The 115,343-nt window shown below is 45.9% G+C and carries 102 protein-coding genes, 1 pseudogene and 1 CRISPR repeat array; of the genes and pseudogenes, 39 read left to right on the top strand and 64 right to left on the bottom strand.

The genetic code is table 11. The features are described 5' to 3' along the window. Positions 1-22: 22 nt before the first annotated feature. The 7 genes from BLS15_RS04680 to BLS15_RS04650 all read right to left on the bottom strand — a co-directional run bounded on the left by BLS15_RS04680 (position 23) and on the right by BLS15_RS04650 (position 8,622). Positions 23-1,702: an extracellular solute-binding protein gene (locus BLS15_RS04680; RefSeq protein ID WP_090510305.1), complete on the bottom strand. Its 1,680-nt coding sequence runs from the start codon at positions 1,700-1,702 to the stop codon at positions 23-25. An 86-nt stretch (positions 1,703-1,788) separates the two neighbouring features. Then, complete coding sequence (locus BLS15_RS04675) at positions 1,789-2,685, bottom strand: carbohydrate ABC transporter permease (protein ID WP_028533157.1); 897 nt, start codon at positions 2,683-2,685, stop codon at positions 1,789-1,791. Positions 2,686-2,716: 31 nt separating this feature from the next. Beyond that, positions 2,717-3,691 (bottom strand): ABC transporter permease, encoded by a 975-nt coding sequence (locus BLS15_RS04670; RefSeq protein ID WP_028533158.1) that lies wholly within the window; start codon positions 3,689-3,691, stop codon positions 2,717-2,719. A gap of 213 nt (positions 3,692-3,904) precedes the next feature. Further along, positions 3,905-5,740: an ABC transporter ATP-binding protein gene (locus tag BLS15_RS04665; protein WP_090510300.1), complete on the bottom strand. Its 1,836-nt coding sequence runs from the start codon at positions 5,738-5,740 to the stop codon at positions 3,905-3,907. A 285-nt stretch (positions 5,741-6,025) separates the two neighbouring features. Beyond that, a complete protein-coding gene (locus tag BLS15_RS04660) occupies positions 6,026-6,589 on the bottom strand; it encodes a hypothetical protein (RefSeq protein WP_028533160.1) in 564 nt (187 codons plus the stop codon). Between the two features lie 10 nt (positions 6,590-6,599). Next, complete coding sequence (locus tag BLS15_RS04655; RefSeq protein WP_175460718.1) at positions 6,600-7,091, bottom strand: MauE/DoxX family redox-associated membrane protein; 492 nt, start codon at positions 7,089-7,091, stop codon at positions 6,600-6,602. Positions 7,092-7,380: 289 nt separating this feature from the next. Further along, positions 7,381-8,622, bottom strand: coding sequence for a metallophosphoesterase (locus BLS15_RS04650; protein WP_028533162.1), 1,242 nt, complete (start codon positions 8,620-8,622; stop codon positions 7,381-7,383). Positions 8,623-8,866: 244 nt separating this feature from the next. Between BLS15_RS04650 and BLS15_RS04645 the strand changes: the two genes are divergently transcribed. Both BLS15_RS04645 and BLS15_RS04640 read left to right on the top strand, forming a co-directional pair. Continuing rightward, the gene (locus tag BLS15_RS04645; RefSeq protein ID WP_021253081.1) at positions 8,867-9,682 is read left to right on the top strand and encodes a DeoR/GlpR family DNA-binding transcription regulator; all 816 of its coding nucleotides are present in this window, start codon (positions 8,867-8,869) and stop codon (positions 9,680-9,682) included. Positions 9,683-9,781: 99 nt separating this feature from the next. Further along, a complete protein-coding gene (locus BLS15_RS04640) occupies positions 9,782-9,964 on the top strand; it encodes an HPP family protein (protein ID WP_268623256.1) in 183 nt (60 codons plus the stop codon). Between the two features lie 68 nt (positions 9,965-10,032). Here BLS15_RS04640 and BLS15_RS04635 read toward each other — a convergent pair whose 3' ends face one another. The 5 genes from BLS15_RS04635 to BLS15_RS04615 form a co-directional block, all read right to left on the bottom strand. Then, on the bottom strand, positions 10,033-11,940 hold the full coding sequence (locus BLS15_RS04635; protein WP_090510293.1) for an ABC transporter permease: 1,908 nt from the start codon (positions 11,938-11,940) through the stop codon (positions 10,033-10,035). Further along, entirely contained in the window at positions 11,915-12,679 is a 765-nt protein-coding gene (locus BLS15_RS04630) for an ABC transporter ATP-binding protein (RefSeq protein ID WP_021253084.1), read from the bottom strand. Before BLS15_RS04630 ends, BLS15_RS04635 begins: the two co-directional genes overlap by 26 nt. A gap of 182 nt (positions 12,680-12,861) precedes the next feature. Further along, a complete protein-coding gene (locus BLS15_RS04625; protein ID WP_028533164.1) occupies positions 12,862-14,769 on the bottom strand; it encodes an ABC transporter permease in 1,908 nt (635 codons plus the stop codon). Continuing rightward, the gene (locus tag BLS15_RS04620; protein WP_090510285.1) at positions 14,744-15,508 is read right to left on the bottom strand and encodes an ABC transporter ATP-binding protein; all 765 of its coding nucleotides are present in this window, start codon (positions 15,506-15,508) and stop codon (positions 14,744-14,746) included. Before BLS15_RS04620 ends, BLS15_RS04625 begins: the two co-directional genes overlap by 26 nt. 219 nt (positions 15,509-15,727) lie before the next feature. Beyond that, complete coding sequence (locus tag BLS15_RS04615; protein ID WP_021253091.1) at positions 15,728-16,027, bottom strand: hypothetical protein; 300 nt, start codon at positions 16,025-16,027, stop codon at positions 15,728-15,730. A 435-nt stretch (positions 16,028-16,462) separates the two neighbouring features. Between BLS15_RS04615 and BLS15_RS04610 the strand changes: the two genes are divergently transcribed. Beyond that, positions 16,463-18,655 (top strand): HelD family protein, encoded by a 2,193-nt coding sequence (locus BLS15_RS04610; protein ID WP_090510281.1) that lies wholly within the window; start codon positions 16,463-16,465, stop codon positions 18,653-18,655. 129 nt (positions 18,656-18,784) lie between these two features. Here the strand turns inward: BLS15_RS04610 and BLS15_RS04605 are convergent, their stop codons facing one another. From BLS15_RS04605 to BLS15_RS04595, 3 genes are all read right to left on the bottom strand, one after another. Next, positions 18,785-20,047: an ATP-binding protein gene (locus tag BLS15_RS04605; protein WP_254777286.1), complete on the bottom strand. Its 1,263-nt coding sequence runs from the start codon at positions 20,045-20,047 to the stop codon at positions 18,785-18,787. A gap of 47 nt (positions 20,048-20,094) precedes the next feature. Further along, entirely contained in the window at positions 20,095-21,753 is a 1,659-nt protein-coding gene (locus BLS15_RS04600; protein WP_028533167.1) for a hydroxysqualene dehydroxylase, read from the bottom strand. Positions 21,754-22,060: 307 nt separating this feature from the next. Continuing rightward, on the bottom strand, positions 22,061-22,852 hold the full coding sequence (locus BLS15_RS04595; RefSeq protein ID WP_021253095.1) for a lipid II flippase Amj family protein: 792 nt from the start codon (positions 22,850-22,852) through the stop codon (positions 22,061-22,063). A gap of 169 nt (positions 22,853-23,021) precedes the next feature. On the opposite strand from BLS15_RS04595, the gene BLS15_RS04590 reads away from it, so the two are divergent. Beyond that, positions 23,022-23,510, top strand: coding sequence for a copper amine oxidase N-terminal domain-containing protein (locus BLS15_RS04590; protein ID WP_021253096.1), 489 nt, complete (start codon positions 23,022-23,024; stop codon positions 23,508-23,510). Positions 23,511-23,611: 101 nt separating this feature from the next. On the opposite strand, the gene BLS15_RS04585 is transcribed toward BLS15_RS04590, so the two are convergent. From BLS15_RS04585 to BLS15_RS04575, 3 genes are all read right to left on the bottom strand, one after another. Next, entirely contained in the window at positions 23,612-24,190 is a 579-nt protein-coding gene (locus BLS15_RS04585) for a GNAT family N-acetyltransferase (protein WP_254777285.1), read from the bottom strand. A 230-nt stretch (positions 24,191-24,420) separates the two neighbouring features. Further along, positions 24,421-24,864: a flavodoxin gene (locus BLS15_RS04580; protein ID WP_021253098.1), complete on the bottom strand. Its 444-nt coding sequence runs from the start codon at positions 24,862-24,864 to the stop codon at positions 24,421-24,423. A 198-nt stretch (positions 24,865-25,062) separates the two neighbouring features. After that, entirely contained in the window at positions 25,063-25,539 is a 477-nt protein-coding gene (locus BLS15_RS04575) for an NUDIX domain-containing protein (RefSeq protein ID WP_090510276.1), read from the bottom strand. 246 nt (positions 25,540-25,785) lie between these two features. Between BLS15_RS04575 and BLS15_RS04570 the strand changes: the two genes are divergently transcribed. The 5 genes from BLS15_RS04570 to BLS15_RS04550 all read left to right on the top strand — a co-directional run bounded on the left by BLS15_RS04570 (position 25,786) and on the right by BLS15_RS04550 (position 31,477). Continuing rightward, on the top strand, positions 25,786-27,507 hold the full coding sequence (locus BLS15_RS04570) for a peptide ABC transporter substrate-binding protein (RefSeq protein ID WP_090510269.1): 1,722 nt from the start codon (positions 25,786-25,788) through the stop codon (positions 27,505-27,507). 117 nt (positions 27,508-27,624) lie between these two features. After that, positions 27,625-28,563, top strand: a complete 939-nt coding sequence (locus BLS15_RS04565) for an ABC transporter permease (RefSeq protein ID WP_021253101.1) — start codon at positions 27,625-27,627, stop codon at positions 28,561-28,563. Next, on the top strand, positions 28,560-29,510 hold the full coding sequence (locus BLS15_RS04560) for an ABC transporter permease (protein ID WP_021253102.1): 951 nt from the start codon (positions 28,560-28,562) through the stop codon (positions 29,508-29,510). The genes BLS15_RS04565 and BLS15_RS04560 overlap by 4 nt, the downstream gene beginning before the upstream one ends. Positions 29,511-29,528: 18 nt before the next feature. Then, entirely contained in the window at positions 29,529-30,521 is a 993-nt protein-coding gene (locus BLS15_RS04555; protein ID WP_090510264.1) for an ABC transporter ATP-binding protein, read from the top strand. After that, complete coding sequence (locus BLS15_RS04550) at positions 30,518-31,477, top strand: ABC transporter ATP-binding protein (RefSeq protein ID WP_090510259.1); 960 nt, start codon at positions 30,518-30,520, stop codon at positions 31,475-31,477. The genes BLS15_RS04555 and BLS15_RS04550 overlap by 4 nt, the downstream gene beginning before the upstream one ends. Before the next feature lie 128 nt (positions 31,478-31,605). Here the strand turns inward: BLS15_RS04550 and BLS15_RS04545 are convergent, their stop codons facing one another. From BLS15_RS04545 to BLS15_RS04460, 19 genes are all read right to left on the bottom strand, one after another. Beyond that, on the bottom strand, positions 31,606-32,700 hold the full coding sequence (locus BLS15_RS04545; protein WP_090510254.1) for an acyl-CoA dehydrogenase family protein: 1,095 nt from the start codon (positions 32,698-32,700) through the stop codon (positions 31,606-31,608). Positions 32,701-32,773: 73 nt separating this feature from the next. After that, a complete protein-coding gene (locus BLS15_RS04540; RefSeq protein ID WP_021253106.1) occupies positions 32,774-33,229 on the bottom strand; it encodes a GNAT family N-acetyltransferase in 456 nt (151 codons plus the stop codon). Positions 33,230-33,325: 96 nt separating this feature from the next. After that, a complete protein-coding gene (locus BLS15_RS04535; RefSeq protein WP_028533173.1) occupies positions 33,326-33,613 on the bottom strand; it encodes a hypothetical protein in 288 nt (95 codons plus the stop codon). 93 nt (positions 33,614-33,706) lie between these two features. Continuing rightward, a complete protein-coding gene (locus BLS15_RS29330) occupies positions 33,707-34,042 on the bottom strand; it encodes a GNAT family N-acetyltransferase (protein WP_302848144.1) in 336 nt (111 codons plus the stop codon). Next, positions 34,043-34,219 carry a hypothetical protein gene (locus BLS15_RS29325; RefSeq protein WP_254777283.1) on the bottom strand — a complete coding sequence of 59 codons (177 nt, stop codon included), beginning with the start codon at positions 34,217-34,219 and terminating at the stop codon, positions 34,043-34,045. Positions 34,220-34,310: 91 nt separating this feature from the next. Continuing rightward, positions 34,311-34,508, bottom strand: a complete 198-nt coding sequence (locus tag BLS15_RS04525) for a DUF4184 family protein (RefSeq protein ID WP_028533175.1) — start codon at positions 34,506-34,508, stop codon at positions 34,311-34,313. Positions 34,509-34,510: 2 nt separating this feature from the next. After that, positions 34,511-34,765, bottom strand: a complete 255-nt coding sequence (locus BLS15_RS04520; protein WP_021253110.1) for a DUF2164 domain-containing protein — start codon at positions 34,763-34,765, stop codon at positions 34,511-34,513. A gap of 69 nt (positions 34,766-34,834) precedes the next feature. Further along, positions 34,835-35,827 (bottom strand): phosphotransferase, encoded by a 993-nt coding sequence (locus BLS15_RS04515; protein ID WP_021253111.1) that lies wholly within the window; start codon positions 35,825-35,827, stop codon positions 34,835-34,837. Positions 35,828-36,285: 458 nt separating this feature from the next. Then, positions 36,286-36,825 carry a DUF402 domain-containing protein gene (locus BLS15_RS04510; protein WP_021253112.1) on the bottom strand — a complete coding sequence of 180 codons (540 nt, stop codon included), beginning with the start codon at positions 36,823-36,825 and terminating at the stop codon, positions 36,286-36,288. 170 nt (positions 36,826-36,995) lie between these two features. After that, a complete protein-coding gene (locus BLS15_RS04505; RefSeq protein WP_139170640.1) occupies positions 36,996-37,811 on the bottom strand; it encodes a hypothetical protein in 816 nt (271 codons plus the stop codon). 119 nt (positions 37,812-37,930) lie between these two features. Beyond that, a complete protein-coding gene (locus BLS15_RS04500; protein WP_028533176.1) occupies positions 37,931-38,683 on the bottom strand; it encodes a vWA domain-containing protein in 753 nt (250 codons plus the stop codon). 49 nt (positions 38,684-38,732) lie between these two features. Continuing rightward, positions 38,733-40,769: a hypothetical protein gene (locus tag BLS15_RS04495; RefSeq protein ID WP_090510247.1), complete on the bottom strand. Its 2,037-nt coding sequence runs from the start codon at positions 40,767-40,769 to the stop codon at positions 38,733-38,735. A 100-nt stretch (positions 40,770-40,869) separates the two neighbouring features. Then, on the bottom strand, positions 40,870-41,145 hold the full coding sequence (locus BLS15_RS04490) for a WXG100 family type VII secretion target (protein WP_021253116.1): 276 nt from the start codon (positions 41,143-41,145) through the stop codon (positions 40,870-40,872). Between the two features lie 119 nt (positions 41,146-41,264). After that, positions 41,265-41,582, bottom strand: a complete 318-nt coding sequence (locus BLS15_RS04485) for a DUF4176 domain-containing protein (protein ID WP_021253117.1) — start codon at positions 41,580-41,582, stop codon at positions 41,265-41,267. Between the two features lie 196 nt (positions 41,583-41,778). Next, positions 41,779-42,948 carry a WXG100 family type VII secretion target gene (locus BLS15_RS04480; RefSeq protein ID WP_021253118.1) on the bottom strand — a complete coding sequence of 390 codons (1,170 nt, stop codon included), beginning with the start codon at positions 42,946-42,948 and terminating at the stop codon, positions 41,779-41,781. Between the two features lie 4 nt (positions 42,949-42,952). Next, positions 42,953-43,816 carry a hypothetical protein gene (locus BLS15_RS04475; RefSeq protein WP_051614169.1) on the bottom strand — a complete coding sequence of 288 codons (864 nt, stop codon included), beginning with the start codon at positions 43,814-43,816 and terminating at the stop codon, positions 42,953-42,955. A gap of 18 nt (positions 43,817-43,834) precedes the next feature. After that, positions 43,835-47,866, bottom strand: coding sequence for a type VII secretion protein EssC (essC, locus tag BLS15_RS04470; RefSeq protein ID WP_090510243.1), 4,032 nt, complete (start codon positions 47,864-47,866; stop codon positions 43,835-43,837). A gap of 36 nt (positions 47,867-47,902) precedes the next feature. Continuing rightward, positions 47,903-48,235 (bottom strand): hypothetical protein, encoded by a 333-nt coding sequence (locus BLS15_RS04465; protein ID WP_028533181.1) that lies wholly within the window; start codon positions 48,233-48,235, stop codon positions 47,903-47,905. 207 nt (positions 48,236-48,442) lie between these two features. Continuing rightward, complete coding sequence (locus BLS15_RS04460) at positions 48,443-49,429, bottom strand: helix-turn-helix transcriptional regulator (protein ID WP_028533182.1); 987 nt, start codon at positions 49,427-49,429, stop codon at positions 48,443-48,445. Between the two features lie 110 nt (positions 49,430-49,539). Here BLS15_RS04460 and BLS15_RS04455 point away from each other — a divergent pair, with 110 nt between their 5' ends. Both BLS15_RS04455 and BLS15_RS28865 read left to right on the top strand, forming a co-directional pair. Next, on the top strand, positions 49,540-49,905 hold the full coding sequence (locus BLS15_RS04455) for a VOC family protein (protein WP_028533183.1): 366 nt from the start codon (positions 49,540-49,542) through the stop codon (positions 49,903-49,905). Positions 49,906-49,992: 87 nt separating this feature from the next. After that, positions 49,993-50,139 (top strand): hypothetical protein, encoded by a 147-nt coding sequence (locus BLS15_RS28865; RefSeq protein ID WP_175460717.1) that lies wholly within the window; start codon positions 49,993-49,995, stop codon positions 50,137-50,139. A 75-nt stretch (positions 50,140-50,214) separates the two neighbouring features. On the opposite strand, the gene BLS15_RS04445 is transcribed toward BLS15_RS28865, so the two are convergent. Next, the gene (locus tag BLS15_RS04445) at positions 50,215-50,814 is read right to left on the bottom strand and encodes an HD domain-containing protein (protein WP_021253124.1); all 600 of its coding nucleotides are present in this window, start codon (positions 50,812-50,814) and stop codon (positions 50,215-50,217) included. Positions 50,815-51,043: 229 nt separating this feature from the next. Here BLS15_RS04445 and BLS15_RS04440 point away from each other — a divergent pair, with 229 nt between their 5' ends. Then, complete coding sequence (locus BLS15_RS04440) at positions 51,044-51,733, top strand: copper amine oxidase N-terminal domain-containing protein (RefSeq protein ID WP_051614154.1); 690 nt, start codon at positions 51,044-51,046, stop codon at positions 51,731-51,733. Positions 51,734-51,895: 162 nt separating this feature from the next. Here the strand turns inward: BLS15_RS04440 and BLS15_RS04435 are convergent, their stop codons facing one another. After that, a complete protein-coding gene (locus tag BLS15_RS04435) occupies positions 51,896-52,624 on the bottom strand; it encodes a class II aldolase/adducin family protein (protein ID WP_072728476.1) in 729 nt (242 codons plus the stop codon). Positions 52,625-52,888: 264 nt separating this feature from the next. Between BLS15_RS04435 and BLS15_RS04430 the strand changes: the two genes are divergently transcribed. After that, a complete protein-coding gene (locus BLS15_RS04430; RefSeq protein ID WP_090510235.1) occupies positions 52,889-53,650 on the top strand; it encodes a DeoR/GlpR family DNA-binding transcription regulator in 762 nt (253 codons plus the stop codon). A 127-nt stretch (positions 53,651-53,777) separates the two neighbouring features. On the opposite strand, the gene mtnA is transcribed toward BLS15_RS04430, so the two are convergent. The 9 genes from mtnA to BLS15_RS04385 form a co-directional block, all read right to left on the bottom strand. Further along, positions 53,778-54,878 (bottom strand): S-methyl-5-thioribose-1-phosphate isomerase, encoded by a 1,101-nt coding sequence (gene mtnA / locus BLS15_RS04425; protein ID WP_090510231.1) that lies wholly within the window; start codon positions 54,876-54,878, stop codon positions 53,778-53,780. 17 nt (positions 54,879-54,895) lie between these two features. Further along, positions 54,896-56,119, bottom strand: a complete 1,224-nt coding sequence (gene mtnK, locus BLS15_RS04420; RefSeq protein ID WP_028533186.1) for an S-methyl-5-thioribose kinase — start codon at positions 56,117-56,119, stop codon at positions 54,896-54,898. A gap of 21 nt (positions 56,120-56,140) precedes the next feature. Continuing rightward, positions 56,141-57,142 (bottom strand): ABC transporter permease, encoded by a 1,002-nt coding sequence (locus BLS15_RS04415; protein WP_090510227.1) that lies wholly within the window; start codon positions 57,140-57,142, stop codon positions 56,141-56,143. A gap of 2 nt (positions 57,143-57,144) precedes the next feature. Beyond that, positions 57,145-58,659, bottom strand: a complete 1,515-nt coding sequence (locus BLS15_RS04410) for a sugar ABC transporter ATP-binding protein (RefSeq protein WP_090510221.1) — start codon at positions 58,657-58,659, stop codon at positions 57,145-57,147. Positions 58,660-58,770: 111 nt separating this feature from the next. Beyond that, a complete protein-coding gene (locus BLS15_RS04405; protein WP_021253132.1) occupies positions 58,771-59,889 on the bottom strand; it encodes a sugar ABC transporter substrate-binding protein in 1,119 nt (372 codons plus the stop codon). Between the two features lie 763 nt (positions 59,890-60,652). Further along, positions 60,653-61,627 carry an alpha/beta hydrolase gene (locus BLS15_RS04400; protein WP_028533189.1) on the bottom strand — a complete coding sequence of 325 codons (975 nt, stop codon included), beginning with the start codon at positions 61,625-61,627 and terminating at the stop codon, positions 60,653-60,655. Positions 61,628-61,747: 120 nt separating this feature from the next. After that, positions 61,748-62,134: a DUF2500 domain-containing protein gene (locus tag BLS15_RS04395; protein WP_021253134.1), complete on the bottom strand. Its 387-nt coding sequence runs from the start codon at positions 62,132-62,134 to the stop codon at positions 61,748-61,750. 62 nt (positions 62,135-62,196) lie between these two features. Then, positions 62,197-62,718, bottom strand: a complete 522-nt coding sequence (locus tag BLS15_RS04390) for a GNAT family N-acetyltransferase (RefSeq protein ID WP_028533190.1) — start codon at positions 62,716-62,718, stop codon at positions 62,197-62,199. Between the two features lie 22 nt (positions 62,719-62,740). Beyond that, entirely contained in the window at positions 62,741-63,208 is a 468-nt protein-coding gene (locus tag BLS15_RS04385) for a DinB family protein (RefSeq protein ID WP_028533191.1), read from the bottom strand. 151 nt (positions 63,209-63,359) lie between these two features. Between BLS15_RS04385 and BLS15_RS04380 the strand changes: the two genes are divergently transcribed. After that, positions 63,360-63,872 carry a DUF2165 family protein gene (locus BLS15_RS04380; RefSeq protein WP_090510218.1) on the top strand — a complete coding sequence of 171 codons (513 nt, stop codon included), beginning with the start codon at positions 63,360-63,362 and terminating at the stop codon, positions 63,870-63,872. Positions 63,873-63,968: 96 nt separating this feature from the next. Here the strand turns inward: BLS15_RS04380 and BLS15_RS04375 are convergent, their stop codons facing one another. Together BLS15_RS04375 and BLS15_RS04370 are read right to left on the bottom strand one after the other, a co-directional pair. After that, a complete protein-coding gene (locus tag BLS15_RS04375) occupies positions 63,969-65,279 on the bottom strand; it encodes a purine/pyrimidine permease (RefSeq protein WP_090510213.1) in 1,311 nt (436 codons plus the stop codon). Positions 65,280-65,338: 59 nt separating this feature from the next. Continuing rightward, complete coding sequence (locus BLS15_RS04370) at positions 65,339-66,673, bottom strand: sigma 54-interacting transcriptional regulator (RefSeq protein ID WP_090510210.1); 1,335 nt, start codon at positions 66,671-66,673, stop codon at positions 65,339-65,341. A gap of 283 nt (positions 66,674-66,956) precedes the next feature. Between BLS15_RS04370 and BLS15_RS04365 the strand changes: the two genes are divergently transcribed. Further along, positions 66,957-67,877 carry a proline dehydrogenase family protein gene (locus BLS15_RS04365; RefSeq protein WP_090510207.1) on the top strand — a complete coding sequence of 307 codons (921 nt, stop codon included), beginning with the start codon at positions 66,957-66,959 and terminating at the stop codon, positions 67,875-67,877. A 92-nt stretch (positions 67,878-67,969) separates the two neighbouring features. After that, positions 67,970-69,517 carry an L-glutamate gamma-semialdehyde dehydrogenase gene (gene pruA / locus BLS15_RS04360; protein WP_090510202.1) on the top strand — a complete coding sequence of 516 codons (1,548 nt, stop codon included), beginning with the start codon at positions 67,970-67,972 and terminating at the stop codon, positions 69,515-69,517. Positions 69,518-69,837: 320 nt separating this feature from the next. Here pruA and BLS15_RS04355 read toward each other — a convergent pair whose 3' ends face one another. From BLS15_RS04355 to BLS15_RS04345, 3 genes are all read right to left on the bottom strand, one after another. Continuing rightward, a complete protein-coding gene (locus BLS15_RS04355) occupies positions 69,838-70,530 on the bottom strand; it encodes a hypothetical protein (RefSeq protein WP_028533195.1) in 693 nt (230 codons plus the stop codon). Positions 70,531-70,721: 191 nt separating this feature from the next. Next, positions 70,722-71,003, bottom strand: coding sequence for a hypothetical protein (locus BLS15_RS04350; protein ID WP_028533196.1), 282 nt, complete (start codon positions 71,001-71,003; stop codon positions 70,722-70,724). 68 nt (positions 71,004-71,071) lie between these two features. Next, positions 71,072-72,760, bottom strand: coding sequence for a methyl-accepting chemotaxis protein (locus BLS15_RS04345; RefSeq protein ID WP_090510198.1), 1,689 nt, complete (start codon positions 72,758-72,760; stop codon positions 71,072-71,074). A 292-nt stretch (positions 72,761-73,052) separates the two neighbouring features. Here BLS15_RS04345 and BLS15_RS04340 point away from each other — a divergent pair, with 292 nt between their 5' ends. The 4 genes from BLS15_RS04340 to BLS15_RS04325 all read left to right on the top strand — a co-directional run bounded on the left by BLS15_RS04340 (position 73,053) and on the right by BLS15_RS04325 (position 78,233). Beyond that, positions 73,053-74,102, top strand: a complete 1,050-nt coding sequence (locus BLS15_RS04340) for an AI-2E family transporter (protein WP_028533198.1) — start codon at positions 73,053-73,055, stop codon at positions 74,100-74,102. A 483-nt stretch (positions 74,103-74,585) separates the two neighbouring features. Continuing rightward, positions 74,586-75,911, top strand: a complete 1,326-nt coding sequence (locus BLS15_RS04335) for a glycosyltransferase family 2 protein (RefSeq protein WP_028533199.1) — start codon at positions 74,586-74,588, stop codon at positions 75,909-75,911. Between the two features lie 75 nt (positions 75,912-75,986). Next, positions 75,987-77,087: an acyltransferase gene (locus tag BLS15_RS04330; protein WP_028533200.1), complete on the top strand. Its 1,101-nt coding sequence runs from the start codon at positions 75,987-75,989 to the stop codon at positions 77,085-77,087. Between the two features lie 6 nt (positions 77,088-77,093). Beyond that, on the top strand, positions 77,094-78,233 hold the full coding sequence (locus BLS15_RS04325; RefSeq protein ID WP_028533201.1) for a glycoside hydrolase family 18 protein: 1,140 nt from the start codon (positions 77,094-77,096) through the stop codon (positions 78,231-78,233). Positions 78,234-78,384: 151 nt separating this feature from the next. Here BLS15_RS04325 and BLS15_RS04320 read toward each other — a convergent pair whose 3' ends face one another. Beyond that, positions 78,385-78,930, bottom strand: coding sequence for a putative glycolipid-binding domain-containing protein (locus BLS15_RS04320; protein ID WP_028533202.1), 546 nt, complete (start codon positions 78,928-78,930; stop codon positions 78,385-78,387). A gap of 197 nt (positions 78,931-79,127) precedes the next feature. Here BLS15_RS04320 and BLS15_RS04315 point away from each other — a divergent pair, with 197 nt between their 5' ends. Continuing rightward, positions 79,128-79,826, top strand: a complete 699-nt coding sequence (locus BLS15_RS04315; RefSeq protein WP_036667332.1) for a cupin domain-containing protein — start codon at positions 79,128-79,130, stop codon at positions 79,824-79,826. A 128-nt stretch (positions 79,827-79,954) separates the two neighbouring features. Here BLS15_RS04315 and BLS15_RS04310 read toward each other — a convergent pair whose 3' ends face one another. From BLS15_RS04310 to BLS15_RS04300, 3 genes are all read right to left on the bottom strand, one after another. Continuing rightward, positions 79,955-82,240, bottom strand: coding sequence for a beta-glucosidase family protein (locus BLS15_RS04310; protein WP_090510190.1), 2,286 nt, complete (start codon positions 82,238-82,240; stop codon positions 79,955-79,957). A gap of 23 nt (positions 82,241-82,263) precedes the next feature. Continuing rightward, positions 82,264-83,505 (bottom strand): PTS sugar transporter subunit IIC, encoded by a 1,242-nt coding sequence (locus BLS15_RS04305; RefSeq protein ID WP_072727797.1) that lies wholly within the window; start codon positions 83,503-83,505, stop codon positions 82,264-82,266. A gap of 254 nt (positions 83,506-83,759) precedes the next feature. Continuing rightward, positions 83,760-86,285 (bottom strand): GH39 family glycosyl hydrolase, encoded by a 2,526-nt coding sequence (locus BLS15_RS04300; RefSeq protein ID WP_254777282.1) that lies wholly within the window; start codon positions 86,283-86,285, stop codon positions 83,760-83,762. Between the two features lie 292 nt (positions 86,286-86,577). On the opposite strand from BLS15_RS04300, the gene BLS15_RS04295 reads away from it, so the two are divergent. From BLS15_RS04295 to BLS15_RS04270, 6 genes are all read left to right on the top strand, one after another. Then, complete coding sequence (locus tag BLS15_RS04295; RefSeq protein ID WP_021253154.1) at positions 86,578-87,852, top strand: esterase/lipase family protein; 1,275 nt, start codon at positions 86,578-86,580, stop codon at positions 87,850-87,852. A gap of 98 nt (positions 87,853-87,950) precedes the next feature. Continuing rightward, entirely contained in the window at positions 87,951-88,667 is a 717-nt protein-coding gene (locus BLS15_RS04290) for a YiiX/YebB-like N1pC/P60 family cysteine hydrolase (RefSeq protein ID WP_021253155.1), read from the top strand. A gap of 25 nt (positions 88,668-88,692) precedes the next feature. Continuing rightward, positions 88,693-89,874, top strand: coding sequence for a hypothetical protein (locus tag BLS15_RS04285; RefSeq protein WP_254777281.1), 1,182 nt, complete (start codon positions 88,693-88,695; stop codon positions 89,872-89,874). Between the two features lie 249 nt (positions 89,875-90,123). Next, positions 90,124-92,184, top strand: coding sequence for a methyl-accepting chemotaxis protein (locus tag BLS15_RS04280; protein ID WP_028533208.1), 2,061 nt, complete (start codon positions 90,124-90,126; stop codon positions 92,182-92,184). Between the two features lie 255 nt (positions 92,185-92,439). Further along, complete coding sequence (locus tag BLS15_RS04275; RefSeq protein ID WP_021253158.1) at positions 92,440-94,488, top strand: methyl-accepting chemotaxis protein; 2,049 nt, start codon at positions 92,440-92,442, stop codon at positions 94,486-94,488. A gap of 446 nt (positions 94,489-94,934) precedes the next feature. Then, a complete protein-coding gene (locus BLS15_RS04270; RefSeq protein ID WP_021253159.1) occupies positions 94,935-95,123 on the top strand; it encodes an aspartyl-phosphate phosphatase Spo0E family protein in 189 nt (62 codons plus the stop codon). A gap of 229 nt (positions 95,124-95,352) precedes the next feature. On the opposite strand, the gene BLS15_RS04265 is transcribed toward BLS15_RS04270, so the two are convergent. The 6 genes from BLS15_RS04265 to BLS15_RS04240 all read right to left on the bottom strand — a co-directional run bounded on the left by BLS15_RS04265 (position 95,353) and on the right by BLS15_RS04240 (position 101,888). Continuing rightward, the gene (locus BLS15_RS04265) at positions 95,353-95,919 is read right to left on the bottom strand and encodes a TetR/AcrR family transcriptional regulator (RefSeq protein ID WP_028533210.1); all 567 of its coding nucleotides are present in this window, start codon (positions 95,917-95,919) and stop codon (positions 95,353-95,355) included. Between the two features lie 124 nt (positions 95,920-96,043). Next, a complete protein-coding gene (locus tag BLS15_RS04260) occupies positions 96,044-97,729 on the bottom strand; it encodes a long-chain fatty acid--CoA ligase (RefSeq protein WP_090510185.1) in 1,686 nt (561 codons plus the stop codon). 62 nt (positions 97,730-97,791) lie between these two features. Then, a complete protein-coding gene (locus tag BLS15_RS04255; protein WP_028533211.1) occupies positions 97,792-98,571 on the bottom strand; it encodes an enoyl-CoA hydratase/isomerase family protein in 780 nt (259 codons plus the stop codon). Positions 98,572-98,636: 65 nt separating this feature from the next. Beyond that, the gene (locus BLS15_RS04250; RefSeq protein ID WP_021253163.1) at positions 98,637-99,722 is read right to left on the bottom strand and encodes a phosphotransferase family protein; all 1,086 of its coding nucleotides are present in this window, start codon (positions 99,720-99,722) and stop codon (positions 98,637-98,639) included. Between the two features lie 87 nt (positions 99,723-99,809). Beyond that, positions 99,810-100,586, bottom strand: coding sequence for an SDR family oxidoreductase (locus BLS15_RS04245; RefSeq protein ID WP_021253164.1), 777 nt, complete (start codon positions 100,584-100,586; stop codon positions 99,810-99,812). A 75-nt stretch (positions 100,587-100,661) separates the two neighbouring features. Then, on the bottom strand, positions 100,662-101,888 hold the full coding sequence (locus BLS15_RS04240; protein ID WP_090510181.1) for an acyl-CoA dehydrogenase family protein: 1,227 nt from the start codon (positions 101,886-101,888) through the stop codon (positions 100,662-100,664). A gap of 477 nt (positions 101,889-102,365) precedes the next feature. Between BLS15_RS04240 and BLS15_RS04235 the strand changes: the two genes are divergently transcribed. Beyond that, on the top strand, positions 102,366-102,938 hold the full coding sequence (locus BLS15_RS04235) for a bacterial surface protein (RefSeq protein WP_254777280.1): 573 nt from the start codon (positions 102,366-102,368) through the stop codon (positions 102,936-102,938). Positions 102,939-104,023: 1,085 nt separating this feature from the next. Further along, positions 104,024-104,413, top strand: a complete 390-nt coding sequence (locus tag BLS15_RS04230) for a BsuPI-related putative proteinase inhibitor (RefSeq protein ID WP_021253168.1) — start codon at positions 104,024-104,026, stop codon at positions 104,411-104,413. A gap of 38 nt (positions 104,414-104,451) precedes the next feature. Here the strand turns inward: BLS15_RS04230 and BLS15_RS04225 are convergent, their stop codons facing one another. Beyond that, positions 104,452-104,907, bottom strand: coding sequence for a macro domain-containing protein (locus BLS15_RS04225; RefSeq protein ID WP_090510172.1), 456 nt, complete (start codon positions 104,905-104,907; stop codon positions 104,452-104,454). A 390-nt stretch (positions 104,908-105,297) separates the two neighbouring features. On the opposite strand from BLS15_RS04225, the gene BLS15_RS04220 reads away from it, so the two are divergent. The 10 genes and pseudogenes from BLS15_RS04220 to BLS15_RS29320 all read left to right on the top strand — a co-directional run. Further along, positions 105,298-105,759 carry a hypothetical protein gene (locus BLS15_RS04220; protein WP_090510168.1) on the top strand — a complete coding sequence of 154 codons (462 nt, stop codon included), beginning with the start codon at positions 105,298-105,300 and terminating at the stop codon, positions 105,757-105,759. Between the two features lie 98 nt (positions 105,760-105,857). Continuing rightward, positions 105,858-106,526 (top strand): helix-turn-helix domain-containing protein, encoded by a 669-nt coding sequence (locus BLS15_RS04215; protein WP_028533216.1) that lies wholly within the window; start codon positions 105,858-105,860, stop codon positions 106,524-106,526. Then, the gene (locus tag BLS15_RS04210) at positions 106,523-107,404 is read left to right on the top strand and encodes an IS3 family transposase (protein WP_081819940.1); all 882 of its coding nucleotides are present in this window, start codon (positions 106,523-106,525) and stop codon (positions 107,402-107,404) included. The genes BLS15_RS04215 and BLS15_RS04210 overlap by 4 nt, the downstream gene beginning before the upstream one ends. A gap of 223 nt (positions 107,405-107,627) precedes the next feature. Next, positions 107,628-107,807, top strand: a complete 180-nt coding sequence (locus tag BLS15_RS04205; protein WP_028533218.1) for a hypothetical protein — start codon at positions 107,628-107,630, stop codon at positions 107,805-107,807. 1,201 nt (positions 107,808-109,008) lie between these two features. After that, positions 109,009-110,277 carry an ABC transporter substrate-binding protein gene (locus tag BLS15_RS04200; RefSeq protein WP_090510163.1) on the top strand — a complete coding sequence of 423 codons (1,269 nt, stop codon included), beginning with the start codon at positions 109,009-109,011 and terminating at the stop codon, positions 110,275-110,277. A gap of 150 nt (positions 110,278-110,427) precedes the next feature. Next, the gene (locus BLS15_RS04195) at positions 110,428-110,814 is read left to right on the top strand and encodes a hypothetical protein (RefSeq protein WP_021253171.1); all 387 of its coding nucleotides are present in this window, start codon (positions 110,428-110,430) and stop codon (positions 110,812-110,814) included. 72 nt (positions 110,815-110,886) lie between these two features. Then, positions 110,887-112,185 carry an ABC transporter substrate-binding protein gene (locus BLS15_RS04190; RefSeq protein WP_090510159.1) on the top strand — a complete coding sequence of 433 codons (1,299 nt, stop codon included), beginning with the start codon at positions 110,887-110,889 and terminating at the stop codon, positions 112,183-112,185. Between the two features lie 245 nt (positions 112,186-112,430). Next, a complete protein-coding gene (locus tag BLS15_RS04185) occupies positions 112,431-112,880 on the top strand; it encodes a hypothetical protein (RefSeq protein WP_021253173.1) in 450 nt (149 codons plus the stop codon). A gap of 161 nt (positions 112,881-113,041) precedes the next feature. Continuing rightward, positions 113,042-113,407: a hypothetical protein gene (locus BLS15_RS04180; protein WP_021253174.1), complete on the top strand. Its 366-nt coding sequence runs from the start codon at positions 113,042-113,044 to the stop codon at positions 113,405-113,407. Between the two features lie 897 nt (positions 113,408-114,304). Beyond that, positions 114,305-114,971: pseudogene (locus tag BLS15_RS29320) on the top strand (IS3 family transposase); the annotation flags it as partial. 76 nt (positions 114,972-115,047) lie between these two features. After that, positions 115,048-115,340: direct repeats of the CRISPR family, unit length 21 nt; unit sequence ATTTCAATACATCTCATGTTA. Positions 115,341-115,343: the final 3 nt, after the last annotated feature.

The raw sequence follows: 115,343 nt of genomic DNA, 5'->3' as shown, positions 1-115,343 counted from the left end.
CAGCGAGCCTTCGTTCCGAAGATTATTTACCCATTGCTTTCTTATTCTCCGTCCAAACTTTTGTAACATGGTCAAGGAACTTCTGATAACCGACCTTCATGGAATCATCATGTGCTTTATCCAGAATTTGCAGTGCTTCTTCATCGGATTTCGCGTACATGGATTTTGCTCTAGCTGTCAACCAAATATCTCTAACACTTTGTCTAGCAATCCCCTCTTCACTATCTGGAGTCGGCTCCCAGCCGAGGAACTCCGTGAAGTCACCTTGCGAAGCCCATGTTACTTCCATTTGCCAGCGGTTGCTGAAATCAATCTTATCTGCTGGTACAGTAGACAACATTTGCTTTTTCGTATTATCCATGAACATTGTATTGCCCACCCATACCAAGTCGCCAGCTTTACCATTTATTTCAGAAAGCGTTTTCGGATCATTCATGTATTTATCTTTATTAAATTTCGGTGTCAGACCATCAGCTTCAAATCCATCCCAATAACCATCCGCTCCTGGAGGTCCCCAGTTCAGTACCATACTGCCTTCAGGTCCTGTCATCCAGTCAAGCATCGCGAATATGGCCTCTGGATTTTTCGCGTTTGTCGTAATGGCAGCTACGTTCCATCCAAGTTGGTTATATGTTCCTGGATAGATTTTGCTAGCATCCAGACCTTGTTTTACAATCGGTTTAATAAACATATAGCCGTCTTCCGGATCCTTCTTCTTCAATTCCTCATCTGCTACAGCTAGCATCTTCATCGGATCGAAAGTTGCAATAACAGCAAACTTGCCGTTCATCGCTTTTTCTCTTACTTGATCTTCTGTCTGCGTATTCGCATCTTGCGTCATCAGCTTCTCACGCATCAGCTTCGCCGTATATACTACGGATTCACGGAAGCCTGGATCCTTATAGATGGAGACCATTTTATCACCATCTGGTACAGCGAAGAAACGAGTAAGGGACAAGTTGTTTTCTTTAAAGGAAGAGAAGATTTGGTCAATACCGTGACCGTCTTTTGCCAATCCCGTTTCAAATGGAGTGACTTCTGGGAACTTCTTATGCACAGCTTGCAAGTATGCATACAAGTCGTCAGTCGTTTCCAATTTTGGAGAGCCGAGCTCTTTGTAGATTTTTTTATTGATTGCATAGCCTGCGTTGCCGTTCGGCTGCTGTGTATAATAGTTCGGTACCTGATAGATCTTGCCGTCAGGCGAACGGAGCAATGCTTTGTGATTTTCAGTCAAATACTTCTTGAAATTCGGGTACTTGTCAATATACTCATCCAATGGTACGAGCATACCAGCCTCACGAAGACGTTCTATATCGGCCCCTCTGTCAGTCCAGATAATATCAGGAAGCTCATTGCCCGCAATCATCGTTTGCAGCTTCTGTGCATTGTTGCCACCTGAACTGATTCCATTGACCGTAATTTTCAAGTTGTCCTGTATCCACTTCGAAGCAGGATCCTTACCCCATTTCGGCAGCTGGTACCAACCATAGTTGCCATAGAACGATACTTCAAGTGGTTCCTTGCCCAATTCGTACAGGTCACTCTTCGGAGTTTCACTTGATTCTTTGCCCGTGTCGCCTTGCTTCACAGGTTCATTCTCAGGTGGAGCACTTGTCTTCCCACTGCCGCATCCTACTAACAGAGTGAATACCATAAAAACAGACAACACACTCAGCAGAAGATTTTTTTTGTTCTTCACGGCTTTTTCCCCTTTCAATTTTGTAATCTATGTTTAAAGCAAGGTTGCTCTAAACGCATCCAAATGTCCAGCAGATTAAACAATCGCTACTCTTTCAACGAGCCAATCAATACACCTTTTACAAAGAAACGCTGCAAGAACGGGTACACACATACAATTGGAAGCGTTGCTACCATAATCGTCGCCATCGTCAATGCCTTAGAGGTTATTTTCTTCGCAGCATTGATGTGCACAAGCGCACTCGTATCTACATTGGACAACTGTTCAGATGCGATGTTGGAGAATAGTATCTGTCTTAGTATCGTCTGAATAGGAAGCAGATTCTCGTTCGTAATATAGATACTGGCTACGAACCATTCATTCCAGTGCGCAACCGCTGTGAACAGAGACAAGGTAGCAATAACAGGGCCAGATAACGGGAAGACAATACGGAAGAATGTACCCCAATTACCGCAGCCGTCAATCTTCGCTGACTCTTCCAAGCCTTGCGGCAAACCTTGGAAGAAGGTTCGGAATATAATCATATTCCATACACTAATAAGTGCCGGAATAATGAACACCCAGAAAGAGTTGAACAAACCAAGTCCACGGATGAGCATATAGCTCGGAATGAGACCGCCTCCAAAATACATGGTAACGATACACATAATCATATAATACTTGCGGCCCATAAGCCCTCGCTTCGACATCCCGTATGCAAAAATGGCCGTCGCTAAGATGGATGCTACCGTTCCAATGACCGTTCGCAAGAGGGCAATCACAAACCCATTCATTAATCGCGAATCTTCGAATACAATTTTATAGTTCTCCAATGTAAACTCGCGCGGCCAGAAAGTAATGCCGCCCTTAGACGTATCCAATCCTTCATTAAACGATATGACAAGTGAATTCCAGAATGGATAAAAGGTCGAAAAGGCCAATAAGGTTAACACTACATAGATAAAAACCGTAAAGATGCGATCTCCTATACTATCACGTATCATTATTCAGTCCTCCTAGTTATGGAATGATTCATTACCATAAGCTATTGCCCGTCTTTCTGGCAATGAAGTTCGCAAATGTAAGCAACGTGACGCTGACAACAGCCTTGAACAGGCCGATTGCCGTTGCATAGGAGTACCTGTAATTATCAATACCGACACGAACTACATATACATCAAGCGAGTCTGATACTTCTCTCAAGGCTGGATTCGAAGCGAGAATGAGAATGTCCTCGAAGCCTGCATTGAGCAGGTTGCCGATTGCAAGAATCATAAAGATGATCACAACTGGCATAATGCAAGGCAGTGTAATGAGCGTCATCTGCTTGAATCGACTCGCACCATCTATCGATGCTGCTTCATACAAATGAGGATCGATCCCTGCAATCGCTGCCAAATATACAATAGAGGCAAACCCTATTTCCTTCCATACATTGGTTGCAACGAGAATCGACCAGAAATATTCTGCCAATGACATGAAGTTAATCGGCTCATCGATAATCCTGAGCTTCTCTAACAGCATATTTATGCTGCCATTGTCTACGGACAGTAAGGATGTAACCATGGATCCGATAACTACCCATGATAAAAAGTGAGGCAAGTACGTAACGGTTTGAATGACCCGTTTAAAGGCCATCTTGCGCACTTCATTAAGCATAAGCGCTAACACAATTGGCGCTGGAAACCCGAAGATAAATTTCATAAAACTGATAATAATCGTATTGCGCATAACAGGTACAAATTCTGGCGAATTAAAAAAATCAATAAAGTGCTTTAATCCTACCCACTCATTGCTGAACAGATTGAAGCCTGCCTTAAGCTTATAATCTTGAAAAGCAATAAGAATGCCATACATAGGGATATAAGAAAATATAAAGATTAGAGCAAGTGCGGGCAGCACCATGAGCTGTATGTCTATTTGCATAAAAAATCGTTTTAATGCGCTTTTCTTATGCTTATCCAGGTTCAGGCCCGGTTCTATCTCTGCTCCCGTGGTTGCCTTCGCCATATGAAAATCCCTCCTAGATTCAAAATAACTCTTGCTGAATAAATCTTAACTCCTTCCAGATGTTGTCTTCTTCATTGTAAAAGCAAAGCGCTTTCACGGATATATGACAAACCAACGATTATTGATACTTTGACACGTTCTTTTATAAAAAAAACAATACCTTTCATCTCAACATGACAGAGACTTCCGGTATTGTTTCTTTAATACTCCTATTTAAGCACTATATCTTCCGGCTTGCGAAGCGAACATTTCTGCATAGTTGCCCTGTTTATGAATTAACTCCACATGACTGCCTTCTTCGATGATTTCACCATCATGAAGTACAATAATTCGATCAGCGTGCCGGCAGCTGCTCAATCGATGGGAGATCATAATGGTTGTCTTCCCCTCGCATAATTTCATAAAATGATCATATACCTCCGCTTCAGACTTAGGATCCAAAGCTGCCGTTGGCTCGTCCAATATCATGAATTGTGCCTGCTTCATAAACGCCCGACTTAATGCGATTTTCTGCCATTGTCCTCCAGACAATTCATGTCCGCCTTCGAACATAGCCCCAAGCACCGTATCCATGCCTTGCGGCAGTTTGCGCAGTATTTCCCCTGCCCCGGCATTGTCTGCCGCTTCCATAATCATTGCATCGTCATGAATATGGCCCAACTTTCCCATGGCAATGTTCTCACGTGCAGTTAGCTGGTAATTGACGTAATCTTGGAACACAGCAGACACATTCTCCCGCAGGCTTGCCGTATTTATTGCACGAATTTCTATCCCATCATATGTGATTGAGCCTTCATTCGGGAAATAGAGTCCTAATAAACATTTCACAAGCGTACTCTTGCCTGCCCCATTCTCTCCTACGATTGCAATTTTTTCTCCAGCCGCAACACGGAAAGTAATATTTTTCAATATAGGCTTGGATTGATTCGAATATGAGAAAGTAAGATCGCGCACCTCAATACAATCATGCAGCTGACTTGGAAACATAACTGTGTCCTCTTTACTTTCCTTGTCTTCTTCTGTTTCTATATGTAAATATTGCAATACTTCACTGACAAATAAGGATTCTTCATAAATCCCAGCTATATTGCGTCCCAATCCTGATATGAACCCCTCTATTTGCACCAAAGCCTGCGTCAGTGAAACATAATGGCCTATTGTCAATAACCCCTGATAACCAAACCATACTAATATACCGAAAGTACCTATGTTCAAAAATGATTGTACAGAACCAACTAATAAGGCTCTCCAACTCGCTGTTTTTTCCAATTGATATCGTTCATCTGTTGTTTTCCAAAATAACTCAGTCCATTTTCCTATTATATAATCTGTATGTTGATAGATTCTAAATTCTTTAGCTGCATGCCGGCTATGCAAAAGTTGGAGCAGATAGTGTGTTTTTCTTTGTGTTGGGGTTTGATTAATCATTTGCATGTATTTGCGCTGGCCGAAGTATAAATTGACCCACAAACTAGGAATCAGCATAAGCAGCACAACAAGTGCGAGTATCAAATGAAAGGATAGTAAGACAGACAACATTCCGATTATAGATATGGAGTTCCGCAGCGCGTTCATAAATAATACAAATATCGAAAACCCTCTAATATCCATGCCGAGAGCTGCTCGCTCAAGCTGATCAAAGTACGCGGGACGGTCAAAATAACGAAGCGGAAGCTTAGATGACTTGTGGACTAATAAGTGTTCAAAATAAAACTTTAAGTGCTGCTGCGCACGAAACCCTACAATCTTCTCACCAAATTGAATTAGTTTATCGAGAAGCAGCAGTGTACCCTGAATCCCTAACAGCAGATAGATTGTCAGTAGGGAACTGGAGTGGCTTTCGAATAGTGCGGTTATCTCATCAATGAGTTCCTTTACTAGATAAATTTGAACGACAGGGATTAACGAACTTATTATATTGCACACAACAATAATCATAGTCATTCCAGGAATGACCTTCATCATCGTGGGGATAAACTGAAATAGTACATTGATAACAAGTCTTCTTTTTTCTTTAAAATTACGTTTCCCATCACTTGAAATTTCCATCGTTTATTCTCCTGTTTATACGATCTTTTCAATGCAATGAAAAAGAGAAGAGAGGGAGTCCCTCTCTTCTCCGTATGGCTACTAACAAGTACAATAATAAGTAGTAGTAGAAGAACCTGCGCATACATAAACGCTTTCATAAACAAATTTTTCTTGTGGATAGTGCGCACACTTCGACGAAGTGCATCCGCCTGTCGTGAAGCAACCTGAACTCATATGCATAGCCTCCTTTCAAGATAGTCATATTTATAGTCAAAGGCAGACGCCTTAACTACCTATTGCACTTTAAGCAGCAACTTTCATCTGCCCCTTTTCAACTAGCAAGTTCAACTGCTCTTCAAAATTGATAATGCTCTTGGTTCGTACTTCTGCGGCGGAGGATAAGTAATAGATAAACGGGTAGTATCCTGTCTGAAGTCTGGCCATATCTGAGGGAATGATAGGGACAATGGGCATCGTTAGCTGAAATTGATCAATTATTTTCTCTACGTCAAAATCATTGCCCTGCATCATTAAGATAATTTCTATGTCTGGCCTTAATTGATAGAAGCGTTTAAGGATTGGGTATACGAGTTTGCATTGATCACAACTTACAGAGGTAAAGGCTATGAGGAATCCTGTTTTGGTCATGCTCTTCAAATCAATTGATCCTTGATTAATCGAGTCAAATTGGAGCTGAGGAAACAGTTCACCCGCAGGCACTCCATGATGCTCATGCACCAACACTGGACCTTGATTCGTATTGGCTTGTTGAACATTTCGCTTTTTTCCAATTTGGATAATATAATAGGTTTGCAATGTGACAATAATCCATAGTGCAAAATAAGAAATGTTAAAAACCTGTTCCATTCATGTCCTCCTAACTTAATAGGCTGCGATTATTCCATAACGTATAGACATTAATGAGCCCGATAGTGAAACCAGCAATACTGATCCATTCGATAGCTGCTGTTCCGCTCATGGAAGCAGGACTATGCAGCCAGATGCATAATAGAGAGGCTCCGAAGAATGGAGTGTTTCTTATCATTGTCCCCCAACCAAGTTGCTCTTCTGTCGTTTTCCCGAAGCAATTGCATGTAATCTTTTTCTTGTCCCATAGTGCTTTTCCAGCTACGAAATAGAATGAACAAAATAGGAGAAGCGAACCTACCGCTCCAGCAAAATGAGTTGTATCAAACACTAGTAAAGCTGCAACTAGCAATTCGAACACTATGACACCCCATGCCGTAAAAGAAGGAAAGTTGAGCTGTTGTACGGTTTTTTTAAAATCATGATAACTTACTAGCTTGGCAATTGAAGAGTACACAAGAATTGTACACAGAAAAATAGTCAATGCTGCTTCAAGTCCCATATGTTCCCCCTCTTCATTCAAAAAATAGTACAGCGTCATAGTAAGATGTTTGCTAGATCGCATGAGTCTAGTTCTTTAGTTGCACCACTCTAGTTATATTGAAGTATATGCCTTGCAACGAAATGTTGAAATATGACAAAACAACGATTATTGATACTTTTACATGTTTTTATCATCACGATGCATAAAAATACGAATATGATCCTGAGGTGAATGCGAAAAGTGCCCAAAGCACTGGTTTGCTTTGGGCACTTGCGTTATACAATATTCGAATACTAATTAGGATAAATTAATTTTCCACCTTCAGCTCTTCAACAGGACGAGTACGACAGCTGCCCTGCAGCACACGCTCGCTCACATTGCCGAAAGCATCTATTGCCTGTACCGCGATGGAGTATTCACAATCTGGCTTCAACTCTGGTATCTCAAGACGAAGCTGCTCCGGAACCGGATATTTATAAGATTCGGAAAATGCAGCGTAATGTACAGCCTCTTCTATTTCATTGCGATTCTCAAACGTAACGTTGTAGGCATGTACAAGCTCATTATCGGACGCCTGATCGAAGACGATAACGATAGAATCTGAAGTTGTACACTCCTCTTCTACATGCAATTGTGCGTGATCAGGGAAGCATGGCGCTTCTGTGTCACGATGAATGGTATATGTAAAGGTTGAAGTTGACGCTGGCAGCGACACAATCCAAGCGTCTCCAATCTGACGATCATATTCGAAATCAAGCCTATGAATCGCAACGCGATCCTCATATACCTCGACAAGCAAGCCTTGGCTGAACTTCTCGAACCCTAACGGCAAATTTCCTTGAAGCTTGCCATGTTCCACTTCCATATAGCTAAGCGAAGCCGTTCCAACAGAAGTAAAGTCCTCCTGATGAATACTGCGCGGATCCTGAAGCGGATAGTGGGAGTGCCCGGAGAACGTAATAACCTGCGGATATGGCCGCAATGCCTCCATAAGCGGTTCAATATTGTCCTGAATGCCCCAGTCCTCGCTGCCGTACACGGTGTCCTTCAAGTGCTGATGCAGGAAGACGAATATAGGACGCTCTGCTGAATCGGCTGCAGCCACCTGCAGTTGTTCGCGAAGCCATGCAATCTGATCCAATGAGAAGTACCCTGATGTAACCTTATCCTCTGTCGCCATGACAATGAAATGGTAACCCTTAATGACCTGATGAAAATATAAGGATGGCATCTCCGTTTTTGTAAGAAAGCGAGCCTGCGCTTCTTCAATCGGAAGTCCGTTCCAATAGTCGTGATTGCCGATCGTGATGAGCGGTGTCGCTCCTGGCAGCTTATGCTTGCGGAATACTTCCAAATTGCGATCGTATTCCTCCTCAAGTCCATTGTTTGTTAAATCCCCTACAATAACAAACGCATCCTGATGAGGCGCCCTTGCATTCAACTGCAACATCGCTCGTTCGAACTTGGCGACACTACCTTCACCCGAAGGATCAATATGTATGTCACTGATTACCGGAAAGACGAGTGTAGGCTGCATATGTGTTGACATCGATCGTTCATCTCCCTTGTCCTGTTCATTCTATTCGATCTGCAATGCATGAAGCATGGATTAATTCACCTCTAGTCTATAACCTTTTTCTAGAGATGACCAGAGTAGAATATTTACTTAATTCGTGTTGTGAAATAGTTATGCTTTCTTAACTCGTCAAAAATACCATATTTCGCTATAATAGAGGTCTACATGAAGCAAGATGCCACCATTGTCCACCTTATCGTGAGGATGTGTAAATGCCTTGTTAGCCATTGAACGCCGAAAACGCATCATGCAGCACCTGTTCCAGGACGGCAGAGTTCTCGTCGCAGAGCTTAGCAAGCAGTTTCGAGTGACGGAAGAAACAGTGCGAAGAGACTTGGATCGTATGGAGAAAGAAGGTCTCCTGCTAAGAACACATGGGGGAGCATTTTTAGCAGAGACATCCGTAAGCTCTGACGTCCCTGTATGGGTGCGCGAGGACTGCTATTTGTCTGAGAAGAAGTGGATCGGAACAAAGTGCGCTAGGCTTATCCAACATGGGGATACGATTATGCTTGATTCGAGTACAACTTCACTCCATATCGCCAAAATAATAAAAGCGCGCAAGCAATTGACTGTAATCACAAATTCACTAAATGTCATCATGGAACTATCAGATGCTGAACATATTAAATTAATTTGTACCGGTGGTACTCTTCGCCGCCGATCACTGTCCTATTCTGGACATGCTGCTGCCAACGCCCTCGCCCGATATACTGCCGACAAAGCCTTCCTCTCGTGCTCCGGTATCGATCTTACACACGGCGTAACTGACGCCAATGAAGAAGAAGCTGAAATACGCAAGATTATGCTGCATCATGCGAAGCAGAGTATATTAGTCGCAGATATAACGAAGTGCGAGAAAATAGGGCTTGTCAAAATTGCTGAATTGTCCAGCTTCCATACGCTGGTTACCAATTGTCCGCTGCCATTGCAATGGAGAGAGGGACTGGCGGCACAATCCATTATTCTCGATGATCAGTGCGATCCAAATAAGCAATATGCCGCGACGGCTCGATGCAGCATGAATAGTTAAATGAAAACAAAGATTGATGATTACTCCCTAATTGTAGACCTCATCAATCCGCTTCCTGCTCGTTCTTGAACTTTTCTACCAAAATATCGCGTATCGTAATTGCCGCGGGGGATAATTCATCCCCCTGCGGGCGCCGATCCACTGCTTATTATGATGACAGGCGCCCCTTGGACTTACCTGTTGTTTCCGGTCGGAATTGGAGCCGTTGTCTTAGTACTGGCGGCGTGGACATATCATCGCACACAGGGAAATCAATATCCTAAGCATTGGTTCACCTCATAATGTTGCAAATAAATAATAAGGAGCAGATCGCAACGGCGACCTGCTCCTATCTTTTTTGGACTGCTTGATTACAGTACCTTCTTCAATTTTTTCACATAATTTGCTCGAATGAATAAGAAATAGACAACCTGAATAACGAAGAATGTACCTAATACTAGAATGATTTCTTTTAAAATAGAGATTTGCGAGAACAAATTTTGCAGTGTGTTCAATGCAACGGCACCATGAATGATAGCTACGACAATCGGTACAAAGAACAGCAGTCCGATTTGAGTGGATACAACCTTTGACAGTTCCCCTTCAGTCAGACCCAGCTTCGAGATAGCACGATACTGCACGATATCGGAATCCAAATCCGAGAATAGTCGGAAATAAAGGAAGCTGCCTGCTGCCACGAAGAAAACAATTCCTACGAACAAGCCTGTCAGCAGAATTTGGCCCATACCCTGATTCACTTCCTGCATCGCAAGCGCTCGCGCCTGAAAACGATAGTGGGGATTGGTACTATCAGCATTCAACTGTGTATTCAGCTTCTCAGCAACTGCCTTCGTTCCCTGCCAGTCATCCATCGCAAATACATGCATATCCATATCGGTTTTCGACTTTGGAAGTGCGTTGAAATCTGAATCCGACATCACAAGCACATGATTTCCAGTGATGTATTGGCGGACATCTTTGCTCATGTCCGGTACATCTGTCAATTGAAGCTTGCTTCCACTGCTCAGAGTCAAAGTCTGTCCCTTCGACCAGTCCTTCTTCCCTCTGTTATATCCGAAGTCATCCATCTTGAATTGCATCAATACCGCACTTCCTGCATCTACACGAATCTTATCCTCCGAGATCAGGTTATAATCCGTTACGGAAATTGCATTGAATGAGTATTTATCCTTAAGCTCCGCATCTTTATTATGAATAACGAAGCTGTCATAGTTAACGTTTTCTTCCTTCAACTCTGTCTCAATGTATGCAAGATGTTTTTGCTCCTGCTTATTGTCGGCATAGGAATCATAAGACATCGGCGGCATCGATCCTGCAACGCCCTCAGTCAGCATCGCTTTGAACCCAACAAGCGTGCCGATGGCTGTAAACGCAACGGTTGAAATAATCGCGACAAGGAAAAACATGCGCGCATTATCCTTCATCCGATATGCCAAATCGGACAGTGTCAACATGTTTGTATTCCGGCGATACAACTTCTTGTTCTTCTTCAATTTATGAATGATGTACACACTTAGCTGTGTGAATAAGAAGTATGTACCGATCGACACAAGAATGACGACAGGCAGCAGTGCAAACATAACAAGGGTTCCGCGTACGATAAAAGCTATCGCATAACCGATTAGCAGCAGTATAGCAGCCAAAATAGCCAGCCATACCGACGCCTTCGGTTCCGGTTTTGGCTTCGTCGAAGCTTTCAATAGATCAATAAGTGAGCTTGTTCGCAAGATCGTCGCCGTAAAGAACGAGATTACTAGGAACAACAGCATAAAGGCCACAAATGTAAACCAAAGCGCCTTTGTTGGGAAGTAGAACGATAACGAATGCTCCAAATACAACATGGACGAACCGAGCATAAGCATCCCTTTAGACAAAATCAGCCCTGCTGCTATACCGGTTACAGTCGAAGCAAATCCAATGATCGTATTTTCTAGAAATACGAGACGCTTCAGCTGCATATTGGACATCCCCTGCATGATGCAGACACCGAATTCTTTCTTTCGCGTCTTCAAGAAGACGCTCATCGAATAGAGAATGAAGAAAAACGTAAAGACGTAAATGATATACTGGGCAACCTGCATCCCTGTTTGTGCGCCTTTTCCGAATCCCCCACTCTCCGCCAAATTCAATTCTGGATGGAACGCTAGCATCGAATATACGAAAAAGATCATAACAGAGAAAGCACTGCTTATAAAATAACCGGCATACAGCCGCGCGTTGCGAATAACGTTCTTAAACGCGAACTGACGAAAGTTCATCTTCCGCGCCTCCTATTGCCGACAACACATTCATAATTTCCTGGAAGAACACTTGTCGTTGATCATGCTTATGCAGCTCTTGGTACAGCGAGCCGTCCTTAATGAAGATGACACGGTCACAATAACTTGCAGCAAACGCATCGTGTGTTACCATCATCGTCGTTGTACCGTCTTCCTTATTGATTTTCTCCATCATCTCTAGAACATCCTTGGCTGACTTTGAATCCAAGTTCCCTGTCGGTTCATCCGCAAGCAGCAGCTTCGGATTATGGATCATCGCACGAGCGATTGCCGTCCGCTGGCACTGTCCCCCAGAGATTTCGTACGTGCGCTTGTCCAAAATTTGCTTGATGCCCAGCTTCTCCGCTATCGCTTGCACACGCTGCTCCTGCTCCTTAATGCTCACATTTTCCAATGTTAATGGAAATACGATGTTTTCCTTCACCGTTAAGGTTTGCAGCAGGTTGAAATCCTGAAACACGAAGCCAAGCTGACGGCGGCGGAACAGTGCCAACTTGCGTTTATTTAAGGCGTGCGCATTGCTCCCACCAATCAATACTTCTCCTGATGTGGGCTTATCGATTGTCGATACCACGTTTAAAAATGTCGTTTTCCCGCTTCCGGACGGCCCCATAATCCCAACAAACTCACCTTCGCCAATGGTTAGGTTTAAATTCGATAATGCTTGATAAGAGACTTTACCCTCGTATACTTTGGATACATTTTTAACCTCTAGCATAGTAGAATTACACGCTCCTTGTTGTTTTCGGTACCTTCACTTTACTCCCGATTAGCAAATACAACCATTGTTATTGCTTACATTTTCCTTTCAATATTGTCATGTTCATTCCTCATAGCTGCGATTCAAAAAGAAAGAGAGCAAGCCACGATACGGCTTACTCTCTACATAAGCATTTGTTGTTACAATACTCGCTTCAGCTTTCTTACATAATTCGCTCGGATGAATAAGAAGTACACAACCTGAATGATAAAGAACGATCCTAATACGAGTATGATTTCTTTCAAAATCGATACGTTCGGGAACAAGTTCTGCAACGTATTCAGTGCAACCGCTCCATGAACGATAGCTACAATGATCGGAACAAAGAACAGAAGTCCGATTTGCGTAGTAACTACCTTGGATAATTCCCCTTCTGTCAGTCCCAGCTTCGAAATCGCCCGATACTGGACAAGATCATTATCCAAATCTGAGAACAGACGGAAGTACAGGAAGCTGCCTGCTGATACGAAGAACACGACTCCGACAAATAAGCCTGTCAGCAAGATTTGTCCCATTCCTTGATTGAGTTCTGACATCGATGTCGCTCTGGATTGGAAGCGGAAGTCTTGCTGCTTTTCTTTTTGGAACTGCTTCTCCAGGTCTGCTGACAATGATTTTGTCGCCTGCCAGTTTTCCATGTTGAAGATATAATTTGTCTCGTCGAACTTCGTAAGCGGGATTGCCTTAAAGTCCTCATCTGACACTACCAGCACTTCGCCGCCCGATACATATTGTCTCACATCGTCGGTCATCTCAACTGAGTCAACAAGCTTCAACTTACCTGTCTTCTTCAATGTCAAGGACTGCCCCTTCGACCAATTCGAAGCTGTGCTCCTATTGCCAAAATCATTGCTTTTCGTTTCCAGCATGAATCCTTCACCCTGACGGAGCTGAATGCGCTCTTTGGCGAATGAATTGTATTCCGTTGCCCCCATCACCTTCATAATCGATCCATCTTTGAATTCTGCTGTTTTACTATGAATGATGTAGGCATCGTACTTGATGTTTTCCTTCTTAAGTGCTGACTCAATCAAATCTACATGTTTCTGCTCTTGCTTATTGTTCATTGTATTCGATTCATACGACATAGGCGGCATCAAATCTGCCACACTATTTGTCAGCATTGCCTTGAAGCCAACGAGTGTACCAATAGCCGTAAAAGCTACAGTAGAAATAATGGCGACGAGGAAGAACATCCGTGCATTGTCCTTCATCCGATAGGCCAAGTCTGACAAGGTCAGCATATTTGTGTTTCTGCGGTACAGCTTCTGCTTCTTTTTCAGCCTATTAATAATGAACACGCTTAGCTGTGTGAATAAGAAATAAGTGCCTACCGAGACAAGAACGACTACAGGCAGCATGGCGAATAGGACCTGTTCCCCGCGGACTACGAACGCAGTTCCGTAGCCGCCTAAGATGCACAGTGCTGCAAATATCGCGAGCCCCGCATTAGCCTTGGGCTCTGGCTTCGGCTTCGTTGAAGCTTTTAGCAGATCGATCAAGGAACTTGTACGTAATATGGTAGCCGTAAATAATGAAATCGCAATAAACAGTGCCATGAAGGCTGCGAACGTGAACCACAACGCTGTCGTTGGGAAATAGAATGACAATGGGGCATCCAAATACAACAAGGATGAGCCTAGCATGAGCATTCCCTTTGACATTACTAACCCGGTCACTATCCCTGCAACCGTTGAAGCAAATCCGATAATGATATTTTCTACAAATACAAGGCGCTTCAACTGCATGTCAGACATCCCTTGCATAATACACACACCGAATTCTTTCTTACGTGTCTTCAAGAAGACGCTCATGGAATACAGGATGAAGAAGAAGGAGAACACATAAATAATGTACTGAGCTACCTCCATCCCCGCCTGTGCACCCTTGCCGTACTTGCCGCTGCCAGCCATATTCAGCTCTGGATGAAAAGCCAGCATCGAATAGACAAAGAAAATCATTACGGAGAAGGCGCAGCTAATGAAATATCCAGCGTACAGCCGCTTGTTCCGAAATACGTTCTTAAACGCGAACTGACGAAAGTTCATCTTCCGCTCCCCCCAATGCTGACAAGACATTCATAATTTCTTGGAAGAATACTTGCCGCTCATCATGCTTGTGCAGCTCTTGGTACAGCGAACCGTCCTTGATGAAGATGACGCGGTCACAGTAACTTGCAGCAAATGCATCATGGGTAACCATCATCGTCGTGGTGCCGTCTTCCTTGTTGATCTTCTCCATCATTTCAAGCACGTCCTTGGCTGACTTGGAATCCAGATTACCAGTCGGCTCGTCTGCAAGCAGCAGCTTCGGCTGATGGATGATTGCCCGCGCAATCGCAGTACGTTGACATTGACCACCCGAAATTTCATAGGTGCGCTTGTCCAGAATATGTCCGATTCCAAGCTTGTCCGCAATCACTCTTACACGCTGTTCCTGTTCCTTAATGCTGACATTCTCCAGCGTCAATGGGAAAATAATATTTTCCTTCACGGTCAAGGTCTGCAGCAAATTGAAATCCTGAAACACAAAGCCAAGCTCTCTGCGCCGGAACAAAGCTAGTTTACGCTTACTAAGAGCGTGTGCATTGCTGCCGCCAATCAATACTTCTCCTGATGATGGCTTATCGATCGTGGACACCACGTTCAAGAAAGTAGTCTTACCACTTCCAGATGGCCCCATGATGCCGACGAATTCGCCCTTGCCTATCGATAAATTCAAATCGGAAAGTGCTTTGTAAGACACTTTGCCTCCATATATTTTGGATACATTTCTGACTTCCAACATAGATGCTAATTACACTCCTTCGCTTACCTGTTCTGTAACACATACTTTACTGGGTATGAAGAAATGTAACCATTGTTATGCCTTACAATTTCCTTTCATTTTTGTCATGTAATCCATTTTGACAGATCACTACTCCTATCAAAATAAAAAAGGATCCTCGCATGACCGCATGCAAAGAATCCTTTTTATCGACAACATCGACAACCAGCTTACTGTCTACTAATGATGATCTCCTTTTCTCCGACTGAACGCAAACCCTCCAAAACCGCCGACAATCGCAAGATAGAATCCGAGATCATACCACCAGCCTGTATTATTGATCTCATATACACGGATTCCATCCTTGAAAAGCCCAAAAATCAGCGAGATCGGCGCAATCCAGCCATGCCAGATCCCCCAGAAGAAACCTGCTGGTGATTGATCCGTGTACGAACCATCTCCAGGCATACAGCCGCTCAGCAGAATCGTCATGGCGATAAACACTACACATAAGAGAATAAATCGCTTGGAATGCTTCATTAAAATGTCATCCCTCCTATATTGAAATACGCTACTGTTCAGATGATACATTAACAGCGATGTCCCCTTGACCATTTCTCAAAATTGGCGCATACATCATAATCGCATCGTTCTCAGCTATAGGCTCGTCTTCGCAGCACTCACCTGTCTCATTATATATGGCTTGGTGCAGTACATTATGACGAACATAGCCACCCCATGGCTCTTGCCGAATCCAGTGCTCCTTTTCTATACTTTATAGTGTAAGTTTGAAGGAACTGCACATCTCCATTCACCATTAAATACTTATCATCAAGAAATAGCTGCGTATCAATGGAATTTCATTGCTTTTTCAGAGTCAATATGATATATTAATTCTTCTCTTTCCATATTTTGATGTGTTTCAACAAAGAAGTAGGAGAGATCACACAATCCTTTCTTAGGAGGTAACTGAAGGTGAGCGACACGTTTCAAAGTGCCTTTCAAGAAGAGCAGCACCGTCTGAAAGACACGCTCGACATCATCGAGCAGCAATACGACAAAGTTCATAATGTAGCCCCTTATACTGGGCACGACTTTACGCTGCAAGTATTAGAGGACAACCGCAAGCAGCAGGAAGAACGCTTGGCTCAAGCCCGTAAGGAGCCTTATTTCGGAAGAATCGATTTCGAAGAAAACGGCAAGGATGAAGCACTCAAGCTGTATGTCGGCAAACGAGGCGTTCATCGCAGTGCAGAAATCGAGAATGAAGCATACCCGCTAGTGATTGACTGGAGAGCCCCGATTGCGAGCTTATTCTATTCCTTCTCTGGAGGTACAGCTCCGGTATCTTATGATTCATTAGACGGCCCTATCGAGGGCATCGTGCATCTCAAGCGCAACCTGGCGATACGCGGACAACAATTGCAAAGAGTCGTCGATACCTACAATCGCTCCGAAGGCGAAAGCCATGTTACAGACGAATTTCTCGTCTACCGGCTAGGAGAGAACAAGGACAATCGACTGCGCGATATCGTATCTACGATTCAAGCGGAGCAGGATCGCATCATTCGCGCTCCGAAGAACACTGCCTTGTTCATACAAGGGGTCGCTGGTAGCGGTAAAACGACCGTTGCTCTGCACCGCCTTGCTTATTTGCTTTATCAATATCAGGAGCAGATTCGTGCCGAGAAGATGATGATTTTTGCGCCCAACCGCATGTTCCTGAACTATATATCCGATGTCTTGCCTGAACTGGGTGTCGGCAACATCCAGCAGCAGACGTTCCCTGAATGGGCTTTGGCGGTAATGGATATGCAGCTATCCGTAACACTCGCATCTCCGATGGAGCAAGTCGAGAAATGGTACGGTTCCTTGGATTCGCGTCCAGTTCTTGACGATCACGTTTCGGGACGATTCAAAGGCTCCCTCTCCTTGCTGTCTCATATGGATCAGCTTATGAAGAAGTACGAGCAGAACGCGGTGCCAAGCGGCGACTTCTATCCTTGGGACGGAACCGTTCTCCCGTATGCAACCATATACAGCTGGTTCCATGAGGAGTATCGCTCCTACGAGCCGGCCAAGCGCAAGGAGCGCGTTATGGCCCGCATTCATCGCTGGATTCAGATGGAACTAAAGCGAGAACACTCCAAGACAGTTCTTAAGGATAAGAAGAAGCTATCAACGCAGCGTCTCAAAGCCTATATGAAGAAATGGCCTGTCCTCGATACATGGGAAATGTATCGCTCCCTGTTCGAACCGAAGAAACAGGGCGACACGGATAGCGATAGCAGTATCGTCATTCCAGAGCCCGTGCGCAAAGAAACCTTAGCGTATTTGAAGAAAAAAGTGGTTCGTCACGAGGATCTGGCAGCACTGCTCTATTTGCATTCCCGTTTGCACGGGATTTCATCTGAGTACCGATACGATCATATTGTCATCGATGAGGCGCAAGACTTCTCGCCTTTACAAATTGCAGTACTCGACCACTTTGCCAAAAACCACTCCTTCACCATCTTAGGCGACCTCTCACAGGGGATTCATGCGTATGCCGGTATTCACGACTGGTCAGAGATGCGAGAACTGTTCAAAGCGGATGCAACGGATTACTTCGCCTTAACACGCAGTTATCGTTCAACGATGGAAATCATCCGATTCGCGAACGTCATCCTAGATCGAGGTGTAGGAACAGACATGTTGGCCGTTCCGGTATTCCGCAGCGGTCAGAAGGTTCGTATTGTCAGCAGCAAGACGAACGAGAGGGCAGAGCAGCTGAAGCAGATTATCTCTGATTTCCAAGACAATGGACATAATACGATTGCTTTATTGACTCGAACAGCGGATGAAGCCAGAGAATTGCACGCAGCACTTCAGGCAAATATCGAAGGAGAACTGAAGCACAGCATCCACCTGATTGATGGCAACGAGCAGCAATACGAAGGCGGAATATCCGTTCTTCCGGTATACTTGTCCAAAGGCTTGGAATTCGATGCGGTTCTTGTTCTTGACGTCGATGAGCATCGATATCCATGCAGCTTGCTTGATGCGAAGCTGTTGTATGTCGGCTGTACTCGTGCGCTGCACGAGCTGTGGATTGTTCACGAACCTGCGAATCAGCTATCGCCGCTCGTGTGCACAGATGACGAAGATACGGTCGAATTGATGTCTTAACCGATTTGATCTCTGAACCTAATAACTTGTTCACACAAAAGGACATTCTCTAGCAGCAGTAATATCTAGATGAATGTCCTTTGTTGTATGTTTCGCCATTCTATGGACTTGCAAAACCATATTCCGCCCTTACAAGTGAACTTGCTTATATTGCAATACACAAGTAGTGCCCTCATCTGGGCGGCTGTAATACGATATTGTGCCGTTCATCGATTTCACCAGACTAATAACGACCATTAGACCGAGCCCTGTTCCCTTCTCCTTCGTCGTATAGAATGGCATGCCAATTCGTTTAATTTGATAATCGCTCATGCCAACCCCAGTGTCCTTAATATGAATATGCACTCCCTCGTTATCCGACCAGGTGGTAACCTTCAACGTACCTCCATCCGGCATGGACTCGACTGCATTTTTCATTATGTTTAGCAGCGACTGCTGGAATTTCTTCGACTCTCCCATAATGTACATCGGTTTTTGAGATAGATGCTGGACAACTACCTCCACCTTCGACAGTAAACAAAGTGGAGATACCATGGGCACGACGGTGTCTAGTTCTTCCTGAACATAGAGCGGACGAGCCACCTCGACCGTTGGTTTGGCGTAATTCAAATAATCGGTAATGATCGAATTCGCCTGTTCAATGCCGGAAGCTGCATAATTCCGATAGGTCTGAATTTGTTCCGGGGTCAAGTTTTTACGGTTCATAAGCTGTAGAAAGCCTTGTGCAGTTGTCAGTGGATTACGAATTTCATGAGAAATGGAAGCGGCTAGCTGACCGATAACTTGATATTTCTCAGCACGAAAAAGCTCTTCCCGCATCCGTTCCTGATTTTTGACATGATGATAGATGTAGCTTACATACATCGAGGACAAATAGGTTCCGATGACAGCAATCACCACCTCTACTCCCTGCACTTGATCCCATTGATCGAAGAAGAACAGATAGCCCGCTAAATATACCGTTATCAGCAGCAGCGACATGAGGAAAATCTTCAAATAGGTACTCTGCAGCACCTGCTTATAGTGCAGAATAAGTCCAGCTGCGAGCATCATCGTGGAACCAATGATTGTCGGTATGGAGTAAATCTGCAAGTATAGTAATGTGCACAGATTGAATGCCAACCATGTACATATCCCTGGCAGCAAACCCTCGAACAGAGCAGCTAGCGCAAGAGACACAGGAGTTAAATGCAGCCCGTACAGCAATGGATCGATATCTTCATACCCAATATAAAAACAAGTCAGCAAAATTAAGATAAAAATAAACAACAGCTTGCGACGGTAATGAGCGAACATGAATTTCGGCGTGATGATGAGAAACATAAGACTTGCGCTCATAATATAGAGCAGCCCTTTGAATTCATGCGCTAATATGGAATGGATCAACATCATTATTCCTTTCCCTATCGATTCAATGCCTTGAACGTTGAGCATTCGAGTCAGCCAATGATTTTCCCGTTCCATGGAAGGCCTTTATGAAATCGGGAGCGGTCATTGGAACGCCATGCCGATAGCAATGGATAATCATACATATCCCATATTTTGCAGGGTGGGGCATCGATCGACGATCGTTCGATGATGCAATTGACCGCTCTTCGCGCAGCCTCATTCGCCCCTTCCATCGTAGCCAAATCTGTATTCGTTCGAACATAATCCGACGCAAGGAACAGATTCGGAATTGCTGTATATGCATTCGGCCGCAAGTTCCACGTGTGGACATGATTCACGAGCAGCGGCTCCATGTTGATCACTTCATGCGGGTTCGGGAATTGAATATCTTCATCGAGATACCAATGCACAATCATATCATCGCTTAGTATGGTCTCACCTTGATTCAAGCTCCGCTTCAGCTGCTCCCACACTTCTATCTTAATTTGCTCGCTAGTGCAGTGCATTGCCGGCTTCCCGAATACAATACCAGGCGTTTTCCAATCCGATACATCGATCGAGATGATACCTGCCACATCCCCATTGCCGAAATTGCTCATCTTGAAATGCGGCCAGAACTGAGCTTGGGATACAGAAGTCAATGCCCAAGGGCTGTCCATATAGATGACATGACCATGGATGATGGGGACATCTTCTTTCAAATAAAATTGGACGCCGTTCATCCATTCTACGTTCTTCGCTAGCTCAGGCAGTCTGCCCAGCAATGGATCACCCTCGATTAGATCCTCCGTAATCAGTTCCGCCATCACCTCAACGGGCAGTGCTGCGATATAGTAATCTGCGGTTACAATGTGGGAGCGGCCTTCTTCTTGAATGGTCACGCCTTGAATCCGGCCATTCTTGCAATGAATATGTTCAACTTTCGCTCTTAAGCGATAGTCGACCCCCCCTTGTCTCAAGTAAGTCAGCCAAGGATTGATCCACACATCATTGGTAGGGCCGTTCAGCAAGCGATCCGCACTACCTCCTGGCAGTACCATATCCAGCATTACGGTTGCAGCTACCGTGCCTACTGTGCAGGCATTCGCTTCCTTCGCCCGTGCTGCGACCAATATGCGCGTTAGGCCAGTGAAGATGTGTCTGAATTCCGCTGACTGCTTCTCCGCCTGTAGAAAATCCCACCATGCTACTCGCTGATAATCCAGCAGCCGGCGTTCATCACAGCTAGTCAGAACCTGCCACAGACAGTTCACATAACGGTCGACGTCCTTCTCACTTAAACCAAGTTTATTATCGAATAGTGATTTAAGCAGTGTGCGCCAGCCGCGTATCGTTTGCGGGAATTCAGTAAGAAAAGGAAGCATAGGACGATTGAAGAAGGCAAGTCCCAAGTTCGTTCCTTCGATTAGATTATCAAATACGGTTAATCTCTCGGTACTGTTCGGCCGTTGATAGGGAATACGCTTCATGGTGTCCGTAACGTGCTTATAGAATTTTGGGAAGAACCGGAATCCGTGTTCTCCTGGCAAATCTGGTCGACCATTCGTCCCCGAATTGGGAACCGGCATACTTCGTGCCTTGCCTCCTGGAATGGTTCTCCATTCATACACAGAGACGCGAAATCCACGCTCCATTAGTTCGTGCGCTGCACTCATGCCGGCGATACCACCGCCTAGCACGATCACACTTGGGCGATCTTTCCCCACCATAAACAATTGAGCACTCCTATTCCATTATTATCATTGGAAAAATAAACTAGTTTCATATTACTATAAATCGACGGATTACAACACCTCTCAACGCAGATCTACAAGAAAAACAGAATGTAAGTTAGAAACGTGCCCCTTCCTACCATTTTACATCATAGATATGGAACCTATTTGCAAGAAATCAACAACAAAAAACCTGCCCTTTGATTCATTGAGCAGGCATGTATTTCGCTGGATTTCACGGAGAAGAACGGTTCATTTTTCATAAATATGGGTAATGACAATTTGTCGAATGCGAGTTCATCACCTAGATAACTTGAACGACCCAAGCAATCCATGCAGCAGCTGGATAGAACAGCAACTGAGCGATAATCGTACCTACCGCTCTTGAGAACATCAAGAGCGCGAATATTTTACCTAAGCGATTCCGTTCTGTCACATCGCCCATTGCACGATCGGTAAGCATTGCCATTTGCGGATCGACGAAGATCGTGAGTATGATCGTAGCTAGTCCGTTAATTAGTCCAGATGATTGCGAGGCGGCCGTACTATACTCTGGATTCAATGCAGATGCGTACAGTGCTGCCAGAACCCCGATCGTATAGATGCTGGTGACCAGACAATTCAATAGCAGCAAGCGCTTCGGAATTCCCATGATCCGCAGCGAGCGGAGCATGTTCCATGTTGGCGTTCGCAGATGATGCTTCACATGCCGAATCTGATCGAGGGATACGGATGAAATCAATTTCGGAATAGAGCCTGACACTTCCATATGACGTATCACTCTAGTTGCAATCAAGACAGCTGTTGGAAAAAAGAGCATTGCCAGCAGCGTTCCTACCGTTGATGAGCCGATTACAATACGGAACTGGCCTTCCAAATCAAATTCCGGATGCTGCTTTGCATAATCGATAATTTTCCCTGTCATTGGGCCCTGAAGCAAATTCGAAGTACGAGATACAAGGACAATTATGCCGGTTAATGATAGGGCAACTGCAAGTCTACCTGTACGTACGCCCGCGTAGCGAACCGCATAGGACAATGTCTCAAATAAATGGATAAGCATAGTTAGTAAGGAGATGATGATAATTTTATCCAACGTGAACTCCCCCACAGGAAATCGTTGTTATACCAATTATAGCTTAGAATCATGTTTTTTATTTTCTCACGTCGTTTCCGTACTTGTCCAGATCAAAAAAAGACTTCTAAATGTTGCAACTTTTTCATTCTATCATCGTTATTATTGTTAAAGGGGGTTTCGGGCTTACATGAGAGATGTTACTCGTACATTGAAATACAGCCTATCCATTCTAGTAGGCTGTCTACTTATAACACTGCTTGGTTCAAGCTTCGCCTATGCTGGTGATGGTGCCGCGCATAAAGTTCAAATGCAACCGGCTCCAATTCCGGTCGTACGTGTGGTAGATACGGATGGGAATACCTTATCCCATGACGCCTTGATCGAGAATGGGCTGACATATATCCCTATTAAGGATTTAAGCACGCATTTGAATTTGAAGGTACGATGGGAATCATACAGCCATACTGTATATATTGAAGGGGACAAATCAGATATTACTTGGAGTTCACTAACTGGCAAGATGAAGGTGAATGGCAAGGATACGGTGCTCACGACATTCCCTCAAATTATTAACAATAAAACCTTTATCCCGCTTCGTCTTCTGCAGAATGTATTTACTTATCAATTTGACTGGGATAGCAAAACGAAGACCGTTACCCTGCTCAACAATTGGTAGAAGGTTGGATGATGTATGTATGCAGCAATAATTCCATAGAGCGGATAGATCTGAAATCTAGAAAGGGCAATACGGGCTGTTCCTACCTGTACTGCTCTTTTTTATGCTTGCTGCCCATCCAACAAGTCTTCGTTAATAATGGAGAACAAATGAACATCCTCGTAGCGCCCTTTTGCAAAAATATGCTTACGAAGCACTCCCTCCTGCTGAAAACCGCACTTCTCCAACACGCGAATCGAGGCAGTATTATCTGGGTAGCATCTAGCTTCAATCCGTACAAGCTTCATCGAAGTAAATCCATAACGAATCACCTTGTTCACAACCTCTGTCATGAGGCCATGTCCCCAGCAGGATCTGGACAACGCATAGCCGATCTCGGCACGTGCATGCTGCTGATTCCAATTCCCAAAGCCGCATGTGCCGATAAGCCGCTCCGACTGCTTGCAGTAAATTCCCCACGGAGCAATCTCTCCGTGACTATAACGCTGGATAATCCAGTTCAGAAAACGCTGCGAATCAGCAATCGTCTGGTGAGCAGGCCATGTTGCAAACCGCGAAATCTCTTCATCAGAGGCATATTCAAACATATCCTCAGCATCCTGAAGTGTCATTTCCTTCATACGTGTACGGGCTGTCTCTAGGACTGGAACGGGAAAGAACAGTTCGGTCTTGCGCATCATGATTTCCCTCCTTATGGATCTGGGGTTCACCTTATTCTTCTACACAAGATCATGCCATAACCGCCCGCTATTGTCTAACCACGCTCTATCTCTATCTATCTCTTCAACGTGACAAAGAAAAACAGCCCGTTACCTTCAATAAGGACACGAGCTGATGTCTGTTTTAGATGCTGTTATTAGAATTATCGCTTTGGATGATTGCGAAATAACATAGGTAGAACTAGACCTGATTATGAACGAAGCTTGCCAACGAAAGCATTCCCGAATTGTCTACACTGTTCCTTCTCGTCAGCCTTAGGCGTCAATTCTACCTTCAAGCCATCCAACACAACTTCGCAGCCGCGCTGACGCAGCTTCTCAATGAGAATGTCCACTGCGGCACCATATTGTGCGTACGAAGAATCACAAGAACCAAACACGGCCGCCTTCTTGCCCGTCAGATCCACATCATCCATCTCATCGAAGAAATCAAGGAATTCATCGGGCAGTTCACCATCCCCCCATGTGTACGCGCCAAGCAGAATTCCTTCGTACTCTGCCATCTCCGATGCATAGGCATCCATGACTTCCTTCATCGTAAGCTCCTCATCAGTTCCTTTGACGCCTTCGGCCACAGCTTCCGCCATTTCTTCTGTATTCCCCGTCATACTCGCATAAATTAACAATGTGCTCATGTATATAACCTCCAACTTTTTTATGTACATAAAATTGATATTGATAATCATTATCATTATAGTTGGAGTCGTTGCATTTCGCAAGCAGCAATCTTCTGCCAATTAAAAAAGGATAAGGCAGCTCTATCGAGCTCCTCATCCCAGATCTAGCCTTCAACGCTATTCTTAAATAGCGAAGGTTAAACGTTAGCGTATATGTTAATTCGTGTCTCCCATATAGACGTCTTTTTCCCCTCTACCTTGCAGCTTGGGTATCAATTGTGCAGGATAGACTCGAATGTGATCTAGCGCTGATAAGGCAACCCACTCTACACCAACCTGATACTCGTCAGGATTCGTTCCTGCAAAGATCTGAGCCTCTTGCTCTGTCGGTGGAATACGCTCATCAAGTTCAGCGACAAAATAAAATTCAACCTGATGGACATCGGCATCCCATTCTGCAAATTGATGATTTTTACCTATGTACTCACGAACGTACGCGAGGTCGTGCACACGGATATGACAACCTATTTCTTCCATACATTCCCGCTTCAACGCATCACTCAACTGCTCTCCATGTTCCTGTCCACCACCTGGGAACAGATAGAAGAATCCTTCCTGATCCTTGTTTTTCGTAAGCAGCACTTTTCCGTCGTATATGATGATTGCCTTGGCTGAATTTCGTATGGGCTTCATATGTCTTCCCCCTTGATAAAAGTGTTCTAACAGTTAATTGTACCTTAATTGGCAAGCTGTCAATGCGGTAATCGTTACGAATTTGATAAATTTTTTATAAAATCATCGAAAAAGATAAAGACGAACACCCAACATTATGGTAGTATATGGTACAAACCAGGTGTCAATTATCTCCTCTGACCTGCATCTAGTAAGGTTGGCGTATGGTGTAAACGATTATTCCATTGAGAGGGGAACTGTACACGTATGAAACGTAGATCCATGATGCTTATGTTGACGCTTTTACTGGCAATAAGTGCGTTTGTAAGCGCTTGCGGAAGCGGCAGCACGCCTGCCCCTGAGTCCAAGCCGAGCGAGACTCAGAAACCTGGCGACAGCGGGACAGGTGAGAAAAAAGAAGAGAACAAGGACGTGGCACTCGCCTCAGATCAGACCTTCCGCTTCAACATGAAGAGTGATCCTCCTTCCCTTGATCCTGGTACATCTCAGGATACGACTTCCTTCCAAGTATTGAGCCATATCTTTGAAGGGCTCACACGATTGGATGAGCACGGCAAAGTTATTCCAGGTACCGCAGAGAGCTGGGAAGAAGATGCTACGAAGACGAAGTATGTCTTCCATCTCCGCAAAGATGCCAAATGGTCGAACGGCGATCCTGTAAAAGCAAAAGATTACGAGAACGCTTGGAAACGTGTTCTCGATCCTAAGATGTTGCCAGCTCCACCATATGCCTATCAGCTGTACTACATTAAAGGTGCAGAAGATTACAACACGAAGAAATCCACGGATCCAAATTCCGTAGCAGTAAAAGCCACTGACGATTACACGTTGGAAGTCGAACTCACGACTCCAACTGCTTACTTCTTAAGCTTACTCTCCTTCCAATCCTACTACCCTGTACACACGGATGCCCGCGATTCAAAATGGGCTTCTGAGGCAAGTACTATCATATCGAACGGCCCATTCAAAATGTCAGACTGGAAGCATCAAAACTCACTTGAACTGGTTCCAAACGAACACTACTATGCAAAAGATGAAATCAAATTTACAAAAGTACAAATTACAATTGTCGAGGATCCTGGTACCGAAGTCAGCATGTATGAAACGGGAGCACTTGAATTCGCAGGTCAGCCGACTGGTGAAATTCCGGTCGACCAAATTGCGATGCTGAAGGAGTCGAAGCCAGATGAGCTTCAAATCAAAGGTATTGCATCCTCGTATTACTACCTGTTCAACAATAAGCAGAAGCCATTCGACAATGTCAATATCCGCAAGGCACTGGCAATGGCTATTGATCGTAAGCAAATTGTTGAGAAAGTCACGCTTGGTGGTCAAACACCTGCATTTGGTATTGTTGCGAAAGGTATCGCAGGGATAAATGATGAGTATCGCAATGAATCTGATGACAGCGCCTATTTCAAGGAAGATGCTGCTGAAGCAAAGGCTCTTCTCGAAAAAGGCTTGAAGGAATCCGGATTGACAGAAATGCCTGAATTTACACTCACTCACAATACCAATGAAATGCATAAGAAAGTTGCTCAAGCCGTCGCGAATATGTGGAAAAATACGCTTGGACTGAAAATAAAGGTTGAAAATCAGGAGTGGGGTGTCTTCCTAAAGAACCGGACGGCATTGAACTATCAAGTCGCTCGCGCCGGCTGGACGACAGACTATAATGATCCAATGTCATTCATCGATCTGTATACGACTGGCAGCGGCAATAATGATATTGGGTACAACAATCCTGAATTCGATAAACTGGTGAAAGATGCGAAGATATCTGTGGATCCAAATGCACGTATGGACTTGATTAAGCAAGCTGAGAAGAAGCTGATTGCAGACGATATGGCGATCATACCGATTTTCTATCATACAAATGTCCATTTACAGAAGCCGTACGTCAAAAATGTATTTATCGACTACCAAGGACAAATAAACTTCACTCGCGGTTATATTGCAGAACACTAATCGATCGATCGTGACATTGAGCATGTAAATAGTCGGGGTACATATGCAGGCAATGTTCATATGTATCCCGACTTTAGCATTATAGGTTGAAATTTTCCTTCAGGAGGCTGGTGGAATGTGATTCGCTATGTCCTTACCAAGCTAATGTATCTCATCATTTCCTTATGGGTTCTGGCTACACTTACCTTTCTATTGATGAAGGCTGTCCCAGGCGACCCATTTCTGTCAGAGAAAGCCGTTCCTCCAGAAATACGTGCAAGGCTCATGGAACAATATGGACTCGACAAGCCATTATATGAACAGTATGTCGTTTATTTGAACAAGCTCGTTCAAGGTGATCTTGGTATTTCCATGAAAATGCAGGATCGTGAAGTCGTTCAGGCCATCCGCGAATCCTTTCCCTACTCACTTAAGCTGGGTATCTGTGCATTAATCGTGGCCGTTACGATTGGAATAGGACTCGGTATTGCTGCAGCAATGCGGCATCGCAAGCTGATTGATACGTCTTCCATGGTACTCGCTGTCGTTGGCGTGTCTGTCCCAAGCTTTGTTCTTGCCTCATTTATGCAATACGTGCTTGGGGTAAAACTGAAGCTACTTCCTGTCTTTGGACTAGCAGGCCCCCTCACCTATGTCATGCCCACCATTGCGCTATCAGCTCTACCGATTGCTTTCATCGCCAGATTAACTCGCTCCAGTATGCTGGAGGTTCTGCATTCTGATTATATTAAGACAGCCAAGTCCAAAGGTCTGTCTGCCGGTGTCATTGTGCGCAGACATATTTTACGCAACGGAATCTTGCCTGTTGTTACGTATCTTGGCCCACTTACTGCAGGTATTGTTACCGGTTCATTCATTGTGGAGCATATTTTCGGAATCGGTGGTCTTGGTAAAATATTCGTAATGAGTATTACGAACCGCGACTATTCTCTCATCATGGGGATCACTATGTTCTATGGCGTTATATTGATGGTGGCTCGCTTCCTTACTGACTTGGCTTATGGTGTTATCGATCCTCGCATTAAGCTTGCCAAAGGAAAGGAGAAAGCGGCATGATTACCTACAACAAACAGAATCCATTGCATCAGCCCCCTATCAAGCCCGAGCAATTCAAAAAAGCGAACATCGACGAACATGCGGCGGAGGCGATCGAACGCGAGAGTATATCCGCTTGGCGCGATTCGTGGCTTCGATTGCGCAGCAATTGGGCAGCAATGACAGGCCTCGTTATTCTTGTACTGCTCATTATTATGGCCATCATCGGACCAATGTTAACTTCTTATGACTACGAAACCAATTATTTGGACAAGACGAATTTGCCACCTTCCTCAGAGCATTGGTTCGGCACGGACGATCTCGGCCGCGACATGTTCGCCCGTACTTGGATGGGCGCTCGTATTTCACTTATCGTCGGCTTCTCCGCAGCCCTCATTAACCTGATTGTCGGCGTCATATATGGCGGCATTATGGGGTATGTGGGAGGCAAACTCGATGAAATCATGAACAAGGCATCTGAAATTATATTCACACTTCCTGACCTTCTTGTCGCCATTCTACTGGTAGTAGTACTAGAACCAAGTCTTGGCGTTATTATATTGGCGCTGTGCTTCACTGGCTGGATAAATATGGCCTGGATTGTGCGCGGGCAAATGATGCAACTCAAAAATCAAGAGTTCGTCCTTGCCTCCCGTTCTCTGGGCGCATCGGGAGCACGAATCTTGTTCCGGCATCTGATTCCAAATTCACTCGGCCCGATTATCGTTACGCTAACCTTAGCAATTCCTGTATCGATCTTCGGCGAAGCGGTTCTTAGCTTCCTCGGGCTTGGTGTACAATCCCCTGCTGCCTCTTGGGGAACGATGATTAGCGATGCATTGAAGGCGATGACCGTCTATCCATGGCGTATCGCATTCCCTGCATTCTTTATCAGCTTGACGATGCTTGCATTCAACATGTTTGGCGATGGACTGCGTGATGCACTCGATCCGAAGATGAAAAAGTAGACGAGGAGGATGACGAATATGAAGCCTTTATTGGAAATCAACGACCTTCACGTCTCTTTCCACGTCCGTGGCGGCGAGGTGAAGGCAGTACGCGGTATCAATTTTCATGTGAATCAAGGCGAGGCAGTGGCGATCGTAGGCGAGTCCGGCTGTGGCAAGAGTGTTACGGCGCAATCGATATTGCGGCTGCTGCCAAGCCCACCTAGCAAGGTGAAGCAAGGCGAGATACGCTTCAAGGGAAATGATCTGCTGAAGCTGAAAGAACGTGACATGCAATCGATTCGCGGCAAGGACATCGGCATGATCTTCCAAGATCCCATGACTTCATTAAATCCGACGATGACGATAGGTCGACAGATTACTGAAGTATTAATGAAGCATCAACAAATGACCGCTTCACAGGCGAAGGCACGGGCTATCGAGATGCTGTCTATGGTTGGGATTCCGAATCCAGATTCCCGCTTCCAGCAATACCCGCATGAATTCTCGGGAGGAATGCGCCAGCGCGCGATGATTGCCATCGCACTTGCCTGCAAACCATCCCTGCTAATCGCAGATGAACCAACTACAGCGCTTGACGTAACTATACAAGCTCAAATCTTGCGCGTTATGAAGCAGCTGCAGCAGGAGATGGGCACATCCATTATATTAATTACACATGATCTCGGAATTGTCGCTGATCTATGCGACCGAGTCATTGTTATGTATGCTGGTAAAATCGTTGAGACCGGAACGAAATGGGATATATTCAAAAATCCACAGCATCCTTATACGAAGGGCTTGCTCCGTTCCTTGCCTCGTCTGGATCAGAAGAAGGAGGAGCCGCTTATTCCGATTTACGGCACACCGCCAGATCTGATTAAGCCGCCAGCAGGATGCGGGTTCTGCGCTCGCTGCAATGAAGCGATGGAAGTCTGCATGTCCTACGATCCGGAAGTAACGAAGGTAGGCGATTCGCATCAAGCGAAATGCTGGCTTCTCCATCCGCTGGCGCAGGAGGTGGCTCGATGAGCAGAGAGGCATTGCTTGAAGTACAGGGATTGAAGAAGTATTTCAATCTAGGCCGCGGCAATATATTAAAAGCGGTTAACGATGTCAGCTTCACCATCCATAAGGGTGAGACCCTCGGTATGGTTGGTGAATCCGGCTGCGGGAAGTCCACTGTAGGACGAACTGTCCTGCGCCTTTACGAGCCGACAGGCGGCAAGACAATCTACAATGGAACGAATATTTACAGCCTGAAGCGCAAGCAGATGGCAGCGATGCGCCGTGAAATGCAGATGATCTTCCAAGATCCGTACGCTTCGCTTAATCCGCGGCTCACCATCTCTGATATTATTGGAGAAGCTATCGATATTCACAAGCTGGCTGCGAGCCGCGCAGAAAAGAAGAAGCGGATCGAAGATCTCCTTGATCTTGTTGGCTTGAATCCAGATCACGCTACTCGCTATCCGCATGAGTTCTCAGGCGGCCAACGACAGCGTATCGGCATCGCTCGAGCGCTTGCCGTAGATCCAAAGCTCATTATTTGTGATGAGCCGATCTCCGCGCTTGATGTATCCATCCAAGCACAAGTCGTTAACTTGCTGAAGGATCTGCAGGTTCGACTTGGACTTACCTATTTGTTCATCGCCCATGATTTGTCCATGGTCAAGCATATTAGCGATCGCGTGGCCGTCATGTACTTGGGCAAAATGGTTGAACTGACTGATAGTGAGACGCTCTACAATGAGCCGCTTCATCCTTATACGCAAGCGCTCATGTCCGCCATTCCCGTTCCCGATCCAGATATCGAGGCGCAGAAGGAGCGAATCGTGTTAAGCGGTGAACTCCCAAGTCCAATCAATCCACCGAGCGGATGTCATTTCCGTACGAGATGCCCCGCGGCAACTGAGCGGTGTGCGGCTGCTGTTCCGGAATTCCGTGAAGCCAAGCCTGGTCATTATGTAGCCTGCCATCTCGTTTAGGATGTATCCAATTATTTCAGACCAAGCAATAAAGGCAGAGAAGAGAATCAGGAGAAGTTCCTCCTATCTCTACTCTGCCTTTTTCATGTCGTTTCCAAGCTATCTTGAAAGTGACGTATACCTCTTACTTAATCAAACTTCACTAACAATGAGTGATGACACACAGTCTGCAAGTCCCGATATATTTGATTGATTGGCGCATCCTCCATAACTGCATGGATGCCCAAGTACGGGAAAAGCGCATTGGCCGATGATAAGGCTGCTTGTCCAGCTTCCTTACACCGAAGTGATACTTCCTGTACATCCGTGTCCGTGAGTACCTTGCCTTGTGTATGCTCGTTCCACGATTGCTCAATAGCCTGATAGAACGCACTTACCGCTTCCGTCAGCAATTCGTTCTGAATGATGATTTTATTCGATATAGAATCATAACGGTTCACCGAAGCATTCTCCCATACAGTGCGATTCCGCTCCGCAATATTTCGTGCCTCTTCGAGGAAGTGCATTGCCAGCCCTATGCTTACGGCAGCGAACGATGCTTCTGCAAATGGCAGGAACGGATAGTTGTATATCGGGTTATCGTAAAGACCATTTGGCTCCATAATGCTAAAGGTTCGTTCATCAGGTACAAATACATCATGTACGACAATGGAATGACTTTCTGTAGCCTTCAGGCCAAATGCGTTCCAATCCTTCACGATCTCAACTTCATCCGGCCAGAATACGAATGAACGAATGACCGGCTCCGCTGCTGATTCCCCTCCAGTATCCGATTCGGCATGCTTTTGAACCACACAATTGGCGGTGAACACAGTCGCATATGTGGAGCCGCTGCAGAACTTCCAGCGCCCATTCACCCGGTATCCGCCCTCAACATTCACAGCCGTGCCGCTTGGATGCCCCGATCCTGCTACAACCGCTTCCTTCCTCGTATAAGCATCCTTCGCCACTTCTGGCGTCATAAATGGTGCAAAGAAGCCGCCTCCAGAGCCAATCGTTACGAGCCAGCCGAAGCTGCCATTAATCCAGGACGTATGCTCGAACCATTTCAACGCTTCGGGAAGTTCTGTCATATTCCCCTGTAATTCAACTGGTACGAACAACTTGAACAATCCACGCTCATAAATCCATTGCAGCAGCTGCTGCGGAAGCTTCCCCTCTCGCTCAATGGACAATGCCTGATCTCGAATGATGCGAATTTCTTCATCGGTAAAATGATTCATCGGTAACACGCTCCCACTCTTATCAACGTATGGATAAATGCAAATCTATCTATTTATCCATTATAGTACACGTTTACAAGATAAGGCGGAGACGAATCATATCTACGCAAGGAATTCCATTCTCTTCGATCGGTTCATCATAGTGAATGACGAAGAAATCGGTATCGATTCCGCAAATACGGAAGCCGCATTTCTGATATAAACCGAGCTGTGACAGACTGGAGTTCCCAGTGCCTACCTCCAGCACTTGATAACCAAGCTCACGAGCGCACTGAATGGCATGCTGTACAAGCTGCTTGCCATAGCCCTTGCCCTGCCACTCTTCTGCAACAGCCACATTCACAAGCTCAAGGGTGTGGGGGCGCGTCGGAAGCAGAAGTACAGCTCCAATCGTCTCTCCTTTCACATTCAATGTATAACCGATACTGCGATGCAAGTATTGATTCACGGCAGCTTCTTCCGGATCAGCAAGCAGCAGCAAATCTAGTGGGATGTTATGAGTTTCCGTAGGAATAATGAGTGCTTCCAAGATGATTATCCTCCTCTAAGCTGTCTCTCACTTCTCACCTGCATGGTTGAATCAAGTGAATGACAGAGTTTGTGTGTGGATTCATGAGCATGCAACTTACGCCATCTGCCCATATTCATGGGCATACGCACCATGCTGTAGATAATGCTTGTATAGGTGGAAAAACACACGTATTCCCCCATAAAAGTTAGAGTCATGCTCACTCTTGCGTATTAAATAAACTGTATCCTCTATCGAAGGTACTTGCCCTTTCTGACACATCCGTTCATACTCTACAAAGTCGACTTCGAACAACCCTTTCTTCTCGCCTGCCTCCGTAGCGTAAGCGTATAATGCCGTGGAACCTTCCAACTGCTTTAATTGATAATGTATCGTTGAAGCCATTGCAAATCACCTACTTATGTATAATGTAGTATCTGTCCCGCTTCCCGTGTGTGGTGAGCAATTGTTCACAACGGAGTAGTCGGATCCTACCTGTTATATCGACAGTTGTCCCCATTCCATAGCGATTTCCGTATGCGGTTCTCCGCCAATCTCAATTTCTTTCTCGCCGACGATTATTGCACCGGTACGACGATAAAATTGAAGAGCACGATTCCCTTTCAAAACCCATACCAACATATTCGTATGTCCGAACGACTTCGAATGCTCCATCACGTGTGAAACCAGCTTGCTGCCGAGCCCTTGTCCTTGAACGGTCGACAGCAAGTAGAGTGCATATAATTCTGCTCGATCCAGAAATTGTTCGCTCCGGCTTGGGCCACCCATCGCAAAACCTGCGATTTCCTCAGTATCCTGTACTGCGACATAAATTCACTTGTCCGCTGTCAACTGTCCTATTGCATGCTCCCACATATTTTGTCTAGCTTGTACAGATAAGCTAGACAAATAAGTATCTGATATAATCCCTTGATAGGCAGTGCGCCAGCTGTCGACATGAACACGCGCAATACCAGGCGCATCGCCAGCCATCGCTTTTCGAATTTGCAATTGACTCCCTCCTCTACAGGTGAGTTCATCATCGATATATTCAATACACTTCAACAGAAAGTCCTACCTTGGATAAGAAATGCTGCATCCATTACAATGCACACAGAGGGATTGCTTCCAACAGCAATCCCTTCCACGTATGGCCCATCAATTGGTACGGTTCAAGCATAATAAAATATTCAAAGTCAGGTGCCATGCTTCCAAGAACTAGCCCAGTCACACTTAAGTATTGCGGCGCAAGACGCTGAACAGGTGCAGCATACAGTGGATGTGCGAAGGTAAAAGGCATGATTATCTGCTGCCCTTCTCCGATTTCTTCATTGCATATAGATCCTCTTCAATGCCAGCCATACGCTGCTCCAACATCGCACGCGCATCCTCGATGGCCTGATTATATAAGTAGGGCTCAAACATCTTCAGTAGATAGTCAACTAGCTCCTCTGCCTCGAACATGCCCAGGGATTCTCCACGCTCTGTCTCAAAATACTGCTTCAAATCCTCTATCCATTTTTCCTTCTGCTCTCTAGGCAGCTTCTTTACATTCATGATGTCCCTCCTAAGTTGCTAAGTCGCTTGTCTACTTCCTATCTAGTCTATTTCCGCTCGATAAACTTATTATAGACGACCTGCAAATTCGACAGACAGCGAGTTGAAATACTCCATCTTCTCATCAATAAAATCATCGCCCGAATCGATGCTTCCGACAATATGCAAATCATGGAGACATAGTCCCATTAACCACAACTGACGTGCAGCAACGAATACGGGAACTGCTCGAATATCGTCTTCGTGAAGTTGACGTACAGACTGATAGCCTTCTAGGAATGCATCCCACAACTCTGACAGCTTTCCAGGATCATTGCCTAAGTGCACCTCACGAGCCAAGCGAAATTCTGCTATATCATAAGCGCGGTAGCCATAACCGCACAAGTCAAAGTCATAATGAGTATACGTCTGATCGCCGCTGTAACTAATATTAGTATTTCCATGCAAATCCCCGTGACACACTCCCCAATCCAGCGCTGAGAACTGTGTAATTTGCTCCTTCAATGCGCTGCCAATGGCCATCAACTTCTGAACATCTTCGGGCCTATGCTGAATTCGGTCAGCAATCACCTGCAGCGGCTTATCGATTAGATAATTCTGATCCATTACAGGACGCTCATATGAACTTGTAAACGTATCTGCTGCACTGTGCAGCTGCGCTACTGCTTCTCCGAACAATCGGCTAATGTCGGCATTGTCGATTGAGCGTTCTTCTCCCACAGCATAGGTGAACAGGACGCCAAATCGAATACCTTCAGGCGCTTGGAGCGGATGAACACGTTCCCCATTCAATGCCGTAATCGGTGAGGATACGGATATCCCCTCAGCTTGTAGATGAAGAAGGAAATCCATCTCAAATTCAACCACTGCCTGGTGTCTTCTCCAATCCCCACGATATACACGGAAAATATACAGGGCTTCATCGCCATGCACCTTATAGGTATCGTTCATTCCGCGCAGCAAAAATTCAACCCGCTGAACCTTGCCTACAGCATAATTCTCTTCTATCCATTCCTTAAGTGCTTGCTCGCATAATGTAGAATATACAACTGGAAAATGCATTTGACCCCACCCTTTTCATGTCCGACTGATATACTCTCTTTTTACGTTTCCTTCCTATTTGCGCAATGTGAGTACAGCAGCGATAAGAAGCAAGGCCAGTGTGAGCGCATACATGACAATTGCTGTTGGGCTGGTCTGCTGACTTGGAAATGCATCCTCTGCTTGATATATAACAAACTTGGCTGACCTAACTGAGTTACATCTTCTTGCGCATGCACGATTTGCAAGGTACATATCTTAGACGCATCAGGTATGGAAAAAGTTTCAACCCACACCCATCCCTTGGTCAAATGAGAGTTAAAAATTGGTTGGCTAATGGTGACTAGAACTAGACTAGCCTACTGTATACCAATACGAAATAACTTCCAGTTATAGATAGGATCTAAATACGGGTCAAGTTATGCAGAAATGCGAACAAGTGCTATAAAGAAATAAAGAAGACTGATATCAGTCTTCTCTCATGGCATAAGCAATTGCTGCATCATTATAAAGTCCTCTTTACTTCGTCTAACTAATGGGTGTTCCTTCACTTCATGAACGAGTCGGGAAGCTTCTTTCACAGCTGTGCTGTATTGATCATGGGTAATGCGTCCCCACTCCAGAGCTTCTTCCAGCTCATCTTCATCCAAGAGGAAGATATGGCCCGATGGCAGCAGCACAACGTCCAAGTATAAGTCGTCGAAATAGGGGATGCCCCGATCATCCGTTCCGACCGGTTCACAAACATCCACGTACCACTGCATGACCTCCCCCTGTTCATCAAATACAGTCGTAATGGAATAATGCTCATGCAGGGGGAAATATTGCATCCAGCAATATCCTGTATCTACGAGCTTTATTCTCTTCCCGTCCATTGTCACTGTTAACGGCTGCCGCACCGCATTGAATTTAATCAGAGAGATGTAGCCTGTAAATTCCGGAGAATCTACTTCAGTTAGCGCGAACTGCTTGGACAAAATCCGTTTCCAATCGTAGCGATCTGCGTGTTTTCTCTTCATGTGGCAACCTTCCTCAGCTTGGATGCCGTCTCTTTATTTCCCATTTGTCGAGCACTGCAGTTCGTCACCTGTATCTGCAGATAGACAAGAGAGGCCCAGCTTCAAATTTCCTTTGCTACGATTATACCTTACTCGCAAGCGTTCGGCATGTGATATATTGTCATATCTCCTTATTTTCCGCAAGATGACCAGCTTATGTCGAGCAGAGACACATCATCCTCCAGCATTTCTCCATTTCGATGCTCCAGCTTGTGGCGAAGCAGTTCGTCTGCAGGCGGATACGGCAGGCTGTCCAATTCGGATAACCCATCGGTATACACCATCAGCCGAAAGGGTGCATTGCCTTCAATATGGTGGTGCAAGGTATGAGCTCTTCCGCCGATGAGACCACGATAGACTGACCACCGTTCTCCACTTGAGCTGGAAGTCTCGAACAGATTGCAGCTTTCTTGTCCATGCTGCCATAACCGACGTCGCCCGTCCCCATGCCATGCAAGCCATATTCGACTATACGGCTCTGTTTCATCCGTTCCATCAGTGCCATCAATCCGCCCGCAGGTGAACATCGCCTCGCTCCCGATTCGTTTCTTGTCTTCCAATACTTCCTTCACAAGTGGAGGGAGTCCCGAGGGAATCGGCAGCCCAGACATTTGCTCAGCTGCTGCATCACGTAGAGAATCTAGATAAGCATGCAAAGACTCGGCATTCAATTCAGACTGAACAGCAATCCAGTCCAATAGATGGGCACCTAGAAACCTCGCAGCAAAATCTCCTTGGTAGCTCAAACTGACCCCATCGCATAATACAAAGCTGAGCGAACCACCATCTATGCGAAAGGCCAAATAATCTTGATTGTTATCCTTATATTGCGCCGTCTCTCCCGCTCGTGCGTAAGCAAATCTACAGCGAAAAGAGGATTGCTCGATCGTCATTAACGGCTGATCCATCTGTTGGGAACAACGGTAGTGAAAGGATGTCAGACTCAATCGGATTCACCCTGCCTTTCTTACGTAATCCAAGCTGTATCGTTGTACAATAGGCATACGGAGATTGAATAGCTTCCTGCAATCTCTCCTCATTGTGAATTCCCTTCGTTAGGAATCAATTAACGCACAGGAGTAGCGGCAGACATTTGGAATCCGATCGAGACCAGCTCTGGACAATTTCCGGGCAGCATCATGTAGGCTCCTGATGAGAGGTGATAATCCGCCTCCACCAACATCTCACGATAGCTGTCCGGCAAGATCGAAGACATACTTCGCAGCTTCTGTGCATGTTCATCGGTAAGAATGGTATCCTGCACGATCCCCTTCCACCTGCGGGGTTCTTCAATTGGTGTATCCAACATGTGATCCGTAATAAATATATTCTCGATAAGCACATTGCCGTCCGGCACACTCATTTGCATAATCCGCCTAGCAATTGGCGCTGGATCATCCCCAGTAGCAACTCCGTCCGTCATATGGCAAATAAGCGGAGCAGGACAGTCCTGCATATGAGGCAGCTCGGCCTCCAGCAGTCTCTCTGCCTGAAGGAACGCCTTGGCTGCATCAGAGAAGCGAACCGGCGTCAAATCAGGTAATGCCCCCATGCTTGCAATCTCGTCAATTCCCTTGATGCCATTCAGCACATCATAGACATCGTCACTGTAGGCCAATATTGCAATGCGATAGCGCGGTGTCAGACGATTTCCCTTCGTAGAACGGAATACCATCTGTCGAATCGCTTGGGATAATGCGTCATATACTACATCGATTCGCCGTCTTCCGGCCATCGTCATATTCATGGAAGCACTGATATCAATTAAATAGATGAGAAGTGCAGGCGTGCGCTGTGAAGCCTGTATCGTGTAGTTCATCCGTCCAATTCACCTCATAGCATGTTATTTGAATCGTGCCTGGTCCACGCTAAATGTCAGGCAGCTGATAGGACGTATCATTCAAGAACTTATAAATATGTCCAGCCCTCGTCCCCACCTTGCCTACATTTTTGAAGTAGTCTGGGTCCTTTTCATACCGTTCTGTAAACTCTAACGCATACTTTGAAGCATTTTTCATATTATTTCTTGATAGTGCATTGTACGCTTTATTGTAAGAAGCAATTAGCAGTACCACGTCACGGTTGCGAACCTTCTTCAATTGAGCAGCTTTCTCCGCGGCCTGTGCGGCCTGTGCCGCTTCCAGCCGTTTGCGCTCCTGCTCGCGAGCCTGTTCTATTTTCAGCTGTTCATCCCGCTTCTTCTTCCACTCCACATACTTCTCATATTGCTCTTGTTGATCATACTGGGCCTGCAGGCGTTTCCGCTCCGCATCCTTCTTCTTCTGTTCCTCCAGCTTCTTGATGCGCTGCTGTTCTTCTATGCGCTTCTGCTCATCTTCCTTGCGTTGCTGTTCCTCTTGCTTGCGCGCTTCCTCCTTGAGCTGTTCTTCCTCACGAACCCTTTTTGCTTCTTCCTGCTTCCGTTCCTCTTCCGCCTTCAACTGTTGAGTCTTCGCGTCAAGCAGCGCTCGTTCTTCCGCAGCCTTCTTGACCGCATCTTCGTTCATCTGATTTACCACAAAAGCTCCACAGCCAAGCAATAGGAGGGCTGACGCTACACTAATGATCGCAATCGCTCGCTTCCCTAGCTTGACCTTAGACCGTGGCATTTGATCTGCTTCCCTTGCAAGCTTCTGCTCCAAGTCTTGAATCGCCGCAGCCAGCTCAATATGCATCGGACTTTCCTTCTCAACAAAATGATGAGCCGATCGGTACACTTCCAAGGCACTTTGCAGTTGATTTTGCTCTTCTAGTTCTCTGGCCTGCCGGAACAGGCGATTGACCACATCTGGATCAACATCAGCCCGAGCAGGAATAAGGGGGACGGATACTGCATCGGGTTGTACAGCAGAATTTTCTGTGTATCCTTCCGCCTCTTTATCTATCGCTTTATCCTCTGAACGCTGCTCATGAATCGCTTGCGTTCCTTCTGGCGCATTCTGCTGCTTAACGTCTATAACGATCTGTTCTTCCTCGGCTACGCCATTAAGCACAATCAACCATTCACCGAAGGTCGGACAACTGCTCAAATCCTGGCTTTCCCAAGCGCGTGAGAACAGATCCGATACTTTGCCGCCATATCGTTCTGTTAATACATGCTTCAATCCCTCATAACGCTCGCAGGAGGTTTGCATTTCACGTTGGTCGAAATAGCTCTCGCCCCATGCCTTATCCACGATCTGCTGAGATGACCAACCAAGCATCTCTGCAAGAAGAATGCTGCCTGCGAATCGATCTGCATATGCACTCCACATCCCTGTCAGCAGCGCACGATGTGCAGCATATCCTGGAGAGCCACTGAACAGCACATCCGGTCGATCCATCTTAGGACTATAGAGCTGCTCCACATCTACCAGTTCAATCGATGATGCCTTCGAACTCTGCTTAACTTCCGAGAAAAACGGAAGCATGACATTCGGCGCAGACAAATCGCAATGTGCCAGACCTCGCTGCTCCATACCGGAGCATACTCGTGCCAGCGATTTGGCAATCTGCAGGCTGTCTTGGCGTGTCAGCCGATTATGTTCTGCAACGATATCCAGCCACGTCGGGCCATGTATCCACGGCATTACCACTGCATAGAGCAAATCCGTGCTCTTCTGGATAAGTCCTCCGTTTTTCTCAGGGGTCAATACGTTCCGACTGCACACGCTTAGTCCTGGAAGCTCACTATAGGTATCGAGCAGCTCAGATTGATATACCATCGCAGGGATACGATACTTCGGATGGAACACTTTGAGCGCCTTTGCCTCTACAGCATCTCCTCGGGTTGGAAGCAGCTGATAGATGACACCCTGTCTGCCAGCCTGCGCATATACGAGGCCAGGAGCTGCCGGATGTTCGCCGAACCGATATTCGATATCTTGAATAATGATCGTATCTCCTGATTGTGGCTGAAATGACATAATTCCTATCCTCCCGAGATGATGCATCTGTATGATGTAAGAAAAACCGGGAGTGTCCTACGCCCGGCTTCCTCTTCGTATTCAAGTAAGAATTGAACGATTAGCGCTGTTCATCCACAGAGCGGAACTTCTGCGCAATAGCCTTCAATTCTTCGCTAATTGTGTTCAAGGTTTGAACGAAGGATTGCATCTGCTTGCTTGCTTCTTGGAATTCTTGGAAGAAGCGCTGTTTCGTCATCCCTTCCCATTGACCTTCCATTCCTTGAATAGCCTGTGTCAGGGTAGCTACGATCTGTTGACTCTGATCTCCACCCTGCTTGAATTGATTCGATACTTGATCAACCTGTTCCGGTGTAATTAAAATGCGACCTGCCATGTTTGTTCCTCCTTTTGGTAGACATAGACATTTGAACGACAAATAAATTATGCAAATATTTCTATTCATAATTGTACATGAAATCTATTACAAATTTAAAAGAGTCTGCAGTCCTAATTCTAAAATGTGGACTCCTGAGCCTGAGGAACGCTCTGAAGTACGAGTTGGAACTGCTCTTCTTCCACATCGGTATAGCCAACGTGGACAATCATTTCAATGTCTTCCTGATTGAACAAATAGGAGTAGTTCTCATCAATATACCCTTCAGGATATATGACTCCCAAATAGTCGAACAAACGGTTCGTAGTGATCTGCAGCTGTTTGCGGCCATATATCATTAATTTTTTGCTTCCTTCATGCAGCAGTACGATAGAGCCGAGTGGAAGCAATGCATCCTCTCCATTCCCAACATGTTGTTGTTCAGTTTGATTCCCCATAATTCATCCTTCCCTTTCTACTCTTGCATCCTACAATTCTTATCGAAGCTGCAAACGCGATGCGACGAGCTGATCATATTAACCAATGTACAAATAACATGAGCAGTATTCTGATCCTACAGAGCGATAAATAAATATCATAATATAGTTCCTATGTCATAAATTAGGTCAGTCTATTAGACCCGTTTTAATAGCTTCAACTAGGCAGCAGTTTACCTACTGAACCGAACATATCTGAAACCTTATTCACAACTTTGCCAGCAGCCTTCGTTGCACCGCTCTTCACCGCTTTAACGCCATCTTGAACGGCTTCAGTTGCCGCTTTCGTTCCACTCGCAACGGTATCAGTCATGGTATCCACCACAGTGTCAACGGCATCAACCGCATGGGTCTTGATAGACTTGCCGTTAATGGTTACCTCCGTAACCATAGAGATAGCAGCTCCTGTTGCTAACCCTACTCCTGCCCCTACAATAGTGCCGGCAACAGGAACGACTGAACCTACCCAGGCTCCCACGGCAGCACTCGCTGCCATGGTACCTACTCCGATTGATCCATTCACAACAGTACTGGCAGCTGCACGACTAGGGCCACCCTTCTCGTAATCCGTCATGACTGCGGTACCTGTATCGTATGCAAGCCCCGCATATCCAAGCTTGGCACTCCATCCCTTGATAGAGAGCGATTCCTTTGCTGCAACTACTGGATCAACGAATTTCCACACATTTGCATGATTCGCTGCATTCGATGCCGCATATCTCGTTCCTTGAATCCCCTCAGACAGTGCGAATTTCGATCTTGCACCGCTGATTGTCACGTAGCCGTCTCCACGAACATTCACATTGAACCCGCTCTTCGCCATATTGATCATGCGGTATCCGTCTTTGCCATAACCATACATTTCAGGAGTCGTTGGCTTCCAATTCCAACCGCCTGAACCTTTATCCTCTTGTGTGCCAATCGCCCGAACAACCGCATTTGGGTTCGATATGGCGCCTACCTGTGTCCCTAGAGCAGGGATAATCAGTGATGCCCCCCCAATCCCTATCGTTGAATATAATGACGCCGCCGAACCGATTTGATAGGCATGGCCTAGAATCGGGTGCGCTTGCTGATCAGCTGATTGGAACTGATCCGCCTTGGACTGAAGCTGCTGGCTTAAATCAAACAAAAGCGTATGTATTTGAGCCGATAACCGAGAAGCTTGCTGCCATTTTTCTCCGATCGCAGCCTTAATAGAAACCTCCCACTCCAGCGTCTGCAGAGAACGTTCCAATGACGATTGAATCGCATTCAATTGCTCCGCTGTTGCCTGCAACTGACGGCTCCCCTGACGAAGCGCATCCGGCGTTACGATAATGCGCACGATGTCACCTTCCTTCTTCTATAGAATGCTGGCGTTCCCACTCGATTAACAGGCCTTCAAGTTGTTCCTTTGTTGTTAATGTGGCAGTCAGCCAATCCTCATCACCTTTGGAGCTTTGCCGAATAAGCCAATTGCGGGAACCTCCGACGAGAAAAGCAGCTCCCTGTACATCCCAGCTTTTCTCATTCCACACAAGAAACAAGAGCTCCCCTTCTGCGGTACGATGCTTCAGCGAATGCGCCAGGGCCATTGCTCCCGCTTCCTCTCCATCGAAGGTCATTAGCTGACTTGTCATTTGCTCTACGGAAAGATCATCTGCATGCTCATAGAGTTTATGGAAATGCCTTTTGGACAGCATAACAGCAGCTATCTCGCTTTCCGGCTGATCAGCCCAGTTCATGCGGTTCACAATGACGGAACATGCCTCATTCGTCGAGTCATATTCTCGAAAGGAGCAAATTTCCGGTTGGAGCCGCTTCTGTGCTCGTTCGATGACTAATTCATTCGTAAAATGAAAATAGCCTTCGTATACTTCGCGATTAGGCCCCTCATCTGCTGCATTTGAAAACCGAACCCAGCAGGAGCGATTTGCCAATCCCGTTACCGCTACCGTTGAATAGACGTGAGATGGCATAGCCAGCTCTCTGCCTCCAGGCTCTTCCGTTAAGTATCCCTTGCGCAGCAGCGCAGCTTTGACCTTATTCCATTCTTCTGCAATTTCCTCAGTTAGATAGCCCCGAAATGGATCCTCGATCCCAAGCAAGCGATCAGATCCAATGATTCCAGCGAGAAAATACAATTCTTTTACATGAAGCTCAATACCGCTTCTGCCATCTTGCGCTTGTAGATATGGTTCGTTACTCGTCACCAATGTGTCCACCCCCCATCAGACCCGCACTTTCCAACGTTTATGTATATGTGTTGTCCATGCGGCCGGAGTCCATTTTTCATCGTAGGGTATTGCTGTCTTTATTTTTGTAAATTTGCGTCTAACAAAATATCCTTGACCAGGAGGAAGCACCTTCGACCCACTAGGTCCAGAAGACTGCGACTCTGAGATCGGGATTCGGAAGAAGGACAGATCATTCGCATCAATCGTCCCAAATAAAAATCCCGCTTGCGATGCTTTTACATCGTTAAACCAGTCCACCCCGAAGGTTGGAAAATCAGACGGAACCCCTGCCAATACGAGATGTACCCCTTTATCCCGACCTTGGCGTACGATCGCAGACAGTTGATCTTTGACCGTGTAATCTGTGAGCTGCTTGCACAGCATATCTGCATCATCCATAACCAGCAGTAGGATTGGATCCCCTCCATCCTTACTCCGGGACGAGACCTGATCATATACTTGCTGAATGAATCCAGGAATTCGCTCTTCCTCTGTTACAATCTCCCTTACATGAGGCAAGTCTCTTAGCGAAGCAACGCCATTGTCCCCATATCGAACATCAATCGCATAGATATGCAAACGTTCTGGAGACATATGATAAGCCAAAGACAGCATCCAGCTCGTAAGGAATGAGGTCTTGCCGCTCTCCATAGGACTTGCGACGACGAAGTGAGGACCTTCCTTCAAATTGACCAGATATGGCTCCAAATCATCTGTGCGCACGCCAACAGGCACGGGTTGCAACCGTTCCGAGCATTGCAGCTGTTCCGCTTCTATGATCTCACTTTCCTCGTATGAATCGTCGTGCAGCTTCAGCAGTTCACTAAGACGCACACGCTCAGGCAAGCTGCGAATGAGTGGGGCTGCAGCCCCTTGCCAGGAATTGTGCATCAATCGAATCTGTGAACGCAACTGAAGAACACGTTCTACATCATTGTTCCCATCCGCAGGATAAGCAGTCTGGAATTCGATCGGTACCCCGTTATGCTTAATGAGTCCGCGACCTGCCTGCAGCCGCGCCGGCGTTCTAGCCGGTCTGCCCACAGCAAAGTAATAGTCGCTTGGATCAGCTAATTCATACGAAATCGCATTCGATATATTGCTACGGAATTTGTCAAAAATATCGGTTACGCGATTGGCTGTAATCACGAATGAAATGGCCAAGCTGCCGCCTTCTCGAAGCAAATATTCCAAACATTCATTCTCATCCGGATAGGAAGTTCGGAAATTCAAATACCCGTCAATGATAACAACAATATTCGGCACCGAAAGCTGTGTTACCTGCCGATAAGAAGCAATCGTCTTGACGCCGGCTTCGGACAACATCTCTGTTCGTTCCTTCACCTTCGCAAGAAGATAGCGGAACAGCCGCTTGAGTCTATCTTCATCCTCACCTGCAATTACCGCGCCCACATGAGGCAAGTCAGCATAATCCTTCAGCATACGCCCCATATCCACAACATAGCCGTGCCAGACATCAGGTTCATACTGCTCAGCGAGAGACATGAGAAGTGTCTGTACAAATGTTGTCTTTCCCGTTCCCGGCATTCCGTATACTGCCCAATGTTCATGATCCATTTCGATGCCAAGCGGCTCCTGCCGTTGGTTCATGACGTCATCCAGCAAGCCTACAATTGGTTGTATTCCCTTAAAATCACCGGAAACACCTGACAACGTCCGTGTACGCTTGAACAATTCACTGCGACCTAGCTCTTGTGGCAGCGGGGCGAGCCATGGCCCTTGCAATCGATTAATTCCCTCACAACATGCCGCCTCGGCAACAGCATCAATGAATACTTGAAGCTGCTTCAGCTGATCTTGCTCATCATAGGCCGACAATAGTGTATCACTAGGCAGCAAAGCCTCCATCTTCCCGTTCAGACGAACCTCGCTCACTTCAATTCGCAGCGGCTGACCTTCCTGACGCTTTACCAGATAAGGTGCACCGCTCCATGCGAATTGCATCTCCTCGAACACTTCGTCACTGCCCACCTGAAAATACCCGCGCCCTGGATGCGTAATCCAAGCTGCATTCGGAATTTTGAGCATATCCCGACTATCGCCTTCACTCTGAACACGAAGGCAGATGCGGAATCGTGTATTGCTCCATATCTTCTCATCCACTACCCCGGCAGGCTTCTGAGTCGCCAGCAGCAAGTGAACACCTAATGTACGTCCAATAGCTGCTATACTGATCAACTCATCCATGAATTCTGGCTGATCCTTCTTAAGCTGAGCAAATTCATCAATGATGATGATCAAGTGAGGCAGCGGATTCTGATAGCGAAGCGGCGACTTGTAATACTCGTCAATATGCTGCATGTTTCCCGCATCATTCAAGATGTGTTGTCTGCGAATCAGCTCAGCACGAAGCGATACCTGTGCACGTTCGATCAGGCTCTCGTCTAGATTCGTAATGGTTCCTACGACATGAGGAAGTTTCTCGAACGTATTAGACATTCCTCCGCCCTTGTAGTCGATCAGCATGAAGGCCACATCATGAGGGTGGTATTCAGCTGCCAGTGAAGCAATTAGCGATTGAATAACCTCACTTTTGCCTGAGCCTGTTGTTCCTGCGAGAAGTCCATGTGGACCGTGTCCCTTGCGTTCAATCTTGTCATGGAGATTCAAGGACACCAGCTTGCCACCAGCACGCACACCTACGGGCACTGGCAATGTATCTGGATATCGATTTCGATTCCAGCGTTCCACCAGCTTCAATTGATCTACTTGTTCTACACCGAACATATCGAACAACGTTAGAACGGGTGGAAGATCTGAAGCAGCCGAACGCTTCAAGCGAATCGGCGCCATATATCTTGCCAGCGTATCGATCTTATCAGCAGATAAATGATCCATATGGAAGGAATGCTGAACGATCCCCTCCTGATCCGTTTTTTGCGTAGATACAGCAGTATCTGCACCGACTTCGACAATAAGGCGGCATTGCATCGGAAGCCGCTCCTTGCGATCAGACAGCACTAGGGTACAGCTGTCCACTCGGCTCGCTTCTTCTAATAGAAGAGGATATAGCGGCTCTTCCTCGATCATTTGGCTATCCTGCAGCAGAACAACATAAATGGGAAGCTGCTTCTTCTTCTCGCCTGTCGTCTGGAAACTCTTGCGACGATTTAGAATTCCATACAATTGATCAGCCAATTGATGTGCCGTACTACGCCGATCAGCCAAATAACGCTGTGTACGATCATCATTCCATGTATGCGGAAGCCATCGCAGCCAGCCCCAATTCTCTGCTTCCTGCTCATCGTAGAGCGCAGCTAGCTTCACCTCATCAGGCGAATGCCTTGTCGTCAGCTGAGCAATCACAATCCGCACTGCTTCCATAACGGAATGTTTGTCTCCAACGATTCCGACTACCTTCGACTCATACAACGGCAAGGTAATTGGAACCTCATCTACTGTGCGAGAATCTTGTTCGAGCTTATGAGCCGCTTCGATAAGCGGATCCTTCTCGTAGCCATCGGTTCGCGGAGTAATGATTGGCATATAAAAAGGCACTTCTCCGGTGCCAATGCGAACATCCATAAAATCAACATCAAAAGGCCCGCGTTCCCACAGGCTGCTGTTGCGATTTTTCACAATTTGATGGCACACATCTGGATCACCATGAATCGCATACATCGCTGCTCGCTGCTCGTGCTGCTTCTCGATAATCTCCAGACGATGCTTCTCCAATTGGGCCAGATACATCTGACTTCGTTCCGCCTGCTTGCGCACGTACTGTCTTTTGTTGCTCAAATACAAGAAAAATGGAAGCGTATAGGACATAAGCATCATCGAGATGGTAATCATTTGAAACATCATATAGTTACTATTGCCCATCTTCCCTGACATGGACATATATATGTAGAAACCGATACTGACCAAGGTCATCACAATCGGAATAATCAGTGTAACGATAGAGAACGTCGGACGCGACGGTTCAGCAGGAGGCCGTAATATCTCAAGCTTCTCCTCTGGTAATTCCGGCTTAATGCGAGGCGATCTCTGATACATCACGTTCACATTGAACAACTCCTCGTCTCGTTCCTCTTGTCACGACTACTCAGTATGTTCATCAGCCTCATCGAGTTGGAACAATGCTCGGCGACCAAACGATGGTACTGAATCTGTAGTCGTGGAGAACGCTCGCTGTACACGAATGTATGCCCCTTCACGGACACCTGCCTCCAGCAAACGCTGCTGCTCAGGAACAGTACTCCATAATCCTTCTGGCTGCTTGACTTCCAAAATATATTGCATATGATTCTTCGGTGGTTCTCCGAATAGCTTCAGTCCAAGTATTGCCTTCAACTGAACTACTGTACAATCATCCGCTACATCAATATCGAACCACTCACGGCCTTGTCTTCCAAAAGAGACGGTAAGTATCATAAGCTAAGGCACCTCTCACACCAGCACGTAGTGATAAGTCAACTCTAGCACCATTTGACTATTATTGTCAATTTATGTGAAATCACACTCTATTAATTCGTTATTCCTACCAAATTTACTCCAAATCTATTACTTCTCTGTTTAGTATATATTGGGATCACACAATTACAATAAGCCCAAAGACGGGGTTTAACCCCAGAATATCCCTCAAATAGACTGGTAATAGAGATTCATAGTGGACCTCTCTAAGTGTTGATATTGTGCAATTAACTGCTCCGCCTTCTGCTGAATCAACTCTATAATCTCTGGAGGTTCGATGACATGCGCATCTGTCCCCATTCCAAACAGAATGTCCGCCAAATAGCCTACCTCAGTCGCCGCGATCACGTGATTGATCACACCCGTCCCATCTTCGCGCACAGTCAGCGACTTATCCAACCATGGATCGGCTTGACATTTCCGAACCCCAAGCTTCGTCAATTCCACATAAATGGCAACAACATCGTCCTTCAGTTGGGGAGGCTCGAACCACTCTTCCAAGCTCATTAGCTCTAACATAGGTACTGTATGCTGCTCAACCTCGATCACTTCAAGCATGCAATCCGCACGGAACAACCGATACCCTTTCCGCTCCATACAGTAGGCTGGGCAATACCAATAGCCATTATGGGCATATATGCCGATTGGAACGATATCGCGCAATTCCTCTCCTCTGATGGAAGCATAACGGATCTGGATCACCTTATTGTCGAGCGAAGCATGCAGCAATTGCTGCAAATGCGGTATATCCTGTTCACGAGGAGGAACCCAAAATCGTACACAGCGCTTCATCGCGTCGATTTGCTTTTGTGTATGTGGAGACAGCACCTGATAGAACTTCGATAATGCCCTCGTGGCATCCTTGCCAAATGGGATTGTCTTATATTCTTGCAGCAGCTGAACGGCGAAAAAGATAGCAAACGCCTCCTGCTCCAGAAATGTCAGCGGCGGAAGCAGCTTCTCCTTCAACAAACGAAACCCGCCTCTAGGTCCATACTCCGTATATAGAGGAACACCAAGCTCTTCTAATTGGCGCAAATCCCGCAATATTGTCCGTACGGATACACCACTTTCTTCCGCCAGCTCACGCGCGGTAAACTGCTGCTTCTTGTTCACAATCATCATCAACTCAATGAGTCGCTGGGATTTGTTCATGCCCAAGACTCCCCCCTCCCCCTATCGTAAAACGATTTCATAACTATGACATGATTTGTCATGGTTAGATAGTACAGTATGAGTAGTACGAGATACAAGGAGGAAATAGAATGATACGAAAAATGGAATGTGCCGCATTATATACTGCCAACATAGAGGAATCCGTTGCTGTCTACACCGCAATTGGGTTAAAAGAGAGTTGGACGATCACACGCCCTCTTCCAAATGGGGAACCATGGACAATTGTGGGGTTGTCTTTCCCAGATGAACGCAGCTCAGAGCTTGTGCTGCAGGACAACCCTGAGTTGAAAGAAATCGATATCGAACTTCTCGTTGATGATGTACGAGAGACGTATGCGAAGCTGCAAGAACGGACTGATATTCATTGGATTCGAGAACCGTTCCCTACCGAATCTGGACACGTTGCCGTCATGGAAGCTCCAGATCACAACGTGTTCGTTCTAGTTGGCAAATAGTGAAGAATATTGAGGATGGGATTGCGGTGTACATGCATCTCTCTCTATCAATTTGCTGTAGCGGAACCGTTCAGGGGGCAGCATCTATTGCGACAAATGCTGGATACCTTAGCTCCTCATCCGATAGAATCAGCCTGCCCTATTCAGTCTAGCTTCAATGGATACTATGAGCATAATGGATGGAAGCTGGAAGGTTCGAGTGAAACCCGCAATCGTTGGGTTCTCTACGTCTAGATGAACAAAGAGAAAAGGGGGAAGGATGCATATTCACTCCTTCCCCCTGTATTCACGGTTTGATGCTAGACAGCCTTAGTTAGCCAAGTATCCCTTCTCCACCGAACTGCGGATGAGTTCTTCCGCTAGCTTCCCCAGTTCTGGAGCTCCATCTCGGATGGCTTGAATCCGCGCCAACACTTGCTCACTCGTTACCTTATGCTCTTTCCACGACTTGCCTTCTGTCACATAGTTGTGAAGCAGCGGCTGCAAACGATCAAGTGCAACGGCAAATTGTGCTTCCGGTGTCTGACGCTGCTCATATTCCGTCCATAATTGGGTTAGCGCCAGTTTCTGATCCTCTGGCAAGATGCCAAACAACCGCTTGGCCGCCTTGGACTCGCGCTCGAACTTGCTTGCATTGCCTTCAGCGTCATATGCAAAGGTATCCCCTGCATCAATCTCGACCACATCATGAATAATTAACATTTTGAACACACGGAGCAAATTCATATTGCGTTCACTTGTATATTCGTGCAGCAGCATTGCCATCGCTGTCAAATGCCATGTGTGCTCGGCATCATTCTCATGGCGGCTTCCATCAAGCAAATACGAACGACGAAACACCTTCTTTAATTTATCCAATTCCTTCACAAATTCAAGTTGCTTCATTAATCTTTCATTTATGCCCGCCATGAACGTCATTCCCCTTCGTCATCCTTACGCTATCCGTGCAGGATTCCCCTGCTGCAGATGCTTCTACATCTCATTATCTCACAGCCATCCGAAATTGCATAATGGCAAAAAACACGATAATCATTGACCTATCTCGTCATTTCTCAAATATTTCCTAGTTCTTAAGAGGTAGTGGAACTATAATAGAATCGATCCATAATACCTATGCGAATAGAAAGGGGTTACCACGATGAAACGTGTAAGATGGAGTAAGCTGATAGCCGTAAGTACTGCTTGTATCGTTGCGATGACGACATTTTCATCGATCTCAATCGCACACCCTGGCCGAACAGATAGCAACGGGGGTCATACGTGTAGAACGAATTGCGAAAAATGGGGATTGGAGTATGGGGAATACCACTATCACAATGGTGGATCTAAGTCTTCTTCTAAGAAGAGTTCGTCGTCCAAATCATCCAACTCTTCCAAATCTTCATCATCTAGTAAATCAACAACAAAAAACAAAAACAACGCTAAACCTGGTAACACAACTAATAAACAGGCAAAAGAAAACAAACCTATCGTCACGGAAGTAGCAGCTGCCATCACTCTTAACAAGGAAGCAACTAAACTGCCTATTCAGGCTGTACGCCATGACAGCCAGCTTATGCTTCCACTTATCGATACCTTAAAGGCACTACAAGCAAACTATTCGGTTAAAGACAACAAAATCTACATATCTTCAGCGAAACGGCAAGTGATTGTCCCAATTAAGCATAACCATTACACCTTCTCCATTGACGGAACGATTAATAAACTTACGGCTCCCATGATTGTATACAAAGGCAAGTTCATGGTTCCACTTCAGTTGCTTCGTGATGCATTGCCAAGCACTGTGGAATGGAATGAGTCAGAGAAAACAATAAATATCTCCCTTTAGAAAAAGTAACAGCCCCAAAGATATCGCATCCGACGCAGCTGCATGGATTGTGACTATTCTTTGGGGCTGTCTGTGTATGAAATTAGAATTAATATCCATCCTGAATTTCTAGTAATCCCTTCACCCTGCCGACTTCGGGATCTGTCTCAATGAAGCGCATATCTACGAATTTAATTTGGATAACACTCGTTCTACTATCTTATCCGCAAGTTGATCGAAGAGGGTGTCTTCCTCCCGCCGCCTTAACGATGGATTTCCACCGCTTGTAACGCCCATCCGGCTTCGTATGTCTACGAGTTCCGCGACCTGCTCACTTGACAATTCATTCGTGCGGCCAAGCAACCTGCTCGCATACATGTACATCAGTGCATAATGCTCTAGCGATTCCATTCGGAAATAGGCTTCAGTCATATCCCTCCCCCACGTTAATGCACCATGATTCGCTAGGAGCACAGCATGATATCCTTTGCAATATGGGGCAATCGAATCGGGAACCTCCTGCGTACCTGGTGTCGCATAGGGCGCAACGGCTACTCGTCCCAGATTAACAATTGCCTCGGGAGAAATAGCTTGATCCAGATCAATCCCCGCAATAGCAAATGCCGTTGCCACTGGAGGGTGCGCATGAACAACAGCACGTACCTCCGAGTTCTCCTGATATACTCGCAAATGCATCTTAATTTCAGAAGAAGGCTTGTATGTACCCGACAAAACATTACCCTGCATATCCATCTCCACCAGCATGTCAGGTGTCATATAGCCCTTGCTTACCCCTGTCGGTGTCGCCCAAATGGTACCCGCTTCCGTCTTCATCGTAATATTCCCATCATTTGCAGCCACATAATTCCGTGCATACATCCTTCTGCCGATGTCACAGATGAGTTCTTTCATTTCCGTATCTGAGTTAGCTTGCAGCTTATTCAATCCTTCACACCCCCTGTGTCTCTGGCTTGTCTCTACATCAAACATAAAGAGGCTTATATCTAAAGTCTAAATCCTCGTATGCCATATATTTAATATTCGTACTTTATATCCGTTTTGTCAATGTATTGTGTTGTTTTGTGTGGATTGTTTATGTATGAAGTTGGCAAGCTATAGAGAGAAGGTATGATATAATGGAGTTAAAATCAAACATAAGCGGAGAGAACGGACAATATGCTGCCTATTACGAGAAAAGCGAAAATTAAAGATATCATCCAAGAGGAGAAGAGCGTTACGGTCGCCAAGCTTACTTCACTATTTCAAGTCACGGAGGAGACCATTCGCCGAGATTTGAAACAACTAGAGGAGGAAGGCGTATTGACTCGAACTTATGGAGGTGCGTACATACCTGATGGTGTTCAAAATGATATCAATATCCAGCTCCGTGAACATATCCATGTTGATGGCAAGAAGCGAATTGCAGCGCAATGCGCTCAATTTATTTCAAACGGTGACTCCATTTTCTTAGATGCCTCTACCACCTCGCTGTACATCGCACAACAAATTCAGGAGCAGCGTCTGACGGTCGTAACCAATTCAATAAAAATTATTAATGTATTGATGGAAAGTCCACAAGTGCATCTCGTTGTCATTGGCGGCGGCATATCCTCCAGCTCCATGTCGGCTCTGGGCAGAAATGCGGAAGTGAACATGAAGAGCTATTTCTTCGATATGGCATTCATCTCCTGCCGATCAGTCAGCATCCAGCATGGACTGACAGACTCCAATGAACAACAAGCTGAGGTACGGCGCATTGCCGCAGAACGGGCAAACAAGGTATATTTAGCTGCGGACTATACGAAATTCGACCGAACTTCTTTCGCAAGTATTTGTGATTTGGATCAAATCCACACCATTGTTACTGATCAGCGTTTGGATGATCCATGGCATGAGGTCACTAGTACAAAGGGAATATCCTTATACGAATGCGAATAAACAAATGTACAATAAATGATCCCCTGATGGACAAATCGCTTTGTTCATTGTCGATTTGCATGCAGGGGATTTTTGTTTAGATACGGATTCGTCTCATTATATAAACTCGATTACTATAAGCAGGCGATCAACCCATCTTAGACGCAGCTTCCTTGCGGAACATCTCTGGCAGAGAATCTGCAAACGGCGGATAAGCAATGCCATGCTGCGTGATGATTGCTGTGATGAGAGAATGATCGGTCACATCGAAGCTAGGATTGTATACCTTAACCCCTTCTGGCGCCATTGGCTGCTCATACCACTTGCTCGTTACTTCACTGTCAGGACGCAGCTCGATATGAATATCGTCGCCTGTCTGGCACTCCAAATCCACCGTAGATAATGGGGCGCATACATAGAACGGGATGCCATAATGCTTTGCCAGGATGGCCACGCCAGAAGTGCCAATCTTGTTCGCTGCGTCACCGTTCGCCGCCACTCGGTCGCAGCCGACCAACACAGCTTGTATCTTGCCTTCCTTCATAACGATAGATGCCATATTGTCACAGATCAACGTTACATCCACGCCCGCTTCCTTAAGCTCCCAGGCCGTTAAGCGAGCCCCTTGCAGCAATGGACGCGTCTCATCTGCGTATACCTTGAACTGATAGCCCTGCTCTTGGCCGAGATGGATAGGTGCAAGAGCTGTTCCATACTTCGCTGTTGCAATGGCCCCCGCATTGCAATGTGTCAAGATGCCCCAGTTCGGCTGAAGCAGAGACAATGCATAGCGGCCGATGCTCTTGCATACCTGTTCATCCTCTGCGCGAATCGCTTCTGCTTCCTCTTTCAACGCTGCCTTAATCTCAGCAACAGAGCGTTCTCGCACCTGTTCCAGCCTTGCTTCCATACGATTCAGCGCCCAGAACAGATTCACTGCCGTTGGTCGCGACGAACCCAAGTATTGCTTCGCATTGCCGAAATCTTCGAAGAATTCCTCATACGTGTCCGCTGAGGATCCCTTCACACCCAAATATACCCCGAATGCCGCCGCAATGCCGATAGCAGGCGCACCACGTACCTTCAAATGATAGATAGCATCCCAAATATCTTCGAGCTTCTGAAGCTCGAGATATACGGTTTCATTTGGGAGACGTGTCTGATCTAGAATGATTAGCGTATTCTTCTCATCCTCTAACCGAACTGACGATATCATGCTGACTGTTTGACTGCTGTTCATTTGACTCATCCTTCCATCCTCCCATTCTATCGGCTGTACATCTCGCTGCTTGAACTGATGATACGGAAATAGTCACTGCCTCGCTTCATGTCAGAACGATCCATAATGAGCTGCTTGCCCATGATGAGACACATCCGCTCAGCACGTTCTCTTGCATCAGCATCAGCAATGGATGCAATCTCTCTCACATGCGCGATGCCGAGTGTGCGACGGCACAATTCAAGCCCCGCAACACCCGCTGCATCCTTCATAATCAGATCAAGATAATATCGATCGAATCCGGAATACGAAGCTGACTTATCTAGAACAGATGTTGACCATAAGGATAAGAATTTCGTTTGGAATTGGTCAACAACGTCTTGAATCGTTTCAATGATCCATTCCATATGACGTTCCTTCAAGTCGCCCGCTTCCATTGTACATTCTGCATTCACATAGGCAAAGATTAAGTTTGCAATAATATTGCCCACATCGTATCCTGCTGGCCCGTAGAAAGCGAACTCCGGATCAATCACTTTGGTCGAATCCTGCTTCACGAAGATTGATCCTGTATGTAAATCGCCGTGAATCAGAGATTGAGTATGCGTCATAAATTCAAACTTCATCTTAGCCGTTTCCAGCAGCAACGCTTCATCTTCCCACAAATGCTTAGCTGCGAATTCACGAATCGGCTCGTAGACATCGTTTCTCGCACAATTGTAGAATGGCTCCGTATATACAAGATCTTCGGTAATCTCACACAAATCAGGATTAATAAATGTTTTAACCCGTTCTTTCTTCTCCTTATGATTCATGACAACATCAGATGTCAACAGCAATGTGTTCGCCATAAATGTCGTAATATGCTCCACGAACAGAGGGAACTGCTCCCGGTTCAATAACGCGGTGCGCATAATGACATGATCGGACAAGTCCTCCATCACACAGCAGTTCATGATCGGATCATAGTTGTATACTTCCGGGACAAGTCCAGGTGCAAGCTCATTTTGGATTTTCAGAATCTCGCTTTCGATGCGATTACGGTCAGGAGATACCTTGAATTCATCCGAAATCCGCGCTACAGGGCCTGCTTGCTTAATGATAATAGAACGCTTCGACTGCTCATCGACGAGCCGGAACACGTAATTTAAGTTGCCGTCCCCAATCTCCTTGCAGGTCAAGCTCGCATCCTCGGAGAATACATCCAGCTTCGTTAACGCATAGTCGATTACATCTGCTTCTTGCATTGTAAAGTACGTTGTATATTTCATTCCTTTCCCCTCCCGTAAGCCTTATTTTTTCTTGTAATACGTTAATGCCAGTGCAAATGCGAGCACCGTCCCCTTCACGATGTCCATCGCATAGTATGGAACCGACATCATGACAAGACCATTTTGCAAGATCCCAATCAGGATTGCTCCAATGAATGTACCGAATGCATTCGGTTTCCCAGCACCTGCTACAGAGAAGCCGATGAAGGCTGCCGCTACTGCATCCATCAAATACGGCGCACCAGCATTCACCTCTGCAGTCATAACACGCGAAGCGAGTATAATGCCGCCAATCGCCGCAAATCCTGCTGATAGAATATAAGCAAGCACTCGGTACTTATTGACCGCGATTCCTGACAGTTTCGCCGCCTCGATATTGCCCCCGATTACATACATATATCTGCCATGTTTTGTATAGTTCAAGAATATGTGCACAACAGTGACTACAATGAGCATTATGACAATAATCCAAGGAACTTGCCCGATCTTAGCAAATAAAGCACTTATCTTCCCCGTTGCGAACGAGCCATCTGGCATCACCATATTTTGCGAGACAGTCGCCCCTCTTGTATAGGTAAGCGCCAAGCCTTGTATAATGAACATCGTTGCCAGCGTCATGAGCATGTCCGGTATTTTCACCTTCACGATCATGAACGAGTTCACTACACCTACAATCAGACATACCAGTACCGCAGCAATGATCGAGATGAATGTATTTTGCGAATGCCATACGAACATAGAAATAACGATCGCATTTGCAAGCGAGGCGACGGAACCAACGGACAGGTCAAAACCGCCTACCGCAAGCGAGATCGTGATCCCAATAGAAATAATGGTTACAATCGAGATCGAACGCAAAATATTAATAATATTGGACGGCAGCAAAAAGCTGCTTGACAGCGTTCCGAACACAGCGATCAATAGCAATATTGTAATGATGGTGCCGTATTTATATAAAAAATCGAAAAAGTCAAACGACTTGGGTGTCTGTCCTTGAGCTTGACTACGCCGAATTATGCTCATACCTATTTACCTCCTGTTGAATAGAACAATAATTCCTCTTCATTCGTATCGTTCGTGTGCAGTTCCTTCACAATCTGTCCGTCGTACAGCACATACACACGATCCGTAATGCCTACGATTTCCGACAATTCACAGGAGGCGTAGATTACACTCTTCCCTTGCTCCGCCAGCCTCGTAATTAGCTCGAAGATGTCCTTCTTCGCCCCGACGTCCACACCCTTGGTTGGCTCGTCAAATATGTATACTTCCGCATCAGCCAGCAGCCACTTTCCAATCGCAACCTTCTGCTGATTGCCGCCCGATAAATTCTGCACTTTCGTATGTTCGCTAGGCGTCTTAATGCCGAGTTCCTCAATAAGCCTTCTTGTCTCTTCTCTTTCTTTGCGAAATTGAAGGAACGGCCCCCACTTGCAATACCTCGATAGATTCGCTGCCGAGATGTTATGCACGACAGATTCAAATATCAATATCCCTTCCTTGCGCCGCTCTTCGGGAACAAGCGCAATTCCTGCCTTTACGGCATCATGTGAATTGCGAATGGTTATCGGTCGATCATCGAGCTTATGCTGTCCCGACTGAATCTCGGAAGCCCCGAACAGCGCTTTGCATAATTCCGTCTTGCCCGCTCCAACCAATCCTGCGACGCCGACAATTTCCCCTTTGCGCACATGCATATGAATATCTGCAATCTTATGAAAGTCAGATAGATTGCTAACTTCAAAATGCATGCCTCCAATGGAAGATGCACGCCCTGGGAACTGCTCGCCAAGCTTCTTGCCCAACATGTATTCAATCGTCTCAACAGGGGTGGTATCCGCAATCCGCATCTTCGTCACGAGTTCCCCGTCGCGCATGATCGTGATATCATCGCAGATCTCGAACAGTTCCGGCAAGCGGTGAGAAATAAAGATAACCCCTACATTGTTCGCCTTCAGATCGCGTACAATGCGGAACAGTTCAGTCGTCTCTGCATGACTTAGCGGCGCTGTTGGCTCGTCCAAGATAAGAAAGCGGCATTTCGTTGAGATTGCTCTCGCGATTAACACCATCTGCTTCTCCGCCAGTGTTAATTCACTGACGAGTTTCTTGGTTGGTACCTGAACATTCATTCGCTTCAATATGTGCCCAGCGGAATCATGAAGTCTCCTCCATCTGATCCATTGCTTCGGCCCCATATCATGAACCATATCTTCCAACATGATATTCTCGCCTACTGTCAAGTAAGGAATCAGCGCAGTATCAACTTCCTGATAGACAATCTGAATCCCTAGGTTTTTCGCCTGACGCGGCGAACGGATCGTCACCGCTTCACCATTAATCCAGATTTCCCCGGTATAGTGACTATACGCACCGGACAATGCCTTCATTAAAGTAGACTTCCCTGCCCCATTAGCGCCAATCAGCGCATGCACATTCCCCGTCTCTGTTGTAAAATGAACGTTCTTAAGCGCTTGTACACCGGGAAACTCTATCGAGATATCCTTCATTTCCAGGAGTATCTTGCTCGTCTTCCCCATCTCCCTGACCCCCTGTTCACGATGAGCAGGCAAGCGCTTCGCGCGCCTAACCAGTTGTCTGATCCGACGCTTGCCTGTTCGCTGTCACTGTGCGAGACTAGCTTCGACCTGTTATTGCGCCTTGTTAGCCTTCTTAAGCGCCTTCATCCAGTCTTCTTCGAAGTCCGTGCTTACACCCCAGCCCGGAATAATCTTGTTCAGGCTCTCCATGTTGACAGCATCACCTATGGAGTTCAATTGAACTTGAGTAATCAAAGTCGGCTTCAAATCATATTTCGGAGGTGTATCTTCACCAGCAATCTTCTTCGCCAGCAAGCGCAAATTGACTGCCCCAATTACCTTCGGATCTACTGCCGCCGTGGAAGCCCAAGGACTGTTGTTCTCTTGCATGAGCTGCAGATCAGCATTCGATACATCGATACCGTAGATTTTAACCTCTTCACGACCCGCTTCCTTCAACGCCCGTGCTGCTCCAATTGCGAACGCGTCCCATGTTGCGAAGATCGCATCGATTTCCCCTTTGCCGTGCTTCGTCAGCATCGCTGCAACAGCATTCTGTGTCTGAACAGATGTGTCTGTTGCAGCCACACCGAAACGCTCCACTTCCTTAATACCAGGATTGTCTTTCAAAAATTGCTGATAGATTCCGTTACGAGCTACCATTGGCGGAAATCCATCTACCCAGAGGTATACAATATTCCCTTTGCCGTTCAGCTGCTTATTCAAACTGTCTAGCGCTAGACTTGCCAATTGGCCATCATCCTGTGATGTCATGGTTACCCCATTCACCGAAGACACTTCTGGAACAGAGTCAAATGTAACGACCGGGATTCCTTTTTCCGTCAACTTCTTTACATCTTCAACCGTTGCCGCATCATCACCGTGCGAGATGATAACGCCGTCATATTTTTTATCCATCGCTTGAGCGATCGCATCATGAAATTTGGCAGAATCGTTATTCGCGGAGAAGGTATCTACTACGAAGCCCAGCGATTCACCCTCTTGTTTGGCTCCAGCTAGATACTGTGCGGTATGGTCATCACCGCCGATTTTGCGAATAACCATAATTTTTATGTCTTTGTCTTTAATTGATTGTGGAAGGTCAGCAATTGCCCCCTTGTCTACGGCGGCCTTGCCTGAGGATGACTTGCCGCTTGTTGAACAGCCTGTTGCAACAAGAACTACAGCCATTAATGATAGGATCAGTACTTTGAACATGTTTCTTTTCATAGAACACACTCCTCGATATCATATGAAAATGATGAATGCCCTGCACTAAAATTGGTTTGATTTTCCTGTAATTGACTTCATACTAACACCTACATTGTGGAATCGCAACGAATAATATTGTTTATTATTGATTCTTGTTGTTTTTTGTCTGTTTCGCTGCGGTGATATCCCCCCTCTTGCCTAATTACTCATCTTACCTGTGTTCATCGCTAGCAGGCATCCCTCCTTGGCAAAATATAAGCCAATTCCAATATGCGAATGGCAAGTGATAAGAATAGGAAGAGATGAAGAGATAACCCTCCTACCTAATTAGAAGAAAGCTCCTAACTGATGGGTCATCATTCTCGATCAAAAACGTGAAATTCAAGGATTGCATGGAATAATGTCAGGAATGCAGCAGGATGAAATATAGTCAGGATACCGTTCGGGGGTTCGTTTCTATGGTGAGTTTCCTTAAGGAGTCCCGATTGCGGAGATCGAAATCTGCTATTTTTTGTCATGTGGTAGCCTATATTATACTATAATTATATGCTTACTAGTGTTATTTTTTTCAAAGATTCGACATCGGTTTTCACTTCAACCGCTGTCACATAGATATTGGTTTTTATTGCCGATATCCTCCATTCTATGAACATGTTTACCATCGTTTTTTGTCAATTGAAGACAAAAAAAAGGATGACTGCATCATACAGTCATCCTTCATCCATTTCATCGATATGAATTGGAGCTATTTATAAATTCACATGGCGTAAATCCCAGCACCTCATGCTCCATTCGCATTGCTTCCTGTCCACACATTGACTCCCGCCTCGTCATATTGATCCTGAACTTCCTTCAAGAAATCATGCACAGCAGACTCGTACATCTGACGATCGGTTGGGTATGCATTCGCATGCACAGCATCGTCGATAATTACCAGCTTCGTTAATCCCTCTGTCTTCTCTTGATAGATCTGTTCGCTCATCTGTGTTGGCACGAATGTGTCTGCCTTGCCGTGTATCAGCAGTAGAGGGATGTCCTTGTTCGCAACCTCTCGAATCGGCTTCACCTGCTTCATCGAGAACTGTGCTATCCGATTCAAGCTCCGTTCCAACAGCGCAATAAATGGAAAATGCGGAACATGGTTCAGTTCCTTCATTTGATATTTCATTAAGTCTTCCATGTCCGAATAGGGGCAATCCGCAATGATGAATTTGGCATGCTTATTAATGCCTGCATACATCAGTACTGTGCCTCCACCCATCGATTGCCCATGAAGACCGATGAAGGCATCATGACCAACTCGTTCACGTACCCATGCAACCCAGCGATCGAGGTCTTGACGCTCATAGTAGCCATACGTTGCATACGTCCCTTCGCTTCGCCCATGGCTCCGCTGATCCACAAGGAGCACATTATAGCCTTCCTCGGTAAATAGATTGATAAACTGCGAGCCAATAATATGATTTGCCGTATAGCCGTGGACGATAATCATGACTTTCTTGCGCTCTGGATAGGGCTCGATATAGTACCCGCGCAGCGTCAGACCGTCCTCCGAAGTGATGAAAACATCTTCCTTGGCCATTTCAGCGAATTCCTGCCTGCTCATCAAGCCGAACCCTTCAACCGCGTCAAACGCTTTGTCCAGCGTGCTTCTCTCCCACATCGTTACCTGACGGAAAGCATACCGGCTCACTGCAATCGTTGAAATCACAATGATCAGGATAAGAATGAACGCAGCCGCTCCAATCCACCACATGTACAATCATCCTTTGCAAAGTTCCTATTCTGTCTTCTCTATATGATAGCTGCTTCAACATCATTTCGCCAGTTCCATGCCCAACTATCGGCTAGCTGCGCGTATGATACCATCCTTCTTTCAACGAACGTGATACCGCTCGAACTCATAAAACCTCGTCCCTTGAAATGTCAACTTCCCGCGATCTCCTGCGGCCAGCAATCCGTAGTCCGATTTCTTCACATGGAACTCCATCCGATCCCCGCTCTCCACTTCGAACGTCGCGTAATAATGGGTTGAATAATGGCTGTGATGATCCGCGTGATGACTATTGGACACCTCTGTTCGCTTATCCGTCACTTTCGCTTCCACAGTTAGAACAGGCTGTTGATTGTTGTAGTTCCATTGCATAATACCCTTAATAATCACAAAGATGAAGACAGCTATAAACAGAACAATGAAAATTGGGAAGATCGTAGACATCAGATTAAACATTGATGCTGGCTCATTGAATCCTCCTACGCCCATGCAGTCCCCTGCTCCTTTATCTGTTGACTCTGAGTATAACCCCGGCTGATAAGGCTGATAACTTACGTCTTGATCGTAATCCAATACTTGCATATTCCATCCTTGGTGTCGCTTAAAACGCCCTCGTTGCCTTCAATCACTCTTCGTGAGCGAAGATTATCTTCATCGACTGTCAGCAGCACTTCTGTCAACCCAAGTCCCGCTGCTTCACGAACAAGTTCACGGAGTAAGAGCGTTCCATATCCTTTGCCTCGCTCATCTAGCCGGATGACGTAGCCAATATGACCGCCTCGTTCAAGCAGCGCTTCATTCAATCTGTGCCGAAGCTTCCCATATCCAACCGGTCGACCGTCCACATACAGCCAATATATCGTCTGCTGCACATATTGCGGCATTAGATTTATCCCTTGCGATATATTCCAGTGCTGTCTCAGGTAGCTTCGGAATTGGCCTCTTCTTATGCCGTACGCACTATTGACGAAGCCATTCTCACCTGGGCCGATCCCCTGCAGCATCTCATAAACATCATAACCATCTGTAAGCTTGAGCGATCTCAGCTCTATCATCTTCTCAGTTCCATCCATGGTGTAATGCCTCCAATCCCGTCTATTCAAACATTACTATCTTAGGCTCCGCCGCATGCTCACACAGCAAGGTGAACAACTGACCCCGGTGATGCGCCAGATGAAGGATGATTTCCAGCATCCACTCAAAGCGCGAATATGCAACTCCCCAATACGCGGTTTTGATTTCAAGCCACTGCTCTTCCGACCACGAACGCATCGCTTCAACTAATGATTCGTGAGCATCTGCCAACGTTTCCTTCATTTCATCGATTGTATATGGCGTATGTTCTTCATAGAAACGATCCATATCGGTCTGTGTTGCTTCGTTCATAATATGCAGATCGGCCGCACAAATGAGAGTCAAATGAGCGAGCATGTCTCGTAAACAACGTTTATGAGACATGGGCTGCAAATCCAACTGCTGCTCTGTTACCTGTTCCAAGATGCCGCGAATTGATTGAACAGCTAGATTCAATTGATGAATAATTGATAGTTTATGAGCTTCCATGTCGATTGAAATCTCTCCCTGTGTCAATGATGTATGTCTTGCAATTTGATATTTTCGCACGCCAATATGAACGTTTGACAACATATTCATGGGTGCTATAGTAGTATTGTTAAATCATTACATAGAAAAACATAGAAAAGGGGTAACAGCTATGATTCTCTCAACAGGTGTGTTAATCCGCTTTACCAAAGCATTAGCCGTGATGTTCTTCGGGCTGTATGTGTTCCTCGTCGCCTTCGGCAATATTACAGATTACAATACGAACTTCCAATTCGTAAAGCATGTGCTTAGTATGGACACCACATTTCCCGATAACAACATTATGTACCGCGCCATAACAGGAACGACGATTCATCATATTGGTTATATTGCGATTATCATCACAGAGGCGGCTGTCGCATCCATTTGCATCTGGGGATCACTTCGCCTGTTCTCCCACTTGCATGCAGATGCAGAATCCTTCCACAAGGCGAAGAACGTGTCGATCGCGGGTCTTATTCTTGGCTTGTGCGTGTGGTTCCTAGGCTTTCAGGTAATCGGTGGCGAATGGTTCGGCATGTGGATGTCCTCAGAGTGGAATGGCTTGTTCCCTGCGGATCGACTGACTACATTCATGATGGGTGTTCTCATTTTTCTAACCATGAAAAACGATGAAGTGAACTAATATACTATTTTCCCTATTTTGCCAATCTATTATAATACGAAAAAGGCGACAAATCCAATTTGACGCCTTTCTTTTTGATAAATTTAGTTGTTCTTCCTACGATTCTTCCTTCTGTGTTCTACCCGCTCTACGATCCAGCAAGCGACTTCCCTGCTCCATCGCCATGCACAGGATCATGCCTACGATCAATCCGTTGTTCGCCATAGTCTTCAGCAGTCCTGGCAATTGCCCAACTGCTTCAGCCGGGATGAACATACAGCCAATCCCCATCATAATAGATACGCCGAGGATGAAGCGATTGCGCTCATTCATAGGAATCGATTGGAACTCCTTCAATCCCAACCCGACCATAGAAGCGAATGGAATGAATATCGTTGCATACCCTACCGGCATGGGAATCGATGCAAAAAAGGCCGTCGCTGGCGGAAAGAAGCTAATCCCTGCAATGAGCACACAGGCAATAACGAATGGCAGACGCTCATAAATTCGAGTCGTCATGATGAAGCCCGCTGTCCCTGAAATCGGAACACATCCCATTGCGGAGAAAATGCCTCCTAAGCCTGTATTCGCCCCCATCATCAGCATTGTACGATCATAATTGACAGGTTCGGATGTATTTCCCGAATTATCCATAACGCCCTCCATGACGCGAATGCTCGTCATCATATTCGCAATGAGAAGAAGACTGACGAACAAGGACGTCATCAAGATGCCGGAATCCAGTTCAGGCAGGCCCCAAGCGAATGGCATAGGCGCTGATACCCATGAAGCAGAAGGCTGTATAGGCTCTGTGATGCCGAGCAGATAGAACAGCAGCCAACCAATGCACAAGCTAATGAGCACAGAATAATTGCGCAAAAAGGCCTTCGAACTCCGTGGCAGCAGCATGGCACACAATAATGTAATAATTGCGGGAATCGCAACCTGAAGCTCTACATGTGTAGAGGCACGATAGCCAACTCCGAGCATTCCCTTCATGAAGGAGCCGCTAAGCTGTGCAACAAGCAGAAGCAGATACGTCCCTACGACAAGCGGTGTGAACAGCTTGCCAATTGCCGACGTTAAGCGCAGCACAGCAATGATAATGAAGAGTGCGCCTGCAATCAGCATCCCCATCTCCAGCTGCCGCAGTCCGCCTTCGAGCGATATTGTTCCTGCCGCGATGAGGCCACCGTAGACTGCGAAGACGCCCCACCATAAACCAGCCGGATTCTCCATAATCGGCAGCCGATGACCGAACATCGTCTGCAATATACCTGATATCCCGATAATCAAAAACGTGCGCTGCATAAATTCCGCAATATCCTGCGATGAAAATCCAAACGCATGTCCAACAGCCAGCGGAGCAACGAGGCTTCCCGCCAAAATAAATACGAGCCATTGGAATGAGGCCAATCCTAATTTCATGATGTCTCACCTGTTCCTATCTCTATCTAAGTTGTCTATTCTATGATGCAGTTGTAATACTATGAACCTTCCAGTCCATACTGCCTAATCTTATAATACAACGCTCCGCGCGATATGCCGAGCTGTCTAGCTGCCTTGGCCTTGTTGCCCTTCGTTCGCTGCAGCGTCTCCGAGATAAGCGCTCGTTCCATCTCTTCCGAATGAACGCTCAGCGGGAGTTCGGGCTGCGTCAACTCATTCAGTGTCGTAAGCCGGGCATAGTCGGGCAGATCCTGAGCAGCAATGACCCCGTCTCCACCGCGCCCTAGATGAGACGCTAGCGCATATTGCATCGCATTGGCCAATTGCGCCATGTTGCCGGGCCAACGATAAGACGTTATCGCCGCCATTGCATCCGCGCCTAGACTCGGTATAGCCGCGCCAACCTTCTCCGCAGCTTCGCTTAAGTAGAAGCGTGACAATTCCGGAAGCTCCTGCTGGCGCTCCATGAGAGAAGGAATATGCTCGTTCTGGAACACATAGTACATCTCCTTCAACAATTGAGCAGATTGATCCCGCTCAGATCCAGCCCACTCACCGTTCTCTTCTGGAATCGAGGCTATCACATGCGCATCGAGCGTGACGGCTTCCTTCGATTCCATCTCTCCCGACCGAACATATTGACCTTCTTGCAGTGCTTCTATTAACCTCTCCTGCACCGAAGCCGGAAGCATATGCACATCCTTCAAATACAAGGTTCCATTCTGCGCCAGCTCAAGCTTGCCTATTCGTGGGTGCTCTCCTTCATAGCCGAACAATTCAGCCTCCAGCAGGCCTGCTGGAATCCCACTACAGCTTACATAGACGAACTGTCCTTCACGACCACAGTGAGCGTGCATCCACTTCGCAACCGACTTCTTCCCTGCTCCTGCAGATCCGGTTAGCAGCATCGGACACTTCATCCGAGCCAAGGCCCCTAGACTGCTCTGCTTCTCCGCGGACAGCGGCAGTAAGGCTGTCGTCACTCCCTCTTCACTTGGACGGCTGACCATCTCTGCGCTCAATTTCACATATTGTGTTACATTCCGTTCAATCGAAATGGCGCCCATAAGCTCCTGATTCTGATCGAATACAGGAATGGCATTGATCATCACATGCATCCCCGGACGCGGTTCATGATACACCTCGCGCACTTCCTGCCCGCTCTCCATCACTTGCAGCAGCATAATCGATTCCCGTTGGAAGTAGTCTCCGATCTTCCGCCCTACGATGACAGTCCGCTCAATGCCATACGTACGCTCAGCGGCACCATTCCAATAGATAACCGTACCCTCAGGATCAACAATCGTCACTGCATCATTCGTCGCTTTCAACACGCCTTCGAGCCATGATTGTATTTGTTGCGACTCTAGCATTCTATCACCGATTCTTCTCTATTTTTTCTTAAATTATGGCAAAAAGAGTGGGAAAAAGCAACGAAAACACGAATAGACACCTGTTCCGTGCACATGTAGAGCCCAACCCATTTTCCATATGATGCTAAAATAATGATTTACTTTATGCGCTTGATGTGATTATAATTAATCATAAATTGTATTTGTGTATAATTTTTGAACACTTATTCCAGTGCTAATGAACGTATTGCGAATGAGAAGAATGTAAAAATACCATTACAGTAAAGAGAGGAAGCTGCACGCCATGGAGGCAATCATGCGCAATGCATTTCTCTTTCTCTCGAAGAATCGGCTGGCCAATCGCACAGCGAAGAAATACGGACTGCGATTTGGCGCTAAACGATTCGTCGCGGGAGAGCAAATTTCGGAAGCGATTACAACGGTTAAGCAATTAAATGATCGTGGAATCGTAGCCACGCTCGACCATCTTGGCGAGTTTATTTCCACCAAAGAGGAAGCAGCAGAATCAGCACAGTATTGTATCCGCACCTTAAATGAAATAGCCGCGCATCAAGTTACGTCCAATCTCTCAGTCAAGCTAACTCAGCTCGGCTTGGACATCTCGCCACAGCTCTGCATAGATCATATGCGCGCCATCCTAGATACTGCTCGCCGTCATAATAACTTCGTGCGCATCGACATGGAAGACTACGCTCGCAACGAAGCTTCCATCGACATCTTCAATAAGCTTCGCGAAGAGTTCGGCAGCACGGTTGGCCTTGTCATTCAGGCTTATCTGTACAAGAGCAGCGAGGATATCGAACATCTTAACCGCTACAAACCCAATCTGCGGCTGGTTAAGGGAGCATACAAAGAATCACCACAGGTTGCATACCCGAACAAGGTTGATGTCGACCGCAATTTCATCCACATCATTGAACAGCATCTAGCCAACGGCAATTATGCCGCGATCGCCACACACGACGACCACATCATCGATCACGTCAAACAAATCGCACAAACTCACAATATTCCACGCACACAATTCGAATTTCAAATGTTATACGGCATTCGGACTCAAGCACAGCAGCAGCTTGCTGACGAAGGTTACACCATGCGCGTATATGTCCCATACGGAAATGACTGGTATGGATATTTCATGCGCCGACTTGCAGAACGTCCTGCGAACGTCGGGTTCGTTCTCAAATCGATGTTTAAGGCATAGCATCCTGCATGCTATAGCAGATCCATCTCATACAAATTGACAGCACTCAACTCCATATTAATAAGTATCCATTCGTTAAGGAGGTCATCTAGATGACAGTAATCGATTATCGGAATGAGCCATTTACGGATTTCACAGCAGAGGGCAATCGCACGGCAATGCAAGGAGCATTGCTTAGAGTGCGTGAGCAGCTGGGTAATACCTACCCATTGGTCATCGGCGGCGAGCGAATCTTGACAGAGAAGCGAAGCACCTCTTCGAACCCAGGCGACCTTGATCAAATTGTGGGCCATGTTGCTCAAGCTGGCGTCGACCTCGCAGAATCAGCAATTGCAGCTGCGGATGCAGCATTCTCCAAGTGGCAGCACGTTGCCCCAGATGTGCGTGCAGGGTATTTGTTCAAGGCAGCTGCCATCATGCGCCGCCGCAAGTTCGACTATGCTGCTTGGCTTGTATACGAGGTCAGCAAGAACTGGGCAGAAGCAGATGCGGACGTGGCGGAAGCAATTGATTTCTTAGAATTCTATGCGCGGGAAATGATTCGTCTCAGTGGTCCACAGCCGATTACAACAATTGCTGGTGAAGACAATCGTCTCACTTACATTCCACTAGGCATCGGAATCGTCATTCCACCGTGGAACTTCCCGCTAGCCATTATGGCTGGCATGACCTGTGCAGCTATCGTATCAGGGAATACCGTCGTGTTGAAGCCTTCTTCCGCCTCTCCTGTCATTGCAGCGAAGTTCGTTGAGTTATTGGAGGAGGTTGGCCTTCCAGCAGGTGTAGTGAACTACGTTCCTGGTTCTGGCTCAGAAATTGGCGACTTCTTAGTTGATCATCCGCGTACTCGCTTCGTATCCTTCACGGGATCACGCGACGTTGGACTTCGCATCAATGAGCGTGTTGCTAAGACACAGCCAGGCCAGCTGTGGATCAAGCGCTTCATCGCAGAAATGGGCGGTAAGGATGGCATCGTCGTGGATCAAACCGGAGATGTGGAAGAAGCAGCAACTGCGATCGTACAATCTGCCTTCGGCTTCCAAGGACAGAAGTGTTCCGCCGGTTCGCGCGCCATTGTCCATGAGGCGGTATACGACGAAGTTGTTCGACTCGTCACCGAGAAAACGCAAGCTTTGCGTGTAGGTCTTGCTGAGGAGAACGCCCCAATTGGTCCAGTCATCGATAAGCATGCGTACGACAGCATTATGAAATATATTGAGGTTGGCAAAGGCGAAGGCAGACTCGTAGCCGGAGGCAGTATTGCCGATGGCAACGGATACTATATCCAACCGACAGTGTACGTAGATGTTGATGCAAAAGCAACCATCATGAAGGAAGAAATATTCGGTCCCGTACTGGCGATCAGCAAGGCTTCGAACTTCGAGCAAGCGATCGATATTTTCAACAATACCGATTATGGCTTGACCGGTGCAGTGTACAGCATGAACCGCGAGCATCTGGAATATGCGCGCCATCATATGCATTGCGGCAACCTGTATTTCAACCGTAAATGTACAGGCGCACTAGTAGGCGTACATCCATTTGGCGGATTCAATATGTCAGGAACCGACTCGAAGGCAGGAGGAAGAGACTACCTGCTCCTCTTCACACAAGCGAAGCTTGTATCAGAGAAGTGGTAATCTCTAATTTCAATTCAATGATATGATTTACTAAGATTTGCTGCACTTATCCTACGATCAAGATAAGCCGGCAGGCCTCCTCTGTTACAGAGACAGCTTGCTGGCTTTTTTATGATCAAGAACCATCTGGATGCACTCATTCTCATCTGTTGTGCAGAAATCCATGAGCCTTCAGCCTAATACCACGATGGCTAGAGGATCAATGCCCTGCTAGAACAATTCAACTTGGTATCTATTACGAATCATGTAATATCCAGTTGCTTTGAGTCGAGATATGCCGAGCAAAAAGGGTTACCGGTAACATTATTGATGGCTTTTCGTTATCTCTTCCCAAGTAATAGGGCACCCGCAATCAAAAAACCGAGAATTTCTGCAACAATCCAAATAACGCGAGTATACCGATTTTCCACATGATCCATGTCCTTCAGCTGTGTAACTTGATGATTATATTCATGAGGGCGTATCAGCTGCCCAATCCCATCCTCCGTATGCTTCTGCGCCGCATGATCCAGCTTAGGCGCAATTCGAACAATCTCACCATTGTCATACCTGCCTAGAACCCGCTCTCCATCAATTACAAACGATAATGACTTTCCGCCGCTATTCACATAGTATTGCAAGGCTGCAATGTCCGGCTCTTCCTGTGCATTCTTCAAAAGCGCCTTACCTTCTGCAATCTTAAGCGGATAACTTCCCCACTTCATCTTATAGTTCCTATCTGTTGTATCCGTCCTATCGAGTGAGAATAACGCCATATCTCCAACATTCCATGCATCGCACACATTCGCTTGCTGAGCATAGGTAACTGTAATGTCTTGCTTCGTCTGCTCACCTGACACGATATAGATGACTTGAATCGCCACCCCTGCCTTCTCATTTCGTATCACTTGCCCAATAAGCAGCGTATCTTGGTCGTTGTGAGTCAATCGGTGTAGTACATCTGCGGCTTGAACAGGGATTACGAAGGATATAGTCAGCCATAGAAATAAGCCAAGGCAACAAATCCTTCTCAAGGCTACACCTCCACACAATGATTACCTTCCTGCCTGCTTCTGTGATGTCTTGGAATCCATTTACGTTTCCGTATTATACCATTCCATCTCATAAAATGTCTTCCTTCCATTCAAAAAAATAAAAGGATATGAAGCTGCTGCATCATATCCTTTACCCTCTTCAACTTATTTCCTGCCTTCATCCAAATATGCTATACGTCGGTTGCAGGTGCTTCAAGCGTATCCCATGCTGCAGACAACAATTCATCGAACAAATCGTCGTCTCCTTCGAGCTTCGTATCCAACTCGTAGAATTCTTCTTCGTCACCAGACTGGGCAGTGAAGTGCAGGTTGTAATCCCAATCCTTCCCGTTCTTGCTGAAGAAGCTAACTTCATACGGTGATTTCAATTGCTCTAACTGGAAGACTACTTGTCCGATATAAGTCTTGTCTTCATTCTGACGCATCGATGCTTTCGTTATCGTTACACTCATATATTATCCCTCACTTCATCCTTCAATCTCTATCATTATAGGTAAAAATCCGATTCGATGCCAGTCACTTAGCTTAGCTTGAAATGACGTACAGAAGCTTGCAGCTCACCAGCAAGACCGTTTAATCGCGTAACCGATCGATTCATATCTTCCATGGCCGTCGATGTAACCTGTGATGCGGAAGATAACAGCTCACTTTCATGAAATGCATGCTGTGCAAGATCGCTCAACTGCGACAACGCAGCTGCTACCTCCTCTGATCCTGCCGACAACTCTTCCGTAGATGCGGACACGTCTTGAATTTGCGACGCAACCTGCTCCGTCGATTGAGTGATACTATGGAAGGATTGCCTAGTGTGCAGCACTGCCTCTTGCCCGAGGAGAACTTCTCGTGTGCTCTCTTCCATCGCTTCAACCGCTGCATCCATCTTCTCATTCACTTGACCTACAAGGCTTGCAATTTGCCCTGCCGCATGCTTAGACTGATCTGCCAGTTTCCTTACTTCTGATGCCACAACAGCAAATCCCTTGCCATGCTCCCCAGCTTGTGCCGCTTCAATAGAGGCATTTAGAGCAAGCAATTGAATATGCGCAGCAATAGTCGTCATCACGTTTACCATCTGTTGAATTTCAGCAGATTGCTTGCTTAATTGCTCGACCGTGTATGAGGCATTGCGGTTCGCCTCATGAACTGCCACGATTTGCTGTTCCGCTTGACGAATGAGCTCATCCCCACCTGAGGCCGATTTTTCTGTATGGAGGGCGGAATCAGCAACCTCAGCCGATGTTGCAGCGATTCTTGCAATTCCTTGTGCCATTTCTTCTACTGCTCTTGCACTCTCGGCAGATGCACGCATTTGTATTTCGGCGCCTTCAGCAATTCGATGCATCGACTCCGAATATTGATTGGTCGCGTCCGTGGTCTGCAATACCGACTGCTGAAGCTGCTCTGACGAATCCGCCACCATATCAGTTGCGGATTGAACATGACTAATCAATTGGGATAAATCAACACGCATCTTCTCAAATGATTTCGCCAATTGCCCCATCTCATCGTTTGTAGTCCGAATAATAGGGTGACGCAAATCACCGTCTGCGATTACACGGGCAGATTCATTCAACTGCTTCATAGATCGAGCGATGGATCTGGTCAACACCACCGCTGTCGTAATCGCAATGAGAACGGTTGCAAGCAGCAAAATGAATAAGACCGACTGATGAGAACGATTCGCCTGCTCCACGGCATTCATCTCCTGCTGAATACGGTCCAATTGCTGCGACCGTATGTCGTCCATCTGCTTGTTAATTTGTTCAGAAGCTTGGTCGAAGGAGCCCATCGTCTGGTTCCCCGCTTCCGTTCCTTTATCAATATAATCATGCGCCATCAGTTGGCCCATCTCATAGAATTTCTTAAACGATCCCTCAATCTCATCTAATTTGCCGGACAGCTCTGGATGAAGCTGCTTGAAGTGCTGAACATCCGCTTGGAACTGTGAGACATACTTAGCGGCTTGGTTGAATCCATCGTCCATACCATCCTGCGCTCTCGTAACCCCAATATCGGTAAGCCACTGCTGAACTTGAACGACCGACAGTTTCATATTATCTGCGAGCAATGTTGATTGAAGTGTTCGTTCCTTTATCTCTTTCATTGTGCTCAGTTGATTGCTCGACGCATTATATTGATACGTAAAAATTGCAAACATGCAGATGACAATAATCGAAAACCCTATTCTGTTTTTCCACCGGATGCTCATTTATGCCTCTCCTTCTTATGTCAATCGCCTCGTCTCTTTCACATCTTAGCGCAATATATTCCATTTGTCAGTTTACAATTTCACCATATTTCCGAGTGATGTCACCTACTTAAGAAAAAAGTAAGAAAGTTATTTACTTTTTTCAGTAAAAGATTGAATCCTTACATTTGCTATCGCGTATGGAATGTCATATGCTTGAATACAGTGAAAGGAAGAGCGTTCTCTTCTAACAGATATGGCAAGGGACCGAACTGCTCTCACAAGTGACAATCAAAGGAGCCCCAGATTTACGATGGAAACAGTGAAAGAATTTTTCAAAGGTCCTGGTGTCAAACGCATCTTTATTCTTCTTGTACTTATCGCCTTGCTCTTTGCAATGCGAAGCATGATCCACCTCATCCTTATAACGTTCATCTTAACGTACTTAGTGGACAGGCTGCACACATTCCTCCATCGGAGGATCAACAAGATCATAAAGGTAAATTACAAAGTAACCGTACTGCTTCTCTATGCAGTACTGCTGCTCGCCATCATTGGTGGAGCATACAGTGTCTTCCCGAAAGTGATTACACAGATTGAGCAGCTCGTGAACAATATTATTCAGTTCTATAATTCGAAGGCTTTCATGAATTACGATTTTGATTTCGAGTTCATGCAATACATTACAGACTCGCTGCAGAAGATCGACCTAGCGAGCTATGTGAGTAAGGGCTTCGACTTTATCGTGAAATCAGTCTCTGATATTGGACAATGGGGTACGAGAGCTATCATTTCCTTCGTCCTCAGCTTATTCTTCGTACTGGAGAAGAAGCGTGTCATGGAATTTACGGAGAAGTTCAGAACGAGCAAGATTGGATTCATCTATTCGGAATTGGAGTATTTCGGAAATAAGTTCTTGTATTCATTTGGCAAGGTCATTGAAGCACAGTTCCTCATCGCCATCGTGAATACCGTCTTGTCCACTATCTGCTTGTGGTTGCTCGGCTTCCCGCAGTTGTTCGGCTTAGCTATCATGATCTTCCTGCTCGGGCTGATCCCGGTAATGGGCGTTGTGATTTCACTCATTCCGTTATGTGCGATTGCTTTCACCATCGGCGGCTTGATTAAGGTCTTGTACGTCGTCATTATGGTCATCGTCATCCATGCGATCGAGGCGTATATCTTAAATCCGAAACTGATGTCAGCGAAGGTTCACTTGCCAATTTTCTATACGTTTGCCGTTCTTATTATTGCAGAGCATTTCCTCGGCGTATGGGGATTGATTCTCGGAGTACCGATATTCATGTTCTTCTTAGATCTGCTTGAGGTTAGCGTGAGGCAAGAACCTGTGAAGACAGAATAACAGCTGTTCCATATCTACTATCATCTCATGACGAAGGGCCGGTGCATTAAGCACTCGGCTCTTTTTGATATGTCATTTATGTTTCACAATGTTAAAGACTTCCTAAATTTCACTGTTCCACGAAAAATGACAAAAATGCTCGTCTGCTCACGATAGAAAGTGATGTATTCGTTTTCTTGAAAGTTAAAGCGGTTTTACATATGGTAATCATTAGGATAGTTTGTGATTAGGTAGAATATGGCCTAATTAACAGATTGGAGGATAATGGAAACACGAATAAACGCTTGGTCAATATTTCCCACACCGCAATGCTTTTCCACCTAGACCACATCATCACGGCACGATACCCTACTTTGTTGAAGCAGCATCAAATTTATTCATCTCGCGCATACATACACCTACACACTTTTTCGCTTTATCACCACAAAGCAAGGAAGATTTTTCATGTTTCGTTCGAATTAGAGAGAGAAGGAGTGAAACTACATGCAGTATTTTTTCTATGTGACAACGTTCATCTTTTTAGGATTTCAGCTCTTGTATACGATCGTTCCCTTATTGTTCAGCAAGGTGAAGCAATTGAATAATGACCTGAGCGAAAAGTCAATCAGCGTACTCGTCCCTGCCTACAACGAAGAGCTCACGATCAAAAATTGCATCGAGGCAATGAACAGTGTCAATTACCACAACTTCGAGGTCATTATTATTAATGATGGCTCGAAGGATAATACCATGCAGCGTTTAGATGAGCTCCTTGATTTGAAGCCAGTTCAGCGTACGGGCGACGGCAAGCTAACGTATCAAGCGATCAAGGGCATCTATGGCTCTACTACATATAAGCATATTTTCGTGATCGACAAGCTTAATGGCGGCAAGGCTGATTCGCTCAATGCCGGCATTGACTGCGCACAATCGGATATCGTCATTACACTTGACGCAGACAGTATGCTGGAATTCAATTCATTGAAGTATGTCAATCAATATTTCCACAATGAGGATATTATCGCACTTGGCGGTACGGTCAAGATTGTGCAGGGCGCTGAGAAGAAAAATGGCGTCATCGTAGAGAAATTCATGGGGAAAGGCCTAATCAAGAGCCAAATTCTGAATTACATTCACGGATTCTATGTCCGGAAGCTAACCCAATCCGTATTCAATTCGATCGTCGTCATTTCTGGAGCGTTTGGCGCCTTTTACAAAGATGTGCTGGTTCAAGTGAATGGCTTCCGCAGCACCGTTGGCGAGGACATCGACATTACTTTGAAGATTCATGAATACATGAAGGCCAATCAACTGAAGAAGAAGCTGGTCTATGCACCTGAAGCCGTATGCTATACGGAATGCCCTGAGAATCTGAAGAACTTCAATAAACAGCGGATACGCTGGCAGAAGGCTTTCGTAGACTGCATCTTGATCTATTGGTCCCAGCTATCGCAGAAATTCAGCCTAGGCGTCAGCCTATTTTTTGCTATCGATGGCTTTGTGCTGGGAACCCTTACGGCGTTCACGACGATTATCTATCTTATTAACATGCTTCTATTCGGCGGCAGTATCACACAAATGCTCATCCTGTTCTCTATCATTGTTCTCGTAAATGCCGCTCAAATCATCACCTCATTGTATTTATGCAAGAAGTACGACAGCAGCTACTCGCTCCGAGATTATATCTATATGTTCTTGTTCAGTCAGTACGAGCTGCTCACATACCGTAATCTACTGCTGTACTTGAATATTGTCGGCACCATTAAGTACTTTGATAATGATGAGGGCTGGGGCTTCGTAGAACGCAAAGGCGTAGCCACCATTAGTTAATACCTGTATCTGCGCAACCAGCATTGCGGCCATATAACAAATAGAATGCCGCATGTTCATTTTGGGAGGGAGAATATGGAGAGTATTTGGAAGAGCAATCGGATCATTTATGTAGATATACTACGCATTCTGTCCATTCTTGCCGTCATCGTGCTGCATATTACTGCAGATTTGCTGACGAGAACGAATGATTTCGACACATCGTCTTGGTGGGTCAGCAATATTTTCAACTCCGTATCGAGATTTGCAGTTCCTGTGTTTTTCATGATAAGCGGCGCCATGATGCTGCGGGTGAACATTACCACATACAGGGATTTTTATATAAAACGAGTACTTCCACTCGTCATCGCACTAATCAGCTGGTCACTGATTTATGCGCTTTACAATCAATACGTTATCGTTAACAGCAAGATGAATGCACTTGCGTTTCTGCAGGATTTCGGCTATAAGCTGTTGACGGACGGCAACTACGTCCATCTCTGGTTCCTGTATGCGATCATCGCCATTTATATGACGATTCCCTTAATTAGCAAGCTTGTTAAGACATGCAGTGAGAAGGATTTGCGCTATTACTTATCCTGGTGGGCTGCCATTAGCATCGGTTACCGATTTATTTCAGACATTATCGTCAAGCTGACGGGACAGTATATCAATATCCCGCTATTGAACATTCCGCTGTTCACAGGGTTTCTCGGCTACTTCATCTTGGGACATTATTTATTTACATATGGCTTGCCGGACAAATGGAAGCAGGTATTGTTCAATTTAGGCATCGTCTCCTTCTTCCTAACACCAGTGGCCACCTACTTCGCTTCTAGACATCTAGGGATATTGGATGAGACCTTCTACGGGAACTATTCCATTACGACCTTTTTCATGGCTGTGGCCATGTTTATTTGGTTTAAGGAGAAGGAACCAACCCTGCATGAGCGAGTCAATTACAAGCTACAAAAAATGATTGGCTCGATTTCGAAAGCAAGCTTCAGTATTTATCTCATTCATTTATTGATTGAGCTGCTTGTATCGAGAAGGGCCGAAACAGAAGCGTCCCTACTCCAGACATCATCCAATCTCGTGTTCAATGTTATCGCCGTATTCACTGTCAGCTATCTGCTTGTGAAAATGTTGAATCTCAGCAAGGTCATGACTACCGTTCTGTTCGGTGGAAAGGGGTAAGCGCGAATGAAGGTCAGTCTCTATACGAAATTATTTATTGCTGCTCTGCTGGTTGGAATGTCTCTCTATGCTTACAATGTGAGCAGTCAGGCCGAACAGAAGATCACTTCGGTGTATATTCCAATCTGGAAAGATATCAGTCAAATGAACTGGAAGGATCAAGCGATTGATATCGCCTTTATTGCATTTGCCCGAATTGATAAGAACAACATCTATTTCCACGAGAACAAGGACGAAAATGAGCGGATTAAGCAGCAAATCACGAAATTGAAGGAACAGCACCCTCAGACTCGATTCGTGCTCGCCGTTGGCGGATATAATGCCGATGGCTTCTCTGACGCTGCGATGGATGGAAATCGCTATTCGTTCACGGAAAGCATTATTAGCATGGTGAAGGAACTGGATTTGGACGGTGTCGATATCGACTGGGAGTATCCCGCCTTCGATGCCTGGGGTGCGATTAAGGCACGTCCTGAGGATTCCGTCAACTTTACAGCGCTGATGAAGGAATTGAGGGAACAGTTGAACCGACTTCCGCATGTGCATAAGAAGTACTTGTTAACCTTTGCCGCGGGCACGCAGGACTGGTATTTCGAGAAGGTCGACGTCAAGGAAATAGAGAAATACGTCTCCTACATCAATGTCATGAGCTACGACTTAACAGGAAGATGGTCGGATACGACCGACTATAATGCGAATCTGTACAAAGATGCGAAGGGCAAAGCCAAAGAGAGCGTCCATGACATTATTCAGCGCTACAAGGCTCACGATGTAGACAGCAAAAAGCTGCTGCTGGGCATCCCCGCCTATTCTTATGGATGGGAGAAGGTCAAGAGGGAGCCGGGCAGCAATGGCGCCTTCTCCGTCGGCAAGCCTATCGACATTGACAAGATCGATCTGAGCTATAGCACGATCGTAAAGAAATACTTGAATCAGAAGGGATTCAAGCGTTATTTCGATGAGACCGCTAAGGCCGCTTACTTGTTTAATGGTGATACCTTCATCTCCTATGAAGATGAGGAGGCCTTGAAGGCTAAGATTGCATACATTAAGGAGCATGAACTGGGCGGTGCAATGGTCTGGGAATATTCGCAAGATGCGAAGGATGGAATCGTCAATTATTTAACGAAGCACTTGAACAAGTAAAGTGAATGAATGAGAGTATGCAGACCTCATTGCCGCCACATACAGCATGGGGTCTGCTCTATTTTCGCGATAAGCAAGGCAAACTAAGGAAACTTGTTAATCCTGATCTTCTTGTTCCAGCTTCAGCACCCTGCCTGTACCTGTAGAATGCCTATAATGCCTTCCACTGATCTTCATAATTCATAGCAACCCCATTCGCATCCACCTGCAGATGGGCCATATATCCGCTATCGATGGAGCGATAGATATAGGTGTTGTCACCTGTCTTCTCATAGGATTGCAGCAATGGCTGCACCGTGAATTCGGGGAAACAGATCCATGCCGCCATAACCTCGGCACATTGGCCAATCTCGAGCTGCAGACGCCGAATAGGCAGCACATTGGTCGATGGCGTTACACCGATATCAATATCCTTGGCGCCTGTTAGTTCTTCTCGAACTACCCCATTCACTGTCCAGCGATCTTGATGATCCCGCTCCAGCCTGAGCGTTCTTAACTTCTGTTCTTCGTGGTAACGCACCACGACTTCCTCAGTTCCCCCCTCTGCATCGCACTTCACTTCATATTCAACGAAGCAGCGATCCGCATCGGCACAGATTACTTTGCCTTGAATTACCGTTGCAGGCTGCAAAGTAACTGTACAGTATTCAAGGCCTTCGCCTTCAAGCCGTTTCCATATAACATCATATGTCATCATGATGCCTCCCTTTTCCATGTTGTCGCAACTTCCTTGTCCTTCCGTATCTATAAATGCGTCTAGCACCTATCCATAGATTACCACTTCATTCTACCTTACCTGAGGTTTGCACTCCAACTAGAGAATTTGGGCTCACGTCTTGTAGGCGAATACATATGATATGGCATACAAATTCCCGTAAAGGCAGGTTACGAGCAGTGGCTACCAATAACTCTATTGATTTCGCTTCACCGGATGCTCATTTTGCTTATGATGTGAATCAGTCCTTATTCTTTCGCAAAGATGCAAACAACTACATTAACGTATTAGGCGTAAGCCAATTAAACACGCTAGGCAACGCCTCGTTACTGGATATCTATTTAAGCAGCGGCAATACCGTAGAACCCCATATTCATCAGAACGCGAGTGAATTGGTCTATTGTGTAGCAGGAGAAGCACTTGTCAGCCTCATTAATCCGTTCACGAATCAATTATTAAACTATCAAATCAAGCCAGGCCAGGTCGCCAATGTGCCCCAAGGCTGGTGGCATTATGAGGTTGCGAACCAAGACAATACGCATCTGATTGCGATCTTCGATGCACCTACTCCAGAAGTCATCTTCGGCTCAGATATACTCCGATTGACCCCTCCAGCAGCCTGGGCGCATTCGTATTGCCTTGATGAGGCGAAAGTAAAAGATACATTAGCCCCAATTACAAAGACCGTTGTCATCGGGCCACCGGCAGATTGCCAAGCATGTTGTGAACAGGAAGTCGATGATACGACGCATTCAACCTACAGCTATTCCTCTAACTCGTCTTCACATCCACACTCCCCTTACTCCCAGTATCAACACCCTGCTTATTCAGCAAATGGATTTCCTCCCTATTATCCTTTTCAACGAACGTTTTTTTGAAATCGATCACAGCGGCAAGCAAATTATAGATATTCCGCAAACAAAGAAAAATCCCCCGATGGCAACGCATGGGGGGATTCCTCTTTCCTATCTATGAATTAACCGAATAACCACGGCGTATTTTTCCTTTATTGAACCGCTTGACGGCGCTCGCGATCCACTTCGGCAATCAGCTCTTCTATTACTTGATCTGGAGTACGGTGAACGAGCCAGTTCTGACCGAACATTTGCAGAACCTTTATCGCTGGGAAGTCTCCCCAGAATCCGACAAACCCTTCATTCAATACCACCTGGTCGATAACATGCTTATTCATCTCATTGAAGCACTTTTCCAATACCGATTTGGCAAGCGGATCAGCGATCCAGTCATTTAACAGGCTGAACTTGTGGAAAGACACCTCTTCCTTGCCAAAGTCACAGAATACGCGCTCCGTCAGGCGAATATCCCGGGAAGAGCTGCCTGCAACAAGCTTGAAATAGCCCGTTTCGGCGACCCAACGATTGTACTTTGTATTGTAGTAAGCGAAGTCCCGCTCTTCCAGCTCGAACACGACTTCCTTCTTCTCATGCGGCTGAAGCTCGATCTTGGCAAAGGCCTTGAGCTCCTTCTCTGGACGCGTCCACTTGCACTCCTCGTCGTGAACATACAGTTGGACAACCTCTTTCCCTGCTACGGCTCCCGTGTTTTCTACTTGCAGAGACACGGTTACGCGGCGGTCATGCTGTAAAACCTTCATGTCCGAGTAAGCAAAGGTCGTATAGGACAATCCATGGCCGAACGGGAATTGCGGTGCAAGCTCCTTGCGGTCATAGTAGCGGTACCCGACAAACAGTCCTTCACGGTAAAACAGCTTGCCGTTCTCGCCGCGGATTCGCATATGGGATGGATTGTCAGACAGCTTCACAGGGAATGTCTCGGACAGCTTGCCGGATGGATTCGTCATTCCGAATAGAATCTCCGCAATCGCACGGCCTGAGCCTTGCCCTGTCAGCCAGGAGTGGAGCACACCCGGTACATGCTGCACCCAAGGGCGCATCGCCATTGCAGTACCGCTGCTCGTTACGACAATGCATCGCGGCTGTGCAGCCGCTACCGCCTGAATTAGCTTCACCTGATGCTCGGGAAGATCGATGCTCTCAAGGTCATGCATTTCGGACTCCGCATATTCGGGTTGTCCGACGAACAGAATCGCTAGATCAGACTTCGCTGCAAGCGCTGCGCTCTCTTCGATCATGGCCTCATCAATTCGCTCATCCTTCGGGTAGCCTTCCGCATAGCTGAATTGTACAGACTCGCCAGCAATCTTCTGCACCTCTTCCCATGGGATGTCGACACGCGTTGGCGTCACTTCGGCACTTCCGGCGCCTTGAATTCTCGGTTTCTTCGCGAATGTACCGATCACGGCAATAGATTGAGCTTTAGCAGGGTCGATCGGCAGAATGCCGTTGTCATTTTTGAGCAGCACAATGCTCTCAGCCGCTGCTTTTCTCGCCAGCTTATGATAATCGATTGCAGCCGTATTCGACTCCTCTTCATTGGCCGTTACCTGTTCTACCAATGTAAGAATGCGCCGTACGCTCTTATCGAGCTGCTCTTCCAGCAAGGTGCCATTCTGAACCGCCTCTACAATCGCAGTCGTATTGTAATGAGCAGGTCCAGGCATTTCAACATCAAGTCCTGCCTTGAGACCGCGAATACGATCGTTGACTGCTGTCCAGTCTGACAGCACGACGCCTTCATAGCCCCATTCTTTACGCAAAATGTCATCCAGAAGATGCTCATTCTCGCTCGTATAGGAGCCGTTAAGCAGGTTGTAAGAGCACATAATTGTCCACGGATCGGCCTTCTTAATAATTCGCTCGAACGCACTCAAGTAAATCTCGCGCAGGGTACGCTCATCAACCTCCGAGCTTGTCACCATCTTCTCGAACTCCTGGTTATTGCAGGCAAAGTGCTTCACGGAAGCGCCAACGCCTTGACTTTGGAGCCCATTCACGAAGGCTGCGCCGAGCTCACCGGACAGACAAGGGTCTTCGGAATAATATTCGAAGTTGCGGCCGCCTAACGGTGTGCGCTTCATATTGATGCCAGGCCCTAGCAGAAGCTCGACGCCCATTTCCTTCCCTTCAACGCCAAGCGCTACACCAACCTCGTGCAATAACTCCATATTCCAAGAGGAACCAATCGCGGAGCCGGTTGGATAACACGTAGCTGGAATATTCCCCTCCGTAGCAATCCCCATCTCTTCATCGCTATTCGTCTTGCGTATGCCATTCGTACCGTCATACATGTGGATCGGCGGGATATTCAGGCGGTCGATCCCCTTCGTCATCCACATATTCAGTCCTGCACATAGCGAAGCCTTCTCCTCTAGCGTTAATTCCTTCATCCAATCGTTTATCTTTTGATTCATAATATATCCCCACTTTCTACGTTTTATTGCTGTTTCGCCTCTTCCTGCTCCTTCTTCAGCTCTTGCGCGTCATAAATCTTATAGAACGGATACCATACGGCAAAGATGATGGCCAGCACGACTGCCAGCAGGATAAGCCCATTAAAACCGGACATGAGGTATGTGGACAATCCAATCGGCGTATACCACAGCTGGAACACCTTGCTTGGAATCTGAGCGAATCCAAGGTCTAGCGCCAAGTATACGATAATCGGCGTAATGATACCGTTGATCCACATCGGTATCATCAAAATCGGGTTAAATGCGATCGGTGCTCCGTATATCACAGGCTCGTTGATGTTAAATAAAGATGGAACGAGCGTCGCTCTGCCAATCGATTTCAGCTTCTGCGACTTGGCAAACAGGAATAAGATGATAAGCGGCAGGGTTGCACCAAGTCCGCCTACTCCGAGCCAACCGGAGAAGAATGTTTCAAACGTATTAATGTTGACCGGTTCAAGACCTTGCGCCACCAGGGCTGCGTTCTGCTCAATCGCTGGAATCCAGATTGCATAGAAGATTGGGATGATCACCCACGGACTGACCCCGAAGGAGTACAACGCAACGCCAATCATGTTAAAGAGCAGGAAGCCCCATAGCGTTTGGCCTAATGCGTTAACTGGCTCGAATACGCTTACAATCAGATTAAAGATATCGAAGTTCAGCTGATATACGAGCACCCATCCGAGCGTAAGAATAATCGCAATCGGAACGAGGAAGTCGAACCATTCCATGATGAACTCCGGCAGAGTCGAATCCTCTTTGAAAAATGAAAAATTGTTGAACACATTAAGTACAACGGCCACCGCAACTCCAACAAGCAGCGCGGTAATCATTCCAGAAGGCCCGAAACGTTCCATAATGAACTGAATCGTTCCGTCTTCGTTCGTGACGGGCTTCAGCAGCATAAGGAATAAGGAGATGCCTGTCGCTCCGGCAATGAGCTTGATTTTGTCGCGCCCTTTCTTCTGCATCACCGTGTAGGGCGTTAGGAAGGCGATAAAAATTCCCAGCAGGCCAAAGCTGAATGTAGTTATAGGCGTTAAGTCCGGCATTCCCGGAATAAAGTCTTTCAGAATCGAGATCAGGGTAACAAACGATCCAATAAAAATCATAGGCAGGGTAACCATAATGGCTTCCTGAATGGAAGATACCCATACGTTGTTTGTAAACGCCTCCAAACGCGGCGCAAATTTTTCGTTCATCCACTTCATGAGACGATCCATGTATATTCCCCCTTCGCAACATATTATTGATTGGTTATGTCATGTCTTAAGTATAGAATTGATTGATAGCGCTTTCCCGTTCTTCTTTGCTGCAATTAGGGACGTTTCTTGTTCTCCTTCACCCGACCAGATTAGCATTTGCAGAATGGAAACCGTTTACACAACAAAAAACACCCCTCCGAGAAGGGGTGCGCTTTGTGTTTCATGGCACCAGTAATTAAGAAACAGAAGCCTCCTGCTGTAACTGAGGCCGACTAGTATTGCCTTGCAAACGTAAGCAGCATCACACCATGAGGCGAAAGGGTCACTTCTTGCTGCCAGCCCTGTTCAGCATGAATCATCCGGGTATTCATCACCGGCCCGCTTCTGGCATCCAAATAATGAAGCTCCTCCTCGGTGAGAAATTGAGGGGTGCCAAGTCGAACCCATTCATCGAACACAGATCCGTGTTCGCGATCCAGCAGGTAGCTTGTCATTTTATAGCTCCCAACAAGCCCTTCGAGGCGGATATGGAATCTTTTATTCCCCTTCTCCTCGAAAACAGCATACCGATTCATATCGGACAGCTCCGACCAATCTCCGCTTGCGAATAGCTGATCGACGTGCACGTAATGGTACAGAAGCAGCTGCACACTGCCGTCGCTGTGCCTTGTCGCAAAATAACCGTCTCCGCGAGCGATGATCTGATCCCCAAGCCTGTGCAGCAGCTCAAAGGCATAGTAGCTTGGCTTCCTTAGCCCGTCCCGACTAATAAGCCCGAATCCCCCGTAGAAGTGGGATGACGGAACAACGCTTTCCTCGAATACATCCGTAAAAGACCAGAAGGCCAATCCCTTCATTGTACCAAGCGTCGTGAGTGCATGATAAATAACGAACGGGGCCATAAACGCCGTATCATGCACGAGATTGCGGTCATACAGCGAGAAGTTCCACTCGGTCATGAACAGTTCCACATCGCGATAAGACGTAACCGAGAGCTTGGCTTTCAATCGTTCAATGCTCTCCATATAAAAGGACGGCGGCATGATCGTGGTCAGGCGATCGTTCTCCTCCTTCTGGAAAGGGTACTCCGAATACACATGGAAGGAGAAAAAGTCGAGCGGCACCTCATGATCACTGCAATACGCCAAAAACTCCTCTGCCCATGTATCGTTCCATAACGAACCGTAGCCTAGAGCAGGTCCACCGACCTTAAGCTCTGGTGAGATGGACTTAATCGCCTGCGTCGTCGATTCATAGAACGCAAAGTATTCCTCCTTCGTCCCTGCCCAGCACACGCCGGACAGATCGGGCTCGTTCCATACTTCAAAGTACCAGCGGCTCACCTCGTCCCAGCCATAGCGGTTCAAGCAGTGTCGGACGAAGGCCTGAATCAGAGCATCCCATTTGGCCTGCTCTTTAGGTGGGGAAATGCAACCCTTCCACCAAAAGACCGTCTCATTCGACCTTCTCAACAGGCTCGGCATAAACCCAAGCTCGACAAACGGCCTTACGCCCTGCTGAAGCAAATAATCATACAGCTTGTCCACGTAGGACCAATTGTAGATCGGCGTACCGTCAGCCTCCTCGCTATATACCATCATTTCATCATTAAAGATGCCATGGAAGCGAATATATTGAAAAGGGAATCGGCGCTGCATCCCGCTGAACTGGCATCGCCAGTCCTCTCTTAATCCCTCGACCGCCCGCCCTGCCGTCGTGACGACGTTCCAGTGCTTATCGAAAGGCGCACCCTGCTCATTCGCTTGAACCATTACGTTCACCGACGTTGAAGCAGCCGCTGATATAGTTCCCGCCACCGAGGAAACGGGCCTAGACTCAATTCCCTCGTCCGTATGGAGATGAAGGTAGCGATATAGTGAAGACATTGCCTGAATCGTATCGGTTTCATAATAGTCTCCGCTGGATGACTCTTCATAGGTGAGCGGCTTTCGGTCTGGATCCGGCAAATCGGTCAAGGCGAAAGATTCCCGATACGCGCTCGGCGTACTGTTGTATTTTTCCTTGAAATATTTATTGAATAACTTAACGTTGGCAAAGCCGCAGTCGAGGGCAATTTCCGTGATGCTCTTGGCCGTATTAGCCAGCTCTGCCTGTGCTTTCTCGAGACGGACAAGCGTCAAATACTTTTGAAAGGGTATGCCGATCTTGTCACTGAAGAAATGCGAAAAATAATGAAGGCTTAAATGCTCCTGATCCGCCATCGTCTGAAGCGAAATTTTCTGGTTATAGTGCTGATCGATATACTCGAGCACCCGATTCAGCCGCTTGTAATCATACGACTTCGTATCTTCCTCGACCGCCTCGTTGGTTCCTGATGCGAAATAGCGCAGCAGATGGCCGCACAGCATCTGCAGACACCCTAGGGTGTAGCTGCGAAAGCCGCTTGCCTTCTTGTTAATCTCATAGACCATCTTCGCCAAATAATGGCGAATGACATCATAGCTGCTGCGATTCTCCTCCGTCTGTGTACTGGAATTGCAATGAATAAACGCGCTCGTATCGAGCCACTCCGGGCCGAATTGCAGCGTCAGCAGCACGTTATCCTCGTTCGTGCGTTCAATCTTGTGCACAGACATGCTATTGATGACAATAATATCGTCCTGACGAAGGGTATATTGACGCTGATCCGTATACATGACCACCGTGCCTTGAAGAACATAAATGATTTCAATCTCTTTATGCCAATGGAAATGGATATGCTTCACGCTGTTTACGAATAATTTGATAGGCAAATCGTCTTGGTGCTGTATAAACTCGTATAAGTAACGGATAATCAAGCTCCCCCTTTCCATACTTTATTATGTGATTGAGCGTCCAGGAAATTCAAGGAGACTTCTTCTTCATCTCAACAAAAAACTAATTCCAGTTCAGGAAACTTATACATGAGTCTCCGATTGCCGGAATAATTGAATATAAGAATCCTCGTCAGAGCGATCTTTGGATGAAAGCAGGCAATTCAGCAACTTAATTGTAACCGCTTTCTCTATAATGAAATTTAGGAGTTCCTTCACGGACTCCCGATAACTAATGAATGACTGCCTCGAAGCAGTCCAGGAAAGGGAGGATGCTATGTCCCGTTTTAAGCATGGCAAGAAGATCGAGGTGGCCCTCATCGCGCTTCTCATGTGCACGCTGCTCATTCCCTTCTCGCAAGCCCAGGCTGGCGGATCAACGCTGGCCATGGAGCAATCATTCCCAAATGTCGCCAATGGCTGGGCGAAGGTAGAACGCTGGAAGGACAGTAATCCCATGTTCACAGCGGAACAATATCCCCCAGATGGCCGGGGAGATCAGAATGGACAGCGGCTCACCTTCTTCGGAGGCGTTGGCCAGCCCCATTCAAGCCGCTTCTTGCTGTACTATGCACCTCAATATGACACCAATGCAAAATCCACACCCGTTCTGCTTGTCCATGGTGCCAACGACAATGCCGACCGGGCTTGGGCTAACCCAAATGAGTTCGGGCCGAATACTTGTGGAGCTTCCACATGCCCGAGCACAGGCCTGATGCAGCAGCTTGTCAGCCAAGGATATAAAGTATTTGCAATCGGATTCGGCCACAAGCATGGAGACAATTACTATGCCGCCGAGCACATCCAGAATGCCATCCACATTATTAAGCAAACAACGGGTGCCAGCAAAGTTGATGTTGTCGCTTGGAGCAAAGGGGCCTTCGCCTCGCGGATGTATGCTTCCTCCGTAGTGAAAGGCGGCGGAACTCCATATGCCAATGATATTCGAAAACTTATTCTCATTGGCAGTCCGAATAAAGGAACGGACTTTATCTTCAGGCACGGGTGGACCTTCAATTATGGAATCATTCCAGAGTGCGGCGGCAATGTCAATGCCCCTTCTCCCCACACACAAATGATCTGTTATGGCATCTGGCGCAATCATCCCGAGCTGTCCATATACAGCACATCTCAAGGTAACTATTTCCCCGGGCAAAAGCAAATGTTGGCGAAATGGGACACTGCGTACCCGCTTCCCGCGACTGAGCAAGATTGGTTCACAACCTATTATGGAGGTACGGGATTCTTCACGAAGGGAGATGGGATCGATGCCGCAATCCAGCAGGGCTCGCTTGTTAACAAACTTATAGGCTCTGGCATACCAGGTACAATTAACACTTACCTGCTGTCTGGCAATGAAAACAACATTCCGAATGTGCACAATGAGCATACAGGGCCTAGTGATGGAGTGGTATTCGTGAACAGTGCTTCCGCAACGGATGGAATTGGAACTGTCACAGGAAATGTTACCTTGAAGCTCAATCATTTAAAACTATCCTGGGCTCCGCAATCCGTAAATGTCATCGAACAATGGCTCAATGCAACTCCTTAATACAAAAAAATTAATAATTAGTAAAATTATTGAATTTTTATCCAAAATGATTGTATGATAGGAGTGAAAGTTACCAATTGATAGATGGGAGGATTTGAATGAAAAAGATTTTGCTTGTTATGCTTCTGTTGACGTTGTTCGTTCCTACTACCGTTGGCGCGTTGGGTCAAGATGAAGAAGCACAGTTGGATCGCGTGTTAGGGGTATACCCTGATGTGACGAAGGAACAGCTCTTGTCCGAAATTGATTACGCTTCCCGTGTTACAAATCAGCCACGCAACGTCATCATCCAACAGATGTACAAGGAGCTCCGTTCTAAGAAGGTAACACCACAGATGAGCATCGCCTCAGGGGACAAAGGACAAGGAGCTTATCAGCTCGCCTCTTCCAGCAAAGGCGATGTGTTCTTCGAGACCGCTTCGACGATCGGCATCCCTCACGGCCATGTAGGCATCTACTACACACCGGATTATATCGTCGAGTCTGTCCCTAGCACAGGAGTCCGCAAAGTAAAGCTTATTGATAAGCGAGTAGATAGCGGCTCCAAGATTCTCACCCTCAAGAACGAATATGCCAACGCAACTGCGCGGTCCCAAGCTGCTGACTGGGCAAATGGCCGCATCGGTGAAAAGTACTCCTACAATTTTGCTACGAATCGTCTTACCTCATGCTCCGGCGACAAGAACTGCTCCAAGTTAGTATGGTGCGCCTTCAAAGAGAAAGCCAACATCGATATTGATAGAGATGGCGGACTCGGTGTATATCCTGTCGATATTCGCGACTCATCCATGTTCACAACATTAAGAAGCTATTAATTTGTTTGGAACGGAGATGAGAAGCTTGAAGACCTCGAATCATGCTATGTTACGCATCTTTATCTATACCGTCTTCCTAGCCATTTCCTCTCTTCTCATCTCTTGTTCTCAATCGTCTCCACAAGACAATAATACCAAGCTGAATAACCCTCCCGTCGCCCTTGTCTACTACTCTACTTCCTTATCTCAGGAAATCATCGGCGGCGGGAACTCTCACTTCTTGTCTATCGACAAGGACGGGAGCATTCAGACTCGGAACGGAGATGGATTGGAATGGAATGCCCCTGTCCAGCTTCAGGACTCGAATCGCATTGTCATCCAAGCAAGAGAGAAGGTTCATGTGCAGCAAGGCAAGGGAATTGAGGATACATATTCTTCACGTTGTAGAGTAAGTGCAGGGTATAGGCAGATGTCGGGCTACTTAACCTCGAGCAAGTTGTATTACGCTTTGTTCAACAAAGGGATTGACACCCATGACAACTATATATCTACCATCCGCTGGGGAGATGCGCAGCACCATAATTGCGCGGATATTCCAGAGTTTGTTGAGGCGCAGGGCAGCGATGAGAATCATATTTATGTATTGACCTCTGATCATGCCTCTCTGCAAGGCCTAAACCTTGTTGTGATGGAGCTAGAGGGGAGCAAGCTTCAACAAACGAAATATCCTCTATTGGACATCTATACAGGCTCGCTCATCGTGCAATCGAAGATGGTTTCCACACAAAATAATATGTACGTGGTCTTCTCAACCCGAGATGAGCACAATCGTATCCATCTTCAGCTTATGGAAATTGATAAGTCCACACATACGGCAACAACCTATTCGCTTCATACATACGGAGAAGAGCCAGACAATGCATATTTCTCGCTTAGCGCCAATAGTATCGGCATCGTGGATAAGATGCTCTATTATGTAGACGGCTACGGTACAATCTTCTCGTTCTTACTGGATACAAAGGCTTCTGTGAACTCCAACACCCTTGCCAAGTTCCAGCGGTCATCCAATGTAAACGATGCGATGGGCTATGTATATGGCACTTTCTATTATCTGTTCCGCTATGATGACGCCGACCAAGTACATAAGATTGAACAATACCAATTGTCGGATGGCAAATTGCTAAAAAAACTCCCTATTCCTAACCTGACTTCGAAACTTTCCTCCGGCGTCTACTTATATGATTTTCAAATGCTCACCAATCTGTAAATGCTCTCGCGGGCTGCCTTCATCTTCATCCAAGACGAGGCAGCCTTTTTTTCTTGAACGAGATCCCCCCTCACTCACCCCACTTACCGTAATTTACCTATAGAAATTTACTTAAAATTAAATGTTTAATAGATTGAATGAGCATTACATCATATTTTTCCAACCTATTCAGAAGGGAGGTGTCTAGGCGTTCAATCGCGTAGAAGCAGACCATAGCATCGCAAAATAGAACAGCAGGGGTGGACTAGCATGGTAACACAGAAGAAGTGGATTTCACGCATCGTCAATATGTCGCTGCGGGTAAAGCTCCCACTGTTAATCAGCACATTGGTAGTAGCAATGTTGATTGGAACGAGTACGATACTGTACTGGTTCAGTTCTGACATTCTCTTGAAGGAAAGCAAAAATAGTTTGACTATGAACGCCAACCGCATCGGCGAAGGATTATCGTCTTCCGTAAAGCTGGAAGCACAGTCCGTATATTTGGCCTCAATACATGGTACATACCGCTCATTGCTGGATCTTCGAGCAGCGTCGTCTATGGATGATGCTCATTTTTTTTCGAAGGATAATTCCTTGTTCAACGAAGCAAATAGACTGCTAACCCAAAGTTTCCAAGGCAGTACGGGCACGGAATCCTATCAGCTCATTGATAAGAAAGGGATCGTCATTGCAAGCTCCACTCCGGAAGCCATCGGGCAAAGCCGCGCAGATCGCGCCTATTTCCAGGCTGCCATGAAGGGAACGCCGACCATCAGTGACGCTTTAACTTCGAAGAGCACCGGAAGCCAAATCGTCGTATTCGCCCAGCCGATATCAGCGCACGACTCGAAGGTAGACGGTGTCTTTATTTCGACAGTCAACACCTCGTTCTTCGTGGAGCAGTTGAAGCAAATGACCAGCGATAATGTAGGCACAATTATTATTACAGACCGCCTAGGCCATACGCTCTTCCATTCACAGGATAAGACCGCGACTGGAAAACAGATTAAGTCCAACAAGCTGAAATCGATTTTCCAAGCTTCTGGAAACAAGGATATTGTTCGCGGTAATCTTGACGATGCCGATCAATATGTTCTGTATTCGAAGATTCCAGGAGCAGATTGGACTGTATTCTCGTTCGACAGTTATGCGAACATTAAGCGCCCACTCGATCATTTATTTATGAACATATCAATTATAACGCTTGGCGCTCTGCTGCTGTCCGTAGCTGCTGGCTTACTTATCTCGCTTTCCATAACGCGGCCAATAGGCAGATTAACAGAATCGTTCAAGAAGCTGGCTTCCGGCGATCTCACCGTCGCTGCTACAGGAAGCTATAAGAGTGAATTCAAAGACCTGGCAGACAGCTTCACGGTCATGGTAGAACAAAATAAAAACTTGATTGGCCACATGAACCGCTCCATTGCACAGTTGAATACAAATACAGACGAATTGGACGCTGCTTCCAAACAAACGAATATATCCATTCAGGAAACTTCGATCACCACGATGGAAATCGCGAAAGCGATGGAATCTCAATCATTCGATACTGAACATATTGTTAATCAATTCAGTGATCTCGGTGACAAAATCGCAGTCGTTAACCAATTGTCGTCGGCAGTTAAGGAGCGTACGGACTCTATTATTGACGTCTTCCATACCGGAAATGAAGTTATCAACCAGCTCATCCGGGCTCATGACGACAGTGAGAAAGAGGTCAGCTCCATTGCGACCATAACCACCAAGCTAGAGGCAAGCTCGATCAGCATTGCTTCGATTACGGAAGCGATCGGCAAAATCGCCAAGCAAACGAACTTATTAGCACTGAACGCATCGATTGAAGCCGCTCGCGCCGGTGAACATGGCCGAGGATTCGGTGTCGTTGCTTCCGAAGTCAGACAGCTCGCAGAACTGTGTGCACAGCAGTCTAGTGATATTGAGGAAATCATTACAAATAACCTAAGCTTGACCAAGGAGGCGAACGATTCCGTACGCAGTCTCCAAAACGTATCCACTCAGCAAGATCAATATGTCGACCAGACAAAACAAGCATTCGAAGTGATCCTGAATAATGTCATGGATATCACCAAACAGATTAAAGACATGGCCTATGAGATCGATATTATGAAACAGAACAAAGATGACGTTATGGAGCTCGCACAGAACTTATCCGCCTCTGGCGAAGAAGTATCGGCTTCCGTTGAGGAGGTTACTTCGACCATTCAAGTACAATCAGCTATGGTGCAGCAATTGTCCTCGATGATTGAGGAGATTGACAGCCTTACCAAGCAGCTGAAGGAAGCTTCTTCGAAATTTAAAACCGAATAGCATGCAAAATGGGGCTCCCAAAAGTCATTTGACATGACTAGGGACGCCCCTTTCTTTATTTGACTCAAGTGTTCACTGCGCCCATTTACCGTAATTTACCTATATAAAAACACGTAAATATTTCCGTTGAATAGATTAACAGACTTCTGATCATATTTTTTCCAAATAGTTGGAAGGAGGCATATACAGAGATGGAAAATCGGATTTACATAGGAGTCATTGGAACATATTTTGTACATCAGGGGTGAGACGAGGATGATAAAATCTAAGAAGTGGGGCTTTCGCATCGGGAATATGTCACTGCAAGTAAAGCTTCCGTTGTTAATCAGCACCTTGGCGGTATGCATGTTGATCGGAACGAGTTCCATATTGTACTGGTACGGATCCGACATGCTTTTGAAGGAAAGCAAGAACAACATGATTTTGAATGCCAACCGCATCGGTGAAGGGTTATGGTCGTCCGTGCAGCTGGAGGAGCAGTCCATTTATTTGGCGTCTATTAATCAGACATACCTCTCCTTGCTGCAGCTTCGGGCGGAGCATTCCTTAAAGGATGCCGATTTTTTCTCTGAACGTAATCCGCTTTTCATGAAGGCGAATAAGCTGATGGCTGATAGTCTCAAAACGAGCTCGGGCAGTCTCATCGATAAGAACGGCATCATCATTGCGAGTTCGAACCGAGACAACATTGGAAGCAGCCGCACGGATCGGGCCTATTTCCAAGCGGCAATGAAAGGACAATCGTTCATCAGCGAGTCGATTGTATCCAAAAGTACTGGCAGTCAGGTGGTTGTGTTCGCTCAGCCTATCCTGGGGGATGGCTCGAATGTTGAAGGTGTGTTTATTATGACCGTGAACACCTCGTTTTTTGTAGACCAACTGAAGCATGCGGACGATAATGGGCAAGGAAGCACCATAATCTTGGATCGCGAAGGCCGAACCATCTTCCACTCGAACAATAATTCGGCAATCGGAAAGATGGTCGAATCCGACAAATTTAATTCAGTCGTTCAGACTCCGGTTAAGGGGCAAATCTCCCGAGGAGGTATTGAGGATCCGGAATACTTTATCCGTTATTCCAAAATTCCGAAAGCAGATTGGACAATTGTGGTACAAGACAGCTATAAGAACATTAAGAAACCTCTTAATGATCTATTCGCCAAAATATCGATCATTACGCTTGTTGCCCTATTGATATCCTTGACGGTGGGTATCCTCATCTCACGTACGATTACGCGGCCAATCGCAAGACTAACCGACTTATTCAAGACATTGGCGTCCGGCGATCTTACCGTTGCTGCAACAGGCAACTACAAGAGTGAATTCAAAGACTTGGCGGACAGCTTCACCATCATGGTCGAACAAAATAAGAGCCTGATTTCCCAAATGAATCACTCAATCGAACATTTGAACACAAGCACAAGTGAATTGGATACCGCCTCCAAGCAAACGACGATATCCATTCAGGAAACTTCGATTACGACCATGGAAATCGCCAAAGCTATAGAGTCCCAAGCGCTTGATACCGAGCAAATCGTAAATAAGTTCGGTGATCTCGGGGATAAAATTGCAGTTGTCAATCAATTGTCATCCGCTGTGAAGGATCGGACGGATTCCATTATTGAAGTCTTCCATAGTGGAAATGAGATCGTGAATCAGCTGATACATACCCATGGTGACAGTGAACAGGAAGTTGCTTCAATCGCAGCCATCACGGCCAAGCTGGAGGAAAGCTCCTTGCGCATTGCCTCCATTACAGAAACCATTGGCAAGATTGCAAAGCAAACGAACTTGCTCGCGCTTAACGCATCGATAGAAGCCGCACGAGCTGGGGAGCATGGCAAAGGATTCGCTGTTGTTGCTTCCGAAGTAAGACAATTGGCTGAGCTATGTGCAAAGCAGTCAAGCGAGATCGAGGAAATCATCACAGACAACCTAAGCTTGGCGCAAGAGGCAAACGGATCAGTAAGAAGCCTTCAAGATGTATCTGCCAAGCAGAATCAATACGTGGGCGATACGAAGCTGGCGTTTGAAGCCATTTTGAACAACGTTGTTGACATCACTGATCAAGTCAAGGGCATGGCCTACGAAATGGACAACATGAAGCGGGGCAAAGAGGACGTTATGGAACTGGCTCAGAACTTGTCCGCTTCTGGCGAAGAAGTGTCTGCTTCCGTTGAGCAGGTAACCTCTACGATTCAAGTACAATCGGCTATGGTGCAGCAATTGTCCTCGATGATTGAGGAAATTGACAGCCTTACCAAGCAACTGAAGGAAGCTTCTTCGAAATTTAAAACCGAATAGAAAGAAAAATAGACCGTTTCCTTGCTGGGAACGGTCTATTTTAATATTATCGTGTGGAACGATTTTCCTATTCTATTGTCATGCCTCTCCTATCATGAATCGCATTGTATCGTTTTATCATAGGTTACTTCTTTTATCTATAATTCGAATCTGCAATATCTCATTTTACTCGATTTGGTCATCTCGCGATGCGAATTGGAGCTTGTACTTTTGTCCCATTTTATAGAAAAACCCTTCATAAACTCTCCCAAATCTCCGATAAACATCATAATATCTCCCAACTTATATTTCCTTAGGATAAAATACCCTCAACACAATAATCACATTTATCTTGCTAATGGAACACATTCGGCAAGTTTTAGATTCAAAAAAAAGTTGATGTGGTATATTTTTCATTATAGGAGCCAGAATGAGCCAGACAACATTTATCAACGTAGAGAGGGTGAGTGGCTATTGCCCCGTCTAATTCTGATGATCAGAAAAAAGAAGATTTGAAAGATAAAATCGAGCGAATTCGCCAGCAATTGCTTAAGGTGGCAACAGAGAGAAAAAGCCTTACCGATGAGAAGGTAATTGTCTTAAGCCAAGAGCTGGATCATCATCTATTAAAGTTCCAGCAGGAAACAAGGAAATGAACGATTCCAGGTAGAACCTTTCGAAACAGTTGGGTGTACGAAACTTGCGATTACGCGATGATTGTCTTGCACACGCAAAAAGCAGACCACGGATTGCTTGGTCTGCTCCTTGCCGGGGATAGATTCGAAACGGGAGGTCTCGTCTCTATAGTGGCCAATAAATACGATGGAATTGCCGTGATTCACGAACCTCCACAGCCTGAAGCGTATTGTCAATTAAGAATACGTTTTATTGCTTATTCAAACCATTCAAAAACATCTTCGTATAGATCGAAGCAACCTCGACATCGGATACGGCGCCTTCCGGATTGAACCAGGTGTAACACCAGTTACAGGCACCAAGGATACCGAATGTCATCATATCCGCCGGGATATCATTGCGGAATTCTCCGTTCTCCATTCCCTGCTCGATGACGGATTGTAAATTGAACCGGAACTGATCCCGCTTCCCCTTGATTACATTTAGATCCTCGCCCGAAATATGAATAAGTTCGCGAAAAAATATCCGTGCGCTGGCACCCTTTTCCGCGATTTCCCGAATCATCATGTTGATTACGCCAGCCAGCTTTTCCTGACACGATCTATCCGGGCGTTCAAAAATGGTTTGCTGTTCTGCTAGTAAATAGTCAATATATTGCAGATGAATATGCGTTAACAGCTGTTCTTTGCTCGTAAAATAATAATAAAAAGTGCCCTTTGTCACGCCGAGCGTGTCGACAATATCTTGAATCGAGGTTTCGCTGAACCCTTTCGATTCGAACAGCGCAATACTGTGTCTGATGATTTTATCCTTCATGGACAGCTCCAAGCGTGATTCTCCCCTCATGTCGAATAATATGTTTCTATGTTAGCTTGAACAATAGAGACATGTAAAGGGAACAAGTGGATATTTTGCATTTCAAATCGTTGATACGATTCTTCTATCTGGAGCTCGATTTTTCCCCGGCTTTCTTCCATGCCTCGTCCTGCAATTTGCGCCACAAAATTTTGCCGCTACCAGTAACCGGAAGCGAAGCGACAAATTCGATAATTCGAGGGTATTTATAAGCTGCCATGTGCTCCTGCGCCCAGCTTATCATATCGCCTTCCGACACGTTGCCGCGCTCCCCTTCGCGCAGGACGATGTAAGCCTTGATTTCCTCTCCCTTGCGCTCATCCGGAATGCCAATGACGCATACTTCTTGGATCGCCGGATGCCGATATAGAATCGATTCTACTTCCGTCGGCCATACTTTGAATCCCGAGGCGTTAATCATGCGCTTCATTCGATCGACGATGAAGAAGTATCCATCTTCGTCGTACCGCCCAATGTCTCCCGTGCGGAAGTATGATTTGCCTTCCACCGTTACAAAAGCGGACCGCGTAGCCTCTGAATCATTCCAGTAGCCTTGAAATAACTGCGGTCCATCTATAATAATTTCTCCTTCTTCCCCCGGCCCTTTTATTTCAAGTGTCATCGGGTCAATGACCCGCGAGTCTACGCCAAAGGCTGGAATGCCAAGACATTGCAGCTTCGGACGGTCAAGCGGATTGCAGTGCGTCTGCGCCATCGTTTCGGATAAGCCATACCCTTCTACAAATCGCAGTCCCGTAACCTGGTAGAGCTTCTCGCCTACGACCTCCGGCAGCCCAGTTCCGCCACCGTTAATCAGCATAAGCGAGCTCAAATCATACTGAGATAGTTCAGGGTTGGCTAAAAAGTCAATAATCATCGTGCTGATTCCTGTCCAATACGTACATTGGTGGCGTTCCATTAACAGGGCGGCCGTGCTGCGATCCCAACGCGTCATGATGACCATGGCTGCACCGACAAAAATGGGAGCGTGCATGCCATGAATCATGCCGATGACATGGAAGAAGGGAAGTGTCGCCAATCCCCTTGCCTCCGGTGTCAATCCTCCCCAGTAAGCAGATGAAATCACGTTCGCTTGTACGGATTTATGGGTGTGCATACACCCCTTTGGCTTGCCGGTCGTGCCCGATGTATACGGGAGAACTGCCAGATCACTTCCCTTCGTCGTCGGGAAGGAACCCCGATGAACAGTCGCTACTTTCATGGCCTCCGTCCAGGACACAGCTTGGGGGGATATTGATTCAAGACGTGATGCCCTGACGATGTCAGGCACTTCTTCACCCACATTGCTGCAGTAATCCGAATAGGTAGCAACAATGATGCGTTCGAGGCGACGATCTGATAATAACGGTTCGATACGTGAGTACAGCTCCTGGCTCACAAAGCCAACTCTTGCATTACTGTCTTCAATAAGGTAGGAAAGCTCTTCGGTGAGATTCATAGGATTGATAGGTACAACGATAGCGCCGGATCGCATAATCGCGTAATAAGAGATAATATACTGAGGACTATTCTGCATATATAACAGCACGCGATCGCCTTGCTCTACGCCGAGATGGAGCAAATAAGCGGCCATCAAATTGACTTCTTTCCATAAGGTTCGATAGGAAATAGAGTTGTTATAATAAATGATTGCCGTCTTATCCGGATAACGGCGGGCAGAAACCTCCAAGTTGTCAGTAAGCGTCGTGTCCGGAACTGAAATGGAAACAGGCAATCGTGCGGGCCAATACGCATAATGGGACTGCGTCATCAAAAATCGCCTCCTCATTGCTAACCATTTTGTCATTCAGAACGAATAAAAACCGACAAGTGCTACAGACCGTTGAATGAAGGCTGTCTCTTCTCGACGAACGCCCGAACACCTTCCTGGTGATCCTCGGTCGTGACCATCATGGCTTGCGTAACTCTCTCCCGTTCTAATATGTCATCCAACGAGGAAGTCAACGACTGGTCGGCGATTTTCTTAAGCATCCCATACGCCTTAATGGGACCCTTCGCCAAGCGGGAGGCGTATTCCAGCGCACCGGATTCCAATTGCTCCAAAGGATACAGCTTATTTACGATACCCAAGCGGTGGGCATATTCCGCATCGATCGGCTCGGCATTGAATAGCAGTTCCTTAGCTCGGTGTATGCCAATGAGGCGCGGCAAGAAGAACAATCCCCCTCCATCGGAGATGAGACCGACTTGGGCAAAGCTCATCGCAAATTTGGCGTCATTGGCTGCAACAATCAAATCGCAAGCTAACGCGAGATTGAAACCTGCACCTGCCGCGAATCCATGCACGACCGCTATCACGGGCTTCTCGATTTCTTTAATGGAATGAACCAGTTCATTCATCATTCCAATATGATCATAGACGTTATTCGGCTTTGCGCCGCTCATTGTCGTCACGTCTCCGCCTGCACTGAAGGCGCGTCCTGCCCCCGACAAGCAGATGACTCGAATGTCTGTATTTCTCTGCGCCTCCTCCAGCGCATCGATAATCCCCCGAATCATCGAAGGACTGAACGCATTCAGCTTCTCTGGACGATTCAGCTTCAACGACAGAACATGCCCTATCTTTTGTACAAGTAAATGCTCATTGCCCATATCTCAAAGAACCTCCCTATTGTGATGAACCGCAACTCTATCTTGCGCAATAATCGTAATCTAGTTTACAGCTTGCCACGTTCTGCTTGCTGCCAAGCGTGTGCAATCAGCGTCTGTACGGTATCGTTGAAACGGCCAAAGCGCTCATCGCTCGTCTGCCCTTTTTTCCAACGGTAGTAAATTTGCTGACAGATGACCGCCAGTTTGAAGTAAGCGAAGGTCAAGTAGTAATGGGCCTCCGATACATCTCGCCCGCTTTTTGACGCATATGCCTCTAGGAATTCGGCACGTGACATGAAGCCGGAGCGAACCGTAAGCGGAACATGGCCCAAGCCGTGCAGCAGCTCCGACGGGTCATTCGGTTCAAACCAGTAGCTGAGCGCTGCTCCGACATCGGCCATTGGATCGCCCACCGTCGCCATCTCCCAGTCAAATACGCCGACGATCTCTGTAAGATTGTCGCCTGCGAACATGATGTTGTTCAGCTTATAATCGTAATGGATGACGGTCGGTGTCTGTGAATTCGGCAAGAAATCAGCCAGCCATTTTTTGAGTTTCTCTTCTCCTGGGATCTCATCCGTCTTGGCTCGCTCATAACGTTCTATCCAGCCATGCACTTGCCGACGCATAAAGCCGTCTGGCTGGCTAATCGCCCTTAGATTCGTTTCCCGATAAGGAACTTCATGCAGCCTGGCCAATGTCGAGACCATCGTCTCGGAAATGTCCCTGCCCAGTTGAGGCGTATATTCCACATCCGAAGGAAAGCTTCGATCCAACACGATTCCGTTCCGGCGCTCCATCACGAAGAAAGGACTGCCAATGATTGAGGTGTCGCCGCAGTACAAATACGGACGAGGCGCAAGCGAAAAAAATGGATGCAGTCTTGAGAGAATCGTATATTCGCGCTGCATATCGTGTGCCTTAGGAGCGACTGGCCCCAATGGAGGACGGCGCACTACTGCCTGCCAATCCCCGCTCCTTATCGCGTATGTTAAATTGGAATGTCCCTCCCCGAACTGCTCCACTTCCAATGGGGCTTCCGGAAGATCGAGATGCTCACGTAAATGCTCTTCTAGCGCAGCAACATTCAACTCCTCGCCCTTGCGAACGGGAATCGTATCCTGCTGTAATGTCTCTTGCCTGGACGTCATGGTATGCAGACCTCCTTCATTCTTTCAAAATAGCTTTACTGGATAAAAAAGACGAGACACTTGCCATGGATCGCGATTCAGGGACAGTTACATGGCTGTCATGCCGCCATCCACAGTCAGCACCGCACCGGTGATGTAATCGGAAGCCTCGGATGCCAGAAATACGACGCTTCCCTTCAGATCGCGATCAGATCCGAGCCGTCTCAACGGGGTGAGGCTTACTATTTGTTCGCCTCCGTGTTGAAGAACATCGCGGGTCATCTTGGTTGGGAAAAATCCCGGAGCAATCGCATTGACATGAATGTTGTGCTTGCCCCATTTGACCGCGAGATCCTTCGTGAATGCAATGACCGCGCCCTTGCTTGCGCTATAGCCAATGGCATCCAGCCATTCCGGATCCGACCCGCCCAGTCCTGCCACGGAAGCGATGTTAATGATTTTGCCGCCGCGCTGCTCAATCATGATCTTCCCAGCTGCCTGTGACATCAAAAACGTACCGGTTGCATTGATGTCCATTACCTTATTCCAAGCTTCGAGCGGCATATCGACAACTGGCGCGCCCCAAGAAGCACCGCTGTTGTTCACCAAAATGTCGAGACGACCGAACTTTTCTGCCGTCTGTTCCACCACACGCCGTACGTCGTCTGGATTTCTAACGTCACAAGCCATCGCATGACATGAGGAGCCTGTATCCTGTTGGATTCGGGCCGCCGTCTCCAGACATGCGTCAACCCTGCGCGAGCAGAGAACGAGATTCGCACCCGCTTCAGCCAAGCCATGAGCAATTTGCTCGCCGAGCCCTCGCCCGCCGCCAGTTACAATCGCCGTTTTACCCGATAAGTCAAATAATTGCTTGACGTTCACCTTCCATCCCCCATTCATGAAAAGGCTAAAGTCTCGTTTGTACCTTCAAATTTGTTCTAATCGTTTCTACCCTTTTCACATCGTAATCGCTTTCATCTCTTCGTACTTGCGAAGCTCCATTTTGGCGATGGCGGCCTTGTGCACCTCATCCGGCCCGTCCGCTAAGCGCAGCGTTCTTGCATTGGCCCAATGCGAGGCAAGCGGGAAGTCTTCGCAGACACCTGCGGCCCCAAGCGCTTGAATGGCCCGGTCAATGACCTGCAGCGCCATATTGGGAGCGACCGCTTTAATCATGGCAATTTCCGCTTTCGCCGCTTTATTTCCGACTGTGTCCATCATGTAAGCCGCCTTCAGCGTCAGCAGGCGCGCCTGCTCGATTTCAATACGCGAGGAGGCAATCCAATCCTGCACGACGCCCTGACGGTCTAGCGTCTTGCCGAATGCCGTACGCTGCCGTACACGCTTGCACAGTACTTCGAGCGCGCGTTCTGCCGCACCGATCAGGCGCATGCAATGATGAATGCGTCCTGGACCAAGCCTTCCCTGCGCAATGGCAAATCCCTTGCCCGGTTCCCACAGCATGGAATCGAGCGGTATTCGTACGCGATCATACTCAATTTCCGCATGTCCGTGCGGTGCGTGATCGTAGCCGAACACGGGCAGCATGCGCTTGACATTCACACCAGGTGCATCCATCGGCACGAGAATCATAGACTGCTGCTCATAGGCCGGCGCGTTCGGATTCGTCTTCCCCATCACGATCGCCACCTTGCAGCGCGGATCTCCGGCACCGGAAGACCACCATTTGCGTCCGGTTACGACATATTCGCCGCCTTGCCATTCGATGGTCGCTTCAATGTTCGTTGCATCTGAGGACGCGACATCCGGTTCCGTCATCGAAAAGCATGAACGGATATTCCCTTCAAGCAGAGGAACAAGCCATTTGTCCTTCTGCTCCCGCGTCCCATACCGCACAAGCACCTCCATGTTGCCCGTATCCGGCGCCGAACAATTGAATACCTCTGGGCCAATAAGGGAACGTCCCATAATTTCGCACAGGGGCGCATATTCTAGGTTGCTGAGGCCTGCACCGTATTCGCTGTCCGGCAGGAACAGGTTCCAGAGACCGGCCCGCTTAGCCTGCTCCTTCATCTGCTCCATGATCGGAGGGATCTCCCATCTGCTTCCGGCCTGACCAAGCTGTTCCTCGTACGTTCGTTCTTGCGGATACACCACATCATTCATGAATTCCAGCAACGTTTTCCGCAAAGATTCAACCTTCTTGGAATAATCGAAATTCATTGGCATAGCCTCCCTTCACTCAACATACTGACCGGTTAGTATGTTAACGTCATACTTACTATAGATCTATTTTCCAAATTATTCAAGACGATCTTAATGTTGAAACTCTTCTAAATTATACGTTCCTCCAATCACCTAACATTATATTTTATTCAGTTATATTCTATTTCTATCATTTTAAGAGAATTTATGTTTAGACAGCCCCTTGTAAATCCGTTAATATGTTCATATATTATGCACCTGAGGGGACTAAATTTCATGAAAAAATACTTACTGCCTGTTGTATTATCAATCTTTCTTGTATTATCATTTTCATTTCATGCATTTGCTTCAAGTACTGGGCAAGACTCCAGTAAACCCGAGAGTGGATGGAAAAGATTCCCTTATAGCGAATTCAACATATCGTATGAGGGACAATGGAAAGTCTGCGAGGTGTCGAGCTGTACTAAAAACGTAAGGTACACAAGCGGCTCGAAGATGAAATTTAATTTTGTCGGAGAACAATTCCGATTCATTTCCTATTATTGGAGCAATGGCTCAACGGACATTGATGTTTATATTGACGGAGTAAAAACAGGTAATTTCTCACTAATCGGGAAAGATGACAGCACTTCGAGAACCATGTACGAAAGTCCGATTTTGGCGTCAAACGAACATTCCGTTGAAATCGTGAACAATACGACAGACTATTTATATGTCGTTGCTCTGGATTTGCCTGACGACAGCACATTACAACCGTTTGATCCGAAAACACCGGAACCAGAACCCGAACCTAAGCCCGAGCCTAAACCAGAACCGGAGCCCGAAAAAGGTGAGAGAGCCATTCTAGTCGTTACCATGACAACGGGGCTGGAAAAGGAATTTGACTTAAGCATGAGAGAAGTGAACGACTTTATCAACTGGTATGAAAATAAACAAGCCGGTTCAGGCACAGCGTCCTACGCCATAAACAAGCATAACAATAACAAGGGGCCGTTCAGCAGCCGCAAAGACTTTGTGATTTTCGATAAAATATTGACCTTCGAAGTAAATGAGTATTCCATTAAATAATTCTGAGAGTCGTAGGGGAAAATCCTATGGCTCTTTTTAGTATGCATCCTAAAAAGCTCCTTTATTTTTTCCGTCCATGAAATTTATTCAACACGCAAATTCCGAGTGAATACGATACGATTGTTGAAACCACCATTAGAATAAATGCCCCTGTACTCATACCCTTCCCCTCCTGTAAAATACTTCTATATTCTACTTCTCCTGTTGAGCAAAATGTGCTTGTCCATTGAAATGATGTTGAGATTTCCTCAATACGCTTCTTGTTTCCAGCCGCTCTGTTGCAAAATCACAGCAAAACAAGAACAAAATGCAGGAAGTGCTGAGATAGGATCAGATCGGCGATAATGAAGCTGGCGGAGTACTGGAGTATGTCATTACAGGGGCTCATTTCGGAATTAGGCTGTTTATTCCTTTAGTGGCGTGCCTTGCGTTGATCACCTTTACATTTCAGGAACTGACCGTTCGCATGTGTGCGGTTACGCAGAAAGGACCCACGTAGCTTATTTTCGAGCACTTTGGTCCACTGCTCAGCTTATTGCTGGTCATTTCGGTTGCGATCTTACAGGGTATTGGACGAAGGGGTGTCTGGCACTGTTCGTTGGCGCATTGAACTTGGTGTTTGTGGTCATCACCTTCATTACTCGTCCGAGCATGTCCGATGTCGGTCACGCATTTGCCAGCTGGATTGTCCTGAATTGCTCCAGATCAGTCTTGTCTGGTATATTGTCAGCCACGATGGCGGTATGATAATGGTACCGGTTCTTATCTTCATCATGATTCTAACGAACAGTTTCGAGCTTAATTGTAATGTTATTCTATGAGACATTTTGGATATAACAATGGTAGAATCGTTTACAGGGGGAGCAGCAGAGGTCGAATACTTATTTCCTGCCGTTGTACCGAAGTAAGGTACAGCGGCTTTGTCACATCTCACTCTGGGCTTAGATAGGGACGGGAAGAGAATTTGTAAGTGAAGCCGTTTCGGGGAAAGTAACTCTGGGATGGAATCTTTCGATATAGGTGCGCGTTATGAGGGATGAGTTGTTTCTGTTTTTTATCATATGGATAGATAAGGGGCGAGTCATATGCTTACAACGTTTCTCTCAACAGAGCAGCATAAGGACTACATAACACTGCAATTCGGGATACACAATGTGGCAGGAGAAGATCTGGTCATTTCCTACGGCTCGCAACCGTATGACTTTATCGTCACGAATGAAGTTGGCAAGGAAGTGTACCGTTGGTCGTTGAATAAATTTTTTACCGCAGAAGTAGTCGAACGAACCTTGAACAATGATGAGAAGATGAGCTATGAGGAACGATGGTCTTTTCTAGACCATGAAGACAAGCCGGTACCTAGAGGCAAATACAAAATAGAAGTAGTCTTCCTCATTCACCTGCCTGAGTTGATCGAGCCACAATCTCCTCAGTACCTGTCAATCAGCTCCGAGATCAGTACCAACATCGATAAGTAGCGGAAAGATGTATTGATTGGAATATCGAAACGATACAGTTATAGCTTGTACAGCATAACATCATAATCGACGAATACATGTTCAATCATCTCACTGACAACATCCCAATCTCCATTCGCCAAGCCACAACCGATACCATACGGCAGAGCAACAGATAATTGGTTCTGTACAGCGTATTCTCGTAACGTAGTCAGGGAGGTTCGTAGCGCCTCATAGTTCGTATAAACTCTACTCTTTTGTCTGCCATATTCTAATTGACCGAACAGATTCGCTATATGTCTAGAACCTTCCTGGACGATATGACACTGGCCCAGCAGCTCATCTGGACTGTTATGCTGGGAACAATACTGCTTATAGCTTGGATACAACATACTGTATTTGTCCCGCAGCGCCTTCGCTATACCAGAGCCCATTACCCCTTGGCAGTTCACCTGATGTCCAATAATCAATTCCTTCGCATTCAATAAATCACCTATGATTACGTTTACTGGCATTCAGCACCTCTCCTTGTCAATCTGACATATATGCTTAGTTTATTGAACTAAAAAACGCACCATAAGGTATGATGCATGTTGTGAATGAGAAAATACGAAAATACCCAACCCCATTTCTCTCCTTGAACATATTTCCTCCAGCTGCTGTAAAGATCTGTATCATCATTATATCAAAACTGTAAAATGGAACCAATATCCGGAATAACCAACTATATTTCAACACAAAAAAATAATCCAATAATATCCATAAATACTATATACTCGGACAATAATGTATGTTAAGATTAATCATGGTTGGCCAGCCAGAAACTGAGTTCTTTTACATCTTGGTATTTCATACACGCTACTAGGATCTACATTCAGATTCTGAAATAATGGGAGGCATGAAATATGCAGAGATTAAAGAAACTATCAGCATCAATCGCGCTGGTCGCTTGTTTAATGGTCTTTGGATCAAGTTCGTCGTTTGCACTCCATGGTTGGGGAGATACAATGAGAACAGCTAACGACATGACAGACGGTTCTTATTACCAGTCTTGGGTACCTCTCGAAAGCTTGACTGACGAAGACTGGTATGTCTATGATAATTCCTACGGACAATGGGAACAAAAATACTATGTATTGTTGACTCCCCCATTTGGATTGAATTTACAACTCCAGTACGTTCGAACGGATTATGATAACAATATTATCTCGATTCAATATATAAACCAAAACGGCCCAGGCTTACAAGAGTTTCATAGTGGAACCGTTAAGCCGCGAGAAAAAGCTTTTTATCGCGTAATGCCAGTTGGGCCGAACGATTTCGATCCTAATTCGAAATACAAGTTCGAGTTCAAAAAAACAATTTAAATTTACTTCTTGCAAAAGAGCCGTGGGATTCTTTGATATGCTCCCCTTAAAGTAGACAGGTGAAATAATAAAACCTTCTGCTTAAGGGGAGCTTTTACATGCAAAAAAAATGGTGCGCACAAGAGAAACTGGCGGTGTTACAGGAACTGAAAAGCGGAGGAATCGAGTCAACCGCCAAAAAGTACGGCATTGGGGGAACAACCCTACTTGAATGGCGGGATCGTTATGAACAATATGGTTATAGGGGGTTGGAACACCAGCCCCATAACCGAAGTTATTCTGTTGAGCTCAAACTCCAAGCGGTAAAAGATCATTTATTCGGAGGTTTATCCCAACGGCAAGTTATTCTGAAATACAAGATTGCCTCTCGTACCCAACTCCGTAACTGGATTAAGAAGTATAATAGTCATAGCAGCTTAAAAACCTATGTAGGGGGAACGAAAGCTATGGCTAGGGGTCGGTCTACAACTTGGCAAGAACGAGTGGACATTGTTCACTATTGTCTTGCCCATAACCATGAGTATCAGAAGGCAGCAAATCAATATCAGGTCTCATACCAGCAAGTATATCAGTGGGTAAAGAAGTATGAAGCTGGTGGCGAGGATGCATTACAAGACGGACGAGGACGAAAGAAGATACCAGAGGAGCTATCGGAAGCAGATCGCCAAAGACTGGCGATGAAAAAGCTGGAATATGAGAATGAGCGGCTGCGGGCAGAAAATGTTTTCCTAAAAAAGCTACAAGAATTCCAAAGGAGGCGACGTTGAGCCAATACCGACAAGAGATGGTCTATCGCACCATTGAAGGCATTCGACAAGAAGGAACATTTAGCATGAAGTTGCTGTGTGAAATTGCAGGCATTCCGCGTTCAAGCTATTACAAGTGGAGAAGTTCCAAACCCAGTTACCGTGAGCAGGAGAATGTAGAGCTGACGCATGTCATGATGTCCATTTATGAGAAAGTGGAGCGTACCTTTGGATACCGTCAATTGACTCTACACATGCGTCGCCAAACGGGGAAAATGATTAACCAAAAGCGTGTATACCGTTTGATGAAAGTAAAAGGAATTCAATCCGTCATCCGGAGGAAGAAGAAGAAATATACGAGTTCCATTCCACAGCAGGTGGCTGAGAACGTACTAGACCGCAAATTCACTGCAGACGCGCCAAATGAAAAATGGGTTACGGATGTGACGGAATTCAAGTACGGCAACGGCCAAAAAGCGTATTTAAGCGCTATTCTCGACCTTCATGATAAATCCATCGTCTCATATGTATTAGGGCATTCCAATAACAATTCTCTCGTATTTCAGACGTTGAAACACGCCTTGCAAGAAGCTCCAGGAAGCAAGCCCTTGCTTCATAGCGACCGGGGTTATCAATATACCTCCTTGGGCTTCAAGAAAATCTTGGATGATAACGAAATAACTCCGAGTATGTCCCGTGCTGGAAGATGTATTGATAATGGACCGATGGAATCTTTCTGGGGAATTCTAAAATGCGAGAAATATTATTTACATACCTACCATACCTTTGATGATCTCGAGAGAGACATCCGTGCCTACATCCACTTTTACAATAACGAACGATTACAAGCAAAACTAAACGGCCTTAGTCCGATAGAATTCAGAACCAAGGCCGCATAATTGATTTTTATTTTTTATACTGTCTACTTGACGGGGTGCAGTTCACTTTCCTCAACGGCTCTTGTTTATTTGCTACTAAGAAAAAAGGGGTTCTCGCCGTATCATTGTCTCTGTTTTTGGCCATTGCTTTTATCGCGCTCCCTTTAGAAACATTTGTTCGCAAGGAAAAACCTCCTTATTTGTCGAAGTATGTAGAGCTATCGACGAAATGGAGGTTATTTTTATGGATAAGTCTATAATTCTTAAACTAGTTAACGAAGTTACCGAAGAGGTTTTCGCCAAAAATAAAGAAGCCCTGGAAGATGATTCTGTCTTAACAGATAATGTTGAATTGACTGTTCGCTTATCAGCTCTGACGACAATTAAAATTCTTGAGCGCCTCGAACTTATCGATTCAGAGTAGATAGAAAGTAATAGCTTATAGGATTTTTCTTCTTTGCTTTTCAAAGCCTCCGCAATCGTTCTTCGCAACTCTGCTTTATCGATCTCAATGATTATTCCTCTAGCTGCCCAGATTGTAGGGCAGCTAGCTCTTCCCTCACGAACTCCCTTATTCGTTGTTCACATCCTTCACCTCCTCTCAATCAAAAAAGGCCACGCCGTAAGCGAGACCTGAATGTTTATGCTATTGACTTATTTTTTGTCATTAAAGCTTTCTCGACAAGACGACGTTTCTCAATATTGCGATCATTTTATCATATTCATTTCGTTAACCTTGCGAGCAGATGCTTCGCCCCCTGATTCTCCTGTGTTTTCTCATGGTTGCTATTCCTTATAGGTACTTTCAAAACTGAGAACATCTTATGAGGGAAACTGAAGCAAAGCCAGAGTTTCAATTCCTTATAGGTAATTTCAAAACACAAGATTGAGCGCTGAGACGAGGTATTTGCATTACTAATTTCAATTCCTTATAGGTACTTTCAAAACGTGGAATAGAGAAGACATACTTCACCTGTCCGCATTGATTTCAATTCCTCATAGGTAATTTCAAAACTTATAACCCATCTTATGCTATTACATTGCCCCATCAAAATTTCAATTCCTTATAGGTACTTTCAAAACCCCAACAAGTGGCGTCACTACGCCAATAATACCAAACAGCAATTACTCCTACAAGTCAGCTTCACTAATTTCTATTTTCCCAAATACAATACCATATCTCAAAACATCTACTTTTTACTGACGATATCTTCAATTTTCAAATTGTCGTCGATCCCCCGGAGATTTTACGCTATTGGAGGTCGAAGACAATTTGTTGAACAGCACCATTTGTTGAAATCATACACGTAGATTTCAGCTGCTTGTTTACCTTTTATGTAGAATTGCTCTTTCTCTCTATCTTTCTATCTTTAATCTTAACTATCTGAACATTCATAAGCAACGGGCTAAATTTAATTAAACATACTCTTTAGTCGTACTCATCATTGTTGTTCCGTGAAAGCTCGTCGACCAACCGAACAACTGCGACTTATATAGATGTTCTTCTAACACCTCAATATAACTTCCCCACTCCCTATTTACATTTATACCAATATATAGTATAAATGACTTACAGACTAATTGGTATATTTTAGAAGTCTAATTTCTACATCGAGGTGTTTCTATTGAAAAGAAGACTCTTTCCAACGCTTCTCGCTTCAATTCTATGCTTAGCTAGTATATTAACGGGGTGTCAAAAAAACGAGGCCCCTCCATTCTCTAAGGATAAAAAGGCAGAGCTTACGATTGCGTATACGAATGAAAATGCTTTTCTAAAGCGCTACGGCAATCTATTTAATCAAGAGTACCCTAATATAAGGCTTTCTATCGTATCTACGATTCCTCTCGTGACCAAGAAGTTATCTGTGGAGAACTGGGTCCAGCAGAACAAATTCGATATTATCTATTTGCCGCCTGATCTAGTAAAAGAAATGGCAGAACGCAACGATTTGCAAGATTTGGACTTATGGATAAAGCGGGATTCCTTCCCGCTGGAAGAGTACATTCCGCAAGTCATCGAATATGCCCGCTCGATTGGAAATGGGAAGCTATATGGGTTACCTCCTACCTTCTACGGACAAGCTATCGCATTCAATAAAGACCTTTTCGAAGCGTACCATATCGAATATCCGCAAAAAGGAATGACTTGGGAGGACTTGCTCCGCTTGTCCGGTAAATTTCCCAAGGATGACGGGCGTGGCAACACGCTTTTCGGTCTTGGCACCAATGATTCTTCTTCCTTTGAATTCATGCTGAAAGTCGGCTTCGGGCAAGGCCTAACCATGATGCAGGGCAATCCACCCCAAGCGATAGTCTCAAGCGACTCCTGGAAGCAAATTTGGCAGCTTACGCTTCCCCTATTGAAGAGTGGACTATTAATAAATAGCTCCGATCTCAATACGTATATGAATACCTTTCTTGCTGGCAAGCAAGCAATGGCTGTGGTTACGTATGAAGAGTACAAACAGTTGGCCGCCCAGAAAAAAGCTACATTTCAATGGGCGCTAGCTCCGTTTCCTGTTAACCCCAACCAGTCGGGCAACAACGATACATTGCTAATCGACGGATTGTATGCAGTATCCGCTCAATCTACAGAGAAAGAAGCTGCTTGGGAGCTGGTGAAGTTTCTTAATTCTCGCACCATTGCGAAATGGAATTACCGCTCTTTATATGGCTTTTCCACCTTACAAAACGAATTGAGCACGAATCAAGAGGAACGTGAACGATTATCTGCCATGTATGCGTTGCGGCAATCCTATCATCCCATGGGAGAAGTACCGGTTGAACTTGTAGATAAGGCGAATGCTGTAATCAAAAGCATACTGGATGGCGGTCAGTCGCTGGAAGAAGCTTTGCATCAATTGCAGAACGAGGCGCAGCAGATTCCAAAGTAATTCCGATGTATGCGGATCATTCCGTTTACATATATCACATCATCCAGAATGTACAAGTGAGTCGTTACTACGTCTTGCTGGGGGTGATTCATTGTTGCACCGCATAACTGCAGAATGGATTTGCAACAATAAATGAAGGAGATGTGAAGAATGAAAAAGAAAATTACTGTGTTGTGCCTGGCAACTGCCTTGTGTCTCGTAAGTGCAATGTCCGTATCTGCTGCCGATAAAGACCCGAAAGCATCCACGGATGCTTACATTGGCTATGTAATCGGAAACCAAAAGAAAGTGAAAGGCAAAGCCTATGCCCGGACAACCAATTCAAACATGAAAAAAATCAATGTGTTCGGCACCTTTTACGAGGGATCAACCCAAAAGGAACAAGGAACCAATTCTACGACTACCAGCGGCGATGAAACAGCATGGTACACAAGCGAATACAGTGCAACAGGTTCCTACAAGTTGAATGCATTGTCGCGTACATACTACAAGGATGGAACAGAAAGCGATCAATCATCAGCAAGCGATTCTTGGTAATAGCTAAACAGGGTGGGCCTCCCACCCTGTTTTCCAGTTTATATTCTGTTTATATTCGTTGGAGGTATCATCATGGGGAAGAACAAAGTTGCAATACTCTGTATTATACTCTCGATGCTATTAGTATCAGCTTGCCAAAGCAACGTCGAGAAGCCGATAACGATCACGGTGGATTATCCTTCACCAACCGAGTTCTACAAGAGATATGGTCATGCCTTTGAGCAAAAATCCTCCTTTATTAGCATTCAAGTTATCCCCGAGGCGGATCAGTCATCACCGGCTGATCTACGTTATATGGACAATTTATCCGCTTATAAGAAGCTTAGCGACTCAGGTGATCTACTTAATCTTGAACCGTTTATCAAGCAAGATCCTGATGCGTGGAAGAATATATCTCCGATCATGTTCGATTCCTTAAAAATGATTTCTGGAGACCGGCTTTACGGTTTGGCGCCTACCTTCTCAAGCTACGCCATTTACTACAATAAAGATCTGTTTGCTAAATACAAAATCCCGTTTCCGAAGAATCAATCCACTTGGAAAGATATCTTTGACTTGGCGACCCGCTTTCCATTGCAGACCGATGATGGAGAACCGTTATACGGATTTAAGCCCAATTACTATGAAAATGTAGGAATCTCGCTCATTATGCGTTGGGGACAAACGGAAGGATTGCGATTCATCGATCCCGAAACTCTGAAAATCCAGATGAACACACCCGCATGGAAGGCAATATGGAGTAGAACGATTGACGCGCTGCGCTCTGGACGCATCTATAAGCAAACGCAGCAAGCCGAAGGTACGATGTCACTCGACCCGATCTACACAGGCAATGCCGCTATGGTGTTGCAATCCCAGGTCGCCGCTTATAATTTTGACATCAATCGTAATTTCGAAGGCGGAAAGGCTATTAATTGGGACATGGTAACTGTCCCTGTAGATCCGCGCAAGCCGGAATACAGCGATTACTATCGCATTGAGGAAATTTACGGAATCTCAGCAGCTTCGGAGCGGCAGGAAGCAGCTTGGGAATTGCTGAAGTGGATGATGCAAGGAGGAGCCGTGACTTCTACGGAAATCAACCACGGACTTCCGGCGCGAACCGAACTTATTGCTGCCGTGAAGGGACATGACCTATCCCCATTGACAATGCTTAAGGCTTCCCCATCCAATCACAATCCATATGAATCCGTTCATTACGATATCATCAACGCTTTCAAAAGCGTCGGGAACCAAATCGTGGAGGACGTCATTGCGAATAAACTAACCATTGAAGAAGCGTTAATTCTAATCGATGAAAAAGGCCAACAGGCGGTCGATGCCGCAGCCATTGAAGTATCCAAATCCGAGGAAAATAACGGTTCTGAGTAAGGACGCTCCGCTGCAATTATGGATAATCCATATGTACAGGTAAACCAAAAAGTCGAGTATGGAGGCACTTGCAAGCCCTAACTCGACCTATTGGGTTGCCGTTTTTTTCGACCTCGTAACTCCTTTTTCCTATCAATTCGTTCAATCCTAATAGGTACGTTCAAACGAATCAGTTTCGTCTATGATGTTTTTCGTGCGTATATGAGCAATTGGTCATATAATGTAGAAAAAAGGAGGTTATTTATTTGAAGAAAATTAGTGCAATATTCTTAATCTGCGTATTAGTATTGGTAGGCTGCGGAGGTGGACAAGCATCCAAAGATGAGGCTTTAGCACTCGATTACATCAATACATACCTAAACGGCACCGACAAAGAGGCTAAGAAAAAGTTCGTTGAAGAGAAGGTACATCCAGAAGCGATGCCGCTGTTCGCTATGGGGATAAACCTAGAAATTCCTGAAAAGAATATGTACAAAAACCCGAAAGTTATTGAATCAACGGAGTATGAAAAGGATGGAGAGAAAGCTATTCTTGTATTGCTGTCAGGAACTGTAGACGGGAAAGATAAAGAAATGATCGTGTTAACGATGGATGGGAAAATAGGATTCGGCTTCGAGTCTGATAGCAAAAGTGAGAGTATGAAGAAAAATTATGATGAGATGCGTTCCAAGTTCAAAACTGAGCCACTGAAGTAACAAACAAGCCTCGGGCAATCCGAGGCTTTATTTTTTTATGGTGCAGCACCAACACGTCATTCGCATAACAAAAAAAGTAAATTTAAGGTATTAATCACGCAAAATGGAATATATAAAATAAGGAGGTGGCCACCTCTCAGTTCGAAAGAAGGAGTGTTTTCATGAAAAAAGGATTTCTTGCCGTATCATTGTCCCTGTTTTTGGCCATTGCTTTAATCGTGTTTCCTTTCTCCGGCACTAATGTAGATGCTAAAGGGGTAAGTGGCTCAATCACGATCAACAAAGAAACATATAAATATATCGAAGAATCTTTCGGAAAAAATCGAGGGATTACATTCAACCCAGGTCAACATACGTACAAAATCACTCCGAATCCTCACGACAATCCCAAATACAACAAAAAACAAGAGCAGTTCTATGAGGAGATTGCAAAAGGCGTTAAAACTCTTGTAGAAAAATCAGGCTGGAAAGATACTCTCAGCAACATTACAGCTCTGGGTGAAACCTATACATTAGCTCCACGCTAAATTAGTTCTGCAAGAATACAACATGCTGTATCCCTCAGTACCTTGTTTTACCCATCTTCAAAAATATGTCCTCCCAAACATACATGTGATCGAATAGAAGCTTTCCGAGCCCTTGTTAAGACAAGGGCTCTTTCCATTTTCTCCCTATCCAAGACAGGTTCAATAAAAGCTCTTTAAGAACATGTTGAAAGTAAAAAGACTCGGACCCCAATCCTGTAGTTTCATCTTTGTTACCGGTCGCATGATATTGAAGACGGGTTTATCACAACGAGACATGCACACTCCATCTACCCATCGGCCACGCATCGCGATCATACAACTGCAAAGGTAACCCACACAACGAAGGAGTGAACAGAATATAAAAAAATATGCCTATGATAAGGGAGTGGTACCATGTCAATAGCCAGTCTAAAAAAGTACGTCGGTAAATATGTATTCGTACGTATTAAGGGCCAAAATAAAGGGTTTCCTTCCTTTGTACAAGAGGTAGTCGTTAGACAAGGGAGAAGTTGGATTACACTGTGGAAATGTTTTAAGTGTGCAGGTCCCGTTCAAATTCTCTATCGATCGAACCAAATTGCCAGCATTCGTGTGGTCGATGATCCTTTGACAGAGAATAAATGCAATAGCAGCAGAGGAACAAGAAAGCAAAAATAAAACCAACGCCGTCCTAAATAGAGTTCATTGTGAAGTTCAAGAAGTTCATTGTTGTATTCGGCTTAAACTCTTTAGACCTTGGTTTTTCCGACTGGAAAGACCGAGGTCTTTGTGTAAAGTGCACCGTTTAAAGGAAAACCTCATATCTACTTGACTTTGAAGTAGATCGGCTACACTTAGTTGGACAGAAAAATTAAGGGCTAGTAGAATTAACACATCATAACAAGGAGCGGATCTACTATGCCAAGAATAAGACGAACATTTACAGATAATTTCAAGAAACAGATGGTTCAGCTATACGAGAATGGGAAATCAAGAGCAGACATTGTAAGTGAGTATGAGTTGAGTGCATCTGCATTGGATCGCTGGATTAAACAAGCCCACCAAACAGGTTCCTTCTCAGAGAAGGACAACCAGAAGAAAATGAACTTATTGCATTACGGAAAGAAAACCAACGGCTCAAAATGGAGAATGACATTCTAAAGCAAGCAGCGCTGATCATGGGACGAAAGTAAGTGTCATCCATCAAAATCGCGACAAATACTCGGTATCAGCAATGTGCGACGTCCTGCAAATAACTAGAAGTACGTACTATTATGAAGCAAAAAACTCCAGCAATGAAGATGGTATTACGAAGCTTATCGTTGAAATCTTCCAGAAGAACCGAAATGCATATGGTACAAGAAAGATTAAAGCAAAGCTTCACGAACGTGGACTTATCGTATCAAGACGTCGAATTGGCCGCATTATGAAGGAACAAGGCCTTGTTTCTACATACACCGTGGCTCAATACAAACCTCACAAAACAACATGCAACGAATCGCAACAGGTAAATGAACTGAACCGCAAGTTCCAGCAATCTGAAGCTAAGCGCGTCGTAGTAAGCGATCTAACGTATGTCAAAGTCATAGCCATCTTAAGTTTCAATTCTCATAGGTACGTTAGAAACTAGCAGAAATGGACAATCCAACAGGCTTTGATCCATTTAAATACATCTCATGTTACTGTTCAACTTGTTTAACACGCAACTCTTTAATCATTTTACCTACATTTCAATACATCTCATGTTATTGTTCAACTTTACCTCCTGATCTTCAACTTACAGGTGAGCAACTATTTCAATACATCTCATGTTACTGTCAAACTTATCCCTGATTTGCCGGTGTATGACTGGTAAATTATTTCAATACATCTCATGTTATTGTTCAACTACAATGAATCGGAAAGCGCGCAAGGTCATTACAAAATTTCAATACATCTCATGTTACTGTTCAACCGG

Origin of the sequence: Paenibacillus sp. cl6col (assembly GCF_900102125.1) — a bacterium.
Taxonomy (GTDB): Bacteria; Bacillota; Bacilli; order Paenibacillales; family Paenibacillaceae; genus Paenibacillus_B; species Paenibacillus_B suaedae.
This window is presented reverse-complemented; position numbering and strand designations above follow the sequence as displayed.

Excerpts from the sequence above, each read along its gene's own strand:
- BLS15_RS04675 (WP_028533157.1), bottom strand. The coding sequence starts at position 2,685 with ATGATACGTGATAGTATAGGAGATCGCATCTTTACGGTTTTTATCTAT.
- BLS15_RS04670 (WP_028533158.1), bottom strand. The coding sequence starts at position 3,691 with ATGGCGAAGGCAACCACGGGAGCAGAGATAGAACCGGGCCTGAACCTG.
- BLS15_RS04665 (WP_090510300.1), bottom strand. The coding sequence starts at position 5,740 with ATGGAAATTTCAAGTGATGGGAAACGTAATTTTAAAGAAAAAAGAAGA.
- BLS15_RS04660 (WP_028533160.1), bottom strand. The coding sequence starts at position 6,589 with ATGGAACAGGTTTTTAACATTTCTTATTTTGCACTATGGATTATTGTC.
- BLS15_RS04655 (WP_175460718.1), bottom strand. The coding sequence starts at position 7,091 with ATGGGACTTGAAGCAGCATTGACTATTTTTCTGTGTACAATTCTTGTG.
- BLS15_RS04650 (WP_028533162.1), bottom strand. The coding sequence starts at position 8,622 with ATGTCAACACATATGCAGCCTACACTCGTCTTTCCGGTAATCAGTGAC.
- BLS15_RS04635 (WP_090510293.1), bottom strand. The coding sequence starts at position 11,940 with ATGAACTTTCGTCAGTTCGCGTTTAAGAACGTTATTCGCAACGCGCGG.
- BLS15_RS04630 (WP_021253084.1), bottom strand. The coding sequence starts at position 12,679 with ATGCTAGAGGTTAAAAATGTATCCAAAGTATACGAGGGTAAAGTCTCT.
- BLS15_RS04625 (WP_028533164.1), bottom strand. The coding sequence starts at position 14,769 with ATGAACTTTCGTCAGTTCGCGTTTAAGAACGTATTTCGGAACAAGCGG.
- BLS15_RS04620 (WP_090510285.1), bottom strand. The coding sequence starts at position 15,508 with ATGTTGGAAGTCAGAAATGTATCCAAAATATATGGAGGCAAAGTGTCT.
- BLS15_RS04615 (WP_021253091.1), bottom strand. The coding sequence starts at position 16,027 with ATGAAGCATTCCAAGCGATTTATTCTCTTATGTGTAGTGTTTATCGCC.
- BLS15_RS04605 (WP_254777286.1), bottom strand. The coding sequence starts at position 20,047 with ATGATGTTGATCCATTCCATATTAGCGCATGAATTCAAAGGGCTGCTC.
- BLS15_RS04600 (WP_028533167.1), bottom strand. The coding sequence starts at position 21,753 with ATGGTGGGGAAAGATCGCCCAAGTGTGATCGTGCTAGGCGGTGGTATC.
- BLS15_RS04590 (WP_021253096.1), top strand. The coding sequence starts at position 23,022 with ATGAGAGATGTTACTCGTACATTGAAATACAGCCTATCCATTCTAGTA.
- BLS15_RS04585 (WP_254777285.1), bottom strand. The coding sequence starts at position 24,190 with ATGATGCGCAAGACCGAACTGTTCTTTCCCGTTCCAGTCCTAGAGACA.
- BLS15_RS04580 (WP_021253098.1), bottom strand. The coding sequence starts at position 24,864 with ATGAGCACATTGTTAATTTATGCGAGTATGACGGGGAATACAGAAGAA.
- BLS15_RS04575 (WP_090510276.1), bottom strand. The coding sequence starts at position 25,539 with ATGAAGCCCATACGAAATTCAGCCAAGGCAATCATCATATACGACGGA.
- BLS15_RS04570 (WP_090510269.1), top strand. The coding sequence starts at position 25,786 with ATGAAACGTAGATCCATGATGCTTATGTTGACGCTTTTACTGGCAATA.
- BLS15_RS04560 (WP_021253102.1), top strand. The coding sequence starts at position 28,560 with ATGATTACCTACAACAAACAGAATCCATTGCATCAGCCCCCTATCAAG.
- BLS15_RS04555 (WP_090510264.1), top strand. The coding sequence starts at position 29,529 with ATGAAGCCTTTATTGGAAATCAACGACCTTCACGTCTCTTTCCACGTC.
- BLS15_RS04550 (WP_090510259.1), top strand. The coding sequence starts at position 30,518 with ATGAGCAGAGAGGCATTGCTTGAAGTACAGGGATTGAAGAAGTATTTC.
- BLS15_RS04545 (WP_090510254.1), bottom strand. The coding sequence starts at position 32,700 with ATGAATCATTTTACCGATGAAGAAATTCGCATCATTCGAGATCAGGCA.
- BLS15_RS04535 (WP_028533173.1), bottom strand. The coding sequence starts at position 33,613 with ATGGCTTCAACGATACATTATCAATTAAAGCAGTTGGAAGGTTCCACG.
- BLS15_RS04525 (WP_028533175.1), bottom strand. The coding sequence starts at position 34,508 with ATGCCTTTTACCTTCGCACATCCACTGTATGCTGCACCTGTTCAGCGT.
- BLS15_RS04520 (WP_021253110.1), bottom strand. The coding sequence starts at position 34,765 with ATGAATGTAAAGAAGCTGCCTAGAGAGCAGAAGGAAAAATGGATAGAG.
- BLS15_RS04515 (WP_021253111.1), bottom strand. The coding sequence starts at position 35,827 with ATGCATTTTCCAGTTGTATATTCTACATTATGCGAGCAAGCACTTAAG.
- BLS15_RS04510 (WP_021253112.1), bottom strand. The coding sequence starts at position 36,825 with ATGAAGAGAAAACACGCAGATCGCTACGATTGGAAACGGATTTTGTCC.
- BLS15_RS04500 (WP_028533176.1), bottom strand. The coding sequence starts at position 38,683 with ATGAACTACACGATACAGGCTTCACAGCGCACGCCTGCACTTCTCATC.
- BLS15_RS04495 (WP_090510247.1), bottom strand. The coding sequence starts at position 40,769 with ATGTCATTTCAGCCACAATCAGGAGATACGATCATTATTCAAGATATC.
- BLS15_RS04490 (WP_021253116.1), bottom strand. The coding sequence starts at position 41,145 with ATGGCAGGTCGCATTTTAATTACACCGGAACAGGTTGATCAAGTATCG.
- BLS15_RS04485 (WP_021253117.1), bottom strand. The coding sequence starts at position 41,582 with ATGGGGAATCAAACTGAACAACAACATGTTGGGAATGGAGAGGATGCA.
- BLS15_RS04465 (WP_028533181.1), bottom strand. The coding sequence starts at position 48,235 with ATGATACTTACCGTCTCTTTTGGAAGACAAGGCCGTGAGTGGTTCGAT.
- BLS15_RS04460 (WP_028533182.1), bottom strand. The coding sequence starts at position 49,429 with ATGAACAAATCCCAGCGACTCATTGAGTTGATGATGATTGTGAACAAG.
- BLS15_RS04455 (WP_028533183.1), top strand. The coding sequence starts at position 49,540 with ATGATACGAAAAATGGAATGTGCCGCATTATATACTGCCAACATAGAG.
- BLS15_RS04445 (WP_021253124.1), bottom strand. The coding sequence starts at position 50,814 with ATGGCGGGCATAAATGAAAGATTAATGAAGCAACTTGAATTTGTGAAG.
- BLS15_RS04440 (WP_051614154.1), top strand. The coding sequence starts at position 51,044 with ATGAAACGTGTAAGATGGAGTAAGCTGATAGCCGTAAGTACTGCTTGT.
- BLS15_RS04435 (WP_072728476.1), bottom strand. The coding sequence starts at position 52,624 with ATGAAAGAACTCATCTGTGACATCGGCAGAAGGATGTATGCACGGAAT.
- BLS15_RS04430 (WP_090510235.1), top strand. The coding sequence starts at position 52,889 with ATGCTGCCTATTACGAGAAAAGCGAAAATTAAAGATATCATCCAAGAG.
- mtnA (WP_090510231.1), bottom strand. The coding sequence starts at position 54,878 with ATGAGTCAAATGAACAGCAGTCAAACAGTCAGCATGATATCGTCAGTT.
- mtnK (WP_028533186.1), bottom strand. The coding sequence starts at position 56,119 with ATGAAATATACAACGTACTTTACAATGCAAGAAGCAGATGTAATCGAC.
- BLS15_RS04415 (WP_090510227.1), bottom strand. The coding sequence starts at position 57,142 with ATGAGCATAATTCGGCGTAGTCAAGCTCAAGGACAGACACCCAAGTCG.
- BLS15_RS04410 (WP_090510221.1), bottom strand. The coding sequence starts at position 58,659 with ATGGGGAAGACGAGCAAGATACTCCTGGAAATGAAGGATATCTCGATA.
- BLS15_RS04405 (WP_021253132.1), bottom strand. The coding sequence starts at position 59,889 with ATGAAAAGAAACATGTTCAAAGTACTGATCCTATCATTAATGGCTGTA.
- BLS15_RS04400 (WP_028533189.1), bottom strand. The coding sequence starts at position 61,627 with ATGTGGTGGATTGGAGCGGCTGCGTTCATTCTTATCCTGATCATTGTG.
- BLS15_RS04395 (WP_021253134.1), bottom strand. The coding sequence starts at position 62,134 with ATGGGCGTAGGAGGATTCAATGAGCCAGCATCAATGTTTAATCTGATG.
- BLS15_RS04390 (WP_028533190.1), bottom strand. The coding sequence starts at position 62,718 with ATGGATGGAACTGAGAAGATGATAGAGCTGAGATCGCTCAAGCTTACA.
- BLS15_RS04385 (WP_028533191.1), bottom strand. The coding sequence starts at position 63,208 with ATGGAAGCTCATAAACTATCAATTATTCATCAATTGAATCTAGCTGTT.
- BLS15_RS04380 (WP_090510218.1), top strand. The coding sequence starts at position 63,360 with ATGATTCTCTCAACAGGTGTGTTAATCCGCTTTACCAAAGCATTAGCC.
- BLS15_RS04375 (WP_090510213.1), bottom strand. The coding sequence starts at position 65,279 with ATGAAATTAGGATTGGCCTCATTCCAATGGCTCGTATTTATTTTGGCG.
- BLS15_RS04370 (WP_090510210.1), bottom strand. The coding sequence starts at position 66,673 with ATGCTAGAGTCGCAACAAATACAATCATGGCTCGAAGGCGTGTTGAAA.
- BLS15_RS04365 (WP_090510207.1), top strand. The coding sequence starts at position 66,957 with ATGGAGGCAATCATGCGCAATGCATTTCTCTTTCTCTCGAAGAATCGG.
- pruA (WP_090510202.1), top strand. The coding sequence starts at position 67,970 with ATGACAGTAATCGATTATCGGAATGAGCCATTTACGGATTTCACAGCA.
- BLS15_RS04350 (WP_028533196.1), bottom strand. The coding sequence starts at position 71,003 with ATGAGTGTAACGATAACGAAAGCATCGATGCGTCAGAATGAAGACAAG.
- BLS15_RS04345 (WP_090510198.1), bottom strand. The coding sequence starts at position 72,760 with ATGAGCATCCGGTGGAAAAACAGAATAGGGTTTTCGATTATTGTCATC.
- BLS15_RS04340 (WP_028533198.1), top strand. The coding sequence starts at position 73,053 with ATGGAAACAGTGAAAGAATTTTTCAAAGGTCCTGGTGTCAAACGCATC.
- BLS15_RS04335 (WP_028533199.1), top strand. The coding sequence starts at position 74,586 with ATGCAGTATTTTTTCTATGTGACAACGTTCATCTTTTTAGGATTTCAG.
- BLS15_RS04330 (WP_028533200.1), top strand. The coding sequence starts at position 75,987 with ATGGAGAGTATTTGGAAGAGCAATCGGATCATTTATGTAGATATACTA.
- BLS15_RS04325 (WP_028533201.1), top strand. The coding sequence starts at position 77,094 with ATGAAGGTCAGTCTCTATACGAAATTATTTATTGCTGCTCTGCTGGTT.
- BLS15_RS04320 (WP_028533202.1), bottom strand. The coding sequence starts at position 78,930 with ATGATGACATATGATGTTATATGGAAACGGCTTGAAGGCGAAGGCCTT.
- BLS15_RS04310 (WP_090510190.1), bottom strand. The coding sequence starts at position 82,240 with ATGAATCAAAAGATAAACGATTGGATGAAGGAATTAACGCTAGAGGAG.
- BLS15_RS04305 (WP_072727797.1), bottom strand. The coding sequence starts at position 83,505 with ATGGATCGTCTCATGAAGTGGATGAACGAAAAATTTGCGCCGCGTTTG.
- BLS15_RS04295 (WP_021253154.1), top strand. The coding sequence starts at position 86,578 with ATGTCCCGTTTTAAGCATGGCAAGAAGATCGAGGTGGCCCTCATCGCG.
- BLS15_RS04290 (WP_021253155.1), top strand. The coding sequence starts at position 87,951 with ATGAAAAAGATTTTGCTTGTTATGCTTCTGTTGACGTTGTTCGTTCCT.
- BLS15_RS04280 (WP_028533208.1), top strand. The coding sequence starts at position 90,124 with ATGGTAACACAGAAGAAGTGGATTTCACGCATCGTCAATATGTCGCTG.
- BLS15_RS04275 (WP_021253158.1), top strand. The coding sequence starts at position 92,440 with ATGATAAAATCTAAGAAGTGGGGCTTTCGCATCGGGAATATGTCACTG.
- BLS15_RS04265 (WP_028533210.1), bottom strand. The coding sequence starts at position 95,919 with ATGAAGGATAAAATCATCAGACACAGTATTGCGCTGTTCGAATCGAAA.
- BLS15_RS04260 (WP_090510185.1), bottom strand. The coding sequence starts at position 97,729 with ATGACGCAGTCCCATTATGCGTATTGGCCCGCACGATTGCCTGTTTCC.
- BLS15_RS04255 (WP_028533211.1), bottom strand. The coding sequence starts at position 98,571 with ATGGGCAATGAGCATTTACTTGTACAAAAGATAGGGCATGTTCTGTCG.
- BLS15_RS04250 (WP_021253163.1), bottom strand. The coding sequence starts at position 99,722 with ATGACGTCCAGGCAAGAGACATTACAGCAGGATACGATTCCCGTTCGC.
- BLS15_RS04240 (WP_090510181.1), bottom strand. The coding sequence starts at position 101,888 with ATGAATTTCGATTATTCCAAGAAGGTTGAATCTTTGCGGAAAACGTTG.
- BLS15_RS04235 (WP_254777280.1), top strand. The coding sequence starts at position 102,366 with ATGAAATTTAATTTTGTCGGAGAACAATTCCGATTCATTTCCTATTAT.
- BLS15_RS04230 (WP_021253168.1), top strand. The coding sequence starts at position 104,024 with ATGCTTACAACGTTTCTCTCAACAGAGCAGCATAAGGACTACATAACA.
- BLS15_RS04225 (WP_090510172.1), bottom strand. The coding sequence starts at position 104,907 with ATGCCAGTAAACGTAATCATAGGTGATTTATTGAATGCGAAGGAATTG.
- BLS15_RS04220 (WP_090510168.1), top strand. The coding sequence starts at position 105,298 with ATGCAGAGATTAAAGAAACTATCAGCATCAATCGCGCTGGTCGCTTGT.
- BLS15_RS04215 (WP_028533216.1), top strand. The coding sequence starts at position 105,858 with ATGCAAAAAAAATGGTGCGCACAAGAGAAACTGGCGGTGTTACAGGAA.
- BLS15_RS04205 (WP_028533218.1), top strand. The coding sequence starts at position 107,628 with ATGGATAAGTCTATAATTCTTAAACTAGTTAACGAAGTTACCGAAGAG.
- BLS15_RS04195 (WP_021253171.1), top strand. The coding sequence starts at position 110,428 with ATGAAAAAGAAAATTACTGTGTTGTGCCTGGCAACTGCCTTGTGTCTC.
- BLS15_RS04190 (WP_090510159.1), top strand. The coding sequence starts at position 110,887 with ATGGGGAAGAACAAAGTTGCAATACTCTGTATTATACTCTCGATGCTA.
- BLS15_RS04180 (WP_021253174.1), top strand. The coding sequence starts at position 113,042 with ATGAAAAAAGGATTTCTTGCCGTATCATTGTCCCTGTTTTTGGCCATT.